This window comes from Streptomyces sp. 3211.6, assembly GCF_003634815.1.
GTDB classification, from domain to species: Bacteria; Actinomycetota; Actinomycetes; order Streptomycetales; family Streptomycetaceae; genus Streptomyces; species Streptomyces katrae_A.
On the sequence record NZ_RBXC01000001.1, the window covers coordinates 6808288 to 6923630 of the forward strand.

General features: G+C 70.8%; 101 protein-coding genes and 4 pseudogenes (2 of these 105 only partly in view). 22 read left to right on the plus strand and 83 right to left on the minus strand.

Going from position 1 to position 115343, the window contains the following annotated elements:
* The 3 genes from BX286_RS31300 to BX286_RS31310 form a co-directional block, all read left to right on the plus strand.
* Positions 1-479, plus strand: the 3' end of a protein-coding gene (locus BX286_RS31300; RefSeq protein WP_100862337.1) for an aldehyde dehydrogenase family protein. Its footprint begins 961 nt before the window's first position; the window shows 479 of its 1440 coding nt (coding positions 962-1440); its start codon lies beyond the left edge, outside the window; its stop codon occupies positions 477-479.
* A gap of 118 nt (positions 480-597) precedes the next feature.
* Positions 598-1008: a co-chaperone YbbN gene (locus BX286_RS31305; RefSeq protein ID WP_079430847.1), complete on the plus strand. Its 411-nt coding sequence runs from the start codon at positions 598-600 to the stop codon at positions 1006-1008.
* A 43-nt stretch (positions 1009-1051) separates the two neighbouring features.
* Positions 1052-2491 carry an NAD(P)/FAD-dependent oxidoreductase gene (locus BX286_RS31310; protein ID WP_121017010.1) on the plus strand — a complete coding sequence of 480 codons (1440 nt, stop codon included), beginning with the start codon at positions 1052-1054 and terminating at the stop codon, positions 2489-2491.
* Positions 2492-2506: 15 nt separating this feature from the next.
* Here the strand turns inward: BX286_RS31310 and BX286_RS31315 are convergent, their stop codons facing one another.
* Both BX286_RS31315 and BX286_RS31320 read right to left on the minus strand, forming a co-directional pair.
* Positions 2507-3259: an SDR family NAD(P)-dependent oxidoreductase gene (locus BX286_RS31315; RefSeq protein WP_100862335.1), complete on the minus strand. Its 753-nt coding sequence runs from the start codon at positions 3257-3259 to the stop codon at positions 2507-2509.
* A gap of 884 nt (positions 3260-4143) precedes the next feature.
* Positions 4144-4791 (minus strand): annotated as a pseudogene (locus tag BX286_RS31320) (phosphoribosyltransferase); the annotation flags it as partial.
* 312 nt (positions 4792-5103) lie between these two features.
* Here BX286_RS31320 and BX286_RS31325 point away from each other — a divergent pair.
* Entirely contained in the window at positions 5104-5868 is a 765-nt protein-coding gene (locus BX286_RS31325; protein ID WP_121017013.1) for a metallophosphoesterase, read from the plus strand.
* Here the strand turns inward: BX286_RS31325 and BX286_RS31330 are convergent.
* The 6 genes from BX286_RS31330 to BX286_RS31355 form a co-directional block, all read right to left on the minus strand.
* Positions 5841-6164, minus strand: a complete 324-nt coding sequence (locus tag BX286_RS31330) for a DUF2087 domain-containing protein (protein WP_079430852.1) — start codon at positions 6162-6164, stop codon at positions 5841-5843. The genes BX286_RS31325 and BX286_RS31330 overlap by 28 nt on opposite strands.
* 99 nt (positions 6165-6263) lie before the next feature.
* Positions 6264-6914: a hypothetical protein gene (locus BX286_RS31335; RefSeq protein WP_079430853.1), complete on the minus strand. Its 651-nt coding sequence runs from the start codon at positions 6912-6914 to the stop codon at positions 6264-6266.
* A complete protein-coding gene (locus tag BX286_RS31340) occupies positions 6911-7348 on the minus strand; it encodes a DUF6114 domain-containing protein (RefSeq protein WP_121017015.1) in 438 nt (145 codons plus the stop codon). Before BX286_RS31340 ends, BX286_RS31335 begins: the two co-directional genes overlap by 4 nt.
* Positions 7339-7932: a DUF6230 family protein gene (locus tag BX286_RS31345; RefSeq protein ID WP_079430854.1), complete on the minus strand. Its 594-nt coding sequence runs from the start codon at positions 7930-7932 to the stop codon at positions 7339-7341. Before BX286_RS31345 ends, BX286_RS31340 begins: the two co-directional genes overlap by 10 nt.
* A gap of 176 nt (positions 7933-8108) precedes the next feature.
* Positions 8109-8867, minus strand: a complete 759-nt coding sequence (locus BX286_RS31350) for a MerR family transcriptional regulator (RefSeq protein WP_261993559.1) — start codon at positions 8865-8867, stop codon at positions 8109-8111.
* A gap of 63 nt (positions 8868-8930) precedes the next feature.
* Positions 8931-10124 (minus strand): methyltransferase, encoded by a 1194-nt coding sequence (locus BX286_RS31355; RefSeq protein ID WP_121017783.1) that lies wholly within the window; start codon positions 10122-10124, stop codon positions 8931-8933.
* Between the two features lie 112 nt (positions 10125-10236).
* Between BX286_RS31355 and BX286_RS31360 the strand changes: the two genes are divergently transcribed.
* The 3 genes from BX286_RS31360 to BX286_RS38115 all read left to right on the plus strand — a co-directional run bounded on the left by BX286_RS31360 (position 10237) and on the right by BX286_RS38115 (position 14862).
* On the plus strand, positions 10237-11202 hold the full coding sequence (locus BX286_RS31360; RefSeq protein WP_121017016.1) for a pirin family protein: 966 nt from the start codon (positions 10237-10239) through the stop codon (positions 11200-11202).
* 1080 nt (positions 11203-12282) lie between these two features.
* A complete protein-coding gene (locus BX286_RS31370) occupies positions 12283-14043 on the plus strand; it encodes a hypothetical protein (RefSeq protein ID WP_121017018.1) in 1761 nt (586 codons plus the stop codon).
* A gap of 312 nt (positions 14044-14355) precedes the next feature.
* Positions 14356-14862, plus strand: coding sequence for a DUF5133 domain-containing protein (locus BX286_RS38115; protein WP_121017019.1), 507 nt, complete (start codon positions 14356-14358; stop codon positions 14860-14862).
* Here BX286_RS38115 and BX286_RS31380 read toward each other — a convergent pair.
* From BX286_RS31380 to BX286_RS31390, 3 genes are all read right to left on the minus strand, one after another.
* Positions 14819-15250 carry an NUDIX hydrolase gene (locus BX286_RS31380; protein ID WP_121017021.1) on the minus strand — a complete coding sequence of 144 codons (432 nt, stop codon included), beginning with the start codon at positions 15248-15250 and terminating at the stop codon, positions 14819-14821. The two genes, BX286_RS38115 and BX286_RS31380, sit on opposite strands and share 44 nt — an antisense overlap.
* Before the next feature lie 351 nt (positions 15251-15601).
* Complete coding sequence (locus BX286_RS31385; RefSeq protein ID WP_121017023.1) at positions 15602-16183, minus strand: endonuclease domain-containing protein; 582 nt, start codon at positions 16181-16183, stop codon at positions 15602-15604.
* Positions 16184-16287: 104 nt separating this feature from the next.
* Positions 16288-16800, minus strand: a complete 513-nt coding sequence (locus BX286_RS31390; RefSeq protein ID WP_121017024.1) for a hypothetical protein — start codon at positions 16798-16800, stop codon at positions 16288-16290.
* 303 nt (positions 16801-17103) lie between these two features.
* Here BX286_RS31390 and BX286_RS31395 point away from each other — a divergent pair, with 303 nt between their 5' ends.
* From BX286_RS31395 to BX286_RS31415, 6 genes and pseudogenes are all read left to right on the plus strand, one after another.
* On the plus strand, positions 17104-18141 hold the full coding sequence (locus BX286_RS31395) for a DnaB-like helicase C-terminal domain-containing protein (RefSeq protein WP_121017026.1): 1038 nt from the start codon (positions 17104-17106) through the stop codon (positions 18139-18141).
* Between the two features lie 113 nt (positions 18142-18254).
* The gene (locus tag BX286_RS31400) at positions 18255-19685 is read left to right on the plus strand and encodes an HNH endonuclease (RefSeq protein ID WP_121017027.1); all 1431 of its coding nucleotides are present in this window, start codon (positions 18255-18257) and stop codon (positions 19683-19685) included.
* Between the two features lie 156 nt (positions 19686-19841).
* Entirely contained in the window at positions 19842-20381 is a 540-nt protein-coding gene (locus BX286_RS31405) for a hypothetical protein (RefSeq protein WP_121017029.1), read from the plus strand.
* A gap of 233 nt (positions 20382-20614) precedes the next feature.
* The gene (locus BX286_RS31410) at positions 20615-21502 is read left to right on the plus strand and encodes a DUF5655 domain-containing protein (RefSeq protein WP_121017030.1); all 888 of its coding nucleotides are present in this window, start codon (positions 20615-20617) and stop codon (positions 21500-21502) included.
* A 312-nt stretch (positions 21503-21814) separates the two neighbouring features.
* Positions 21815-21982: a hypothetical protein gene (locus tag BX286_RS36810; protein WP_187344224.1), complete on the plus strand. Its 168-nt coding sequence runs from the start codon at positions 21815-21817 to the stop codon at positions 21980-21982.
* Positions 21983-22071: 89 nt separating this feature from the next.
* Positions 22072-22779 (plus strand): annotated as a pseudogene (locus tag BX286_RS31415) (JmjC domain-containing protein); the annotation flags it as partial.
* Positions 22780-22830: 51 nt separating this feature from the next.
* On the opposite strand, the gene BX286_RS31420 reads toward BX286_RS31415, so the two are convergent.
* The gene (locus tag BX286_RS31420; RefSeq protein ID WP_121017032.1) at positions 22831-24951 is read right to left on the minus strand and encodes a sugar nucleotide-binding protein; all 2121 of its coding nucleotides are present in this window, start codon (positions 24949-24951) and stop codon (positions 22831-22833) included.
* Positions 24952-25174: 223 nt separating this feature from the next.
* On the opposite strand from BX286_RS31420, the gene BX286_RS31425 reads away from it, so the two are divergent.
* Entirely contained in the window at positions 25175-26485 is a 1311-nt protein-coding gene (locus BX286_RS31425; protein ID WP_121017033.1) for an XRE family transcriptional regulator, read from the plus strand.
* Between the two features lie 53 nt (positions 26486-26538).
* On the opposite strand, the gene BX286_RS31430 is transcribed toward BX286_RS31425, so the two are convergent.
* The 14 genes and pseudogenes from BX286_RS31430 to BX286_RS37630 form a co-directional block, all read right to left on the minus strand.
* Positions 26539-27561 (minus strand): HAD-IA family hydrolase, encoded by a 1023-nt coding sequence (locus BX286_RS31430; RefSeq protein WP_261993560.1) that lies wholly within the window; start codon positions 27559-27561, stop codon positions 26539-26541.
* A gap of 536 nt (positions 27562-28097) precedes the next feature.
* The gene (locus BX286_RS31435) at positions 28098-31997 is read right to left on the minus strand and encodes a hypothetical protein (protein ID WP_121017035.1); all 3900 of its coding nucleotides are present in this window, start codon (positions 31995-31997) and stop codon (positions 28098-28100) included.
* A gap of 197 nt (positions 31998-32194) precedes the next feature.
* On the minus strand, positions 32195-33397 hold the full coding sequence (locus BX286_RS31440) for a hypothetical protein (RefSeq protein ID WP_261993561.1): 1203 nt from the start codon (positions 33395-33397) through the stop codon (positions 32195-32197).
* Between the two features lie 113 nt (positions 33398-33510).
* Positions 33511-34299 (minus strand): PIG-L family deacetylase, encoded by a 789-nt coding sequence (locus BX286_RS31445; protein WP_121017037.1) that lies wholly within the window; start codon positions 34297-34299, stop codon positions 33511-33513.
* Positions 34300-34384: 85 nt separating this feature from the next.
* Entirely contained in the window at positions 34385-35275 is an 891-nt protein-coding gene (locus BX286_RS31450; RefSeq protein ID WP_187344225.1) for a hypothetical protein, read from the minus strand.
* Positions 35272-36231 (minus strand): hydroxymethylbilane synthase, encoded by a 960-nt coding sequence (gene hemC, locus BX286_RS31455; protein ID WP_187344226.1) that lies wholly within the window; start codon positions 36229-36231, stop codon positions 35272-35274. Before hemC ends, BX286_RS31450 begins: the two co-directional genes overlap by 4 nt.
* Positions 36231-36809 (minus strand): AAA family ATPase, encoded by a 579-nt coding sequence (locus BX286_RS31460; RefSeq protein ID WP_121017040.1) that lies wholly within the window; start codon positions 36807-36809, stop codon positions 36231-36233. Before BX286_RS31460 ends, hemC begins: the two co-directional genes overlap by 1 nt.
* On the minus strand, positions 36806-39178 hold the full coding sequence (gene fxlM, locus BX286_RS31465) for a methyltransferase, FxLD system (protein WP_121017041.1): 2373 nt from the start codon (positions 39176-39178) through the stop codon (positions 36806-36808). The genes BX286_RS31460 and fxlM overlap by 4 nt, the downstream gene beginning before the upstream one ends.
* 31 nt (positions 39179-39209) lie before the next feature.
* Entirely contained in the window at positions 39210-39875 is a 666-nt protein-coding gene (locus BX286_RS31470) for a M15 family metallopeptidase (protein WP_121017043.1), read from the minus strand.
* Positions 39876-40034 (minus strand): hypothetical protein, encoded by a 159-nt coding sequence (locus BX286_RS37940; protein WP_315974787.1) that lies wholly within the window; start codon positions 40032-40034, stop codon positions 39876-39878.
* Positions 40035-40194: 160 nt separating this feature from the next.
* Positions 40195-40320 (minus strand): annotated as a pseudogene (locus BX286_RS37945) (NUDIX domain-containing protein); the annotation flags it as partial.
* Between the two features lie 56 nt (positions 40321-40376).
* Positions 40377-40856 carry a GNAT family N-acetyltransferase gene (locus tag BX286_RS31480; RefSeq protein ID WP_187344227.1) on the minus strand — a complete coding sequence of 160 codons (480 nt, stop codon included), beginning with the start codon at positions 40854-40856 and terminating at the stop codon, positions 40377-40379.
* Positions 40857-40894: 38 nt separating this feature from the next.
* Positions 40895-42274: a phosphotransferase gene (locus BX286_RS31485; RefSeq protein WP_261993562.1), complete on the minus strand. Its 1380-nt coding sequence runs from the start codon at positions 42272-42274 to the stop codon at positions 40895-40897.
* Complete coding sequence (locus BX286_RS37630) at positions 42271-42723, minus strand: hypothetical protein (protein WP_261993563.1); 453 nt, start codon at positions 42721-42723, stop codon at positions 42271-42273. The genes BX286_RS31485 and BX286_RS37630 overlap by 4 nt, the downstream gene beginning before the upstream one ends.
* A 572-nt stretch (positions 42724-43295) precedes the next feature.
* Between BX286_RS37630 and BX286_RS31490 the strand changes: the two are divergent.
* Positions 43296-44150, plus strand: a pseudogene (locus tag BX286_RS31490) (IS1380 family transposase); the annotation flags it as partial.
* A gap of 42 nt (positions 44151-44192) precedes the next feature.
* Here the strand turns inward: BX286_RS31490 and BX286_RS31495 are convergent.
* The 15 genes from BX286_RS31495 to BX286_RS31570 all read right to left on the minus strand — a co-directional run bounded on the left by BX286_RS31495 (position 44193) and on the right by BX286_RS31570 (position 63757).
* Positions 44193-47456 carry a hypothetical protein gene (locus BX286_RS31495; RefSeq protein WP_121017047.1) on the minus strand — a complete coding sequence of 1088 codons (3264 nt, stop codon included), beginning with the start codon at positions 47454-47456 and terminating at the stop codon, positions 44193-44195.
* Entirely contained in the window at positions 47453-51409 is a 3957-nt protein-coding gene (locus BX286_RS31500; RefSeq protein ID WP_121017049.1) for a hypothetical protein, read from the minus strand. Before BX286_RS31500 ends, BX286_RS31495 begins: the two co-directional genes overlap by 4 nt.
* A 2-nt stretch (positions 51410-51411) precedes the next feature.
* On the minus strand, positions 51412-52392 hold the full coding sequence (locus BX286_RS31505) for a hypothetical protein (protein WP_121017050.1): 981 nt from the start codon (positions 52390-52392) through the stop codon (positions 51412-51414).
* 45 nt (positions 52393-52437) lie between these two features.
* Entirely contained in the window at positions 52438-53067 is a 630-nt protein-coding gene (locus BX286_RS31510; protein WP_121017052.1) for a hypothetical protein, read from the minus strand.
* Complete coding sequence (locus BX286_RS31515) at positions 53064-56120, minus strand: LamG domain-containing protein (RefSeq protein ID WP_121017053.1); 3057 nt, start codon at positions 56118-56120, stop codon at positions 53064-53066. Before BX286_RS31515 ends, BX286_RS31510 begins: the two co-directional genes overlap by 4 nt.
* A complete protein-coding gene (locus BX286_RS31520; RefSeq protein ID WP_121017055.1) occupies positions 56117-57421 on the minus strand; it encodes a baseplate J/gp47 family protein in 1305 nt (434 codons plus the stop codon). The genes BX286_RS31515 and BX286_RS31520 overlap by 4 nt, the downstream gene beginning before the upstream one ends.
* Positions 57422-57428: 7 nt before the next feature.
* The gene (locus tag BX286_RS31525; RefSeq protein ID WP_121017056.1) at positions 57429-57824 is read right to left on the minus strand and encodes a hypothetical protein; all 396 of its coding nucleotides are present in this window, start codon (positions 57822-57824) and stop codon (positions 57429-57431) included.
* Positions 57825-57847: 23 nt separating this feature from the next.
* On the minus strand, positions 57848-58192 hold the full coding sequence (locus tag BX286_RS31530; protein WP_121017058.1) for a hypothetical protein: 345 nt from the start codon (positions 58190-58192) through the stop codon (positions 57848-57850).
* Complete coding sequence (locus BX286_RS31535) at positions 58192-59928, minus strand: hypothetical protein (RefSeq protein WP_121017059.1); 1737 nt, start codon at positions 59926-59928, stop codon at positions 58192-58194. The genes BX286_RS31530 and BX286_RS31535 overlap by 1 nt, the downstream gene beginning before the upstream one ends.
* A complete protein-coding gene (locus tag BX286_RS31540; RefSeq protein WP_121017061.1) occupies positions 59925-60272 on the minus strand; it encodes a hypothetical protein in 348 nt (115 codons plus the stop codon). The genes BX286_RS31535 and BX286_RS31540 overlap by 4 nt, the downstream gene beginning before the upstream one ends.
* A 35-nt stretch (positions 60273-60307) precedes the next feature.
* Positions 60308-60814 carry a hypothetical protein gene (locus BX286_RS31545; protein WP_187344228.1) on the minus strand — a complete coding sequence of 169 codons (507 nt, stop codon included), beginning with the start codon at positions 60812-60814 and terminating at the stop codon, positions 60308-60310.
* Positions 60811-61086 carry a hypothetical protein gene (locus BX286_RS31550; RefSeq protein ID WP_121017062.1) on the minus strand — a complete coding sequence of 92 codons (276 nt, stop codon included), beginning with the start codon at positions 61084-61086 and terminating at the stop codon, positions 60811-60813. The genes BX286_RS31545 and BX286_RS31550 overlap by 4 nt, the downstream gene beginning before the upstream one ends.
* A 3-nt stretch (positions 61087-61089) precedes the next feature.
* The gene (locus BX286_RS31555) at positions 61090-61482 is read right to left on the minus strand and encodes a hypothetical protein (RefSeq protein ID WP_121017064.1); all 393 of its coding nucleotides are present in this window, start codon (positions 61480-61482) and stop codon (positions 61090-61092) included.
* Positions 61483-61557: 75 nt separating this feature from the next.
* Complete coding sequence (locus BX286_RS31560; RefSeq protein ID WP_222842063.1) at positions 61558-62709, minus strand: hypothetical protein; 1152 nt, start codon at positions 62707-62709, stop codon at positions 61558-61560.
* A 229-nt stretch (positions 62710-62938) separates the two neighbouring features.
* A complete protein-coding gene (locus tag BX286_RS31570; protein WP_121017067.1) occupies positions 62939-63757 on the minus strand; it encodes a hypothetical protein in 819 nt (272 codons plus the stop codon).
* Between the two features lie 688 nt (positions 63758-64445).
* Between BX286_RS31570 and BX286_RS31575 the strand changes: the two genes are divergently transcribed.
* The 3 genes from BX286_RS31575 to BX286_RS37640 all read left to right on the plus strand — a co-directional run bounded on the left by BX286_RS31575 (position 64446) and on the right by BX286_RS37640 (position 67250).
* Complete coding sequence (locus tag BX286_RS31575; protein WP_187344229.1) at positions 64446-66296, plus strand: beta-propeller fold lactonase family protein; 1851 nt, start codon at positions 64446-64448, stop codon at positions 66294-66296.
* 416 nt (positions 66297-66712) lie between these two features.
* Positions 66713-66982: a hypothetical protein gene (locus tag BX286_RS37635; protein ID WP_148710307.1), complete on the plus strand. Its 270-nt coding sequence runs from the start codon at positions 66713-66715 to the stop codon at positions 66980-66982.
* A gap of 49 nt (positions 66983-67031) precedes the next feature.
* Positions 67032-67250 (plus strand): hypothetical protein, encoded by a 219-nt coding sequence (locus BX286_RS37640; protein WP_121017071.1) that lies wholly within the window; start codon positions 67032-67034, stop codon positions 67248-67250.
* A 144-nt stretch (positions 67251-67394) separates the two neighbouring features.
* Here the strand turns inward: BX286_RS37640 and BX286_RS31590 are convergent, their stop codons facing one another.
* Complete coding sequence (locus tag BX286_RS31590) at positions 67395-69296, minus strand: beta-propeller fold lactonase family protein (protein ID WP_261993564.1); 1902 nt, start codon at positions 69294-69296, stop codon at positions 67395-67397.
* 249 nt (positions 69297-69545) lie between these two features.
* On the opposite strand from BX286_RS31590, the gene BX286_RS31595 reads away from it, so the two are divergent.
* Positions 69546-70922 (plus strand): IS1380 family transposase, encoded by a 1377-nt coding sequence (locus tag BX286_RS31595; protein WP_121017074.1) that lies wholly within the window; start codon positions 69546-69548, stop codon positions 70920-70922.
* 233 nt (positions 70923-71155) lie between these two features.
* Here BX286_RS31595 and BX286_RS38120 read toward each other — a convergent pair whose 3' ends face one another.
* From BX286_RS38120 to BX286_RS31710, 25 genes are all read right to left on the minus strand, one after another.
* Positions 71156-71518: an effector-associated constant component EACC1 gene (locus BX286_RS38120; protein ID WP_222842065.1), complete on the minus strand. Its 363-nt coding sequence runs from the start codon at positions 71516-71518 to the stop codon at positions 71156-71158.
* Positions 71494-73137: a caspase, EACC1-associated type gene (locus BX286_RS31600; protein ID WP_121017076.1), complete on the minus strand. Its 1644-nt coding sequence runs from the start codon at positions 73135-73137 to the stop codon at positions 71494-71496. Before BX286_RS31600 ends, BX286_RS38120 begins: the two co-directional genes overlap by 25 nt.
* A gap of 671 nt (positions 73138-73808) precedes the next feature.
* A complete protein-coding gene (locus BX286_RS31605; protein ID WP_121017077.1) occupies positions 73809-76169 on the minus strand; it encodes a site-specific integrase in 2361 nt (786 codons plus the stop codon).
* Positions 76166-77419, minus strand: a complete 1254-nt coding sequence (locus BX286_RS31610; protein WP_187344230.1) for a tyrosine-type recombinase/integrase — start codon at positions 77417-77419, stop codon at positions 76166-76168. Before BX286_RS31610 ends, BX286_RS31605 begins: the two co-directional genes overlap by 4 nt.
* 66 nt (positions 77420-77485) lie before the next feature.
* Positions 77486-77845, minus strand: a complete 360-nt coding sequence (locus tag BX286_RS31615) for a class I SAM-dependent methyltransferase (RefSeq protein WP_187344231.1) — start codon at positions 77843-77845, stop codon at positions 77486-77488.
* A 53-nt stretch (positions 77846-77898) separates the two neighbouring features.
* Complete coding sequence (locus BX286_RS31620; RefSeq protein ID WP_121017080.1) at positions 77899-78279, minus strand: GFA family protein; 381 nt, start codon at positions 78277-78279, stop codon at positions 77899-77901.
* Complete coding sequence (locus tag BX286_RS31625) at positions 78276-79499, minus strand: protein-L-isoaspartate O-methyltransferase (protein WP_121017081.1); 1224 nt, start codon at positions 79497-79499, stop codon at positions 78276-78278. Before BX286_RS31625 ends, BX286_RS31620 begins: the two co-directional genes overlap by 4 nt.
* Before the next feature lie 128 nt (positions 79500-79627).
* Positions 79628-81004: an NUDIX domain-containing protein gene (locus BX286_RS31630; protein ID WP_315974771.1), complete on the minus strand. Its 1377-nt coding sequence runs from the start codon at positions 81002-81004 to the stop codon at positions 79628-79630.
* A gap of 142 nt (positions 81005-81146) precedes the next feature.
* Positions 81147-82493, minus strand: a complete 1347-nt coding sequence (locus BX286_RS31635; protein WP_261993565.1) for an MFS transporter — start codon at positions 82491-82493, stop codon at positions 81147-81149.
* Positions 82487-82672, minus strand: coding sequence for a hypothetical protein (locus BX286_RS37645; protein WP_261993566.1), 186 nt, complete (start codon positions 82670-82672; stop codon positions 82487-82489). Before BX286_RS37645 ends, BX286_RS31635 begins: the two co-directional genes overlap by 7 nt.
* Complete coding sequence (locus BX286_RS31640) at positions 82669-84540, minus strand: ABC transporter ATP-binding protein (protein ID WP_261993658.1); 1872 nt, start codon at positions 84538-84540, stop codon at positions 82669-82671. Before BX286_RS31640 ends, BX286_RS37645 begins: the two co-directional genes overlap by 4 nt.
* Positions 84541-85426: 886 nt before the next feature.
* Positions 85427-85693 (minus strand): acyl carrier protein, encoded by a 267-nt coding sequence (locus BX286_RS31645; protein WP_121017085.1) that lies wholly within the window; start codon positions 85691-85693, stop codon positions 85427-85429.
* The gene (locus tag BX286_RS31650) at positions 85690-86955 is read right to left on the minus strand and encodes an asparagine synthase-related protein (protein WP_121017087.1); all 1266 of its coding nucleotides are present in this window, start codon (positions 86953-86955) and stop codon (positions 85690-85692) included. Before BX286_RS31650 ends, BX286_RS31645 begins: the two co-directional genes overlap by 4 nt.
* Complete coding sequence (locus BX286_RS31655) at positions 86948-88105, minus strand: aminotransferase class I/II-fold pyridoxal phosphate-dependent enzyme (RefSeq protein WP_121017089.1); 1158 nt, start codon at positions 88103-88105, stop codon at positions 86948-86950. Before BX286_RS31655 ends, BX286_RS31650 begins: the two co-directional genes overlap by 8 nt.
* Complete coding sequence (locus BX286_RS31660) at positions 88102-89622, minus strand: AMP-binding protein (protein ID WP_187344232.1); 1521 nt, start codon at positions 89620-89622, stop codon at positions 88102-88104. The genes BX286_RS31655 and BX286_RS31660 overlap by 4 nt, the downstream gene beginning before the upstream one ends.
* 14 nt (positions 89623-89636) lie before the next feature.
* On the minus strand, positions 89637-91541 hold the full coding sequence (locus BX286_RS31665) for a polysaccharide deacetylase family protein (protein WP_121017093.1): 1905 nt from the start codon (positions 91539-91541) through the stop codon (positions 89637-89639).
* Positions 91542-91601: 60 nt separating this feature from the next.
* Positions 91602-92384, minus strand: coding sequence for a UDP-glucose/GDP-mannose dehydrogenase family protein (locus BX286_RS31670; protein WP_121017095.1), 783 nt, complete (start codon positions 92382-92384; stop codon positions 91602-91604).
* Position 92385: 1 nt separating this feature from the next.
* The gene (locus BX286_RS31675; protein ID WP_121017097.1) at positions 92386-93459 is read right to left on the minus strand and encodes a DegT/DnrJ/EryC1/StrS family aminotransferase; all 1074 of its coding nucleotides are present in this window, start codon (positions 93457-93459) and stop codon (positions 92386-92388) included.
* Positions 93447-94439 carry a Gfo/Idh/MocA family protein gene (locus tag BX286_RS31680; RefSeq protein WP_121017099.1) on the minus strand — a complete coding sequence of 331 codons (993 nt, stop codon included), beginning with the start codon at positions 94437-94439 and terminating at the stop codon, positions 93447-93449. Before BX286_RS31680 ends, BX286_RS31675 begins: the two co-directional genes overlap by 13 nt.
* Before the next feature lie 118 nt (positions 94440-94557).
* Positions 94558-95556: a phosphotransferase enzyme family protein gene (locus BX286_RS31685; RefSeq protein ID WP_121017101.1), complete on the minus strand. Its 999-nt coding sequence runs from the start codon at positions 95554-95556 to the stop codon at positions 94558-94560.
* Positions 95557-95578: 22 nt separating this feature from the next.
* A complete protein-coding gene (locus BX286_RS31690) occupies positions 95579-96892 on the minus strand; it encodes a hypothetical protein (protein ID WP_187344233.1) in 1314 nt (437 codons plus the stop codon).
* Positions 96801-97787, minus strand: coding sequence for a glycosyltransferase family 2 protein (locus BX286_RS31695; protein ID WP_187344234.1), 987 nt, complete (start codon positions 97785-97787; stop codon positions 96801-96803). The genes BX286_RS31690 and BX286_RS31695 overlap by 92 nt, the downstream gene beginning before the upstream one ends.
* The gene (locus tag BX286_RS31700; RefSeq protein WP_121017107.1) at positions 97784-98374 is read right to left on the minus strand and encodes an HAD-IA family hydrolase; all 591 of its coding nucleotides are present in this window, start codon (positions 98372-98374) and stop codon (positions 97784-97786) included. Before BX286_RS31700 ends, BX286_RS31695 begins: the two co-directional genes overlap by 4 nt.
* Before the next feature lie 250 nt (positions 98375-98624).
* Positions 98625-99356, minus strand: a complete 732-nt coding sequence (locus BX286_RS31705) for an HAD family phosphatase (RefSeq protein ID WP_121017109.1) — start codon at positions 99354-99356, stop codon at positions 98625-98627.
* A 96-nt stretch (positions 99357-99452) separates the two neighbouring features.
* The gene (locus BX286_RS31710; RefSeq protein WP_121017111.1) at positions 99453-100700 is read right to left on the minus strand and encodes a hypothetical protein; all 1248 of its coding nucleotides are present in this window, start codon (positions 100698-100700) and stop codon (positions 99453-99455) included.
* Between the two features lie 360 nt (positions 100701-101060).
* On the opposite strand from BX286_RS31710, the gene BX286_RS31715 reads away from it, so the two are divergent.
* Positions 101061-102521 (plus strand): peptide deformylase, encoded by a 1461-nt coding sequence (locus tag BX286_RS31715; RefSeq protein ID WP_121017112.1) that lies wholly within the window; start codon positions 101061-101063, stop codon positions 102519-102521.
* A gap of 110 nt (positions 102522-102631) precedes the next feature.
* Here BX286_RS31715 and BX286_RS31720 read toward each other — a convergent pair whose 3' ends face one another.
* The 15 genes from BX286_RS31720 to BX286_RS31790 form a co-directional block, all read right to left on the minus strand.
* Positions 102632-103162 carry a helix-turn-helix transcriptional regulator gene (locus BX286_RS31720; protein ID WP_121017114.1) on the minus strand — a complete coding sequence of 177 codons (531 nt, stop codon included), beginning with the start codon at positions 103160-103162 and terminating at the stop codon, positions 102632-102634.
* Positions 103163-103246: 84 nt separating this feature from the next.
* Entirely contained in the window at positions 103247-103897 is a 651-nt protein-coding gene (locus BX286_RS31725; protein ID WP_148710309.1) for a hypothetical protein, read from the minus strand.
* 238 nt (positions 103898-104135) lie between these two features.
* Positions 104136-105905 carry a Scr1 family TA system antitoxin-like transcriptional regulator gene (locus BX286_RS31730; protein ID WP_121017117.1) on the minus strand — a complete coding sequence of 590 codons (1770 nt, stop codon included), beginning with the start codon at positions 105903-105905 and terminating at the stop codon, positions 104136-104138.
* Positions 105898-106398 carry a hypothetical protein gene (locus BX286_RS31735; RefSeq protein WP_121017119.1) on the minus strand — a complete coding sequence of 167 codons (501 nt, stop codon included), beginning with the start codon at positions 106396-106398 and terminating at the stop codon, positions 105898-105900. Before BX286_RS31735 ends, BX286_RS31730 begins: the two co-directional genes overlap by 8 nt.
* On the minus strand, positions 106395-106880 hold the full coding sequence (locus BX286_RS31740; RefSeq protein ID WP_187344235.1) for a GntR family transcriptional regulator: 486 nt from the start codon (positions 106878-106880) through the stop codon (positions 106395-106397). Before BX286_RS31740 ends, BX286_RS31735 begins: the two co-directional genes overlap by 4 nt.
* Before the next feature lie 110 nt (positions 106881-106990).
* Positions 106991-107575: a hypothetical protein gene (locus BX286_RS31745; protein WP_148710311.1), complete on the minus strand. Its 585-nt coding sequence runs from the start codon at positions 107573-107575 to the stop codon at positions 106991-106993.
* A gap of 185 nt (positions 107576-107760) precedes the next feature.
* Positions 107761-108174 (minus strand): hypothetical protein, encoded by a 414-nt coding sequence (locus BX286_RS31750; protein ID WP_121017123.1) that lies wholly within the window; start codon positions 108172-108174, stop codon positions 107761-107763.
* Between the two features lie 217 nt (positions 108175-108391).
* Complete coding sequence (locus tag BX286_RS31755; protein WP_148710312.1) at positions 108392-109444, minus strand: hypothetical protein; 1053 nt, start codon at positions 109442-109444, stop codon at positions 108392-108394.
* Positions 109438-109710 carry a hypothetical protein gene (locus BX286_RS31760; protein ID WP_148710313.1) on the minus strand — a complete coding sequence of 91 codons (273 nt, stop codon included), beginning with the start codon at positions 109708-109710 and terminating at the stop codon, positions 109438-109440. The genes BX286_RS31755 and BX286_RS31760 overlap by 7 nt, the downstream gene beginning before the upstream one ends.
* Positions 109711-109727: 17 nt before the next feature.
* Complete coding sequence (locus BX286_RS31765) at positions 109728-110297, minus strand: hypothetical protein (protein WP_121017127.1); 570 nt, start codon at positions 110295-110297, stop codon at positions 109728-109730.
* 60 nt (positions 110298-110357) lie between these two features.
* Positions 110358-110918, minus strand: coding sequence for a DUF6624 domain-containing protein (locus tag BX286_RS31770; RefSeq protein ID WP_121017128.1), 561 nt, complete (start codon positions 110916-110918; stop codon positions 110358-110360).
* Positions 110915-111106, minus strand: coding sequence for a DUF5999 family protein (locus BX286_RS31775; protein WP_121017129.1), 192 nt, complete (start codon positions 111104-111106; stop codon positions 110915-110917). The genes BX286_RS31770 and BX286_RS31775 overlap by 4 nt, the downstream gene beginning before the upstream one ends.
* Positions 111107-111192: 86 nt before the next feature.
* Entirely contained in the window at positions 111193-111603 is a 411-nt protein-coding gene (locus BX286_RS31780) for a hypothetical protein (protein WP_121017130.1), read from the minus strand.
* A gap of 60 nt (positions 111604-111663) precedes the next feature.
* The gene (locus tag BX286_RS31785; protein WP_121017131.1) at positions 111664-112182 is read right to left on the minus strand and encodes a hypothetical protein; all 519 of its coding nucleotides are present in this window, start codon (positions 112180-112182) and stop codon (positions 111664-111666) included.
* Entirely contained in the window at positions 112179-112559 is a 381-nt protein-coding gene (locus BX286_RS31790; RefSeq protein WP_121017133.1) for a hypothetical protein, read from the minus strand. Before BX286_RS31790 ends, BX286_RS31785 begins: the two co-directional genes overlap by 4 nt.
* A gap of 216 nt (positions 112560-112775) precedes the next feature.
* Here BX286_RS31790 and BX286_RS36180 point away from each other — a divergent pair, with 216 nt between their 5' ends.
* A complete protein-coding gene (locus BX286_RS36180) occupies positions 112776-114158 on the plus strand; it encodes a Tat pathway signal protein (protein ID WP_148710314.1) in 1383 nt (460 codons plus the stop codon).
* A 63-nt stretch (positions 114159-114221) separates the two neighbouring features.
* A complete protein-coding gene (locus BX286_RS31805) occupies positions 114222-114713 on the plus strand; it encodes a TrmO family methyltransferase (RefSeq protein ID WP_121017136.1) in 492 nt (163 codons plus the stop codon).
* An 88-nt stretch (positions 114714-114801) separates the two neighbouring features.
* Here BX286_RS31805 and BX286_RS31810 read toward each other — a convergent pair whose 3' ends face one another.
* Positions 114802-115343: the 3' portion of a TauD/TfdA family dioxygenase gene (locus tag BX286_RS31810; protein ID WP_121017137.1), read on the minus strand. It continues 238 nt past the right edge of the window; 542 of the gene's 780 nt are visible here — the last part of the coding sequence; its start codon lies beyond the right edge, outside the window; it ends in the stop codon at positions 114802-114804.

Here is a 115343-nt window from a genome sequence, read left to right on the forward strand (position 1 = left end):
CGCTCCTGGACGAGACCCAGCTGGCGCGGGTCCACGGGCTGGTCGAGGACAGCCTGGAGCGGGGCGCCAAGCTCCTCGCCGGAGGGACCTACGAGGGCCTCTTCTACCGGCCGACCGTGCTCGCGGGGGTCGGCGACGACACCCCCGCCTACACCGAGGAGGTCTTCGGCCCCGTGGCGCCCGTACGCTCCTTCACCACCGAGGACGAGGCCGTGGAGCTGGCCTCCGCCGGTCCGTACGGGCTCTCCCTGGGCATCGTCACCCGCGACGCGGCCCGCGGCCTGGAGCTGGCCGACCGCATCCCGACCGGCATCGCGCACGTCAACGACCAGACCGTGAACGACGAGGCGGTGGCCCCCTTCGGCGGGGTCGGCGCCTCCGGCACGGGTGCCCGCTTCGGCGGCGAGGCCAACCTGGACGCCTTCACCGAACTCCGCTGGACCACGGTCCGCCGGACCCCCGCCGGCCACCCCTTCTAGGGAAGCCGCAGCCGGAGCGGAATGCCACGGCGCGGCCGTTCGTTCCAGCAGGGCAAGTAGGACGCACCGCAGGACGTACGGCGATGCGGCGACGCAGCGACCAGGAGGTCAGGAAACCGTGGCTACCGTCGAGCTCACCAAGGAGAACTTCGACCGCACGGTCGGCGAGAACCCGTTCGTGCTGATCGACTTCTGGGCCGGCTGGTGCCGCCCCTGCCTCCAGTTCGCCCCCGTCTACGAGAAGGCCTCGGAGGCCAACCCGGACCTGGTGTTCGCCAAGGTGGACACCGAGGCCCAGCAGGAGCTGGCGCAGGCCTTCCAGATCACCTCGATCCCCACGCTGATGATCGTCCGGGACCAGGTGGCGATCTTCGCGCAGCCCGGCGCCCTGCCGGAGGCCGCCCTCACCGACCTGATCGGCCAGGCCCGGGCCCTCGACATGGACGAGGTCCGCCAGAAGATCGCCGCGCAGCAGCAGGCGGCGCCGGACGAGGAGGAGGGCGCCGCCCCCGGCACGCCGGAGGGCTGAGCTTGCCGGACGCGGCCCCCGTCCCACGGCGACACTGGACGGCATGACCGAACCGGTGGAGTACGACGTCGTGGTGCTCGGCGGGGGCCCGGCAGGCGAGAACATCGTCGACCGGACCCGCGCCGCCGGGCTGAGCACGGCACTGGTGGAGAGCGAACTCGTCGGCGGGGAGTGCTCGTACTGGGCCTGCATCCCCAGCAAGGCCCTGCTGCGCCCGGTGCTGGCCCGCGCCGACGCCCGCCGGGTGCCCGGCCTGGCCGGGGCCGTCTCCGGTCCGCTCGACGCCGAGGCGGTGTTCGCGCACCGCGACTACTGGACGGGCGACTGGAGGGACGGCGGCCAGGTCGACTGGCTCGATTCCATCGGCGCCCACCTGTACCGGGGCCACGGCCGCCTCTACGGCATCCGCAAGGTCGCCGTCACCAGCCCCGAAGGGGTGCACCACGTCCTTTCCGCGCGGCACGCCGTCGTCGTCGCCACCGGCACGCGGCCCGTCCTCCCGGACCTCCCCGGACTGCACGGGGCCGGCGCGTGGACCAGCCGGGAGGCCACCTCCGCCCGGCACGTCCCCGGCCGGCTGCTGATCGTCGGCGGGTCCGTCGTGGCCTGCGAGATGGCCACCGCCTGGCAGGCCCTCGGCTCGCGGGTCACCGTCCTGGCCCGCGGCTCGGGGCTGCTGCCGAGGATGGAGCCCTTCGCCGGGGAACTGGTCGCCGAGGCCCTGACCACGGCCGGTGCGGACGTCCGGACCGGGGTGACCGTCGAAGCCGTCGTACGGGACGGGCCGACGGGCCCCGTCACCGTGGTCCTCGAGGGCGGCGAGCTGCTGGAGGGCGACGAACTGCTGATGGCCACCGGGCGCGCGCCGCGCACCGACGACATCGGGCTGGACACCGTCGGGCTGACCCCCGGCGACTGGATCCGCGTCGACGACGGCTGCCGGGTCGAGGGCCACGACTGGCTGTATGCCGTCGGGGACGTCAACCACCGGGCCCTCCTCACCCACCAGGGCAAGTACCAGGCCCGGATCGCCGGAGCCGCCATCGCCGCCCGCGCGGGCCGGGGGAACGGCGCCCCGGCCCCGGGCACCGCCCGCTGGGGCCCGTACGCCGCGACCGCCGACGCCGAGGCCGTACCGCAGGCCGTGTTCACCGACCCGGAGGCCGCGTCCGTCGGCCTGACCCTGGCGGAGGCCGAGCGCTCCGGGCGCCGGGTGCGGGCCGTCGACCAGGACCTCGGCAAGGTCTCCGGCGCCGGCCTGTACGCCGACGGCTACCGGGGGCGGGCCCGGATGGTCGTCGACCTCGACCGGGAGGTGCTCCTCGGGGTCACCTTCGTGGGGCCCGGCGCCGCCGAGCTGCTGCACGCGGCCACCGTCGCCGTCGTCGGGGAGGTCCCGATCGACCGGCTCTGGCACGCGGTGCCGGCCTTCCCGACCATCAGCGAGGTCTGGCTCCGGCTGCTGGAGGCCTACCGGGGCTGAGCACGCGCAGCCGGTTCACGTGCGCAGGTACGAGGCCCCGTTGACGTCGAGCACCGCCCCCGAGCTCCACCGTGCCGCGGGCGAGGCCAGGTACAGCACGGCGGAGGCGATCTCCTCGGGCTCGGCGACCCGGCCGAAGGGGCTCTGCGCACGGATGCCCTCGCCCTCCGCGCCCCGGAGCCGGCCGGAGACCCGCTCGGTGGCCACGAAACCCGGGGCGACGGAGGCCACGGTGATGTCGTGGGGCGCCAGGGAGACGGCCAGGGACTGGCCGAGGGCGTGCAGGGCCGCCTTGGTGGCCCCGTACGCCGGATGGTCGGGCTCGCCCCGGAAGGCACCGCGCGAGCCCACGTTGACGATGTGCCCCGGCCGGCCCTCGTCGATCATCCGGCGGGCCACGCAGTAGCTGACGTCGGCCGCGCCGAAGAGGTTCACCGCGGCCGTGCGCCGCCAGGCCTCCTGCCAGTCCGCGTACGAGGTGGTGGGCAGCGGGTGCGCGACCATCGCCGCGGCGTTGTTCACCAGGACGTCCACCCCGCCCAGTGCGGCGGAGGCTTCGCCCACCAGCTCCTCGACCCGCGCGGGGTCGCCGAGGTCGCCGGTGACCAGGACGTGGCCCTCCCCGTCGAGGGCCGCCAGGGTCTCCCGGGCCTCGGCGTGCGGGGCGGAGGCGTGGACGGCGACCCGGTCGCCCTGCCGGGCGAACGCGGCGGCGACGGCCCGCCCGATCCCCCGGGAGGCCCCGGTGACCAGTACGCCCCGGCTCATGCGGCACGCTCCCGCGGGGATGTCCGCGAGGTCCCGCCTGCGCCGCGCCGCTCGGCACGCACGCTCGCCGCACCGGGCGCAAGACCGGGTACGTCCCCCTGCGCCCGGCCGCCGCGGTCCCCGCCCTCCGGGCGGACTGCGCCGCTTCGTGGCCGCCCCCTGGCCGGCGGGCTGGAGGGGATCACGGGCTGGGGCATGCGAACTCCTTCGGTGGCCGGCTCCGGGCCGGTCCCCGGCGCGCTGACCGCCCCATCTGATCACGAAGCCGCGCCCCCCTCACCCGGATTCCGTCCCCACCCCCACCCACCCTCCGCCGAACCTCCACCCGCCCCGGCACCACCACCGCCCAGGCCCGGATGCCGGCCCGGAGCCCACTGCCAGGGCCGCCCCGGCGGTGTCCGCCCGGGCCCCGGGCCGGGTGTGGCCCGGCTGTGCCCGGCCCGCTGCCGGGGCCAGTCCGGGGTTCGTCCGCCGGGTTTCAGCCGGTGTGCTTCGGCTGTGCACGGCCCGCCGCCGAGGCCACTCCGGGGGTGTCTGCCGGGTCCCCTCCGGGTGTGCTTCGGCTGCCCCCGGCCGCTGCCGGGGCCACCCCGGTGGCGTCCGCCCGATCCCGGCCGGGTGCGGTTCGCCCCCCGCTCGCCGGCGGAGCCGCCTGGCGTGCGCGGCCCCCTCGGAGTGCGGTTCGATTGCCCCGGCCCGCCATCGGGACCGCCCGGCGTCCCCGGCCCCGTCAGGGGGCGGTCCGACTGCCCGGCCGTGCCGGGGGCAGCCGGTGTGCGCAGCCCATCAGGGTGTGGTCCGGTCGCCCTGGCGGCCCGGTTGCCCCGGCCCGCCGTCGGGACCCCCCGGCGTCCCCGGCACCGTCAGGGGGCGAGGTCCGTGCCGCTCGCCGCGCGGGCCAGTACGGCGACGACCTCCTCGTCCGGGGTCTGGGAGAAGTCCCGGTACCACTCGCCGACCGCGCGGAACCCGGGCCGTACGGAGGGGCAGACCACCTCGTCCGCCGCCCCGCGCAGCGCGGCGACCGCCTCGGGGGGTGCCACCGGGGCGGCCAGCACCACCCGCGCCGCCCCGGAGGCGCGGGCGATCGCGCAGGCGGCCGCGGCCGTGGCCCCGGTCGCGATCCCGTCGTCCACGACGATCACCGTCCGCCCGGTGAGCGGGACCCGCGCCCGGCCCTCCCGGTAGCGCCGTGCGCGCCGTTCGAGCTCCGCTTCCTCGGCATGCTCGACGGAGTCGAGGTCGGCCCGGGAGGCGCGGCTGTGGCGCAGGACGTCCTCGTTGAGGATCCGCACCCCGCCCTCACCGATGGCGCCGAAGCCCAGTTCCCGGTGGCCCGGCACGCCGAGCTTGCGGACCACGATCACGTCGAGCGGGGCGCCGAGGGCCCGCGCCACCTCGTACGCCACGGGCACACCGCCCCGCGGCAGCCCGAGGACCACGGGGTCCGCGCCCGCCAGATGACGCAGCGCGTCCGCCAGTACGCGCCCCGCGTCCGCGCGGTCGGCGAAGACCCTGCCGGTGAAGGACATGACGGTTCACCCCGTCCCGGGAAGCCCGTCGAACGGCCGCCCGTCGAACGGACCCCCTTCGAACGAACCCCATTCCGGGTCGTCGCGCAACCGCGGCCGTCCCGCGAGCGCGGAGAGAGCCGAGCGCGGCGCGGAGCCGAGCGGGGCGCGGAGCCGAGGGGACGAGCGCCGCGCCACCGCTGCGGAAAGGGCCCCTTACCCCCTCCCGCCTGGTCGGATAGGTTGAACGGGCAGGCCCCGGCCCTCAGGTGACCGACCGTCACCACCCGGCCCGCGGCCGGCCCCGTACCCGCGATGGAGGAGCCACCGTCCGTGATCGTGATAGCGCAGCTCAGTGACGTCCACTTCGACGGCGGCCCCCGGTCCGCCGAGCGCACCCGCGCGGTCCTGGAGTACCTGGACGCCCTCCCGTACGACCTGGACGCGGTGCTGGTCAGCGGGGACATCGCCGACAACGGGACCCCGGACGAGTACGAGCAGGCCCGCAAGCACCTCGTCTCGCGGCACCCGATGGTCGTCTGCCCCGGCAACCACGACGAGCGCACCGCCTTCCGCCGCGGCCTGCTGGGCGAGGAGGAGCCGTCCGCCGGGCCGGTGGACCAGGTGCTGCGCGGGAACGGCTTCGTGCTGGCCGTGTGCGACTCCTCCGTCCCCGGCGAGGACCACGGCCGCCTGGAGGACTCCACCCTGGAGTGGCTCGACGGCGTCCTCACCGGGACCCCGCACGAGGTGCCCGTCCTGGTCGCCTTCCACCACCCGCCCGTCCCGCTGCACACCCCGTACGTGGACGACATCCGCCAGTTCGGCGAGGAGCGGCTCGCGGCCCTGGCCGGACGCCACCCCCACCTGCGCGCCTTCCTGTGCGGGCACGCCCACACGGCGGCGGCGACCACCTTCGCGGGCCTGCCGCTGCTGGTCGCGCCCGGGGTGACGTCCACCCTGCGGCTCCCCTGGGAGGCGCCGGCCGGCCCCGACGAGCACGTGTACCTGGACGAGCCGCCGGCCGTCGCCTTCCACGTGCTGGGCGAGGACGCGCGGCTGACGACCCACTACCGGGTGGTCGTCGCCCGCCGGTAGCTGCTGCCGTCCCGGGTCCGGGTGAGGTGCCCCGAGGTGATCAGGTAGCGCCGCAGCGCCGAACAGTCCTCGTGCACGGTCCGCAGCGCGTCGTTCACCTCGGGCTCCGAGTACTCCCGGTCCGGGGCGAACAAGGTCTCGGTGAGGTGCGCCAGCAACTGCTCGCGCCGGGCGGCCTTGCGCGGGATGGCGACGAGACGGCCGCCGGAGAACAGGTCGCCGACCCCGCGCGGGGTGCGGTCGGAGGGTTCGTGCGTCCGAGCTGCGGCGCTCGGCTGATCGGTGTTCTGTGACATGCCCCCGAGCTTCGCCCGCCCGCGCGGCCGCGGCAACGCAATATCCGCCCCCGCCCCCACGGAGCGCGGGGGCGGGGGCGGAGGCGGACCGGACGGCCGTCAGGGCGCGACGGTGATCTGCTGCGCGGGGTCGGTCGTGTCGGAGACCAGGTAGACCGCGTTGAAGGTGGACGAGGTCGCGCTGGTCGGGCAGCCGAAGCCGCCGGTCACCGTCACCGGCACGGCGGCGTTGGTGAAGGTCAGGCTGGACGGGGCCCCGTTGGCCCAGGTGCCCGGGACGCTCGCCGGGCCGCCGGGTGCCGCGGTGACCGTACAGGTGGCCAGGCCCGTCGTGTGCACGACCAGACCGCCCGTGGGCACCGTCATGGTGGCCGTGACCGGCGAGCCGTTCTGCATGGACACCGACCAGGCGCCGCTCGTGGTCACGGTCGGGGTCACGCCCGGCATGCTGGACGTGCAGGAGCTGTACGTGGGCGGGGAGATCGGCGAGGACACCGGCCCGGCCGCGTTGTGGTTGCCGGGGGCGGCCGGCACCGAGCCGGTGGAGACGGAGACCGTGCAGGTCACCGTGACCGAACCGGCCTTGAGGGTGGCCTTCCCGCTGAGGGCGGCCTTGAAGGCGTGCCCGGCGGGGGTGACGGTGGTCGACCCGGCCAGCGGTAACGGAGCGGCGTGGGCGGTGGTGGAGGCCACGGTCAGGGCGGCGGCCGCTGCCATGCCGAGGGCGAGCGCGGTACGCGTGCGGCTCATGGCTGTGCTCCTTGGGGATCGGGGTGCGGAGTGGGGGAGGTCCCGGCGGGGGAGGGCCGGGCGGGGGCGGCGGAGCCCCCGGTGCGCGGGGCGGCGTTCGGCTGCCAGGCGAACATCAGCCCGCCGCCGAGGATGCCGAGCAGGGTGCCGATCAGGAACCCGCCGAGGTTCGACAGGACCAGCGCGGCGGTGGCGATCAGGGTGGTGAGCACCCCGGCGAGGGCACGCTGGCGGGGCGAGAACCAGGCGGTGAGACCGAGGACGATCATGATGATGCCCATCAGGACGGACGGGATCCCCGCGATGCCCTGCTGGAGCATGATCTTCAGTGGTGCCAGCGGAAGTACGCAGATCCACGCCCCGGCCAGGACGGCGAAGAGCCCGCCCCAGAAGGGCCTGCTGCGCCGCCACCGCCGCCAGCGGCTCAGAAGCATTCCTTCTTGCCCTTGCTGATGTTCATGCTCAGCCCGGACAGCTTGAAGGTGCCGGCGTTGGTCGCCCACGCCGTCTGCTGGAGGCTGCTGATGGTGACCTTGTCCGCCTGCTGGGCGAACAGGTCCTGCATGCCCTGCGCCTCGGCCGGGCCCTTGTCCAGGGTGGAGGCGTCGCGCCCGATCTCGATGTTCGTGAACTCCGCGTCACCGGCGAGCTGAGTGGCGTCCACGAACAGGTTGGAGGCCTCGACCGGGGCCTTCTTGCCGGCGGTCAGGTTGAGGGAGATGTCCCCGATGACCGGCAGGCTGGTGACCACCGACTGGCAGAGGCTGTGCAGCTTGGCCTCCTTGATGGCGGTGACGGCCACGGGGATCAGTTCCTGGCGGGCGTTGACGTCGACGCTGCCGTACTGGGCGAAGCCCTCCCCCTCCAGGCTCTCGGCCGACACCTTGAACTGCTGGCCCGACACCGCGAAGGAGGCGGCCAGCGCACCCTGGGCCAGCGCGATCCCCAGCCCGGCGGTCACCGCCACGGCGGGCACGGTCAGCAGCGCGAACCTGCGCCAGCGGACCCTGCCCTCCACTCTGCTCGCGGACTCGGCGCCGACCCCGCCCTCAGAATCGAATTCAGGTAAGTACGGTGAATCTGCCACGAGATCGTCCCTTATCTCGGCTGTGCACCTTTGTTACCGACGAGTTGAATGTAAGAGTGCCAATGGTGGTTGGCAAGGTTGTGCGAGTGCACCCTTTAGGCCGACTCCTACTGCTCCGTACGCAGCAGTTCGGCCACCTCGGCCTCCACCCGCCGCCCCATCGCCCGGGCGAACTCCGAGGCCACCACCTCACCCGCCACCGGCCGCAGCGCCGCAACCGCCTCGCGGACGTGATCCAGCTGGGTGGCCGAAAGCAGCCCCAGTCCCTGCGGGCCGATCACATGCCTCCGGAACAGTCCGACGAACCGGTCGGCCAGCGCCGCCGCCTGCTCCTGCACGAACTCCCCGGCGTCCAGGACCTCCCCGAGCGGAATCCCCTGCCGCACCAGCGCCACCGTCGCCTCCAGCAACCGCCGGCTCGGATACGTCACCCGGTCCCCGTCGACCCGTACGTAACCCAGCTCGACCGCCCGTCGGGTGTGCGCGGCCGTCGCCCCCGCGCCGAACAGCTCGCGCAGCTCGGCCCGGGTCATCGTCACCGGCTCCTCGCTCACCCAGTCCCGGGTCATCTCCCGCTCCAGGCCGAGGAGTTGGGACAGCCCGCCACCCTGCTCCCAGGCGGCCAGCAGTTCGCCGATCCCGTTGACCGTGTAGCCGCGCCCCAGCAGGTCGCTGATCAGCCGCAGCCGGGTCAGGTGGTCGTCGGAGTACCAGGCGATCCGGCCCTCGCGCCGCGGCGGGGGCAGCAGCCCGCGCTCCTGGTAGTAGCGCAGGTTGCGCACCTTCACCCCGGCCGCCCGGGCCACCTCCTCCCGGCGCCAGCGCCGCCGCCCCTGCCCGTCGTCCGTCCCCGCCCCAGTGCTCACGCGGCCGAGTGTAGGACCTACCGGCGGGTGTACCGGCAGGTCACATGGGGCGGCGGGGCCGCGTCACCGGGTGCGCTGCGGCGCCTCGCGCTTGACGGCCCGCAGGACCACGAACCGCGGTTCGCTCGCGGTGACTTCGCAGTTGCCGAAGAGCCGGCGCAGATGCGTGTGGTAGCCCATGTGACGGTTGGCCACCACCCACAGCTCCCCGCCCGGGCGCAGCACCTTGCGCGACTGCGCGAACATGCGCAGCGCCGTCGCGTCGGTCGTCGCCTGGTGCGAGTGGAAGGGCGGGTTGTTGAGGACCAGGTCCACGGAGGACGGCGGCAGCATCGCCACCCCGTCGCCGACGAGGAACTCCGCCGTCCGCCGGCCCGGGCGGACGTTGGCCTCGTAGGTGGCCCGCGCCGAGGCGACGGCCTGGTACGACTCGTCCGTGAACACCACCTCGGCGTCCGGGTCGGCGACCTGCACCGCCGTGCCCACGACACCGTTGCCGCAGCCCAGGTCCACGACCCGGGCCCCGTCGGTGTTGGTGGGGATCGACTGGAGGAAGAAGCGCGTGCCGACGTCCAGCCGGTCGGCGCAGAAGATCCCGGCGTGGTTGACCACGGTCAGCCCGGCGCCCGAGCCCCCGTCCTGGTCCACCGTGTACGTCAGCGGCCACGGCGAGGCTCCGGCGCCGGCCAGGACCGCGGGGTCCGGGGTGCAGAAGATCAGCCGGGCCTTCTTCTCGGCGAGGGAGGTCCGCGTCGGGCCGATGATCTTCTCGAAGAGGTCCAGCGTGGAGGTGTGGATCTCCTTGACCATGCCGGTGCCCACGACCACCGTGCCCTCGTGCAGGTGCGGGGCCAGCCGCCGGAGCTGGTCCTCCAGCAGCGCCAGGCTCTTGGGCACCCGGACGAGCAGCACGTCGATCCGCGCGGGCGGCGCGTCCCGCGTGGTCAGCAGGGTCACGGTGGACTTGGCGGTGCCGATGCCGGCCCGGTCGAGGTTGGCCTCGGTGGCCGCCCGGGTCAGCGCGGAGTCGGTGATCTGGGCCGGGTGGTGGGCGGCCAGGGCCGTGGTCAGCGCGCCCCAGCGGTCGCCGACGACCGTGATCTGCCCGGCGCCGGCCAGGTCCACCGGGCCGCGCTCGCCGGTGCCCGCGTCGAGGTGGCGCAGCAGGTACTCGTCGGCGGCGTCCCAGGCGCGGAGCCGGTCGCGCGGGTCGGCGGGGAAGCGGGTGAGTTCGTAGGAGCCGAAAGGCGTGGTCAGGCGGTTCATATCGGACCCAGGCTAGCCGAGGCGGCCGCCGGGCCCCGCACGCCGCGTCTTTCCCGGACGAGGAACGGGGGCAACCGGACCCGGCGGGGCTACCTTGTCCCGTATGAGCAATCTCGATCGCCAGCCGGCCCTGTCCTCCTGCGGCGGCCGCGGCTTCGTCGTGGCCGAACCGGTACGGGAGCTCCTCAGCCCGCGCACGGTCCGGCTCGGGGAGTCCACCGAGGTCCGCCGCCTCCTGCCGAACCTGGGCCGCCGGATGGTGGGCGCCTGGTGCTTCGTCGACCACTACGGCCCCGACGACATCGCCGACGAGCCCGGCATGCAGGTCGCCCCGCACCCGCACGCCGGCCTGCAGACGGTGAGCTGGCTGCACGAGGGCGAGGTCCTGCACCGCGACAGCGTGGGCAGCCTGGCCACGATCCGCCCGCGCGAGCTGGGCCTGATGACCTCCGGCCGGGGCATCAGCCACTCCGAGGAGAGCCCGCGCCCCCACGCCCGCTTCCTGCACGGCGCCCAGCTGTGGGTGGCCCTCCCCGACGCCCACCGCGACGTCGCCCCCCACTTCCAGCACCACGCGGACCTCCCGCAGGTCACGGCCCCCGGGCTCAACGCCACGGTCATCCTCGGCACCCTGGACACGGCGACCTCCCCGGGCACCGCCTACACCCCCATCGTCGGCGCCGACCTCGCCCTGTCCGCCGGCACCGAAACCCGCCTCCCCCTCGACCCGGACTTCGAGTACGCGGTCCTCTCCATGTCCGGCGAGGCCCACGCCGACGGCGTCCCCCTCCTCCCGGGCTCGATGCTCTACCTGGGCTGCGGCCGCAGCGAACTCCCCCTGCGGGCCACGTCGGACGCGGGGCTGATGCTGCTGGGCGGGGAGCCGTTCGAGGAGGAGCTCGTCATGTTCTGGAACTGGATCGGACGGTCACACGATGATATCGCGCAGGCCCGAGAAGACTGGATGAACGGGTCCCGCTTCGGCGAGGTGAAGGGCTATGACGGCCCTCCGATTCCTGCCCCAGAGCTGCCTCCCACCCACCTGAAGCCCAGGGGAAGGGTGCGTTGACCTGCTGTTTTGCGTGGGTGAGGGCTGGGTGCGGTGCTCGCTCTCGGCCCTCCGCTTTTGGTTTCGCGGAGGGGGCTGCCGGGCGCGGTGTAAGAGCCTTCGGTGCCGACGGTCGAGTCTCATGTGTCGCAGGCTGTAACCAAGCTTAGTCGGACGGATGCTGACCTTTTGCTGACTTTACTGACGAGTAGTTAGATTTGCTCGCAGGCTCTGCTGAGTTTCCGGTACCCGCACTGGGCAGGGTGGCTGCCATTGGGTCGCTGGCGCCAGCGACCTGGTCAGCGGAACAGTCAAGACATGCGATACGTCGGTGGTGTGTATGCGTGGGCACCTGTGGAGAGGCGACAACAGCCTTGCTTGGCCCCGTCCCCACCACCAGGCGGTGGCGGAAGCCTGTATGGGCGCGGGAGGCCTGGGGGCCGGCCACCACGTGGTGGGCCGGTTGAGTAAGTCCAACCTTCGGAGTGCATGCAGGACGACGTCTGTGGACTGGCGGGTGGTGAAGCTGGCGCCGACGAGCTGTGGGTTGGGCAGGTGCGACCTCACCAATTCACCTGCCTCACGGGTGCCAGTCGCGAATCATGGCTGCATGAGCATGGGCGAAGCTCTAAGGGTCGCCAGCAGCCGCCGCTGGCAGACGCCTCGGCCCAGGCCTTGATCGCGTGCGGAGGGGCACGGGTGCAGTCTGCGGGAGCGCAGCAGCCGACCACCCAAATTTGGGTGGTCTCCAAGCATCCGAAGGCAGAGACGACATCCCTGATTCTTCCTCCTCGCCAGCGCGTTGTATTTCCTGGTCGTACTGCCGATCAACAAGCTTCACGAACGCCTCGCCCCCCACCAGGACGTCCAGACCCCGAAACGGGACTGCCCTGAATGCCTCAGCCTCGTACCCGCCCAGGCCCGACGCTGCGCCTCCTGCATGGTCGCCCTGCCCGCGGTACCCGCACAGGCTGGAGAGACAACCCAGCGCGTCGGATGGCTGGTCTCCGCTGACCATCACCGCTCGACATCCTCAGCGCTTGGCCGATTCGGCGACAATCGCGGCAGGACGCACGGACAGGGGGAGAGATGTCAGCAGATGTGAGCGGGACGAAGGGGACCTGGCCGGACGGGCGGGAAGTCGACCCAGCGCTGACATCCATGCGGGCAGCGACGCGCGCCCTGCGGTTCCATCTGGACACGCTGCCTGCGGTGTTTCACTTCGACGGGCCGGCCGACCAGTTTCTCGCGGAGGCTGCGTTTCCATTTGCCCGGTGGCGGTACGCCTGCGCTGACTCCCTGCTGGGTTCGGGTACCGGCGGCACCGTCGTGGGGGCTCTGTCGCGCAGCCTGTTCGATGACGGTCTGCGGTGGCAGTGGATCGCCGAATCGCCGACGGAGAGGCGGCCGGGTCTGCTGGGCAGCATGCTTGAAGAACGCGACCGAATCTGCGGTTTCCTGGCCACCCACGAGGCGACCTGCCCCAACTTGGCCCGGTGGTTCGTTCCACTGGATGGCGTCACCAACCTGACGGGCTCGTCCCTGGAGGCGCTTGCGGCGCCGTCGCTGCCGGATACGCCAGAGCTTCTGGACCTGTTCCTCGCCTCCTCCCCCACCCGGACTCCGCCGGTCTCGCTGCTCGGCGGAAGTGTCGAGGACCTGATGCAGGCCGCCCGGGGCCTGCTGGCCATGTCCGGACTGCGCGGGGCGGTGATGGTTCTGGCGCACGCCGGTCACGGCAATCTACTGGGGCTCCAGAGCAGCCTGGCCGCCGGAGGTGCCGCCGGGCATGACCTGCGGGCCGATCACGAGGCACTTTTCATGCATGTTGCCGCTGTCGGGGTCACCGTGACCCTTCTGGGTGTGTGCGCGGCTGTGCCGGAGTGTTGGCCGCCGGAGGTCGAACGGGCCGGGTTTCTCGGAACACTGCTGCGGCTGACCGAGGATGTCGTGACCGCAGCGCACACAGTGCACGGTCTCGGCGACCCGAAGCCAGTATCGGGGACCACTGCGAAGGTCCGCGCAACGGCGGGGAGGCGGCGTCTGCGGCCCGAAGCGCTGGTGGCGTATCACGAGGTTCTGCCGGACATTCTGCATGCCGGTCCGGTCATCGGGGCGGTCCGCCGCTACGCTGAGTTCGTCGGCAGCTGGACCGTCAATCCGTGGGCTCACGGTGACCCCAAGCTGGCGAGCGTTCTCGCGTACGGCGGGGCCCACTCCACGTTCAACACCGTGATGAGTACCTTTGACGAACATGCCTCTGTGACAGCAGTGTTCGCCGCGCGGATGCTTCTGGAGGAAGCCGCCCGCTTCACCTGGCTGGTCCAGGACGTCCAGGACGAGGACGCGTTCGTGCAGCGGTCCACCCAATACTTCGATGAGTTCCGGGCGATGAAGAAGACCGCGATCGCCACGTTCACCGGCAACGGTGTTGCCCGCGCCGCGGCCATTCGGTTGCTGACGATGCCCGACCATGTCGTCCAGGGACCGGAGACGATCACCAAGGGTCGTGAGCGGCTGCCTTCGATCGACAAGATGCTTTTGCTGATGGGGGCGCCCTACCCCGAGCCGGGCTGGCTACCCGTGGCCTACTCGCTGCTCAGCCAGGTCGTCCACAGCACTCCGGTCGGCCTCGTGCACATGACCCGCTATCGCGAAGGCGTTCTGTCCGCCCACGACATCTCCCCGGAGATGCTTGCCCTTGCCCTGGATGTGGCCAGCTTGGGCAGCGCCCGCCTGCTGGGCATGTCCGGTCTGCTGCTGTCCCATGGCAGTGCCCAGGCGCAGCAATACGCGGCCGGACTGGCACGACGTGCCGACGAAGTCCACCACCTCGCCCGCATGGTGCACGGACTGGACTGAACCCGCGGGGCCGGCGCGCCTGGGCGCCGGCCCCGTTTCGCGCGCCACAGATGGTTGTCCGGCGAGCCGGCAGCCCGGGCCCGGCGTAGGCCTCTCACGATCTGGCAGGTGTGCGGTGTGAGTGGGGCCTGCTCCAGCGGCCAGAGCCGGACTCCATGCCATGCGGAAAAGCAGGTGGAGGGGAACCCGGCGCCTTGGAGCGAGCCACGGGCGTCTTCATGGCCTTGGCCCTGTGACGCGCCAACCGCGCAGGCAATACTCGCCCAAGCCGCCCGTGCCGCGGACTGCAGTGCACTGGACCTGGCGGCGGCCATGGCCGGCGATGCACCGCTTCCGGGCCGCCTTGAGGAAGCCGTACGGTCCGCGGTCGAGCAAGCCCGCTGCTCCCCCGACCACCGCACCGAAGCGCCCGGCCGCCTGCGCCCGCAGCCGCATGCGGTCCGCGAGCAGCTGGCCCGCTTCCGTGCCCTGCGCCGCCGTCTCCTCGCCGCCCCCGACGACAGCCGGCTGCAGACCGGGCTTCAGGACGCCGCTTACACCCTGTGCGTGCTGATAGGCCGCACCACCGCCTACAGCGCCCCGCAGGAAGCCGAACTGCGGCGGCACCCACCTCAACGGCAAGCTTCCCCAGCGATGCCGAGGGCACCCCAGTCAGCACCGGCAGCACGCGCCCACGCACTGAACGGCCAGGCCGGTCGTAACGCCAGGATCCGTTCAAGGTCTCCGACCTTCAGGCGTGGTCAAACAGCAGCGGATCGCGGCCTGGTAGCCGCGGTCAAGGTCGAAGGGCAACGTCCAGGTATCGCTGGACCGGCTTGAAGAGCCCGTACGGGATGTATCGCGGGATCTCGGACAAGGTTACCCACGCGACCTCAGCGATTTCATCAGTGTCCCCCACGCGCGCGGTCCCGCCGACTACCTCACAGGCGGTGTACGACACTTGCCGACCTGTGATCGGATGGATCCGCTCGCCCAGCTGACAAACGGCGGCCACATCCAGGCCGGCCTCCTCCTTTGTCTCGCGGACGGCGGCCTCCTCGACGGACTCACCCGGTTCGACTTTGCCCGCCGGGAACTGCCATGAGAGTCGGCCCTCTACAACCCTTCGCCGTACGAGCAGTACTTGGCCTTCATGAGCCACAACGGCCGCAGCAACGCGAGGTTGGGGACCAGCATTGCCAGTCAGCGACGCCTCCCGGTCACTCATGGCTTCATTCCTCGAAGAGCATTTCTTCCACCCCGGCCGGCGCCGTTGCGTCCCGCTGTGCGCGCTCGAACTCGAGCTGCCACGCTCGCGCATCGGCGTAAGCGACGTGGACCATGCTGCCTGGGCACAGAACCAATGCCCGGGGCTCGATCTTGTGGTCCTTAACCGATCCGTAACCGATTCGTTTGGTAGGCAGCAAGGCGTGCGGTACGGAACAGGAAGGGCATGGAGCCTTCGGGAGGGTCGCCATGTCACCAGGATGGCCTAATGGGCCGAGGTGTGACAGGGAGCGCATGAGCGCGCACTGCGGCATATAGCATGTCTCCCCGCGGTCCAAGTGGCGGTGGGGCCTCAGCGGTGGAAGGCTCCCGACCACCTCATGTATCCGTGCTTGACCACCTCCGCATCGTGTATGAAGGCCCAGGAGGTCGGCAGGTAGGCATCGTCGCGGCCGCGGATGACACGGGCTTCTGGGCGGCGCGCCGGCGGGTTGGCTAGGTAGGCGTCGATGTCCGGGATCGCAAAGCCGGCGCCGCGACGGCGCTTGCGCTCATACGGCGCCAGCTCGTTGAGGTTGCACGGGCGGCAGAGGATCCCGCGAACGCAGCAGCGGTTGCTGGAGCCCTTCATGCCGCAGCAGTGATGGTCGTGATCGATCTGCCAGGGGCGTGGTTCGACGTGAGGAATACCGCCGTCGCAGGGCTCCTCATTGTCCCCGCAGAGGGCGCACCGGAAATTCTGCGCGCGCCAGATGGCGTTGTACTGGGGGACGGTGAGCCCGTACTTCTCGATGCCCCGGCGCATCCGGTAGCACCCTTGGCACTCACGGCCCCGCACCAGGCGGGCGGCCCATGCCCCACACTTGTAGAACTCACCGTCCCCCTCGAGTTCGATGCGGTTCATGATCTGCTCGATCCCTTCCGAGGAAGCCATGCCGGGATCTTAAAGCTCGCCGCTGACAGTGCCCTCGTCGTCGGCTCGTGCTGTCCGCGCTGCATGGCAGAAGTGCCGTGCTGCGCGGCTATGCCTGCAACCGCTCACGGCGTGTTCTTTGGGTCGCCGCCGAGGCATCCACGCTGATCTTCGAACCAGTCGCTCTTCGGGAAACCCTCCATCCTCGGCTCATACACGATCTTGTCGTAGAGAGCCTTCTGGCAGATCCGAGAGTGGTCCGCTGCGGAGAGAGTAAGCCGCTTACGCTCGCTAGCAGGTTCGGTGAACCATTGGCGGATGCCCATGTGACTCCATCCATCAGGCGAGTCGTGGTCGCCGTAGACGATGCGAGTCAGTCCCGCGAGGACGACCTCGTGAGACAGGGACTTCTCGACCCCGGCAGGGTCTGTGAAGCGTACAGTCCATGACCATTTCTGCCCCTCGGCGAGTTGGGCGTCCTTGGGGAACTGTCCGTCGAAGCCAGCATGGTGCGCCGCGTTGGGACCGATGACGACGTTCTCGGCCCAGGTCACGTCTCCGAGCCACACGGAGTCAGCTAGAAAGCCCTCTGCGATCTTCCGGGTCTCGTCATCGCTGATGAGGTGGTTGCTGCCCATCGCCCCTCCCAGAGCCGAGGCCCGACTGCTCGGACCTCATCAGAGGATGCCTGACTTCGGTGTGCGGGGTCGGTCTTTCACCGACTGGTCTCGCCAACAGCTCCCCGCAGGGCAATCGAGCGGGTACCGTTTGTTCAGCGCACCTCGTCTGTGCGCGCTGAGGCGGAACCCACCTTCCGCCGTCGGCGAACCGAGCGGCCGCTGGGAGGCGAGAGGTTCGTTGGTGCTGCCGAGTCCAGACTCTCCATGCACCTGGCGGTAGTCGGGGTGGGACGGCGTACGCCAGGGGTGCAGGAGACCGCTGTGACCGCCAAGCCGCATCACAACACCACCCACCAGCAGAAGATCGCCCGTGCGCTGCACAAGACCATCGGCTGCGGCTATCAGGAAGCCTTGAGGCGTGTGCGTCTCGCCGCCGAGCGGGGCCTCCTCCCCTCATCCCTGGACGCCGCCGGCCGGGAACGCGCCGTGCGCATCCTGGCCGCCACAGAGACCGCCGCGATCCTTCCTCAGACGCAGGCGAGCCCCGCCGTCTTCGGTACGCATACACACCCCCAGCCCGCCGACGGGTCTCGGACCCCCTCCCTTCCGTGGCGGGGCACCGGCGATCTGGTCCACCTCGAGCCAGGCAGCATCACGGTTCTGGTCTCCTTGCCCACCGCCGGGCGCACGACCATGGCGCTGAACATCGCGGCTCACAACGCCGAGCGGGGCGTGACGTGCCTGTTCACCTCGGGCGAGACGTCCGACGAGGGTCTGTGGCGGAAGGTACTGAACGCCAAGTACGGGTTCGATGTCCGCAGGCAGGCTCCCCCTGAGGGCTGGGATGCCTTCAAGGCCAAGGTCAACGCGGACATGAGCTCGCTGCCATTGTTCATTCACAATCCGCACCCCGGCGACGCGGTCCGCGCGGTCTTCCGGGAGGGCCGGACCATGGCGAACGCGCGCGGTCGGCGGCTGGACCTCTGGGTCCTCGACACCATTCAGCACTTCAGTCAGTTCACCGACGACGGCCTCGATCTCGCCGACTCCATGCACCAGGCACGTCGGATCGCGCAGGAGAACCAGATTCCCGTCGTGGTGACCGCCCGGGTTCTGACCGAGTCCAAGGACGAGGCCATCAGCGCCGAGCACCTGCCGCCAGAGCTGCGAGGCGCGGACTCGATCCTGGCGCTCCACCGCGACAACAGCTCCTGGTTCGCCCGCCGTGAGGACGACTCGGCCGCCTCGACACTGACAGTGCTGCGCCCGCGCCCATCCCAGGCCGGCTCCGCGCAGCTCTTCCTCGAAGAGGAGCGCTGCCGGTTCGTCTCTCTGCATGCTGGCCCTTTCACGCCCTGATCTCGCGCCACCACCAGCTGGGAGCTGAGCCCCAGCGCTCACCCGCGCCACAGGCAGCGGCCCACGAACACCACTTCACCCAGCAGCACCGGACATGGCCGAAGGAGGCCCTCATGCCCGTATCGAAGCGCCTGCGCTATGAAATCTTGCGCCGCGACAATCACACCTGTCGATACTGCGGAGCTGCCGCACCTGCAGTCCCTCTCCGCATCGACCACGTCGTGCCCCTCGCGCTAGGAGGCACCGACACAGCCGACAACCTGGTCACCAGCTGCGAGCCATGCAACAACGGCAAGAGCAGCAGCACCGTGGGAGCAGACCTTGTCGCCGATGTGGCCGAAGACGCGATGCGCTGGGCCGCTGCCATGCAGCGGGCCGCAGACAATCTGCTGGAGCAGGAAAAGCCGAAGCAGGAGTACCGGCAGGCGTTCCTCGCTCAGTGGAACGCCTGGGGCAGGGGCGAAGGCCCGGCGCGCCAAACCTTTCCGCTGCCCGCCGGGTGGAAGGCAAGCATCGAACGCTTTCGCATCGCGGGACTGCCGTCCTGGGTATGGGAAGCGATCGTCGACACATCCATGGGCTACGACTCCGTGAAAGCGGAGAACAAGTTCAAGTACTGCTGCGGCATAGCCTGGAAGCAGATCCACGCCTTGCACGCAGAAGCCCGGGCCCATCTCGCACCGGCGGCTGTCAACCTCACCGAAGCCGGGGCCACGGGCGACGTGGATGCGCTCGCTGTTGAAACAGCGCTCCTTCTCTGGGGCCAAGAGTGGGCGTCTCTCCTGCCGGGCCCGACCCCGGAACATGAAGCGGAGTTCCGGACGACGGCTCATGAGGCTCTGGCCTTAGGCCGCACCCCAGGCGAGCTAGTCCAGTCCGCCGAGTACGGGGCTTGGTTCGCCACAGCCGACGCCCGCCAGGCCATCCAGCATCATGAAGATCAGAAGACCTTCATCGACCAGTACGTGGCGCATTCCGTGTTCGAATACGCCTGGCACTTCTCACACGGGGAGGCGCCGCCCAAGGAAGTTCTCGACGCCCTCTGGGCCAACTGCACCCAACTCTACGAAGCGGGCGCCCACCCCATACCCGTGATCCTGGCCGCAGCCGCTGCTGGCCTCGGCGACACCGCAGACCTCTACGCAGGTCTGAGTGCGGAACAGCGTGATGTCCTCGGAGCCCGCCCAACCCTTCTGCACGCGGAGGAGGTTTGGGCCTACGCCTGGAAGCACGCCTCTCCCGATTTCGCCTGGCCCTCCTCTGAAGAACGGTCAAGACTCCGCGCTGGGCTGGAAGAGCTCCGTCAGCACGGCGGCTACAACACCCTGGATGTCTTCGCTGCGGCCCTGAAGGCAGGATCGGCCCATCAGACCGTCCTGGCTGTCCCGGACCCGCAGGAGTCGGCCAATGGGACCGCCAGCCCTGTCCGACTCCCTCCAGAGTTCGCGCCCGGAGGCAGTCTTGCGCGCATGCCTGCCGCCGACCAGGCCGACCCGCGCTCGACTGGGGACACACGTGCCTGCGCGCCAGCATCGAGCGACTGACCGCAGCCGCGTAGCCCCCGACCCGTGTCGCGGGACTCTCTAGGCCTGGCTGTTCCGTGATGCCGCAAATTAGCCCCGACTTCTAAAGCGCTGGCCGAGACCTTCAAGGGGCGCGGAGCCCCGGACCCTGATCAGCAATGCACCACTGACCTGTGGATGGAGAACACCGAGATGATCACCCCAAACACCGCCGGCCAGTCGACACGCTGCCCGCTCGCCTGGATGCACCCGGATGACATCCTGCCCCCCACCGACCCAGCCGTGAGGCTAACCACCAGCGAGGCCCAGGCCGTCGAGGAAGCCTTGACCGACTACGCGGCCAAGGAACTGCGGATGTACCAGGAGAACATGATCTTCCGGCTCGAAGAACTCCACCCGATCCCCATCCACCCCGCCGTACGCGAGGAGTGGGCCCGTAACCTTCCCACGACGCCGAAGGACCTGCGCAGCACCTACGCCGCCTTGCAGCTGGAACGGGCCGCCTCCGCCGCGCTCCACACGGCCCTGGTCCGCCGGGACTGGGCCGGGCTCCTGCTCCGCTACACCACCCAGACCGGCACCCGGGACAAGATCAAGTATCCGTCCAGCGGGATCAAGGCCGGGGAATCCGTCCAGCACATCCGCGACGCCTGGGACAAGCGTGTGGCTGATCTCCGAACCGAACGTGCCCGCCGCCTCGGTTGCACCTGCCTCTGACCCACCAACCCGAGCCCCGCACCGCTATGCGGGGCTCACACGGTCGACGGCAAGGCGCGGTCAGTGGCACCCCGAGCGACAACTCCCCTCGCCTCTCCGCTCCCAACCAGCCAGCGTGGGCCGGCGCGGCAGGCGCTCCTAGCTCCCGTGACGCTCCGTAGTCGGCCAAGGGAATCGCTCACCTCCGGAAATAGTCCCGAAGCCGTTCGTGTTGGGGATGCCGACGATGGGGGGTGTCGACGCTGAGGTTGTTCAGCACGAAGGGCGGCGTCACGGAGGTTGCGCCGCGATTGGCCGATGAAGAGGCAGAGGTGCAGGCCCTCGTCGAAGGCGCGATGGAGGTCATGCTCGGAGTGCGGTTCCTGGCGAGCGAATACAGCACCGGCCCCGTGCACGGAGGGCGCATCGACTCGCTCGGGCTGGACGAGAACGGCTCGCCCGTGATCGTCGAGTACAAGAGGGCCACCGACCCCGGTGTCCTCTCGCAGGGCCTGTTCTACATGGCCTGGTTGGTCGACCACCGGCAGGAGTTCCATGCCCTGGTGCGTGAGCGCCTGGGCTCTGCGGCTGCCGCCCAGGTGATGTGGAAGGCACCCAGGCTGATCTGTGTCGCGGGGGACTACACCCGATACGACCTCCACGCCGTCGGGGAACACCGCCGGTCGATCGACCTCGTGCGTTACCGCCTCTACGGGAAGGGCCTCATCGCGCTGGAGACGGTCGCTTCCGTCGCGGCGCAGCCCAAGGCATCCCCGCGCATGCGCCGCGGGAACGCCGGCGGTGCGGCATCGCGGCCGAATCCGGCGGGGGCAATGGTGGAGCTGGCCGCAGTGGTTGACGAAGCGCTGCTGGCCCTCGGTGCCGACGTGACGAAGGTCGAGCGCAAGCAGTACGACGCGTACCAGCGCCTGCGTAACTTCGCCTGTGTGACGTCGCGGCAGGACAAGCTGCTCGTTTACCTCAAGGCGGCCCCGGAGGCCGTCGACCTCGTACCAGGATTCACCAGGGACGTAAGAGGGCTTGGGCATCACGGCACCGGCGATCTTGAGGTCCAGCTGCGCTCGGAGAGGGACGTGGAGCGGGCAATGGACCTGTTCCGGTTGTCCTACGCCGCAGCGTAGGCCGGTGTAGCCGGGGCGGCGACGCCTGGGGAGTCACGGCTGGTCGCGTCGGGACGCGGTGCTGGCTCTTGGCGGGCTCCTTTCGGTGGACGGGTAGGACGTGGCGGTGGTGCAGTCCATCTTCGGCAGGATCCCCGGTTTCGGAAACCGGGGATCCTGCGCTATGTATCGCCCAGCCACTGGCTGGGATACCTGCTCGGTAGCGCCTGGATGGGGCTCGTTCGCATCTTGCGTACAGGCGTTCGAGCGGGCAGGGTTCCATACTTCCGAGCACGTCCAGCCCACTTCGGCAGGAAGCGAGCGAAGACGACCATGGCTAAGCGTCAGTCCGAAGAGACCGGAACCTCTCCACTGCTCATCGCGATCGAGCACCTTGCTCGTGTGCAGGACCGCTTCGACACCCAGGAATCCGATCCCACCGGCACCTCGGCCGGCGATGACGGAGAGAACCGCGACGGCCTGAACCACCCCGAGGCGTAACCGCTGCCCCCGTTCGAGCCGCTCTGCAGCCCGGGCCCGCCCCTTCTCCAGGGTGGGCCCGGCCGCACCCGAAGTCTCCGGAGGACGCCGTGCACCACCAGCTCGTCCAAGCCCTCGAAACCGCCCTCGGCTGGACCGGGCCCGCCCCCATGGGCAGGGAGTTTGCCCGAGGCCACCTCGCTGACCCTGGGCTTCCGGCCCGGTTGATGAGCCCCACCCGCCTCTTGGACACTGTCATGCGACGCAGTCTGTCCCACCCTCAGTTCCGCGCCTTCCAGAACGGACGCGAGCTCCACCCCGGCGAGTACTTCACCGACACAGTCACCCGCCGCGGCCAGGGCATCCGCTTCACGAACATGACCCGCCTTTCCGCGATCATGCAGGAAGGCGCCACCCTCGTCCTCGACGAGCTCGACTTCTTCGACCCAAGCCTCGAAGTCGCCTGCCGCGCCCTCCAGTGGTGGTCCCGCGAGCTCGTCCAGGTCAACGCCTACCTGACCACGCAGGACGCCGCAGGGTTCGCCCTCCACTGGGACGACCACGACGTGGTCATCGTCCAAGTCGCCGGCGAGAAGTCCTGGGACGTACGCGGCACCTCGCGGCCGGTCCCCATGTACCGGGACGCCGCCCCGAACAACACTCCGCCTGAGACCTCGATCTGGCAGGGCACTCTCCGCGCCGGCGAGGTCATGCACATCCCGCGCGGCCACTGGCACCAAGCCACCCGCACCGACCAAGGCGACGGCGGATCGAGGCGACGGGGAGCTGGGACAGGGCGGCGATCTCGTCGGGGGTGGGGCGGTCGAAGTCAGTGCGGATCTCGCGTGCGGGCATGGGACGGCCTTTCGTCAGGAGGAGCGGTTGATGTTGGACAGTTCGCGCAGCGGCGCGAGGTCTTGGGCCATGAGGTCAGCGGGAGACGGTCCGGGCGCGCTGGGCGCGTTGCCGGTGGAGAGCACGGCGCGAGTGGTCCGGCAGACGAGGTGGGCGACGGACTGCACCAGGGCCGCGAACGCGAAGTCGTCCGTCTGCGGGAGCTGGAGCCGCTCGGAATGCGGCTGGGACGGGCCGTTGCGGTGGAGGAGGAACAGCCGGACGTCCGCCGCGACGGCCGCGCGGATCGCCTCCTGGGTGGTCCTGCTGGCGGCGTCGTAGGTCAGGAGGAACACCACGTCGCCCGGGGCGGCCGAGCGCAGCTGGTAGACGACGCCGTGCGCCGGGTCCGGGTGATCGTTGTAGATCGCGCTCATGTCGGCCAGCGACGGGTCGGAGACGACCACGGGCGGCTGGACGTCCTCGACGCCGAGGGGTGCGTCCCAGTGCAGGTTGTGGGCGTAGTGCTCGCCGGCCAGGGCGAGGGGTCCGCCGTCGGGGCACAGCACGTAGATCGGGCGCCGGGTGCGGATGGCCTCCGCGACCGCTGTGGTCGCCTCCTCCAGGAACGCCCCGAGCTGGACGGTGTCAACGGCGGCCACGGCGTGCAGGTGCTGGTCAACACGGGCCGCGAGCGGCGCGGTGGCCGATCCCAGCGCGGTTGCGGCTGCCAGGGTCAGCGCGGTCAGCATGGCGTCCTCGCTGACCTGCTGGTCGGTGGTCCCGGTGCCCCAGACCATGCCGCGGGTGGGTTCAACCTGGGTGCCGTCGCCGCCGACCAGGGCCAGAACGGGGACGTCGTGTTCGCGGCACAGGCTGAGGGCCTTGCGGATGTTCGCCGACCGGCCGCTGACGCTGGCGACGACGACCAGGTCCAGACTGTGGATGTCGGCCGTCAGCGACCTGGCGAAGACCTCGGAGTACGTGGCGCGCTGTGCGGTGTAGGCCATGGCCGCCGGGCTCATCATCGAGTCCGACACCGGGCGTCCAGTGTGGGCCTGGAGCTGGAGGACGGCCGAGCGGACGATCGCGGAGGATCCCCCGTTGCCGAAGGCTCGGATACGGGCGCCGCCGACGGCGGCCCGGTTGAGCAGGTCGACTGCGTCATGGCCGCGGGTGAGCATGCGGCCGACTGCGGTACCGACCTCGGTCAGGTAGGCGTGCGCGAAATCCTGGTACACGGTCGCGTCCTTTGACCAGGTCGATGTGGGGCGGCCGGGGCGCAGCCAGGGCGAGACCACGTTCGGGAGTTCGGCGCGGAACGAGCGGCGCAGCGGCCAGCCCAGGGCTGCAGGGAGGTCGTGGCAGTCCAGACGGCAGTCCATGGGACGGCCGCCGGCCGCCGCGTCCGCCGCCCCGGCCCGCAGGCGGCCGATGGGCAGACCAAACGCGCGGGTGATCAGTACGGCCATCTGGTACTTGGTGAAGGCTTCCTGCGCGCCCCAGTGGTTCACGGACCCGAGTCGCTGGCCTTCGAGGAGCACCGTGGCGAGCCGGCGGCAGACGTCGGCGGCCTCGTCCGCGTGGGTCGGGTATCGCACGCATACGTCGTCCAGCTCGACGTCCGCGCCTGTAGCCACGGTGGCGGCGATCTGGGTCAGGTTCGTCTCGGCCGCGTACTCGGCGGCCCCGTAGAGCACGGGCAGCCGCAGGATCGCGGCGTCCGGGCAAGCCGTCCGCACCGCCGCCTCGGCCTCCAGCTTCCACCGGCCGTACGGCGTCAACGGGTTCGGGACGGCGTCGGGCCTGTACGGCGCCTGGGTCCCGTCGAACACGTAGTCGCTGCTGACGTGGATCAGCCGGGCCCGGCGCTCGGCAGCGGCGCTGGCGATGAGACGGGCCGCGTCTACGTTCCGGCCCCGCGCCTGCTCCGGCTCGGCCGCCCATGCCTCGGGCCTGCGCTCCCCGACGCAGTTCACGACGACGTGCGGCCTCATCCGGTCGAGAAGCCGGTCGACGTCATCGGTCGACGTCGCGTCAACCGGAATCAGACCGGCGCCGGTCCGGCTGTATCCCGTTCCGGCCGCTGCATCACCGAACGCCCTCAGCACACTGCGCCCCAGCAGTCCAGACGCTCCGAAGATCACTGCTCGCACCGCTTCACCTCCACCAGTAGCCCTGCGGGGAAGCCAGACAAGCGGAGCAGCATCGTGATCGCGATAGGTTCAGGAGGTGAACCCGGTGCACCCACCAAGTCGGTTTAGGGACACTGCAATTGGCAACTGGTGTACGTACACCAAGTCCTTTTCGTCCCACCTCATTCGGCGCGCTGAGCGGTGGTAACGTCCGGCTCAGGACCCCGCCGGACTTGGAGTGCCCATGGAGCCAGCCGAGGTCCGCGCATCGCCGACCACCGTGCTCGCCGCCCTCCTCCAGCAGCTGGAAGTGCGGCCGGAGCAACTGATTGCGCGGATCAACGAGCGGCGCGCGCGCCGCGGATGCAACCCGTTGAGCTTAAAGGCGGCCTACCCGTGGCTACGCGGAGCCCACCCTCAGCCCGACAACGCGACCGATGCCCTCGCCGTCCTCACGGCCAAGGCCGGACGGTGCATCACCGCGTCGGACGTCGGGTGGGACCTGCCTCGCCAGCGGACGCGCAATCGGCACATCGACGCGCCCGGCGACGCCCCCCTGGAGGCATTGCTTCACGAGATCAGCCAAGGAGACATCATGGACCGCCGCAACCTGCTCATGCTCACCGGAGCCGCAGCCACCGCCCCGGCCCTCGCGCTGCTCCTCGGCCCGATAGCGGAAGCGGCAGCCGCACCGGCCGGTGCGCGGCTCTCCGAGGGGCTGGTCACCACCATCGAGAGCGCGGTTCGTGATCTCCGGAACATGGACGACTCCGCTGGGAGTTCCGCCGGCGACCTGACCTGGGGCACCGGGATCTGGCAGAGCACGTCCCGTGTGATGGCGCAGGCCCGAGGGCAGGGCCCCCTCGTCGACCGGCTCCAGACCGCCTACGTCGAACTCAGCGAACAGGTCGGCTGGATGCTCTTCGACGCCCGCCAGCACCCCCAGGCGCAGCGTGTCTACCACACTGGAATGCGGCTGGCCCGCGAGAGCACGACGTCTCTGACCACCCAGCACGCCGCCGCCAACCTGGTTGCGTCGGCGGCGTATCAGGCCGCCTGGCTCGGGCACCACAACGACGCCGCCCAGCTCCTCGACATCGCCTCCCGGGCACTGGATCTGCCGTCGGCTGTCACCGCCGTGATCAACGATCGGCGGGTGTACGCGGCCGGGCGCCGCCAAGACCCCGAGGCGGTACTCCGCTTCCGTGACGAAGCGCTCGCGCATGCCAGCGCTCCGGACGGACGTACGCCGTGGTGGGCTACCTGGCTGACGCCGGAGTCCGTGGATGCCGCTACCGGACGCGCCTGGCTCGCCTGCGACCAGCCGTCTCGGGCCGTGCCCTTCCTGACCCGGCGCGTCGAAGCGGTCTCGGCCGTCGACTACCCGCGCGACCGCCTGCTCGCAGTCCTCGACCTGGCCGACACAGTCCACAAGGGTGGCGAAACCGAGCACGCCCGCGACCTCCTCGGTCAGGCCGAAGACCTCCTCGGCCGGGTCTCCTCGCAGCGTGTGGTGCACCGGTACGAGAGCCTGTCGGCGGCCGTCGCCGCGTGAGAGCACGGCCCCGGCGCGAAGTCCGCACCGGGGCCGGCACGGGCCGTGGTGCTCTACGGCCGGTCGGGGCCACGTTCGGCGTACCGGCCCGTCCAGATCGTGCGGCTCTCGTAAGTCCCCTGTGCTTCTGCCCTGCCCCGACGAAGCTCCTGCAGGACCTCGGGGCTGATTCCCAGGTCGGTGGCAACAGCGTGCACGACCTCCAGGATCTCGGCCAGCTGCTGCCCGGCTGCCGCGCCGGCGGGATTCTCGGCGAGGAGCACCGTCACCTCCTCCCTCAATGCCTCTCGCAGCCGCGCCCGGTACTCCGCCGGAGCCGCCTCGTACACCTCGGGTTGCCGGCCATCGGTCTCAAGCAACCAGGACGGGATCCGATCTCGGACCAGCCGGGGGCGCTCCCCCAGCACGTGGGCGATCGCTTCGACGACGTCGGTCGCGATGAGGGTCGGCCAGTAGCTCGACTCTGTCCATGGCCGGCCACCGGAAACCCAGATGCTGTGAATGCCGAGGTCGACCGCCCCTTGTACGTCGGCGTGCGCGGCGTCTCCGATCATCCAGGTGGTCGCTCGGTCAAGGCCGGGCAGACCAACCACCTCGGCAGCGGCGTGGAAGATCTCCGGCGACGGCTTCCGGTGTCCGACCGAACCGGAGATCACCCACCCGTCCACCAAGGCATCCAGCCCGGCGTTGCGGATCTTCTCTTCCTGCTGGTCGCCTCGCCCGTTGGTGACGATCACGCAGGGCACCCCTGCCGCCCTGACGGCAAGGAGCGATCGTCGGACCGCATCGTCGAGCGTCACGTGGGCCGCCGGGCCCCGGCGCAAGAACGTCAGAATCGTGTGCTCGGAGATGCCGTTCCATCGCTGCGCGAGGGCAGCTGCGACGGCAGGCCGGGGTGCGTGGCCGCCTTGGTCCAGCTCCATGATCACGTCTGCGTCACACTCTGGAAGGCCGTTCTCGGAGAGGAATGCGCTGGCGGCGCGCCTGAAGGCGGCGTCTCTGTTGATCAGCGTGTTGTCGAGGTCAACGGCGAGGAGTGAGGCCCTGGGAGGAGGGAGGGCGCGCGACGTCGGCATGAGAGGCAGTATGGCGGCCGACGCCCGCGACGGTCAGGGCCTCGGCAAAGGTGAGGCCCAGCGGGTGAGCGGAGCATTCTGGCGCGGTCTCGAAAGAGGACCCGGTCCGCTGAAGTGCCGGCCGCCTGTCCAGGTGCTGTGTTGCCCTCCTCTCTGGGATCGTCCGGGCAAAGCCTCGACGGCAGCTGGCAGACCGACTCGCCGGCCATCCCACCGTGGCCCGGCGGATCCTGGACCACCTCGACCAGCACGACGGCCGGACCAACCTCCGCTCTGCGGGTCAGCGAGCGGTCGATGGAGCGCTGGCGGCGGGACTGGCGCGAGGCGGCGTCCAGGCTTTGCCTTCGGCGCCACGCGCCGCTGAACCGTTCAGCGCCGCAGCGGCTGGTCACAGGTACAGCACGGCCGGGCCCTCGGTCCACCCTGCGACGAAGCTGCTGGCCCCGTCTAGCGGGGCTTCCTCGACGCAGTTGGGGAGCCCAGTGGGATCGAACTCACCTGCCCGGAAGGCCCAGCAGGCTGGTGGCCGTTCCGGATCAGGCGCGGTAGCCGGTGCGGCTGCGCTGCTGCATGCCCCGGAAGGCCGAGGCGGAACTGTCGAGGCGTTCCAGCGCGGTGGTGGCGAAGGCCTGCACCAAAGCGTCGGGGTGGGACTTCAACTTCTCCGCAGCCTCCCGGCGCGGGCGGATCACGGCGTCCAAGTCGGTGAAGACGGCGTTCACTGCGGCCAACCCGTGCAGGATCAGCTCCTGGCTTTCAAGGGTCAGCCCAGCAATCAGGAGCTCTGGGACAACCTGTCCCCAGGTAGTGCTCGACCAGGCCAGGTGAACCGCCTTCGCAGCTCGACGGCGTGCGCTCGGCGGTCCGCCGGCCCACTCGACTAGTGCTCGCGACCAGGCTTCGGTGTCTTTGCCGATCGCAGTGAGCGTCTCGCACAGCACGTCTTCGACGGAGTCGTCGAGGGCGTTGGCCGGTACTGCCGACCAGCGCTGCTCGAACGCGGCGGTGATCTCGTCTCGCACCGCAATGTCGAGCCTCTCAAGCTGCTCCGTCCAGGAAGCCGGCAGGCGGCGACCTCCGAGGACATGTCCTGCTAGGACCTGGGCGAACCTCTGGGGTGACCGGCGAGCGATCTGGATCACTCCGTGGCTGATGAGGCCGAGGCCGTCGTTGTTCATGAGGCCGGTGATGTCGGTGGTGAGCCCCCGCTCCAGCACGGCCACGCAAGCGTTTACCGCTTCGGGGTCCACCGGTGCGTTGGAGTGGAGCACTATCCCGATCGCCTCCAATACCTCGGGAACCGCCTGATCCGGCCCCTGGGTGCCGAGCAGGGCAAGGCGTTCCAGGCGGTCCTCGGCTGATCTCGTGCAGTGGCGCGCGTGCCGGGCGACCTGTGTGCAGATGGCGGCCGGCTCGGAGGCCTCGGTTCCGGTTGCCGCGTCCGTGAGAGCGCGAAGGAGTTGCTCTTCCTGTTTGGGGTGGTCGTCCGCCATCGCGAGTGCGAGCCCCGCGAGCCTGGGGTCATCCGCATGTTCGGAAACCCGCTGCCAGACCTGCTCCGGGTGCCGGGTCGCCAGGCCGGCCAGCAGGCCAGCATCGCCTGGCAGTGGCCCGCTGGCGATGCGGTCCAGGACGGGATCAGCGTCGGTCGCGTTCCGGCCTACGGCTGCGGCGAATGCCGGGAGAACCTCGTGCGCTGTGCCGAAGAAGGAGAGATCTGAGGCTTCCAGCAGGTCGATGGCCTGCGCGGTGGTGAGCTGACCGGCCAGCGTGATGGCGGTGGGCTTCTGGGCTGCGACGTCCTCTGCCCAGGTGGCCGTGAAGGTGTTTGGTGGCTGAATGACGAGGAGGTGCGAGAGCCCCGGGTCGCTGAGTGCCGCCACCGCGACGGGCTCGCCGTTGGCCGCAGCTCCTGCCAGGTCGGTCCGGCGGGTGCCTGTTCCGAGCGCGGCCTCGACCGCCCGGCGCCGCACGGACAGCGGAAGGTCCGTCCACCGCGAGGCGATCTTCTCGGCAAACCTGGAGGCAGCCTCCATCAGGATCTGCCCGGCGTGCGCGGGCAGCGGCTGGTGGTGGTTGCCGTGCAGTCCGCGGCCCACGGCTTGGCGCAGTTGCCCGGGTACGGCGACCAGCGCGTTGAGGAGGTTCAGGTGCTCGGGCTGGTGCAGGGCCGACTCGGCAAGCAGCGGTTCGAGTAGATCGAGGGCCTGGTCGAGCTGGTCCCGAGTCTCCGGAAGGTCGGGAAGCGTGGCGATGCTGATGTTGAGGGTGTTCGCGTGCTCGGGCGTGGCGTGCCGCACGAGTTCGACGGTGATCTCCAGGTAGGGCTGCAGGGCTGCGAGGAGGACTCGGGCGATGGACTCGGGGCCCCGCCTGGCTGCGTCTTCGGGGTCGAGCCCCATGGGCGGTTCGGCGGTGCGGTCCCGGACCCAGCGCGAGATCGCGCCGAGCAGGGCGCCTCGGCGCCCCATCAGTGCCTGTCCGATGTGCTGGCCGCTCAGGCCGGTCCATGTATGGAATACGCGCAGCAGGCCGTCCGGCTGGTGGCCGCCGAAGACGGGGCGGGCGGCATCCATCAGCCAGGCGATGTCCAGCACGGATGCCACCGCCGCCGGGGCGGTCTCGGGGTTGGTGCGTCCTGCCAGCCGGGCGAACTCCTGGCACAGGCGGTCCAGTTCGTACCGGTAGTAGGCGACGGCGTCAGTGTCCCCCCAGAGCTGCTCGGAGGCCGGCACAGGCCACTGTCGGACCAGCCGTTCGGTGAGCTGCGCGAGAAGTGTCGGATCAGCGGAGGCGGCCTGGGAGGCGAGGCGGACAACGCTGGTCCAGTGGCCGAGGTGGGCGTCTTCGGGGAGCAGGCCGAGGACAAAGGCGGTGATCGCCGAGGTGGCGGCCCGGTTGCTGCTGTCGCGGGCGGCTGCGGCCAGTACGCCAATCTGCGGATCGAGCCGCCGAGTCGCGGCGTCCAGGGCGTCCGCGTGCCCCTGCGGGGTCATCTCCGGGGTGAGGCCCGAGTGGGCGGCCAGGCAGCGCAGGGCGGCTTCCGGGTCCAGCCGGACCTTGGCCCCCGAGGCGAGGGCGTCGGTCAGGACAACGGCGGCGGCAAGGTCGGGGCGGAAGGTGTAGGGCGGCGTGTCCACCAGCCCCGCGTCGGCAAGGTCGTCTAGGAGCCGGTCGAGCCGGTCGGGCTCGGACGGCAAGCTGGAGACCGCGCCGTGGAGAACGGCGAGGTCCTGACCTCCGCGGTGCCCGGCCAGGTCGCCGGCTTTGGTCAGCAGCGCGAGAGCGACCGCGACCGTCCGGTGCAAGCCAGGGTCGTCCAGTGCCAGGAGCCTGTTGGAGACCAGCTCCCGCAGGAGGTCGGAGGCGTCGCTCCAGTCGAACTTCCCGTTGGAAAGGGCTACTTGGCAGGCGGTGTGAGCGATTAGGGGATTGCCGCTGGCCAGGCCAATGACGGCCGTGCGGAACTCGTCCAGTTGAATGCCGTAGTCCGTGATGATCGTGTCGATCTCCGGACGGCCCAGGCGGCGAAGTACGACCGGGATGGCGGCCTGGTGTTCGGCTCCGGCGGTGTAGAGCGTCCGCTCGCGCTGGCCTGGGCGAACGGTGAGGACCAGCCGGACTCGGTCGAACCGCTGGTCGGCGAGCATCGCGGCCACTGCGGACAGGCTTTCGCTGCGATGGGCGTCGTCGATCACGAGGATCAGCGGTGCGTCCAGCCCCACCTCTGTGAACGAGTCAAGCGTGAATGGAGCCCCAGAAGGGACGACCAGGGTTGTGGCGACGGACCGGGCCGTCTCGATCGCGATCCTGGTCTTCCCGGAGCCGCCAGGGCCCTCCACCACGACAACCCGGTCCTCAGAAGATTCCGGGGCGAGCCGGGCGCGGAGCTGGCTCTGGATCTCGGCAGCGCCGCGGAGCTCAGCGGCCATCCCGGGCACCGTGCTAGAGAGCCGATCCAGGTACACCACCGCAGTGGCCAGGGCCCTGGGCCGACGCGGACGGACCCCCAGCTCGGCCTCGGCCACCCAGCGCAGATCGTCCGACTCAAGCTCGACGACAAGCTCGCCGAGGTCGAAGATCTCCAGGTCCACCCCGAAGTCGTTCTTCGCCCGATCCCTCTGCTTCTTCTTCGAGATGTCGTTCGTCGAACGGTTCGTCACGAAGGTGGCCGGCGCGGTACGTCCGTGCTGCTTGTGCTTCTCCAACTCGATGGTGAGCTTCGTGGTCCACTCGCCCTGAAGGCTGACCCACAGCGCCATGTCGATCTCGCCCGCGAACAAGGGGCGGCTGTAGCCGTCGAGACCTGTGTCACCGGTGGCGCTGGTGAGGCGGAGATTGGGGTAGCGCTTCCGGAGCACCCGCAGGGCGACCCGTTCCAGGGTCCGAGCGTCCGTGAGCTGTTGCAGCGCCATCTTTGCGGTTTCGTACAGCATCCCTCGCCCCTCCGCCTCACTGAGACATGCGCGGGACCATTCTCCTCCACCTCGCTGCCGGGCCGGTCACGTAGGAGGGAGGGTGGGTCCCAATGGTTCAGTCCTGAGCGGTGTACCTGGCGATTAGTGCCGGCAGGTCGCCCTCGCTGAGTGAAATCACGGCCTCCGAGCCGGGTGGCGACGTGGGCACCCACCCGTCAGGTCCGGGCCTGAACGGCGGCCTCCGGATTCCGTGCCTTGGGCAGGGTGATGCCCTCGCCTTGCGCGACTTGCCCCGGGCGCAACGTCCACGGCACCGTCCCCGTTTCGGTCAGCCACTCGTTCACAAGAAGCCGCCGCACGGCAAAGTTCCGCAACGCGTGATCCACCTGCCAGCCCAGGCCCGAGCCCAGCTGGGCATATGAGGGGCCGTGGCCGTGCTCGCTGCGAAAGGCCACGGTGAACTTGGCCGCCAGCTGGCCCCGGTCCGGGTGCGTGTCCTTCCACGCGCCGTACGCGACCGCAGTGCTCCTGGAGAAGAACTGAGGGCGCCCGGGCACCATAAACGCCTGTGCGACGCGCTCCGGTGTCCGAGCACACACGGTGCAGTACTCAACGGCCTCAACGTGTCGGCGCAAGGCCGGCGTGACCGCGCTCTTCCACCTGGCCCATGCCTCTGCGTCGAACTGGAATCCCGGAGTCGAAGCGAGCGCAACCGCCCTGCCCTCGTCCTTGGCGCTCTGTGCCCTCTCCTCTTCGGAGGGCTGACGCATGCCCGACAAATGACGCACCGCGGGGTCGAGGCGGCAGCGGTCCTCGGATAGCTCAGTGAGGAAGCCCGTCCGCAGAAGGTCGGGCAGGGCGGCCCGGCAGGCGTCGGGAAGGTCGGGCGGAATCTGACCGAGGAGCTTGGAGGTGCTGTGCGCGGCAAGAAACAGCCCGGCCAGCCGACCAGCGGGAGGGAGCTTCTTGACCGGCTTGACGGACAAGGTTCGCGTGGTCCATCCGGACACTCGCGAGCGCGTGTTCTGCCCGAAGGGCAGAGGATGGCCCGCCTCCTGGGACAGATCCGGCACCGTGACCGGGACCGGTACTGCCGGATCACCGCTGAGGAGCGTCTCATCCACCTGCCAGCCCAGCCCACGAAGGGCATTGACGGCTCCGCTCGCATCGCCCAGCCGCAGGGCCGACAGGTCCGCCCCGGTGATGTTGCCTACCCCGCCACGCGCGGCTCGGATCGCCACCACCACGGCAACGAGCTGGGCATCGGCGTCGGGAAGGGCCAGCGAGGCCACGTAGCCGAGCAGCGTGCGTGCTGCTTCACCCTGTGGGGACGTCAAGAGGAAGCCCGGCTGCTGCTCCTTCCGGGCAGGGGCGGCGCTGGCATTGCTTGAGCTGGACGCGGTCTTCGGCACGGTCATCCAACGTCCACCGGCGTGCGGAGTCACCACCCCTGCTCCGTCTGGAGCAGACAGCACTGGTACGGGACCAGGCCGGCCTTGCCGGGGCGGACGTACTTCGCGCACCCCCCCGCTCACACAGGCTGGCCTACGCGGGCGTGCTCCGTGGCCGTTGCTCGGTGGTCGGGTGCGGGGCGGGTGGCGAGGAGGGTGAAGTGCTCGGTCGAGATGATCGACTCCCGCTTCGCTGCAGGGAGGCGGGAGAGGATGCCGGGAAGCGGCCTCTCCTTGGCGGCTTCACTTCGGTGAGCCGAGATCGTGGCCCACTTCTGCTCGAGCCACTCGCTCACGTCGACCGTCGTGGTGGTGTGTTCGTCTGGGACGCTGAGGATCTTCTTCCCGACCCGCTCCAAGAGCGGGCCGAGCTCGCCCACCCCCGAGACCGGGTGTGTGGCCGCGTACAGGGCCGCGGGCTGCCACGGGGCCCCGGCATCCGGGTGGAGGTGTTCAAGACCGGCGGAGTGGAACGCGAGGACGGTCGCTTGGTGGGTGCGGACGTGGTCGGGGTGGCCCGTCAGCTGGCCGTAGGCGTCGTGGGTCACCACGGCCTGGGGGCGTACGGAGCGGATGTGCCCGACGAGCAGCTCGACGACCTCGTCGATGGGAGCGTCGCACAGCCGGGCCCGACCAAGCGCGGACTCGGGGATGCGGGCGTCCGCGTAGCCGAGCATCCTCGGCTCGCCGGCTCCCAGCGCGGCCAGGGCGTCGGCGAGCTCGGGTGCCCGGTGGCTGGTAGGGGACCAGGTGGCGGTGACGACGTTCGTTGCTGCGCCCGCGGCGGCGTGCTGCGCGAGCACACCTCCGGCCAAGAGGGCCTCGTCGTCGGGGTGTGCGAAGACGCCGAGCAGGCTGGGAAGCGACACGGCTGCTCCTTCGGTTGGGGTGTCGGTGCCGGCCGTCACGGTTGCGTGTGGGCCGCAGCTTCGAGATGTCGGGGGTGGGGTCAGGTCAGAGGTCGGGGTTTCCGGCCGTGCCGGTGGCTGCTGGGACGGCCGTGCCGGTGAGCTGCTGGGCTCTGCGGGCCAGGTGCGGGGCGAGTTCGGGGTGGGCGCCGCGGCCGGTGACCTGGAGAAGCTGGGCGAGGGCGACGAGTTCGCCGATCCGTCCCTCGGGGGTGTCGAGGACGTGGGTGAACTCGCTGCGGATGCGAGCGGCCGTGGCGGGCTGGGGGAGGGTGTAGGCGTGGAGGAGGCCCACGTCGTAGCCGGTGGGGAGTAGGCCCCACCCCTCCCAGTCGAGGATCACGAGGGGCTCGGGCGTGAGGTTGCCCCAGTGGAGGTCCCCGTGCCCCGTGGTCCAGGAAGAGATCGTGGGCACGGGAGTGCCGAGGAAGCGGGTGAAGTTGCGGTCGATCCACTGCTGCCGTACGGCTTGCCGGTCGGTTGGCACCGTCGCAGTAGCAGCGAGCGCGCTGCGCAGGTCTCCCCACCAGGAGCGGGGCAGGTCGACGTCGCCTGTCAGGACCGGTCCGCCGGATTGGAGCGCCGGTTGGGCGATGTACTCGGACAGCTCGGCCCGGTAGACGATGGCGTTGTCGGTCCACTCGGTGACGTCGTGCAGGCGAGGTCGGGGAACGGAGCGGGGCAGGGCGGCGTCCGCGGCGGCCGTGCCCTCCCACAGGCGGGCGTTGCGCTTGTCGGCAGGAGCACTGACCAGCCGCAGCCACCACCGGCCGGCTCGCCGGCCCAGGGTTCGGCCCTGCCATCCCCAGGCTTCCGGCCCGGACGCGGTCACGGAGAAGGCGCGGGCGGCCTGCTGGTGCCGGCTGCGCATCCGCTGCTGGTCGCACGTCTCGGCGGGCGGCGCGAAGACTGCCTGCCGGGCCTCCGAATCGGTCATACGGGCCGTCCGAGAAGACGCTTCGCTCCGGCGTCCAGCAGCTGTTGGCCTGCGTCCTGCCCGACTTCATGAGCTGACGTCGAGGGGCCGGACGCGCAGGCGCGCAGAGGGTCGCCGCCGATCGGGTCGAGAACGGCGGCGTGCACGGTGACGACTCCCGACGCGGCGTCGAGGGTGGCGTGGGCGGAGGCGGCTGTCAGGCACCCGCCGTGCAGCGTGGCGAGCGCGGCTCGCTCGGCGTCGAGCAGGATCCGGGTGGGGCCATGGGTGAGGGGTGCGAGCAGTTCGCCGGTGGCGGGGTCGTCGGCACGGTGCTCGACGATCACGGTTCCCGCGCCGGCCGCGGGCAGCCACACGGTGGGGTCGAGGATCTCGGAGGCCCGGTCCTCGTGGCCAAGGCGGCGCAGGCCGGCCAGGGCGGCGATCATCACGTCCGCGCCGAGCGTTCCCTCGTCCAGCTTCGAGAGCCGGCTGTCGGCGTTGCCGCGGATCGGTACCTGTACGAGCTTCGGATGGAGGGCTCTGAGAAGGGCCGAGCGGCGGGGTTCGCTGGTTCCGACCCTGGTGCCGGGAAGGAGTTCGGCGAGCGTGGCCGCGGGATGGCCGGCGGGGAGGACGAGAGCGTCGCGGGTGTCCTCCCGGGGCAGAACCGCTCCGATGATGATGCCGGGGGATCGGTCGTGCGGGCCGGGCACGTCTTTGGCGCACGCGATCGTGGCCTGGACGAGGCCGTCGAGGAGGTAGCGGTCCGCGTTGCGGGTGAAGGCCCCTTTCCCGCCGATCGCCGAGAGCGGGCCGCGGTGCCGGTCGCCCTCGGAGACGATCTCGACGATGTCGAGGACCGCCTGCGGGTAGCGGGCGCGGAACGCGTTGGCGAAGCGGGTGGTCTGTTCCAGGGCCATGGGGCTGGGCCGGGTCCCCAGCCGGACGGTGGTGAGGGTGGTGCTGCTGGTCATCATGGTCGGGCTCCATCGGCGGTTACGGGGCGGGCGGGCGAGATACGGCTGAGCGCGGCCTGGAGGACCGCGTGCGCCGGCAGGGCACTGGTGTCGATGACGTGGCCGTCGGCGTGCATCCACGCAGTGGCGGCAGCGGCGTAGTCCACCGCCCTTCGCCGCCGGTACGCACGCACGGCCTCGTTACGGGTCTCGTCTCCCGGAAACTCCTCGCTCGCGTCGATCCGGGCTTTCAGCTCGTCCGGTTCGACGTGGAGGACGAGGTGGACGAGCCCGGGCGAGCGGCGCAAGGGCGCGAACACTTCGGCGGCGTACGCGGGATTGAGCACGGTCATGGGCACGAGGACGTGACCGCTGGTGTGGGCGGCGATCTCGCTGATGTAGGCCGTGGTCAGGCGCCGCCAGGCCGGGTAATCCTGGTAGTCGCGGAGCTTTCCGGGGTGCCCGGCCAGGGTGCGGCGCAGCAGGTCGCCGATCTCCTCCGGGTCGGCCACCACCGACCCGGGCAGTGCCTGATGCAGGCCGGCCGCCAGGGTGCTCTTGCCGCTACCGAAGGCCCCATTGATCCAGGTGATCACTGCTGGTCGGACCTCCCTGAGGCTGTGTTCCGTCCAACGGCGGGGCCGGGGGCCTCGTCACGGCCGGGCCAGGAGACCACGATGCGGCAGTCGTTCTTCTCCACGACGTCTCCGGCGGGGAGCGCTGAGTCGGGGGTACCTGCGGGCAGCACCGTCAGCCGGGGCGCGGCCCGGCCCCGAAGGTCGCGGTCCCAGGTGCGGACCGCGGCGGCCAGGGTGTCCGCGGCGGCCTTGCCGTCCGGCCCGAAGCCCTGGACGCCGAACTCCCACGTGGACGTGCCGCCAGCCTCGTCGTGCTCACGCCGCTCCGTCATCAGGCAGGCCAGCGAGCCACCGAGGACAATCGCCTCGGCACCCGACCGCTTCGGCAGCCGCACCGGCCCTGACCGGTCCGGATCCCCCTCCATCCGGCAGAACCCGGCCAGGGAGGTGGCCAGCCACAGCTGCAGGTCCTCGAGCGTCTCCCCGCCAAGCACCCTCACCCCGGTCCACAGCTCTACGCCGCCCGCGGCCAGGGCGCGGTCCAGGCCGTCGAGCGCGGCGGGCGGGGTGTCCTCCCAGCGGATGCCGTAGCCGGTGTCCCCGATCGGGGCCGGGGTCTCGTCCCACCGGCCGGCACCCTGCATGGGGACGAACCCGCACGGGCTGATCTCCGTGGACACCAGCGCTGAGTCCTCATTGCGCAGACCGACGGCCCGGGTGAACCCGCCGATCCGCAGGGGCACGACCAGGTGCCCGCCCTGCGCGAGTTGGTTCGTCCAGTGCCGCGCCACGTCGTTCGAGGCGACCGTCACGATGATGGCGTCGAAGCCGTCCGCCGGAAGCAGGTCCCCGGGCGCTCCGCCGGTGCCGTCGCCTAGGACGGCCCGGACCCGCTTGGCGTACCCGGTCTCGGCCAGGAACCGCTGCGTACGCGCATGCACGTACGGGTCGATCTCCATGCACACCACCGACCCCTGGGGACCGACGAGTTCGGCGATCAGGCAGGCGTTGTAGCCGCCACCTCCGATCTCCAGCACGTTCGCTCCCGGCCGGAGGTTGGCGCGGCGCAGCATGACCGCCTGCATCTCGGGCTGCGACACCGAGCTCATCGACCGCCCGCTGCCCTCGTCGAACACGGTGGCCACCGCCTCGTTGACGTACGCCCGAGCGAGCGACTGCTCGGGGAGGAACGCCTGCCGGGGCACGACCGAAAACGCCGCCCGCAGCTCCGGGGTGTCGGTCCAGCCGGCCTCGGTGAGGACTTGGACCAGCTGCTCGCGGAGTCGGATTGCCGTGGCCGGTTCGCCGAACGTCAGCTGCACGCCTCCGGTGGGCCTGGGCGTGTGGTGCGCGGGCGGGACGTCGGGCAGCAGGCCCGGCCACACCACGTTCAGGGCCTGGGCGGAAGCCGTGAAGATCGGCTGGGGCAGGTTCCGCACCGCGAAGGGGCTGTGCCACTCCCACCGGGTGATCAGCTCCGGCTCCCGGACGGTCGGCTCGCCGGTGTAGTCGGTGATGCGGGCGATCTCGGTGACCCGGGTGAATCCGTGCGTGGAGTCGCACAACGTGCCCAGCAGGAGCACCGACTCCGGCCGGGCCTGCAGGCCCGCCTCCTCCGCGAGTTCGCGTACCGCGGTGGCCTCGAAGGCCTCGCCCGGCTCCACCTTGCCGGCCGGGAGTTCCCACACTGTGCGGGAGGGGTTCCAGCCGAGGAGGACCTGCCCGCGGTCGTTGGTGACCACGACGGCGACGCCGGCCATCGCGGACGGCTTCGGGGTCCGCTTCTCGCTGTAGGCGACGGGGTCGGTCTTGGGCCCGCGCAGCAGCAGGACGGTGAGGTCGCCGGCCTCGATGCGCTCGGTGTGCTGCCAGCCGTCGGCGAGGAGGTCGATCTCGGTGTCGTCCAGGCAGATCCCGCGCAGCTCCTCGGGGTGGCGGTCGGCATGCGGGGTGATCACGCACAGGGTGCCGTCCTCGTCGAGGAGGGCGGCGAGTTCGGCGACCGTGCGGGTGCGGTCGGGCAGGTGGGCCAGGGCCCGGCGCATGGTGATCAGCCGATAGCCGCCGGTGCCGGCCGGGGAGAGGGCGGAGAGGTCCCCGCTGGTCAGGTCGAGGTGGTGGCAGCTGACCTGGTCCGAGGCCGCGCTGGTCTTGTCGACGGCGGACTGGGCCCAGTCCACGGCGTCGACCCGGTACCCGGCGGCGGCGAGGAAGCGGGCGAGCTCACCGGTCCCGCAGGCCACGTCCAGGGCCCGGGCATCCTGGACGTCCTCAGGCAGGGCCAGGTGCTCGGTGAGGATGGTCTTCTCGGTGTCGCTCAGGGGGCGGAAGTCGCGGCCGGCCGCGTAGTGGGCGTGCCAGTCCTGTGCGGTGTGCGTGGTGCTCATGTGCTGCGGGGCTCCCTGTTCGTCGGGTGGCTCAGGAGAGTTCGGAGGGATGCTGGGAGGCGGGTCCGTAGAGGGCTGCCGGCTTGCCGGCCATCAAGGCCCAGTAGCGGTCGCCGAAGGACCAGTGCCACCACTCGGTCGGGTAGTTGACGAGCCCGGCGGCGGTGAGCGCACGGCTGAGGGTGGCGCGGTGCAGCCGGGCCCCGGGGGAGAGGCCTTCGGCGAGGGTGTAACAGCGGCCCCTGCTCTCCTCCGGGCTGGCGTTGACGCGGGCGCCCATGTCGAGCTCGGTGCCGTCCGCGGTGGCGAGGGTCAGGTCGACGGCCGCGCCGGCGCTGTGCGGGGCGATCTCGGGCGGTGACACGTACCGGCTCGCCTGCGCCCGCAGCTCCTCCGCCGGCCAGTCGCCGTGGGCCGCGCGCAGCTCGGCCGCGTATTCCTCGAAGTACCGCTGCTGCAGTGCCGGCGGGCGGAACCCTTCGACGACGAGCAGGCGCAGCCCTTCGGGCAGTAGCAGCTGCGCTTGCAGGAGCCGGTCGAGGACGCCGGAGCGCAGGTGCGCGAAGGCGTACGCGGGATCGGAGCGGCGGTCATCAAGGAGGAGCTCTCCGCCGGCCCGAACGTCGGCCAGGGGCTCGCCGTTCTCCGCGACCGGGATGGCGGCGACCCGAGGGTCGGACATCAGGACGATGCTCATCTAGACCTCCCAGTCCCAGGTGTCGAAGTACGCCGGGATCCCGGTGCGGCGGGCGGCCATCACGGCCTCGAGCCGGGCGTGGTCGTGTCCCGGCATCAGGCGCTGCCACTCGGGGACGGCCAGGGCACGGACCTCGTCGTGTTCGTCCGGGTCCAGCACGATCCCCGCAAGTTGCCCGGGGGTGAGTCGGCCGCTCGAAAACCCATCCCGCGGTGGCCAGCGGCCAGTTCTTGCCCGGCAGCCCGAACACGGTGGCCAGGAGCTTCGGCGGTCCCTCCACGCGGAGGCCGGTCTCCTCCAGGCACTCCCGCACCGCGGTCTCCCAGGGGCGCTCGCCCGGGTCGGCGACGCCGCCCGGCCACTGCCAGGGGTGCGTAGTGGAGTAGGTGGCCCGCAGCTGGATGGGCCGGTCGTCCTCGTCGGTCAAGAACACGGCCCCGAACATGGTGGCCTTCGGCAGCGTCGCAGCGAACTCCTCCGGAGGCAGCCACTTCCGCTTGCTCACGACGCGTTCCCTTCTACGGTGGTGGGGAAGCGCGTCATCCGCATGAGTGCCGGGTCGGCCGCGAAGCCGAGCTGCTCGTACAGCGGGGCGGAACCATCGCTGGCGTACAGCTCGTACAAGGTCACCCCCTCGTGCTCCAGGTGGTCGAGCAGCGCGGAGAGGGCGGCCTTGGCGTAGCCGCGGCGCCGGTGGGCGGGGTCGGTGGCGACCGCGTGGATTCGCGCGGCCAGACCCTTGGGGTATTTCGGGGCGGGAAGGACGGGGTGGACCAGGCCGAGGGCGCAGGTGGCGAGCCCGCCGGCGGGGGAGTCGACGACGTATGCGCGGGCGCCACCGCCGTTCTGGAGGCGTAAGGCGAGCTGGTCGGTGCACGTGGTGAGCCTGGTTTCGTCGAGGGGTTCGCTGAGGATGTTTTCCGACCGCAGGCAGGCGATCTCGGCGGCATCGGCAGGGGTGGCGAGGCGGGGTTCGGGCACGGGGGTCCTTCCTCGAACGGGTAGAAGTTGCAGACAGGCTAGGGATGTTGGGTTCGGAGTCGGCGCAGGGTGCGGTGGCCGCGCTCGGTGACCTCGGGGTCGTCGTGGCTGGTGCCGTAGGCGATGCCGGACACGGCGTCGAAGGCGGCGTCGCAGTCCAGGCGCAGCTCCTCGGCAGGGGTGAGCACCCTGCCGTACCCGTCAAGGAACGCGGCGCGCAGGTCAGGCCTTCCGGTCCAGGTGTCGCACAGCCGCACCATGTCCCGGGTCGCGGTGTTGTACTCGGACCGCTCGAAGTCGAACAGCAGCGGTTCACCGTCGCCGTCCAGCAGGACGTTGCGGTACTGCAGGTCCCCATGCGTGGGCACGAGCGTGGGCTTCGGGAGGTCCGCATATGCGCGGGCCAGGGCGAGGACCAGATCCTCATCCCCGTCGGCCAAGTACGGGCGGGCCCCGTCCAGATGACGCTTGATCTTGTCCGCGGCCATGGCGGCTGCGGCGGGCCGCTCGGGTGCGCTGCGGTGAAGGACGCCCACGAGACGGCCCAGGGCCTGCTGGACGCGCGCCTCGTCGGCGGCGCCGAGGACCATGCCGTGCAGCGGGTGTCCGGGCAGCGCGGTGACGACGACGGCTCGCGCTGGGGTGTCGGCGGCGACGAGACGGGGAGCGCGCCCTCCAAGGGCCGGCACCCAGGACCGGTACGCGGTGACCTCCCGGTCATGGAACTTCTCCCCTCGGTGCCGCTTGAGGTACCAGGTGCCGCCCCCGGGCCCGGTCAGTCGCCATACCCGGCTGCCGGTGCGCACCCAGGACACCTCCGTCGCCTCCACGATCCGGCCGACGGCCTGCTCGGCGAACACCCGCAGCCCGTACGGCAACTCCATCCCGCCGACGGGCGGTCCGCTCAGCAGGCGGGTGCGGTCGGGGCCGTCCGACCGGTGCTCGATGGCGTCGCCCGGCTGTTGGAAGTGCACGGCGGCGGGCAGGTGGGCGCGGTAGGCGTTCAGACCGGCCCGGCAGTACGCCACCATCGGGTCGGGCAGGGTGTCCAGCGGGTACCAGTCCATGCCGTCGCACCGGTCCGGCTCCATGATCCGGGGCCGGCGCGACCAGTGGCGGACCTCGAAGAAGACGCCGATACGGGACCGGGATCCCACCGGTGGGCGGTGGTGGACGGTGACCGCCGCGGTCACGTCCTCCGCCTGGATGCGTACGCCTGTTTCCTCCAGGGCTTCCCGGATGACGGCCTCGACCATGTCCTCGTCGGGGTCGAGGTGCCCGGACGGCAGATGCCACAGGCCCGACGCGTACACCGGTCCGGCCCGGCGGGACAGCAGCACCTGCGGTCCGCTTTCGCCGTCGCGGCGCAGGATGAGGTGGACGTCGACCGGCACCGTGTGCCGGGCCCCGCCGCTCACCGTGCGGCCCCGGGGCGGCGGGCGAGCAGCACGGTGAACACGCCGTCCTCGTACAGGACCCAGTCCCGCGCGTGCTGGAGCAGGAGCTCCTGAGCCTGGTCCTCGAATGCGGCGTGGTCGGCGAAGAGGTTGGGCCGGGCGAAGCTGGTGGACCGCAGGTATCCCAGGACGCTGCGGGGGGTCCACGTGCGGGTGAAGGGGATGCGGTGCTCGGCGATGTCGCTGAACGCGGATTCGGAGAGGTCGTCTTCGTATCGGCGGCCGGGCTCGCGATAGGTGCCGGTGGTGCCGGCGCGGCGGTCTGCTCCGAGGTGGGACTGGATCAGGCCCTGGAGCGCGACGGTCCATTCGGCCTGGTGGGTCCACAGGCTGCCGTCGCCCATGATCGCGACGGCGGCGTGCGGCGCGGCCACCCGGTCGGCCATGGCCAGCACTGCCGGGCGGTCCATCCAGTTTCTCTGAACTAACAATCGCGCCTCCGTTGGAGTGGCTCTGACGGCGGACGAGCCACCGTTGGACCAGGCAGCGGTGGTTACGATGGCGTCGGTCAGGGCTTTACGCGGGCGTGGTCAAACGGCGATGCTCACGCTCTTGCACGCACGCAAATGATGCCCCGCAGCGCGGCATGGTCGTTCATCGGCAACCGTTCCCGATACTGCCCACGCTGCGGTGGTTAAGGCGGCAGCAACGGAGCGACGTGTTCCCACAGGTCATCAGGCCCGAGATCGTCCAGCACGCACAGGACTCTCTTAAACGATCAGCGGGAGTCCCCGCGCATGTGCCGGTTCGACCTCCGAAGCCTGGGCTCGTGCCCAGCTGGCGCCGGTACAGGAGTGCGCGAGACAGCCCCAGTGCTGGTGACGGGTCGCCATGCCGCCCGGGGCCGCCCGATTCAGCTAGCCTCGCGCTTTCATGAAGCGGCCTGTCCGACGGGCGGTCAGGTAAGCAGAAAGTGCCCCTGACCAGCAAGAATGAGGATTGTCGAGGTCCTTGTTCCTGCCATGCCGGAGGCACTTCCCAGGTGAAGAAGCGTATCGGGTCCTATCCACGTGTCCGCGTTGAGGGCGGCGGTCGCGGAGTGGTGTCCCAGGCCGGGGCCGTGCTCCTGGTCGAGACCGCCCGCAAGGCCGGGCTGGACCAGGCGATATCGACGGCACTGACGCCGTGGCGACGTTCACGGGCGGTGCACGATCCAGGGAAGATCCTGCTGGACGTGGCCCTCGCGGTCGCGCTGGGCGGGGACTGCCTCGCGGATGTCGGGATGCTGCGGGCCGAGCCGGCCGTGTTCGGGCCAGTGGCCTCCGACCCGACGGTCTCCCGCCTGATCGACACCCTCGCCGCAGCCGGGCCGAAGGCCCTCTTCGCGATACGGGCAGCTCGGGCCGAAGCCCGCGAGCGCGTCTGGAACGTGGCCAGGAACGAGGCCCCGGACGCCGCTGGACAGGTGATCGTGGACCTGGACGGGGTGCTCGTACTGGCCCACTCCGAGAAGCAGGACGCCACCGCGACCTGGAAGAAGACCTTCGGACACCATCCCCTGATGGCCTTCGTCGACCACGGAAGCGGTGGCAGCGGAGAGCCGGTGGCCGGCCTGCTCAGGCCCGGCAACGCGGGCAGCAACACCGCCGCCGACCACATCACCACCGCCCAACTCGCCCTGGCTCAACTGCCGAAGAAGTACCGGCGCGGACGCCAGACGCTGATTCGTACCGACTCCGGAGGCGGCACCCACGAGTTCGTCGCCTGGCTCGCCCAGCGCGGCCGGTGGCTGTCGTACTCGGTCGGCATGACCATCACCGACGCCATCCACCAGGCCGTCCTCAAAGTCCCCGCGACGGCCTGGACGGCGGCGATCGATCAGCATGGCCGCCCCCGGCAGCGCCCGCAACCGGCACCCGACCACCCGTGCGGGCACCGCTCAGTGGGCGCCCCGGAACAGGAGCACCACCGACTGCCCCTCGGCCAGCGCCGCCTCCAGCTTTCCCTGCAGCGTGCTGACCGGCGCGGGCCACCGGGCCGGGTTGTCGGGGAAGTAGCCAGTGGAGATCAGGCCGTCCGGGCTCGCCGCCCAGAGCAGCTCCCCGTCCGATCCGATGAGCTCGGCACCCCGGCCCGACCGGCCGAAAACCGCCGACCGGACCAGCACGGCGTGAACGTAGTCCCCGTACACCGAGCGGAACTTCGTGGTGATCTCCGCGCGCAGCGCGGCGTCCGCGGGGGCGGTCGAGCCGAGCATCGCCAGGTAGCGCGCCCGGTCCAGGCCGTACGCCTCGGCGATACCGAGCTGCTGCGCCCACTTCCACGCCTCGTCGGGGTAGTTCGCCCGGCCCAGGACGTGGCGGTAGAAGTGCTCGTGCAGGTTCTGCGGATCCCAGCGGAACGCCGCGAGCTCCGGGACGGCCGCACCGAGCCGGCGGAAGTCCGCGGCGCGCGACTGCAGGGTGTTGAACGTGGTGATGTGGCCGCGCAGCCGTACGGGCTGGGTCTCCAGGAACCTGGCCAGCTTTGCCATGCTGCCGCCGTCGCCCAGGAAGGTCCGCAGCGCCCTGAGATCGGCTCCGCCCGGGCGCAGCGTGGCGAGGACCAGGGCCCGCTGCTCCTCGCTGAGGCCGTCGAAGGCGGCGTTGATCCGCCACGCGGCCTGGGGGGAGAGGGATGCCGTCTCCGCGAGGCCGGCCGGGTCGCCGACCAGTCCGAGCCGGGCCGCCACGCCGTCGACCTGCCGGCGGCGGAAGCCCGCCCGGTCCAGGGCGAACTCGGCGTCCGGGAAGGCCGGCAGCGCCGGGCCCGGCGCCACGGCGAGCCGGACCGCGGGTCGGCGGTCCAGTCCGGGGAGCCGTCCCGCGGCGTTGCGCGCCGCCCCGGCGGCGATCGCCTTGGCGGTACCGCGCATCGACACCACGGTCAGCAGCCCGCTGACGGCCGCTCGGGCCAGCACACCAAGGATCCGGGTGAAGCGCTCGGTCTCGAACCGGCGCCGGCCCTCCTCCGGGCCGAACTGCCGCTGCAGCTGCGCCAGAGCCCCCGCGCCCATCGCCGCGTCGATGTCCCGCAGCTGGACGTACGTGTCGTAGGACAGCAGGAGCGAGTCGGACAGGTGCGCCCCCAGGTCGACGTAGAGGACGGCGTGCTGGAACCTCAGCAGTCCGTTCAGCCGTCCGGCCGTCTCGATGGTCAGCGGAGCCCCGGAGGCGATGGACCGGGTCATGCCCGCGGCGACCCCGCGGGCGACCGCGCCTCCCAGCGAGGCGAACGCGGTGGCCAGGGAGACCAGGTCGACGGCGGTCTCCCGGTCCCATTCGAAGGCGTCCTGGTGCACCCGCTCGGCGAGGTTGACGGCGCTGAGCACGCCCCCGGCCACGGCCCCGGTGAGCACGATCGCGCCGACGAAGACCGAGGTGGGCGGGAACGCCAGCGCGGCCGCGACGCCGACCACGGCCAGCCCGGCGGCGATCGCGGACAGCCACTCCCAGGCCGTGCGCTGGTAGCTCTCGGTGTCCGTGGCGAAGTCGAAGGGCTTGAGGTGCAGCCGGTCCATGCCGGGCCACTCGATCCGGGCCAGGATCCGGCCGGGCGGGTAGTTGCCGCGGAAGGACGTCCGGGCGTCCTCGAACGCGGCCCGCAGCGCCGCCTCGGGGCTGGGCCCGGTGCCCCGGTAGGTCCGGTAGAACGCGGGGTAGGTGAGGTCGATCAGCAGCCAGGTGTGCCCCGGGCCCTCCGGCACGGAGGCCGGCCCGACGAACAGCGAGATCGGCCGGGACTGGGCGGTGCGGCGGTCGGTGAACAGCGCCCGGACCGGGAACGGCCCGGCACTGGTCGGGCCGTCCAGTCGCCTTTCGAGGCCCGCCACCGCGTCGCGCAGCTCGCGGACCAGCGACTCGTTCGGGACGGGGGCGCGTTCGGCCTGGCGCAGCCTGGCGCGGGCCGCGTCGAGGAGCGCCTGCGCGCTGGTGGACCAGACGGGTTCGGCACCGGGGGCGCGGGCGGCCCGCTCCAGGGTGGCCAGTTCCAGCGCCATCTTCTCCTCCAGCCGCTGGACCCGGTCGGTCCTGCGCTCGGTCACCGGCTGCGGGGAGGCGTCCTCGTAGCTCAGCCGGACCTCGCACTCCACCTCGTACTCGCCGGCCCGGTCGAAGCGGTGGGTGAAGGTGGAGCGGGACGGCTGGGGGCGGTCCACCGGCACCCGCTGCCGCTCGCCGTGCCGGTCGTGCTCGATCCGGTAGACCTGCCAGTGGAACTGCACGAAGGCGTAGACCAGCGCCAGTTGGAACACCGGTGTCCAGCGGTCGGCCTCGTCCACCCGCCAGATCTCCACCTCGGCGAGGTAGACGGTGTCCGCGCCGACGGTGGCGCTGCCCTGGTCCGTCCGCTGGATGCGCAGCCGCGGCCACAGGTGGTGGCGCCGGGCCGCGTGCACGGTCACCTCCGCCACGTCCGTGTCCGGGACGGTGAAGTTCACGGTGAGGTCAAGGTCCTGCGGGTTGCCGAGGTCGTCGAGCCGGCGCGTTCCCCGGTAGAGCTGCCCCGGGCTGTGTGGCCGGGCGATGACGGTGTACTCGCCGCTGGGCAGGTCCACGGGGTGTGGTCCGTCCGGCGCCCGGCGGGCGATCCGCAGCGCGCGCAGCGTCGGCCCCTCGCTGGTCGGGGCCAGGTAGTACAGGCGCGGGGTGCCCGCACCGGCCGCCGTGAGGTACGTGCCGTAGCGGACCCCCGCCGGGTCGGTCCAGCCGGCGAGGGGCCACCGGGAGCGGATCAGCCCGCTGATCGCCGCGAGGCCCGGTCCCTGGGCGGGGACGCCGGCCCGATCGGTGTCGAGGTGGACGCCCTGGCCGGCCGACGGGGCCGTTCCCGAGGCCGCTCCGGGCGCCGAGGGCTCGGCGGGCTCGGGCGGCGCAGCCGGCGCCCCGGTGCGATCGGACGCACCCGGGTCGGCCAGCGGGACCGCCACCGCCCGGCCCCGGTCGTCGTAGCCGGGCACGGTGTACGTGTCGGCGGTCACCCGCCTGCCGCCGTCGAACCGCTCCCGGGGCCGCTCGCGCGGCCGGGGCGGCACCACCTCGCCGGGCGCGGCGGCCTCCACGGCGCGCCGCACCGCCTCGCGCACGGCCGAGGCCAGGCGCTCCCGCTCGTCCTGGGGCCCGTCCCCGGCCGCGCCACCGGGCAGGTGGTAGCGGCGGCTCACGGCGTGAACTCCACGAACCGCCCGCTGCGCGGCACGATGAACTCGTTCAGCTCCGGGATGAGCACGCCCGGGAGCTGGAGCTGGTCGTACCCGAACCGGACGTCCACGGTGCGCGGCCGGCCGGTGACCTCCTTCAGGCCGGGTGGGCGGGGCAGCGGGGTGGCCTCGCCCACCGGCGCCCCGGGCGGCCGGCCGGCCAGCGGGGCGGGCACACCCCGCTCGGGCACGGCCTGGCTGCGCAGGGCGCGGAACCAGCCCTCCTCGACCTCGAAGACCTTCAGCCGGGCACCCGGCCGCGCCTGGAGCAGGAACTCCACGGCGCGCTCGAACACCCCGAAGTTGAGGTTGACCGCGCCGTCGCCGACCACCCGGGCGCTGCCGCCGGGACCGATCACGGTGCGCTCCCAACTCGCCGCCGGCGGCGTGCCGCCCTCCACCCGGAACACCACGCGGTTGCCGGTCCGGCTGCGGAAGATCGGCCGCACCAGCCGCTCCAGCAGCTCGGGGCGGTTCTGGAAGTGCGTGCCGGCGGGCAGCCGGATCCAGGTCTGCGCCCCGGCGCCCCCCGCGCCCGCGCCGGCCTCCAACCGCTCCAGGGCCCGTTCGACGTCGGCCGGCGTCGGCAGCTCCGGCAGGCGCGTCGCCCCCCCGGCCGCCTCCGCCCGCGCCTCGGCGGCCCTGGAGCGGATGCTCCCGACCTCGGCCCGCAGCGCGTCGGCCTCGCCGCGCAGTGCGGCCGCGCGTCTGGCGTTGCCGGCCAGCTCCCGCTCCAGCTCGGCGGCCCGCAGCTCCTGCCCGGCCGCGCCGATCCGCAGCGACGCGGCGAACTGCCGGCGCACCACCTGGGCCGGGGTGCCGGACGGGACGGGTTCGGCGGCGACGATGTCCAGCTCGGCGAGCAGCCGCAGCACGGCCCGCTGCTCGGCGGGGGAGTACCGGGACAGCCGCCCGAGGAAGGCGGCGAGGTCCCCGGAGGTGGCGAACGTCCCGGCGGCCAGCCGGCGGGCCGCCGCCTGGTCGAGCGTAGCCAGCACCTCCAGCAGCCGCACGGTTCCCTCCGGGCTGGTCGCGAAGACCCGCGCGACGGCGTACGCCCGTGCGGGGGCGACGGCCTCCAGCGCCGGGAGCAGCCGCGCCAGCCCGGCGCTCGCCGCACCCGTGAACCGGGCGCCGCTGAGTTCGAGGACGTGCCGGGCGAGTTCACGGCCGCCGAGTTCGGTGGCGACCCCGACCAGCCGGGCGGCGATCGCGGAGGCGAAGCCCCAGGCCGTCGCGTCGCCCATGAAGGTGGCGAGCGTCGCCCGGAGGTTCGCCAGCGCCTCGGTCGACACCAGCACCCACTCCCGCGCGCCCCAGCCCGCGGCGCGCAGCCGCGCGGCGGTCCGGGCGGCCGTGGTCAGCGTGCCGCGCGCGCCGACGAGGACGGCCTGCAGCGCCGGGGCCAGCACGAACTCGGCGACGATCCCGATCAGCGCGCCCAGCGCCATGTTCCGCACGTACGTGTCGATGCCGGACCAGGAGCCCTCGCCGGTCGCGATGGTGACCACGTCGTGGGCGAAGGTGGTCAGCCCCGCCGACGCCGCCCCGCCCACGGAGCCCTTGATCAGCGCCTGCAGCGCCCAGCCGGTGACGGCCTGCCGCAGGGTCGCGGTGCCCACGGCCTCGGCGGCCCAGCGCGCCGGGAAGGCCGCGATCCGGAACCCCGTCGCGAGCAGGTAGCCGTCCAGGGCGGCCATGAGGACGCCGCCCAGGGTCAGCCGGGCGTCACCGAAGACCACCCGGTACAGGTAGACGAGCTCGGAGAGGGCGATGGCGCCGACGACCGCGCCCGTCCCGCCGCCGAGGGCCACCAGGGCGGAGACCAGCCCGATCTCCCAGGCCACGACGGCCGCGCCGATGACGGCGATGACGGTGCCGGCGGCCTGGTAGACCTCGCCGGCGCGGCCGAGCCGCCAGTAGACCAGGCGCTCGTCGAAGCCGCCCGCGGGCTCCCACACCGGCTCGCCGGCCCTGGTCCACCTCTTCTCGCCGGCCACCCGCTCAACGAACTCGAACCGCACGTGGACGGCCGGCAGCCCGCCCTCCTCCTGCTGCCGGACCTCCAGCAGACGGATGCTGCGCTCGACGGTGACGGCCTGGAAGTCGCCCTCGGTGAGCCGCACCCGCTGGACGGCGCGGGCCAGCACCTCGCGGGCGAACCGCTCCTGGTCGTAGCCGCCGCGGTCCTCGCCGCGGGCGATCCGGCCGATCAGCGCGACCCGTTCGGCGTCCAGTGCCTCGCGCAGCGCGGCGACCCGGTCCGGTCGCAGCCGCTTGAGTTCGCGGCGGGTGGTGTAAATCGAGTCGACCTCGCCGAGGACGCCGTTCACCACGACCGTCCTGCGGGGGTCACGGTCCAGCAGGACCCGGGAGGGGTCGGTCCGGTAGCCGTGGGCGGTGCCGGCGAGCCGCTCGGCCCGGAGCGACTCGCGCAGCCGCACCACGCCGGGGTGGGCGGCCCAGGAGGTGGCCAGGCTGAGCCGGAGCAGGCGGTGCCGCAGCCCGAAGTGCCGGCTCGCCGCCACCGCGTCGTACAACCGGTCGAAGTCCCCGGCCAGTTCGGTGAGCACGTACTCGAAGAGAGTTCCGCCGGCGGGACGCTCCATCGGCGGGTCGCTCTCGAACTCGCGGCGCAGGAAGTCGTCCATCGCCTGCTGCCAGGACCGCTCGGCCGGGTCCCCGGGCAGCAGGCGGCGCAGCCGGGCCGCGAGGTGGCGGGCGCGCGGCCGGTGGCGGGCGGCGCCGAGTCGCTCCTCGTCGACGGTCAGGACCGCCCTGGCGTACAGGCACCGTCGGCCGGTCTCCAGATGGAACACGTCCGCCCGGTCGTCCAGTCGGCGGGTCGCCGCGTCGGACCAGCCGGCGGCCCGCTCCCGCAGCGCCGCCGGTAGCCGGCTCAGGGCCGCGTCGGTCAGCAGGAGCAGCCGGTCGCCGGCCACCTGGCCGTCACCGGCCGGGAGGCGCTGGTCGGCCCGGCGGGCCAGCAGCAGGGCGAGCGCGGCCGGCGGGGTGCGTCGGCGTACGGTGAGCGGCTGGAGCCACACCGGCACAGGAGTGCGGCCGAACTCGGCCAGGTACTGGGCGGCCGCGAGACCGAAGCGGGTCTCGAAGTCGGCGGTGTCGAGGCAGAACGCCGCCTCGGACAGCGGGAGTCGCAGCAGCAGGTCGGGGTCGAGCGCGGCGAGGCCGGTGAGTTCGACCCGGGGCAGCGCCATGAACGCGAACAGGGCCCAGCCGCCGTGCCGGAGGGTGGCGGCGGCGCCGGTGCCGTCGATCCGGCGGGCGTTGTGCGGGCCGATCCGGCCGATCCGGTCCGTGAGGGCGCCGTGCTCGTCGAGGGCGAGCAGCGCGGCCCGACTGTCGTCGGTCACCCAGATCGCCGTCGCCAGCACCCCGTCGGGGCCGACCCGGGCCAACTGGGCGGCGCGCTCGTACAGTTCGGCGGACAGTTCGGCGAGGGTGCGGTCCCGGCCGGTCCGCACCCACCAGACTCCCGCCCAGCGGGCCTCCTCCTGGATGTCGTCGTACAGCACCCGCTCGGGCAGCGGCCCGCCCGCGTTGACGCTCCCGACAAAGTCGAGGAACCGGCCGACGCGCGCGCGGAAGTGCACCGTCCGAAGGACCGTCCACGGCCGGTCCGAGGCCCGGACCGGCACGCCCTGCGGGCGTCCGCCGTCCTGGTAGGACGCCACGGCGTAGCCGCGGTCGCCGTGGCGCGCCGGCTCGTACCGTTCGCGGATCCCGGCCGGCCGGGCCGGGGCGCGCCGGCCGAGGCGGGCGGCCAGCTCCCGCTCGGCCTCGGCCATCCGGGCGCGCACCGCCCGGGTCAACGTCCGGGTCAGTTCCTCCAGTTGTGCGTCGGTGGGGGTGCCGACCACGCGCACCGTGATCGGGATGTGGCAGTCGACCCGCACGGTCAGCGGCCCTCGGCGGTCACCACGGCGACCACGCGGATCCCGCCGAGGTGGCGGCCCTGCTTGGTGTGCTGGACGAGGTCGAACGCGTGCACGGTGCCGATCGGGTCGTTCGGGTCGAGTCCGACCTCCAGCTTCGCCCGGGTGTGGCGGTGGTGGTTGTCCCGGTCGAGCGGCAGGTACGGGCGGCCGCGGTGGCCGCCGTCCGTCTCCAGCTCGAAGGTGAGCGGCTTCTCGGACAGCCGCAGCGGGACCGGCTCGCCCTCGCCGGTGTCGATGACCAGGCGGTTCTCCTTGTCACGGGTGATGTCGCGCCGGGAGAGCAGGACGCTCTGCAGGCCGGGGGCGACCAGCTCGGCCTCCTTGAGCGTGACGACCGCCAGGACCGCCTCCTCGACGTCCTTCGGCAGCGGGTTGACGCGGAAGCCCATCGTGGACAGCCGCTCCATCCCCCGGGCCACCGCCCAGAGGGTGATGTTGCGCTGGCCCTGGTGGGCGTCGGCGCAGATCTGGAAGGTGTCCACACCCGGCGTCAGGTCCTTGCCGTCGTACGGCGGGTCGGCGAGGTTCCGGTCCTGGAAGGCGTTGGCGAACAGGCACAGGTGCCCGCCGTTGGAGGCGGAGAGCTGGGCGGCGGTGGGCGTCCACGGTCCGCAGGCGAACACCACGCCGTTCGGCGCCCGCGTCACGGAGGGGACGGTCTGGGCGGAGCTGACGAACTCGGCGATCCGCTGGGCCGGGCTGCTCAGCCCGATCTGCGGGTCCATCACGTAGGCGTGCACCTTGACGAACGGGAGGTCGGTGGCGCCCGTGTTGCGCACCTGGACCTTGATCACGCTCGGCTGGTCCACCTCGGCCGTGGTGTTGTCCGGGCGCGGCGGGTCCAGCCAGATGCTCTCGTTGGTCCACGCGTTGGCGCAGGAGTTGAACGGGCGGGAGCCGTTGTCGCCGGGGGCGACCCGGATGTGGAGGGTGCCGGCCATGGTGCTCTCCTTCGGCGCGGTCGGGTCGTTCAGCGGTCGGGTCGTTCAGTCGGCGATGTACGAGATCTGGAAGCCGGTGAGGGTGATCACGTCGGCGGCGACGGCGTTGTCCACGGTCGCCAGGAGGAAGTAGCGGAACTGACTGAGGTTGACCCGGGCCAGGTTCTGGTCCGTGATGGTGTCGGTCCGGTCGAACGGGTTGGTGTCCGGGGACACCCGGACGATCCGGTCGGGCGCGGCGCCGCCGGCGGCGACCAGGGGAGCCCGCAGCAGAGAGACCCGGACGATTGCCGTCGCCCCGGTGTTGGTTCCCAGCGCCCGCAGCGACAGCAGCCGCACCTGGTCGGGCAGCGGGACGGTCATCAGACCGGAGACGTTCGCCGCCCCCTGCGGCCGGACCGCGACCCCGGTCGGATCGTGGCTCCAGCCGGGGGAGGGCGAGACCGGGACGAGCGCCGGGCTCAGCGTGATCGAGGTGGGCTTGGCCGGCGGACGGACCGAGAGGGCGGCGATGGCCGCGTCGAGCTTGCCGACGGCAGTGGACACCGCCCCGAGGTCCGCCTCCAGGGTCCGGAACCGGATGTTGAAGCCGACCGGCCCGCCGGCCTGCACTCGGTCGACGTTGTCGACCCAGTCCGTGTGGTGGAAGGTCGGGGTGAAGCTGACTCCGCTCATGGGCTCGTCTCCTTGGTCCGCCGCGGCGACCCGCTGCGGACACGGAACTTCGGGAAGGTGTGGTCGGGGTTGGCCGCCAGGGCTTCGCCGCGGATCTCGATGACGCGCTCGCGGATCGCCCGGGTGCTCACCTCGACCCCGATCGGGTGCAGGGCGTTGAGGATGTTCATGATCAGGTCGTACTGGTCCTTGGAGATGACCGTGTCCGCCGGCAGTTCCGGCCGCAGCCGCACCTCGAAGGTGTAGGGCGCCGGCCCGTCGCCCAGCAGGTAGGCGGCCTGGACCCAGACCGCGCCGGCCCGCACCCCGGTCAGCCGTGGTGTCGGCTGGGTGGTGGTGCTCCAGCTCGTCAGGCCGTTCGCCGGCGCCCCGGACGCCCAGTCGAGGCGGGTGTCCGCGCCGACCGCGGCGGGCGGTGGCACGACCCGCAGGTCCACGGACTCCCCCTCGTCGACGGTGTCCGGGCCGGCCACGGCGACCAGCGGCTGCGCCGTGTGCCGCAGGACCACGTCGGAGCCGGCCCGCCGGACGTGGCCGAAGCCGGCCGCGTGGGCCGCCGCGGCCAGTCGACCCGGGGGAAGGCCGCGGTGCCGGACGGTGAGCCCGCGCCCCTGGGCGGCCAGTTCGTCGCCGGCCGGATCGAAGGCGCCGACCACGTTCAGCTTCCCGACGATCTGCTGGCGGTCCAGCTCGCCCAATAGCGCGTCGAGCCGCTCGGCCACGCCGTGCTGCACGAGCCGGTGGTTCGGGTCGGTCCCGTAGACCGCGCGGGGATCGTCGTGCCGGGTGAGGAACACCGGGTCGAAGGCCGGATCGGGCCCGCCGACGACGTCCACCGGCGCACCGAGGGTGCCGTCGGCGGCGATCTGCCCGCCGTCGGCGAGGTCGGCCGGGCCGACCCGGAGGGTGCGGGTGGCGCTGAGCGTGTGGCCGCCCCGGCTCACGTCGACCTTGACCACCACGCCACCCGGGTCGCCGGCCCGCAGGGTGGCCGTCCCGGCCGGCCCTTCGGTGACCGTGGCCCGGCCCGGACCGCACGGGACGGTCAGCCACCGGACGAACGCGTCCGCTGGAAGCGCCGGCCGGACGGCCAGCTGCACGGCCGAACCCGCCGTCAGGTCGGTGGGCCCGGCGCCGGGCGGGGTCAGGTCGATGCCGAGGTGGTCGCCCACCGCGCACGCGGCGTACACCGGGTCGGCATCACCGGGGCACCGGACGAAGTCGAAGCCCGCTCGGTGGGCCAGCGCCGCCAGCCGACCGGGCGGCAGGGTGCTGTGGCGGAGCATCAGGGCGCGTCCGGTGGCCCGGAGGTCGTCGGCCCGGGGGTCGAAGGCCGACTCCACCCGCAACCGCCCGGCCGGGGCCTCGGCCGCCGCCAGGTCGGCCAGCCGGTCGAGCGGGTCGGCGACGACGAGTTGCAGCCGGTGCGGGTCCGGCGGCAGCTCGTACGGCCGGACGTCCCGCGGCGGCGGAGGCGTGTAGTCGACGTCGGCGCGCTCGTGCCGCAGCAGGTACACGGGGTCGAAGAGCTCCTCGTCGGCCGCGGTGCCGACCGTGTCGGCCTCCGCCACCCGGCGCCGTCCGTCCCGGTCGATGACCTCGCCGGGCAGCAGGCCCACCGGTACGACGGTGACGACACGGGTGCCCCGCAACACCCTCCGGTTGGCGTCGTCGACCACCAGCGGGTGGTCCGTCGACCCGATCCGGCCGACGGCGGTGTTCAGGACCTCGGTCAGGTTGGCGGGCGTCGGCAGGATCCACCGACGGAAGATCCGCAGCCGGCGGCCGTAGTGCTCGTCGCTCTCGCCGAGGACGGGGAAGAAGTCCGTCCGGGCCACCGAGGACAGCCGGACCTCGTCGATCGTGCCGAGGAACCCGCTGCCGGCGGGGCCGATCAGGAGCGGTGCGGTGCCGCCGACCGCGCCGAAGGGCCGGCCGAGCGGCTTGTGGTCGCGGGGCTTCCCGTCGACGTACAGGGTGACCAGGCCCGCGCCGCGGTCGAGCACCGCCGCGACATGGCTGAACCGGTCCGTGGGCAGCGACAGATCGGCGAACAGCTCCACGGTGGAGGTACCGTCACCCACGGCGAACCGCAGGTTCCCGGGCAGCCCGCGGCCGAAGTCGCCGGTGCCGAGCACCCAGCCGGCCAGGCCGGTCGCCGGGTCGGGGTGCCGGGTCAGCAGCAGACCGTCCGACGAGCCCGGATCCGGGCGGACGAAGCACTCGACGGTCGCGTCCGCCGTCGGCCCGATGTCGAAGTCGGGGCTGCTCTCGACCGTGACCACGGCCGCGGGGCCGGCGAAGCGGAAGGCCCGTCCGTACCGGCTGGGGCTGCCCGGTTGGACCGGACCGCTGATCGTGCCGTGATGGCCGGTGCGCCCCGGGTAGCGCCCGGTCAGGTCCTCCACCTGCGGGTCGGCGCCCGCCTCGTCGTCGAGGTGGTACAGCGCGATGACGTGCTCGTCGTAGCCGTACGGCAGCGGAGGGAAGCGCGGCACCCCGAGGTCGGCCCCGATCAGGTCCAGGCTGGCGCCGGTGGCCCTGGACAGGTGGCGCTGCCCGAGCGTGCGGGCGAGCTGGTGGCGCAGCTGGTCCCGCTCCGCGCCGAGGGCCCACAGCAGCTTGCCCGTCGTGCCGAGCAGCGCGGTCAGGGACCAGCGCTCCGCGGCGCTCCCGTCGGCCGGCGCCGGCGTCGTCACTAGGCCGGTCAGCGTGGTGTCCTCGGTGGTCCCGTCCGGGAGCCGGAGGGGGTAGGACGTTCCGGCCCGCGTCCCGGCCGCAACGGTGAGGGAGACCGGGCCCCCGGCGCTGCCGGGCCCGGCGAGCTCCAGAGCGACGACGGTGTCGCGCTCGCAGTCCCGCAACAGCGCCAGCACGTAGGTCGGTTCGGCCGGATGCCCGAAGGTTGCCCGGTGGTCCCGGAAGTCGTACGGGGCGATCCGTGCGGCGGCCGGGTCGGAGCCCGGAAGGAGTGTCAGCGCGAGCGAGTCCGCACCGCGGCCGAACGGCGTCGTGAGGTGGCGCGCCATCCGGACCGCCGTCAGGGTGCTCATCGGACCACCACCGTGAGGTCGATCAGGACGCTCTCCGGCCGGAGGACGGCCAGTTCGGTCGGTCCCATCACCAGGTTCTCGCCGACGGCGGCCTCGACCACCGCGGTCTGGTGCGGCACGGCGCCGAAGGTGATCCGCCCGAAGGCCGGTGGGCACCGCCGCAGGTGCAGCTGCTGTACGTCGACGACCCCGGGCTGCTCGACGAAGGCGGCCATCACGTGCGAGTACCGGACGTCGCCGCCGAGCCGCAGCCCGCCGATGTCGGCGGCCAGCCGCCGCAGGATCGCGGACTGCAGCGCGCTGCTGTCGGATCCGGCCTCGACGATCACCGTCGCGCGGACACCGGTCTCGATGTGGTTGGCCTCGACGATGTTGGCGTGCACGCCCACCGGGCGCACCCGGTCGACCGCGGCCGACACGCGCTCGTACACCCCGGGCACCGGCCCGGTCGTCCGCCACGGCCACCGGTAGTCGTGGGCGACCAGCACGTCGAAGAAGTACGGCTCGCCGATGTGGCGTTCGGTGCTGAACTGCCGCTGGTCGAAGGTGAACATGTCGAAGTAGCTCTGCGACACGTCCACGCCGCCGAGCGGGTCGGACAGGACGACGTCCACGACCCCGTTCACGTCCAGCACCTCCTGGCGCACGCTGTCCAGGGTCCACAGGTCGCGGGCGAGCCCGGTGAGCCGGGCGCGGTAGACCTCGTCGGATTCGCGCCGCGCGCCGCCGGTGGTGGGGGAGGGGTTGGTCACCGTCAGGGTGGCCGGGGCGAAGTCCCCCAGGTACACCTGCTGCCAGACCGGGTCGACGACGGTGAGGGTGTCTTTGCCCCGGTCGTAGGTGTCGCCTCGGTCGACCGCGGCGACGGTGACGTCCGCGGTGGGGGCGGTCGTGCCCAGCCGGGCCGCGGCGGTGGTGGCGAAGGCCCGTACCGGCGCGGTCGCCGTCGTGACGATCGTCCCCTCCGGCACGACGTAGCCGCGCCCCGGAGCCGCTCCGGCCAGGGTGAACCGGACGGTGCCCTCGCTGAACAGGTCCCGGCGGGTCAGGCCGACGTCCTCGCCGAGCAGGTCGAGGGCGTCGCCGTACGCGGTGGAGACGAAGTTGGCGTAGTAGAGGTCCTCCATGAGCTTCCAGACCTCGGCGTCCTCGTGCGCCGCGACCTCCAGGAGCTTGCGCACCGGGCTGGTGCTGGACAGGTCGATACCGAGGACGGCCTTGACCCGGTCGACGCCCTCCTGCAGAAGGATGTCGAAGGGCTTAAGGACGAATCCCTCTTCGGTGACTCCGTACTCGGTCATCGGACGCTCACACCCCCACTTCGACCAGCAGCGTGGCCGGCTGCTCCGCCACCGTCTCGACCTCGACCCGGACCTTCCAGGACCGCGAGGTGCGGAACTGCGGATCCTCGTCGAAGGTGATCTGCCGGATGTCGTTCACCCGCGGATCCGTCACCAGCGTGCGGACCAGGTTCAGCTCCAGCAGCTGGCGGATCAGCTGGGGAGGGTGCGCCTCGGTGAAGGCCCGCGTCACATCGAGCCCGTAGCCGACGTTGAACTCGTCCGACCCGAACGGGGTGAGAACCCGCAGGGTGAGGGCCTGGAGCAGGTTGGCCGTGCCGCTGACCTCGGTCAACTGCCCGTCTCGCACGACCAGATCGCCGTCCTGCATCAGCAGGCTGCGGCCGAACGGTCCGTCGTTCACGTCAATCCTCCTGGGTTGGCCGGCTACCGGGCCGTCAGCTTGGTCTGGCCGGCCGAGGCGACCTGCCACATGACGGGCGCGGGCGGCGTCGCGTTGGTGAGTCCCCGGGCGGTGTCCAGCAGCACGGGCTGGCCCCGGACGGCGAGGTCGGTGCTGAGCCCGGCGATGACGGAGGTCACCTTGAGGCACGGGGTCTGGCCGGCGGACGCGTTGGTGTTGGTGCAGCCGGCGATCGTGGCGGCGGCGAGGTCGCTCTGGACCAGGACGGGCTGTCCGTCGACGGTGAGCGAGGTGCCGGCGGCCGGCACGGTGAGTCGGCCGCCGTGGATGCACTGGAGTACCGACGCGGTGGTGAGTGCGCTGGGCATCAGGTCACCTTCACCGAGGGGCCGTCGAGCGTGAGGCTGACCTGGCCGTTGCCGAGGGTCAGCTTCTTGGTCGCGGCGGTGGTGATGGTCACGTTGCCGTCCTTGTCCACGGCGATCTTGGTGCCGCTCTGGTGCTCGATCGTGATCGTGCTGTCGGTGGGGGGAGTCGGCCGGGTGCCGACGTTCGGCAGCTTGTCGGCGCCGACGAGCAGGTGGATCCCGGCGACCTGCACCACCCGGTGGCCGGTGGCGTCGGTGAGGTCGTTGGCGCCCTTGCCGACCGGGAGCCCGTCCGGGCCGAGCTGGGTGGGCAGGGCGAGCCAGTAGTCGCCGGCCCGGTTGCCGGGGTGTGCCTGGGCCGGGTTCTCCGGCCAGAGGAATCCGGTCACCACGGCGTCGTTCACCAGGCCGCGGTTGTGCGCCAGGACGGCGCGCATCTTCGGGTACACCGGTGTGATCAGGCCGCAGTTGTGGAACGCGAACGGGGAGGCGATCGGCTTGTTGTGCAGGTCCACCGCGGTGTCGACCGGGGACGCGACGCTGGGCGCGACCACCGCGCCGGACGGGCTCTGCCCGTAGTGCATCGAGGCCAGGTGCTTGCCCTCGGCGCCGGGCGCGTAGGCGGTGACCTCTCCCACGTCGATGGCCGGCCGCTCCTGCTGCTGGCGGTCCACGACGTCCCGCCAGCGGTCGACCACGCCCTGCACCCCGCCGCCGACCTGGGCCCGCTTACCCGCCTCGGCGACCACCAGCTTGACGTCCACGGTGTAGCCGGAGCGGGAGCCGAACCGGTGGAGGACGGCGCTGATCCGCATGGTCTGGTCGGGGACACCCTTGACCCCGGTGATCGAGGCGACCTGGCCCACCCGCAGCCCGGGGTGCCCCAGGGCGGTCAGACCGAGCGCCGCACGCATCGGTACCGCCTGGGTGGTGGCCGGTGCCGGTCCGGGGTCGGGCCCCGAGGCCTGGGCGCTCTGCGCGGACCGGGCCACGGTGTCCTCGGCGCGGCTCTGGTCGAGGGAGACCAGGTTGCGCTCCGGGTCGAAGCCGACGGGCGCGCGGTCGGCCGGGTTCCCGACGGCCGGCCCGAGATAGACCATCTTGTCCCGGACGACGAGCGGCACGTCCGCCCGGCGGGCCAGGTCGCGCAAGGTGTCCAGGGCCGACCCGTTCCCCGCGGTGAAGTTCTCCAGCGTCCCGGTCAAGGCGGAGCCGGTGGCCAGCTGAACGCCGGCCTGCGCGGCGACGGTTCGGGCGAACTCGGTGACGTCGGTCGGCGCGAGTGCGCTCTCGGCGGTGGGCGTGTTCCGCAGCAGGTACCCGCCCTCCTCCTGGCCGGTGAGCACGGTGCGGGACGACCCGTCCTGGTCCACGCTGCTGGCGATCGAGGTGAGCCGCCCCTGCAGCACCGGATCGAGGCCGGTGGTGGTGGCGGGCTCGTCGAAGTACCCGAGGTGGATGAGGACCTTGAGCGGTGTGGTCGCCACCTTGGCCCGGATGAGCTCCACCGTCGGATCGGGCAGGTTCACCAGGGTGAGCTCGAAGGTGTCCGCGGCGGCGCCCTCGGTCATGGTGACGGTGATGTCGGCGTCCAGCACGAGCGAACCGCTCAGCAGGTCGTTCGAGACGGTGACCGGAAGGGCGGCGCCGACCAGCGACGCGACCGCGGCGAGCGGACCGCCGCCGCCCGGCCCCAGTTCGGCGATCTCGACCTTGTACCAGATGACCAGGCTCATCGCAGCGCCACCCCGCCCACCACCACAGAGCCGAACTCGCCGACCCCGTTGAGGTTCTGCCGTGCCACCCGCATGGTGGGGAAGGTCAGGGAGAGCTCGCCGGCCCGGTACTCGACCCCCGGGACCAGCTTGCGACGCAGCAGCGCGACCAGCCCCGAGGGCTCCTCCCGGGCAACCCGCAGCACCAGGAAGGCCCCGGCCGCGGGCAGGTCCAGGACCGGATCGGCGGGCGCGGCGCGCAGGACGTCCTCGGCCGCGTTCACGTACAGGTGGAACTGGTAGATCCTGGCGCCCAGCTGGAGCCGGAACGCCTGGGGGAAGCCCTCGGTGGGCTCGATCGGCAAACGGAGATAGCTCGGTGTTGCCACAATCCCTCCGGCTACATCGGGCCTCGCGGCGTACGGGGAATCGGATTCGGCGGCGGGCCGCTCGGGAGCGCCGCCGTCGCGACGGCCAGCGCGAGGTCGGCGGCCTCGCCGATCGCCGCCGTGACGGCGGACCTCGGCACCTGCTGCAGGGTGATGCTGACGTCGAGGGCCTCGCGCTTCTGCACGTTCTGGGTGAACCGCAGGTCGGTGATCTGCATGTCGAGGCTGATCGTGAACCCCGACACCACCGGAATGCCGGCGACGGCCAGCAGCGGCGCCGCGGTCGAGACGAGCAGCCGCGACGTCAGCGCCATGACCTCCAGCGCCTTCTTCAGCAGCAGGCGCTCCGGCCCGATCAGCATCGCCTCGATGGCGATGGTCTTCGTCGTCGGCTGGGTGGCCTGGGAGAACCGGCCGCCGGCGATCCGCTCGATCCGGTAGCCCTCGTTGATCGTCATCGACTGCACGTACAGCAGCGGCACCGCGCCGACCAGCACCGGGATGTTCGCCCCGCTCACAGGCGGCTCGTCAGCTCACGTTCGAACTCGCTGAACACGTGCGTCGCGACCTGCTGGACATGGCTGTCGCTCAGCGCGCCGACCACCTGCACCTCCACCGGGAAGTGAAAGTTGATCACCGTCCCGCTGTCGCCGTGGGGCGACAGGATCGCCTCGCCGCCCACCGCCGGGACGACGTACTCGCCCTCGTGCACCAGCGCGATCCCGGTGCGCTCCACCCGCCCGCCTCCGTCGTACGACGGCAGCGCCACGGTCGAGTCGTCCTCGGCCACGGCTCAGGCCTCCAGTCCGACGGTGAGCGCCAGGCAGTTGAAGCTCGCCTGGGGGACACCGTCGATGACGACGTTGCTGGGACTGGCCGAGGTGACGACGCAGCGGGCGAACTTCAGCGAATTGAAGGCCCAGTCGGTGCCCTTCTTCTCCGCGACCGCGATCGAGAACTCCGCGCCGTTGGTGGCCAGTTCGGTGAGGTCAGCGACCGCCGACGCCACCGCGGGCACCGCCATGGTGAAGGTAAAGGTGAACGGCTGCCGGACGTATCCGACGTTGTCCGCCTCAATGCTGTGGATCACCGTGTGGGGCACGTTGAACGTCGGTGTGAACGTCGAGATCGGCGTGATGGTGGCGTCGCCGAGCTTGACCTCCAGCCGGGTGTTCCAGTCGGCCATGCGCGTTCTCCTCCTCTGCGGCTCTGCGAACTCTTCGAAGTCTGGGGACTCATCGAACTCTGGGGGCTCTGGGGACTACTGGAACTTCAGCGCGATGTTGAGCCGGTGCACGGCCGCGGCGTACTCGACCGTGACCAGGGCCTCGACCACCCGCTGCGCGTGGGCGTTGTTGATCTGTGAGCCCTCCGAGGGCGTCAGGGTCGCCGGATTCTTGTCCAGCAGGCGCAGCAGCGGAATGTCGATCTTGTAGGAGTCGAGCACCTCGGCCCGCTGCAGCGGATCCAGGACCGACTCCATCTGCCCCACCAGGGCCCGCAGCCCGGACCGGCTGATCCGCAGGTTGCCGATCGTCTTGATGAGCTGCGCCTTCAGCCGGAAGGAGACGTCGTCGACGGTCCGTACGATGTCGATGAACTTCTTCTTGCCGGGGGCGCTGCCGCCGGTGTACCCCTCGCCGAGGTAGACCCCCTGGCCCGGGATCAGCGACGGCGTGGTGAGCCAGTTGACGCCGAGTCCGGCCGGGCCCGAGGGCAGCGGACCGGTCTCGACCTCCGTGCCGTTCAGGGTCTGGATCTGGGTCGGGGTGAACGGCGGGCTGGTGATCTGGACCTGCTTCAGCAGCATCGAGACGTGCGGCGCGTGCCCGGCGATCGTGCCTGCCACCGCGGCGGCGGCGTCCTCGTCGCTCTGGTGCGCGATGTAGACCATCCGGTCACTGGCCAGCGTCCCGCTGACGATCGACGGATCGGCCGATCCCTTGGTCAGCATGGCGACGCCCATCCGCTCTTTGCCGTCGCCGCCGGTCTGGGAGACCTCGTCCACGTGCTGGACCAGGAGTGAGATCGCCCCCTGGCTGCCGTTGACGGCGCCTGACGTCGAGTCGAGGGGGAGGTTGGCGAGCACCACCAGCTGGACGTCGAGGGCGGCCACGGCGTCGAGGGCGGTGCCGTAGTCGGGCGCGGCGTCGTCGACACGGACCCCCCACACCAGGGAGGGCCCCGGGGACTGCCGGAACGCGAGCCCGATCGAGGCGCCCAACTCTCCGGGAGCCTGGCGGCGCGCCTCGGCGGGGTCGGTGAACATGAGCGGTACCCCCACCTGCGCGATGTCGGCAGGGGGAGAGCTCGGACCGGTGACCTTGCCGATCACGGCGATGTTGCCGAATGTCCGTGTGACGGGCGCGAACAGGTCGACCGTGGGGTTGACTCTGATGTATCTGACGGTCATCCGCCGTCTCCGTTCTGTCGGGCCTTCCTCAGTGGTACTTCGCCTGCAACTTCCTTTGCAGGGAGGTCAATTCGCTCGGGGAGAGAACCGGCGGTGCCGTCGCGGCCGGCTCGTCGGCGGCGGTCCCCCGGTTCGCCTCCCCGGCCGGGGGCGCCGGTGGCGGCTGGGCGCCGTCCTGGGGCTCGGGCACATCGACGGGCACGGGCATGGTGGCCTCCTCCGCTCGGGTCTAGGGGATGCTCAGGAACAGGCTCAGGACGTCCTCGCGGGCGAAGAGCCTCGTCGCGGCCGCAGCTGCGGCCTGCGGATCGGGTGAGGACGATGCGGCCGGGAACACGACGGCCACGGCGTACGGCGCCTTCGCCTCGCCGAGGACGGAGGGCTGGCTAGGGGTCAGCAGACCGGAGGCCGAGGCCCGAAGCCGCTTGGCGGCTCGCAGCCCCGCCGTGAGGTCGAGGGAGTCCACCGCCAGAACGGCGACGGAGATCTCGATTCCGTACGCATTGGCCGGATCCGTCGGGTCGAACTGCGGCGGTGCGCGCAGCCGGATTTCGGCGACCAGGTACTCGCCGGCGTCCCGGAGGTCCTCGACCGTCGCCAGCTGGTGCCGGTGCATGAATTCGTCGAGATCGAGAAAGGGGACCTGCGCGCGAAAGTCGTCCAGCGTGGAGATGCCGTCGACCATCCGCGTCACCACCGACTCCACGCCGCCCGGATCGACTTCGGCGACCAGGTCGACGTGGACGCGGGCGAGCAGATCGGCCCAGATCGGCTCGTGCGTCACGGTCAGCCGCAGATCGTCCCGAACGTAGTTCGGCACGGTCCGGCTGAGGTCGCCGCTGACGCGCCGGACCGGGAAGAATGGCTGCTGCAGCACGATGTCGCCGACCCGGATGTCCGCGACCCGGTCGATGCGGGCGAATGCGAGCTCATGGGTCGCGTTGATCAGGGTGAGAATCCCACTGCTGTCGTCCGCCGGGGCCAAGGCGTCCTTGAGGCGGCCGGGATCGCTCAGTGCGAGCAATACGGTGTCGGAGAACGTACCCATGATCGCGATATGTCCCGCCGTTCCCTGGTGTGCCGCACGGATACTCAGGCGCGGGCCCCATTGGAGCAGATCCGGGACCGGTTGTGGGTTATCCGTATGCAAACCGGTGTGGCGAGTCGGAAGATGGAAATTGCCCCAATGCAAAATATGGAAAGATTGTCATTCATGTGAACGGTGCCGCCGTCAAGACCGCTTTTCCCGGTGTGTCCGCCGGTCTGGGGTCCATGCCCCTGCTTCGCGCTTATCGCATACCGCAGCAGGGGCCTACTGGAGAATAACTCCTTGATCTTCTGGGCTGTATGGGCCCTACGGTGAGGGTATGACGGATGAGACGGGCAGTGCTGGGTGTGAGGTGTCCGCCCGGTTGCCGCCGCAACTGTATGAGCGGCAGCGGCGCCTGACACTGGGGGCGGCGGCTCGGGCGCTCGCCGGAGGCGTCCCGCCCCGGGAGGGGAGGTCCTCGGCCGCTCCGGGGCCGGGCCGGTGCCGAGCCGGCCGGCCAGATACCCGTGTCGGTGGGTGGATTGCGGGCGCCTCCGTCGGCGGGGATCCTGAAGTGTAGGCACATCACCGGCTTAACGAGCCTGCCTGGTATTCGTTGAGCCCGACCCGGTGTTTGACACGTCTCCCGTCTGGAGGGTGGCGGTCGGGCCACAGGATGCTGAGCACGACGGATCAGGAGACCGCCATGCCCGTCCCCGACCCCTTGCGCGACATGGGTCTGCTGGCAGACGGCGCGGCCCCGGCGGACGCCGGACCGGAGGCTGCGGGCGGCCCGCTCCTCGACACGATCACTGTCGGCCGAGCCCCCTTAGAGGTGGCCCTAACGCCCGACGGACGCCGCGCCTACGTCGCCAACGCGGGATCCGACACCGTATCGGTCATCGCGATCACAACCGCCGGGCGGCTCAGCGGCACCATCACCGTCGGTAGCGGGCCGCGGGGGGTGGCGGTTTCCCGGGACGCCAGCAGGGTCTACGTCACCAACGGCGGGGAGGACACAGTTTCCGTCATCGACAGCGCATCGGGACAGCTGACGAACACTGTCACCGTCGGTAGCGGGCCGCGGGGGGTGGCGGTCGCCCCGGACGGCGGGCGCGTCTACATCGCCAACGGCAGTGCGGACTTCGTGTCGGTGATCGACACCGCCACCGGCGTCGTGACGGGCACCGTACCGGTCGGAGGCGGCCCGGTGGGGCTGGCAGCGAGCGGGGACGGGCGGCGCGTCTACGTGGCCAGCGCGGCTGCGGACTCGGTGACGGTGATCGACGCCGGGACCCTCCGGGTGACCGCCACCGTCACGATGAGCAGTGCCCCAAGGGGGGTGGCCGTGTCCCCGGACGGGCGGCGCCTCTACGTCACCCTCCCCGACGCGGATTCGGTCTCGGTGATCGACACCGGCGCGCTCGCCGTGGTCGGCGCGTCGCTCCCGGTGGGCGTCAATCCGGCAGGGCTGGCGGTCACCACGGACCGTCTCTTCGTCGCCAACGCCGGATCGGCCGACGTGTCGGTCATCGACACGGCCACCGGACAGCAGGCCGGCGCCCCCGTGCCGGTCGGCCTCAATCCGGCAGGGCTGGCGGCCACCCCGGACGGCCGCCGCGTCTACGTCACCAACGCTGCCGGGAACACGGTGTCGGTGATCGACGCCGAGACACTCCACGTCGCGGACCCGATCCCGGTCGGAGCCGCCCCGGTCGCGGTGGCCGCGGCCCCCGACGGCCACGTGTACGTGGCCAACGGTGCCGACGGGACCCTCTCCGTCGTCGACGACACCGCGACGCACCAGGTGGAGCGCACCATCCCCGTCGGCCCGGGGCCGTCCGCCCTGGCTGTGGCCGCGGACGGCCGGACCGTCTACACGGCGGACGCGGCTGGGTCCACGGTTTCCGTCATCGAGAGCGAAACCGGTCATGTGATTGACATTCTGGACGTGGGACTCGATCCCCTAGGGGTTGCGATCACGCCCGACGGCGGCCACGTCTTCACCGCCAACCACGGCGACGGGACCGTCACGGTGATCGACATGGTCAACGCCCGTGCCGCGTCCGTCGCTGTTCCGTCCGACCCCCACAGGGTCGCAGTCACTCCGGACGGCCGCCGGGCCTATGTCACCAACGGCGACTCCGTGTCCGTGTTCGCCGTCGGCTCCAGTCACCTCATCCACACCATCGCCCTGGGTGCGGCCAGCAGTGGAGTGGCGATTTCACCCGACGGCCGTCACGTCTACGTCACCCACGTGGGCGCCGGCCGGGTCTCGGTGATCGACACCGACCTCGAGGACGTGGTCGGCGCGCCGATCATCGTCGGCGAGCGCCCGTTCGGCGTGGCCGTCTCACCCGACAGCCGTCGCGTCTTCGTGGCCAACGCCGGCGGCAACTCCGTCTCGGTGATCGACGCCGCCACCGCACAGGTCATCGGTTCGCCCATCCCCACCGCCATCCTGCCCAGCGATATCGCGGTCGCGGCGGACGGCCGTCGCGCCTACGTCACCCACGTCGCGCTGGGCAGTGTGTCGGTCATCGACACGACGCTGTGACTGGCCTCCGGACCGGCATCGGCGCGGACGAGCTGGAACCGCCCACCCCGTCCGCCCGTCATCTCCTCAGGGACACCACAGGCTCAAAAGCCCCCCTGCTCTTCACGTTTCGCTCTTCACCACCACCATGGCCGACACCGTCGACTCGCTGGTCGCCCGTGCTCACGAACTGCTGGTGACGCACCTGACCCATGCTGCCGCCGCGGCGGTGCCGGGGCAGGACGTCCTCTCCTCGCTCGCGCGTCAATTCCTCGGCACCCCACCGGGCGTCGACGTCGCCGCAGGCTTCCACGACGTCATCGCGCGCGCCAGGGCGCTCGGCCCCGACGGCACATGGCTCGTCGCCGCGGGCCACGCGAGCCTCGCCGGCATGGCCCTGGCAGGCGGACCGGGCCGTCCTCCACCTCGACGCCGCGGTGGCAGCCGGCTTCAACGACTGCGTGGCGCTCCACATCGCCCCCCTCCGTCCGCTGCACCACGATCCCCGCTTCCGAGCCCTGTACCAGCGGATGCGCGTCACCCCGGCCGACCTCGACGAGCTCTTCTGGCTGCACCAGGAAATGCAGCTCATGTCGAGGGACGCCCAGAACGCGTGCGTCGACAACATCGGCCGCCTCGACACCGGGGTGTCGCTGCTCCCACAGCCCCCATGCCGACCCGCGAACCGAACACCCGCGGCATACTGATCACCGCATCGATCTCGCCGCGACCCAGAGCGCGCTCCAAAACGCCGCCGTGAAAGCGGAGTTCCAGCGCTGCGCCAGCAACACCAGCCTCGGTCTCATAGACGACTCGTGGGACCACCCCCGTGCCGTGCGCGATGCCTGGCACGCCGACGAACTGGAATCCCGGCGCCGCCAGGCCGCCGAGGCCCGAGCCTTCGTCGAACGCCCGGGAGCCGGCACCATGCTCATCCCCTGCCCGCCGCTGGGCTCGATCCCCTACCCGGCCTGAGGAAGGCCCGGACCGGCACGGTGGCCGGTGAGGCTCCTCTGCCGGAGTCCACCCGCCATATCGCGCGCCCGATCCCTGTCCGCGTGCCGCCACCGAGGACACCCCGCAGTCGCCGCAAGCCGCTTGAACGAAGTCCTGGTGCAATCACTGGAACACGCTGGTGTCGATCACCGAGATGGTGTCCGCTCCGCGGATGGTGACGTAGGCGTGGCGGCTGTCCGGAGTCACCGCCACCGCGTGCGGGAGATTGCCGACGGGGACGGTTGCGATGACTTCCTTGGTGGTGGTGTCGATCACCGAGACTGTGCCCAAGGCGAATTCGGTCACGTAGGCGCGGCGGCCGTCCGGCGCCACCGCCACGTCGGTGGCAATACTGCCGCCGCTGCCCTCGGCGAGAGGGGCAATGAGGATGGTGACGGCCACCTGGTCGGTCCTGGTGTCGATCACCGACACCGTGCCCGAGCCATCGTTGGGGACATAGGCGCGGCGGCCGTCCGGGGTCACCGCCACCGTGCCGGGGAAGGTGCCGACGGGGATGGTGGCGGTCACCCGGTTGGTGCCGGTGTCGATCACCGAGATGGTGTCCGCTCCGCGGTTGGCGACATAGGCGTGGTGGCCGTCGGGGGTCAGTGCCAGCCCGTTGGGACTCTGGCCGACGGGGATGGTGGCGGTCACCTGGTTGGTCCTGGTGTCGATCACTGATACGGCGCCCGGGAGATTATTGGTCACGTAGGCGTGGCGGCCATCCGGGGCCACCACCACTCCGACGGGGGAGGTGACCCCGGTGATGGTGGCGGTCACGTGGTCGGTGCGGGTGTCGATCACCGACACGGAGTTCGAGTTGAGGTTGGTGACGTAGACGCGGCGACTGTCGGGGGTCACCGCCACCCCTTGGGGGCCCTGGCCGACGGGGACGGTGGCGGTCAGCTCGTTGAGGTCGATCTCGTCGATCACCGAGACCACGTTCGCACCGCCGCTGGTGACGTAGGCGCGGCCGCCGTCGGGGGCGACCGCCACCCCGGCGGGGGCAGCGCCGACGGGGACGGGGGTGCCGGTCACCTGGTTGGTCGCGGTGTCGATCACCGAGACCGTGCCCGAGCCCGCGTTGGCGACGTAGGCGCGGCGGCCGTCGCGGGTCACCGCCACCGCGACGGGGATGACGCCGACGGGGACGGGGGTGCCGGTCACCTGGTTGGTCGCGGTGTCGATCACCGAGACCGTGCCCGAGCCCGCGTTGGCGACGTAGACGCGGCGGCCGTCCGGGGTCACCGCCACTCCGGCGGGGTTGGTGCCGACGGGGATGGCGGCGCCGGTCACCTGGCCGGTTGCCGTGTCGATCACCGACACGGAGTCCGCTTCGGGATCGGTGATGTAGGCCCGCAGGCCGTCGGGGGTCACCGCCACTGCGCGCGGGTTGGTGCCGAGCGGGATCGGGCTGCCGACCACCTGACCGGTGCCGGTGTCGATCACCGACACGGAGGCGGAGCCCCCGTTGGTGATGTAGGCCCGCAGGCCGTCGGGGGTCACCGCCACTGCGCGCGGGTTGGTGCCGACCGCAATCGGGCTGCCGACCACCTGGCCCGTGCCGGTGTCGATCACCGAGACCGTGCCCGAGCCCGCGTTGGCGACGTAGACGCGGCGGCCCTCTGGGGTCACCGCCACTCCGGCGGGGTTGGTGCCGACGGGAATGGGGGCGCCGGTCACCTGGCCGGTTGCCGTGTCGATCACCGACACGGTGCCCGCATCAACGTTGGCGACGTAGGCCCGCAGGCCGTCGGGGGTCACCGCCACGCCACGCGGATTGCTGCCGACGGGAATCGGCGTACCGACCGCGTGGCCGACGCTGATCGCGATCACGGACACCGTGTCCGAGCCGGAGTTGGCGACGTAGGTGCGGCGGCCGTCCCGGGCCACCGTCACAGCGGTGGGGTCGGTGCCGACGGCAACCGTGCTGATGGCCGACCCGACCGAGGACGCCGCCGGCCCGGCTGTCGATCCGGCGCTTCGGCCCGGGTCGCGCGGGCCCAGGTGATCGAGAATGCCCACGGCAACCTCCCACATCGATCCTGCCCTGCGTCCCGACTGCCGCTCCTTCAGGATGGCCGCCCCCGCTTGTGCCCGCCACCCGGGTGGAAGGCGGCACTGGGCTTCGCCCAAGGCCGGGTAGTTAAAACCTCGCGCTTTCATGAAGCGGGCTGTCCGGCTGGTGATCGCGAAAGCAGAAAGTGCCTCTGACCAGCGAGAATGAGGATTGCTGAGGTCCTTGTTCCCGCCACCGTCGGAGGCACTTTCCAGGTGAAGAAGCGTATCGGGTCCTACCCGCGTGTCCGCGTCGAGGGCGGCGGCCGCGGAGTGGTTTCGCAGGCTGGCGCGGTGCTGCTGGTCGAGACGGTTCTCAAGACTGGCCTTGATCAGGCGATATCGGCGGCGCTCGCCCCGTGGCGCAAGCAGCGGGCTGTCCACGACCCGGGGAAGGTCCTGCTGGACGTCGCCCTCGCGGTCGCGCTGAGCGGGGACTGCCTGGCCGATGTGAGCATGCTGCGGGCGGAGCCGGCGGTGTTCGGGCCGGTGGCCTCCGACCCGACGGTCTCCCGGCTCATCGACACACTGGCCCGGGGCGGGAAGCGGGCCCTGACCGCGCTCCGTGTGGCCCGCACCGAAGTGCGCGAGCACGTTTGGAAGTTGGCCGGTGATGCAGCGCCGGACGCGGGCGGGCAGGTGATCGTGGACATCGACGGGGTCCTCGTCCTGGCGCACTCCGAGAAGCAGGACGCCGCCGCGACCTGGAAGAAGACGTTCGGGCACCATCCGCTGATGGGGTTCGTCGACCACGGCCGGAGCGGGTCCGGCGAGCCGGTCGTGGGCCTGCTGCGGCCTGGCAACGCGGGCTCCAACACGGCCGCCGACCATATCGAGGCCACCACACTGGCGCTGGCCCAGCTGCCGAAACGGCTCCGGCGGGGGCGTCAGACGCTGATCCGCACCGACTCCGGCGGCGGCACCCACGAGTTCGTCGCCTGGCTCACCCAGCGTGGAAGGTGGCTGTCGTACTCGGTCGGCATGACCATCACCGAGCAGATTCACCAGGCCGTACTCAAGGTCCCCGCCCCGGCCTGGACGGCGGCGGTCGAGCCCGGCGGCGACATCCGTGACGGCGCCTGGATCGCCGAGATCACCGGCGACTGCCTCAAGGGCTGGCCGAAGGGAATGCGGCTGATCGTCCGCAAGGAACGGCCGCACCCCGGTGCCCAGTTGCGGATCACCGACGCCGACGGACTGCGGCTCACCGGCTTCGCCACCAACACAGTGGACGTTCCGATCGCCGCACTCGAACTGCGGCACCGCCAGCGAGCCAGGGCCGAGGACCGCATCCGTGCCGCCCGCGCCACCGGCCTGCGCAACCTGCCCCTGCACGACACCGCGCAGAACCAGATCTGGCTGGAGATCGTCCAGATCGCCCTCGACCTCCTCGCATGGATGCCCATGCTCGCCCTGACCGGCGAAACCCGCAGGTGGGAGCCCCGCCGTCTGAGGCTCCGCCTCTTCTCCGCCGCCGCCCACCTCGTCACCACCGCCCGCCGCCGGCACCTGAGGTTCGCACGCCACTGGCCCTGGACCGACGTGATCACCGACGCCCTGGCACGACTCGAAGCTCTCCCGAACCCTGGCTGACCAGCATGTTCCCGTCCCTGCGAGCAGCACCATCCCGACCGAAGCCGTGGAACCCGGCGCCCACCCGACGCGACAGCCGGGCCATCAGCCTGACCACCACCAGCCCGAACGACCGAAACGGCCCGCCAAAGAAGTCGACGGACCGTCACGAAAGATCGAGGCTAGTGAGCCGTTTCAGCGCTGAGCCAGCCCCACGTCGACGGTGTGTCTCACTTGGTAACTTCGAGGGAAGCTCACTGTTGTGCCTGATGCGCAGCGGTCAGAATTCCAGCAAAGCGATGCATGTCTTGCTCGCTCAAGTCTCCCGAAATCTCCACGGAAACTTCTCCGACTTTGAAGGTGACGGAAGGGGTCGAAGGTGGCTGAGTGTCGAACCATTTCCGTACAGCGTCAATTGCAGCAGGAAGCGCGAGGACCGACGAGACGATCAGCGCAACGATCGCTACAGGATCGCCGAGAACTCCTGGAGGGGCAACGTCAGACTCGAAAGAGGCGTTACTAACTGCTCCAGACCGGACGAGCCATCTGCGCAGAGACTCGGCGGATCGGGGATCTTTGACCGGCGAAGTGATTACAACTTCCGATCTAGCTTCCATCTGGCTTCCATCCCTTCAACGAATGCCTTGCTGCTATCTCGACCTCTGCGAAAGCTGACCTCGGCGGTCAGTGCGGCGCCAATTGCACATACCATGAGTGGGGTATAAATGCTCCACACGTCAAAGATGATGCAAATTGGAACCAGGGCAATCGCGAGTGTCAACACAATTGCGACACCGATAGTTGCGAAACGCTTTCGGATCTTCCGATCAGCCTTGCGTTGGCTTGCCTCCTCTTCCGAACCTTCTAGTGGCTTGTACCTTTTCAGGAGGGTCCACGCCTGGCGGAGGCGTTTATCCATTTCCTGCTTTGCAGCCTCTGGTTCATCATCTCCGTGTACAAATTTCCCGAGGACCGCCAGGTGTCCAACGTCTTTTACCCACTGCTCAAGCGCTGCAATAAGGACTGTGCGATCCTCGTGCGCAATTCCTGAAATCATGGACTCAATGGCGGCCTCCTTTCTTAGGAACGGGTTTTCTGTAAGCATGATCGAGTCGCCGCCGTCTCTAACCTGTCGAGATGGTGTTGGGAAACCCTGAGCTTCGCATTGAGTCTTCACGAATTTGAAGACCGACTCTGCGCTGAGAACTTTTCCTGCCCCGGGGACACCGTCCTCAAGTGCCTTGATGAGTTCTCCCGTGAAAGTGGTGAACTCGGCTCCTTCTGGCGCTAGTGACTGCTCGGTGGCGGCTGATGAGGTCATAACATACGAACCTCTGATGGCGGTAACTCCATCTGCGAGTGGACTCAGGGTGTCGAGGCCAGCGCCACTGTAGCAACTGTCAATGACAACGAGGCGTCGCGAAAGCCCACATTCTGCAATATGCTCTCGAAGTCGATCGAATTCCAGGTAGGAGTAGTAGGCGTGTTTTCTGGAGTCGGCGACGGACAGCAGTAGTCGACCTGAAATGGGATGGGCAAGTCCATGGCCGGCATAGTAGAAGAACAATGATTCGGCACCGCTCTGGAAGGCGGCATCAAGAGCCTTGAAAACCATCCTAGGGTCGGTGGGATTCTCCACTATGAAGCATCTTTCTAGGGGAATCCCGAAGTCGGGCGAAGTCACCAGCTCCTTCAGAGTGCGAATGTTGTTCTCAATGGAGTTTACATTCTTCAGGTGCTCATAGGAGTGGACGCCGACTAGAACGGCGGCTCCCGCTTCCCATTCGGGTAGCGCCGAGGCTGCGGGGAATTGCGTTTTGTTGAGACGCTGCGCGAGTGACATGAGTTGCCTCTCGCCTGAGAACTCCAAATGAAGGTTGCTGATCTTTTCTAGAATGCCCATCTCGCGGAGCTGGGCAAGGCTGATGAGCCCAATCCATTCGTCATGGTCCAACGACTCATCGGCCCAGTCGCATAGGACGCAGATAAGGGCATAGATTTGCTTGGGAATGTGCGGAAGTTCAAGTGTGGATGGATCTCCGTAGATCCATGTCTTGATGTCTTGAGGGGAGACCGCGGTTAATAGCCAGGGGCAGCGGTTGGTGGCTTTGGTAAGTGCGCGCAGCGAGCTGGATTTGAAGGCGGCACGTCTCGCCGACCTCGCGCTCGCAGCTAGTGCCTGGAGTTTCGGCCACAGTTCCGGGCCGGAAAGCTCTTCCGGCGCCCACTCTTCCATTCAAATCCCCCGGTCCACTTGCCTGTGGCTGCCGCAGGAGAGCATAGCGCCAACGCGACGAGGTCCACCCATGGCCGCTACAACTCGTCTGCACGGTACCGCTCCTGGAGCGCGTCACTGCCTATCAGGGCACGTCCTGACCCTCCCCGCCCTACTGGTTGCTTCAGAAGGGGGCTGGGAGGTCACCGTCCTCGAGCCTTTTGAGAACCTGCGTGAAGTCACCGGAGTCGAGGATGCCGGCGGGCACCGGAGTCGAGGATGCCGACGGGCACCGGGGTCATGTTGCGAACAGGAGGGGGTCGGGGTCGGGCCAGTGGAAATCTTGGCCCGGGGTGACGAGTTGCATCGGGCCGGGGTGAGTTCACTGAGGTGGTGGGAGTCGCCGAGGCGCCAGTCGTTGGTGGTGATGCCGCGTTTGGCGGAGAGTTTGCGGCCCTCCTCCAGCATGCTGGGATAGGGGTTGGCGGCGATGACCTCGCGCGCATACATGGCCAGGGGGATGGCGATGGCCCCTGTGCCTGTGCCGAGGTCGAGAGCGGTCTGGGTGCCGTCGAGGCCGGGTTGGGTGACGTAGTGAGTGAAGAACTCGGGTGAGTACCCTGCCCGGTGCTTGGCCTTGGGGGCGGTGGAGGCGAACAACTCGTCAGGTTCGTAGCGCACGATGGGCTCCTTCAGGACGGGTCTGGTTGGCGTCGGGGTGGGATGACGGGCATGCCGAGGTTGATCTGGCGGGTCATGCCAGCGAGCTTGTGCTCGGCCGCGGCAATGGTGATCTCCAGCCCTTCGACCTCGCCGAGCCAGCCGCGTTCGTGGGCCTCGGTCAGGCGGTCGCGGAGGTTGACGATGATCTCGTCGAGCCGGTGCTTTTGGGCGGGGTCGGGTTGCAGGAGCGGGCACCGCAGGCAGGCGTGTTCGTGCGCGCAGGGAGTTCCGTAGCCGCGGCCACAGGTTCCGAGTTCGACCTTGCGCTTGGCGAAGTGCTGGTGGAACTCCTCCCATTCCTCCGAAGTGGGGTCGCGGTACTCCTCGCTCGGCCGGAGCTGGCGGCGCCGGGCGAGGAAGGCGCGGTAGTGCCGGAGCATGTCCTCGGGATAGACCGCCATGTAGTGCTCGGTGGTGGACAAGTGTTCGTGGCCGAGGATCTTGGCGACGATGTGCGGGGGCAGTCCGCTGCTGACGGCCTCGCTCGCGAACAGCCTCCGAAAGTCGTGCGGGGTCAGCTTCAGTTCTCCGTGTCCGAGCGCGGTCAGGGCCTCGTTGACCAGGCGCTGCACGTAGGTGTCGGTGAGCACGCGGCGCTCGAGTCCGTGGCGGCGCTGGAAGAGGAACGGCAGTGGTGGGCTGAGTACGCGGTCGTGGGGGTCCCACCGCTGGAGTACGGGGACGGTCTCGTGGCCGTCACGGACTCTCTGCTTGACCTTGGCCAGAACGTGGGCGAGCTCTGGCGGGACGAGCAGGACACGCTCGGCGTCGGTCTTGGACGGGACGATCTGCAGCAGAGGCACCGTTTCACCGGAATCGGGCAGCCGCAGGGTGGTGAGAGCGGTCTGGGTGATCTCGAGCAGTTCTTCGACCCGGACGCCGGTGTAGAAGAAGGTGTTGACCACCGCCCAGGTCCAAAAGGCCCGCTCTTCGGCACGAAGCAGGTCGACGTGCGTGCCGGTGTCCGGGTCGGTGGCGTGCAGGCGGCGCAGACCCGCTGGGTCATGGTCCCTGACGGCTGGGTAGCGACGGCGGTGGTAGGTGCGTCCGCCGTGGACGAACTCCTCACCCGGGGCGACGGCACGGGCCCGGTCGATGAACTCCTGCTGGAAGCGGAGTCGCTCCTCGACGCTGGCCATCAGTTGTGGCAGCAGGGGAGCCAGCTGGCGGACCTTCTGGTGCATCCGGGCCGTGACGTGCTTGCGGTGCTTGGCGACTCCCTTGGTGTCCTGCAGTGAGACCGGACACGGGGCCGCCCACTGTGCCCAGTAGGCGTCGTGGAGCGCCCACTGGGAGATGTCGAGGTAGAAAGCGCGGACGGCGAAGAGTACCGAGTAGCCCTCGTAGGGACGGTCCGGGTTGTCGTGTCCCATGCGCTTCTTCCACGCCTGGGCGACGTCGCAGGACAGGTGCAGGCTGTCGATGCCGGGGTGGTGCTCCTCAAGGTCCTTCCAGAAGCGCTTCGCGAGTTTCCAGATCAGCTGGCGAGTGGTGCTGTAGTCGATGGCCGGGGCGCGTTCAGTGACGTACCGGATGATCAGGTCGCGGACATCCGGGCAGGACAGGCCGTAGAAGTCGACCATGTCGGGGATGGTGGGCCGCTGCCGGCGCTGGGCATCGTGCAGGGTCGGCGTCCCTGACGGCAGGACACCGAGCTGCCGCAGAAGATCCCAGGCCAGCGTGAGGCCGCGCGGGCGCTGCCCTTTCCGGGAAGCCAGGACACGGCACATGTCGAGCATGTCCTGGCTGGTCAGACCGCGTGGGGCTTTCCCGGTGTGCGCGAGCGGAATCGTCAGCATGCGGACGGCGTGCTGCTCCTGCACTCGGGTGACTTTCCGCACCTGGCACTCATCACGGACGGCGTTGAAGAACTCAGCATCCCGGATCTGGCGCAGTCGCTCGAACCCCGCGGTGAAGCGGAACCGGCCGAGCCAGTCATAAGACGGACGGACGACGTCCAAGCAGAGCAAGACACCCAGCCCGTGCGTGATCGCGCCGCTCTTGAAGGCACTCGCACGTACCGAGTCGCCGAACAAGGTCGCCACGTCCGGGGCCTGGTTCCAGCCGCCGCTGTGCCAGCGCTCTTGCCAGCAGGAGCCCTCCGCACGGCGCAAGGCCGCCAGGACCATACGGACACCCCGGGCGGCCTCCTGCTGCCGCGACTCAGAGAGCGCGGGCAGAGCAGCAATACGGTCGATGATGTCCTCTTCACTCAGGAGGGTCGTCGGCCACGGCTTCCACTCTGCTGCCGAACCGCTCGGCGCCGCGTCCGAGGCGGGAAGAGCATCATCGGTCCGTGACGGGAGCGTGGGAGGAGCAACAACCCTCATCGGGCTCCTCCGAACAGTTCGAGCATGTCGTCGGCGTTGTAGCCGAGCACCGAGGACGGTAGGTGCGGCCGGGCGTCGTGGCGCCGCTGTGGATTCCGCAGCCGTTCGAAGTGCTCACGCGCGTGAGCCAGCAACTCCTCCTGTCGTGGCTGCAGATACGGCTCGGTCGACCGCAGGGAACCGTGCCCGGCGATGTCCCGAACCTCCACCAGGTTCAGGTCCTGCGACATCCGCATCAGCGCAGTGTGCCGTAGATCATGCAGCGACCAGTCCGTGCCCAGTGCCTCCTGGGCCCGCAGCAGCACGGCGCGGGCTGCGTCGTACTCCAAGGGGCGGAGCGGTCTCCTGAGCGTCCAGAACACCGGCGCAGTACGGCGCAGGCACGAGACGGGCAGATCTCGCTGATACAGCCGCAGCCACACGAACGCGTCCGGCGAGGCCGGCACGTGCTGCAGGGCCTTCGTGCCCTTGCGGATCACCCCGATGGTCTGGTTCCCTGGATCCACCAACCCGTTGGTGACGCCCAGCAGTTCACTCGGGCGTGCACCGCTGCTGACGTAGAAGGCGAGAAGCGCGCGGTCGCGGTCGTACCTCATCGCTGCGAACAGCTCGTCGAACGCCGCATCGGGCAGGGACCGCGGCGCCCGCTTGGGAACCTTCTGCCGCAATGGGGCCTTGCGGCTGCTCGGGAACGCCTGAAGCGGATTGTGATGCGCCGCGTACCGCTCTTCACCAGGGCCTGGCCGCCGGGCCGGAATCGGATTGAGGAGCGGACCGGCACCCGTACTCATGTGATGCCGGTAGAACTCGCTCACCACCGACAGCGTCTGGTTGATCGTGGCTGGTGCGGTGCCCGCTCCTGGGCGCCGCTTTCCGGTCCGGGCGTTCACCGTACCCGCCCGGCCAGGTCGGGGCCTGCGACGGTGGAACTTGTTCTGCTGCAGCCACAGCGTGAAGTCCCGCGCCTCCACGCTGGTCGCCCGGTTCCAATAGACCTCGACCGCCCACAGGAATCGGAACCAGCGCAGCAAGGCACGTGCGTACGCCTCGATGCTCAGAGGTTCGAAGCCGCACGCCTGGCACGTGCGCAGGTAGTCGAGAACCGACACCACCGGCTGGTCCTGTGCGTCGAGGACCAGGAACGGCACGTCGCCGCCGTAGGGAGCGACCCGCCCGACCTGCTGCAAATGCAGGCGACCGACATCGCGGACAACCATGGATTCTTTCACAAGGCAGCAGTTGAGCAACATCCGCCTCCTCCCACACGCAGACACGCCGCAACTCACCTGACCTGGCATTATTCGACGCTTAGTTCACTAAACGGGGTGGAACGCCCGGCAGCAGGTGACTAGGTCTGCCTGGTAGCCGGGTTGGGCGGGGGCGAACTTCTCGGCCGGGACGGCGTGCACGGTGGCGGTGCGCTCACCCAGCTGGGGTCCGAGCTCGTCGAGCGCGGTGCGGAGCATCCCCTCGTCCTGGTCCACGAGGTCCAGGTGGGATGCGGGAGGCAAGGTCGGCAGCATGGACAGGGCGACCCGTCCGGTGCCGGCGCCGAGGTCCAGCAGCCTGGGCGCCGCCACGCCGGCCAGTTCCCGGGCCAGGAGCTGGATCACCCGGTCGGGCAGCCGGGGGCGGTAGCGGGCGTAGTAGTGGTCCACCGAGTCGAACAGGGACACGGGTCTCCGATCTCGTGGTGTGGGCGTGGCCGTCAGCTGCGGGTGTCGGGGACCTAGGGCAGCCAGGGCACGGCGGTCTCCCGGAAGGTCTGGTTGACCGGGACCAGGTCAGGCGGGTTGCCCAGCGCGGAGAGGGTGACCGCGATGCTGGTGGCGCCGTCGTCGAGGGCGCAGATCTGGCTGCCGCAGGACGGGCAGAAGCCGGGCTTGGAGTCCGGCCACGTGTAGTGCCACGACGGCTCGGCGCCAGACCAGGCCAGACCGTCGAGCGGGAAGGAGACCCACGACATCATCGGTGCCCCCGACAGGCCCTGGCAGTCCCGGCAACTGCAGGTGTGGGGGTAGTCGGGCTCTCCGGTGACCGTGAACTGGACCTTCCTGCAGAGGCAGCCGCCCGACCGGGCAGCGGTGGAAGTGGGGGCGGGTGAGGTCATGAGGTGAACTCCTCTGGCATCAAGGTGGGTTCGAGGGCTTGCGGCGGGACGCTCGCTGACGGCCGGAGGGCGGCGGGCAGTGGCCAGGACAACTCGTTCGGCCCGCTGCCGGCGCTGACCCACTGGGCTCCGTCCGGTTCGAGGTGCAGTCGGTAGGAGGACGGTGCTCCGGCCGCCTGCCATCGGGTGGCGGTGTCCTGGATCTCCGCCCAGATGTCACGAGGCCCGCAGACCGTGACCGTCCACGTCCCGGAGTCGTCCGGCCGGGCAGTGACCCAGGACCCGCAGTCGGGGGCCCCGATGACCAGGTGGTCGGCAGCCCAGTTCCGTACGAGCCCGGGGTGCAGGTGGTCCAGGGCCAGCCACAGACCCCGCGCATCATCCGGCGGCGGGCCCGTGTGCGTGGTGCGGGTGCTGCCCCCGTCCGCGGCCTCGATCCGTCCCCGCAGACCGGGCTTCAGGTAGAGCTGGCTCCAGCCGTGGCCCGCCCGGTGCCCGAGTCGCACCGCTTCCAGACGGGCCCGGACGCGCCCGCTGCCGGTCCTGGTGAGGACCGCCAGGCCCGGCCAGGAAGGCGAGGACGTCGACAAGGTCGCCAGCCCCAGCCCGCCGGCGGCCAGCTGCTGCGGCCAGGCCTCGGGCACCCGGGTGACCGCGTACGACACGAAGATCCGGTCGTAGTCGGCGCCGGCAGGCCAGCCGTTCTGCCCGTTCCCCGTCACGGCCGTCGGCCGGTGGCCGAGCAACGCCAGCCGCTCACGGGCGGCGGCGGTGACGTGCTCGTCCCGGTCCACGGTAACCACCCCGGCATCACCTGCGATCACGCACGCGACGGCCGCGGTCACTCCCGCACCGGTCCCGACATCCAGGACCCGCTGACCCGGCCGCAGATCCAGTTGCTGGAGGCGCGCGACGGTCATGCCAGCCGTGCTGGACATCGCCGTCATCGACCCGCCCGACCTCGGGGTCGGCACCCGGCCCAGGACCGGCTCGCCGTCGTGCTGGACCAGCACGCTCTCTCCTCCGTACAGCAGCCCGAGCAGCTCCTCCCGGTCCGCGGGCACTTCCCAGTCGAGCAGGTCCCAGCGGGGCGGGGTCTCGTCCGGGCCGCTGCGTCGCACGTACGCCTGCGGCATCAGCACCTCCCGCCGCACCGCGAGGAACGCGTCCCGGACCGGGCCCGCCCGGAGATGGCCGGCCGCTTCCAGCCCGGCGACCATCTCCGCCCGCGCGACCCTCGCTCGATCCTCAGGGGAAGTTTCGGTCCGGGCGGGCGGTACGAGGGGATCGGGCACGTACGACTCCTTGGGCAGGGGGACGGGGACTGCGGGCGGGAAGCGCGGGGCGGTCAGGTCCACCCGAGCTCGGTGTAGGGGCGACCGGCTCGGATGCCTTCGATCGCCGCTCGGGTGTAGGGGACGATCGGCTCCGGAAGGGCGTCGGCGGGCCACCAGCCCCAGGAGACACAACGGTCCGGCTCTCGAACCTCGGGTGTTCCCGTCCACTGCCGGGCGCGGAAGACGAAACCGATTCTGGGCTGGTCCCCGGGCTCGTCGACCATGTGCACCACGTGGGCGAGCTCGACGTCGGCCGGGTCGATGAGCAGCCCGGCCTCTTCCTCCGCCTCGCGGACCAGGCAGGCCACGGCGGACTCCTGCTCGCAGTGCCCGGCGAGGAAGTGATGCGTGCCACCGGCGTACGCGGAGCCGGGGTGGCGCAGGCCGAGCAGCACCTGGCCTTCGCGTTCCAGGTAGAGGTGGACGCCGACGATGTGCGGAACGCTGGTGCTGCCCGCCTTCGGCCTGTCCGGCCCGAGGGCTCCGCCCTGCGGCGCCGTCGTGCTGCGGGCGGCGTGCTGGGCGTGCCGGCGTACGAGGTCCAGGGTGGAGGGGCTCAGCCTCAGGCGCTCCATGGTGTCGGGGTGGAACCAGGCCAGCATCACTCCCTCGGTGAGCGGCAGCCGCGCGGGGTCGCCGTTCCACTGGGCGGTGAACACCTGCACCGGCACGGTCAGGCCGTTGGCGCCGGTGGCGAGCTCGACGGCGAACGGCTCCAGCCCAGCCAGCTCGAGCCCGGATTCCTCTCGCAGTTCACGGCGGACGGTGTCGTCGAGCGAGGTGTCGCCGGGCTCGCGGCCTCCGCCGAGTAGCGCCCAGGCCCCGGGCTCCCAGATGCCGGGGATGTCGTCGCGCAGGTGCAGCAGGTAGCGGCCGTGCCCGTCGTGGATCAGCGCCGAGGCGTTGACCGGCTCGATGCGGCCGTCGAGCCCGGATGCGGTGAGCTTTTCCCGCAGCTGCGGGGCCGTGACCTTGTCGAAGGCGACCCACTGTGGGGCCGAGACCTCCTCCGGCTGCACCGTGACCTTGACGTCCTTGTCCACCAGTTGGAAGACGAAGCGGAAGTCCCAGTGCTGGTGCGCGGCCTCGCCCTTGGCCGGGTTGGCGTCGATGTCGAAGACGTCGATGTCGATGGGCAGGTCCCCGTAGGCGGCGGTGGCGCACAGGGCGCCGGGCGGGATGCCGGCCTCCTCGTGGATCTCGCGCAGCGCCGTCTCCAGCAGACAGCGATCCGCGGCCTCGACGTGCCCGCCGGGTGCCAGCAGGAGCCCGAAAGTGTTGTGGTGGACGAGCAGCACCCGGCGGTCCTGGTCGACGACGACCGCACTGCACGTGACGTGCCCCGGCATGGTCGAGCGGCTCGTGGGCTCGTCGTCTTCGTCCAGCAACCGCAACAGAGGTGTCAGCAACGGACCTTCAGCCGGGTGCCTTTCCAGGTAGGCGGTGACGAGATCGCGGATGTGTGCGCGGGCGGGTGGCAAGAGGGCCTCACAGGTCGGTGGGACGGCGGGATGGAGGTGTCGGCGGCGCTCACGGGTGAGGGTCCGCTCCGGCGGCATCAGCGGGTGGACGTGTACCTCGGGCGAGGGCGGAGTCGTCGGGGGGAGGTGCGGGGATGGGCATCGCGGTCAGGCGGCTGACCTGGGAGTGCCAGAGCACGATCACCGGCAAGACCAGCACCAGCGTCCCGACGGCCAGAGCGGTACGTGCCCCGAACGAAGTGGCTACGGCGCCGCCGGCCAGGGCCGCGAACGGCTTGCTCCCGGAGACCAGCCATGTCGACGTCTGCTGCGCCCGCGCCTGCAGGTGAGGTGGGCAGATCTGCTGGCGTAGAGACCGCTGGGTGGTACCTGCCACCGCCGCGGCGGCGAGCTGGAGCCCGCCCGCCGCGGCGAGGACGGCAAGCCAGACGGGCCCCGGCCGAGCGAACAGCAGGGGCACGCCCGCCACTGGGCAGGTCGCGAATCCGGCGAGCAGGGTGGGGCCGGGGCCGAACCGGGCCACGACCCGCGGCGCTGCCAGGGCGCCGGCGAGCGCGCCCGCGCCGGAGACACCCATCACGACCCCCAGCCCAGTCGGTCCCGCCTCCAGCGCGGTCAGCAGGTAGTACGCGAACAGCGCTCCAGTCACACCGACACCCACACCGGTCAGGGTCAGCGCGAACACGAGGTCCCGGACCAGCGGAGTCCGCGCGGTGTAGGCCAAGCCATCCCAGATCTCCCCGGCCAACCGGCGCCTGGGCCGCCCCTCGCCCGCCGCCGGCTGACCGGGCTCCGGAATCCGGGCCGCGCAGCAGGCGGACACCAGGTACGACAAGGCATCCAGCCAGAAGGCCCTGGCCGCGCCCACGGCCGCGACGACCGAAGTGCCGAGGTAGGTTCCGGCCGTATCCGCCGCCCCGAACGCGGAACCCACCCGGGCGTTGGCCCGGTGCAGCAGGGCGGGTTCGACCAACTGAGGCACGATCGCGATGGCCGCCGCCTGGTGCAGCACGGTCACCGCACCCAGGACCAACGCGACCGCGTACAGCACGGACATCGACAACACCCCGGCCAGCGCCGCCACGGGAACCACCGTGACGACAGCAGCACCGGCCAGGTCGGTGCCCACGAGCAGAGCCCGCTTGGCGTACCGGTCGACGATGCCGCCAGCGGGGAGGGCCAGGAGGAAGGTGGGCAGGTGAGCCAGGGAGGCGAGCAGAGCGGCTTGCCCGGCCGTCGCGTGCAGTTCGAGGACGGCCAGGGTCGGCAGCGCCACCAGGTGCACCGACGTCCCGACCAGGCCGGCGGACTCCCCGCCGAGGTACAAGCGGAACCCCGTCCCAAGTACCGGTGCCCTCTTGCGGACGGAAGGCTGGGGGCCGGGCAGCGTCACCACAGGACGGTCTCCGCCAATAGCCGCCCCTTGGGCAGCGTGAGGGCGGCCCGGCCGGCGATCAGGGCATCGGGAACCGGGACAGACGGACGGCACTCGGTCTGCGATCGGGTCTCGTCGCTTCCCGCCGCCGGGCAGACGTTCACCCCACCGTCCCGTTCTTGGATTGCGGCGGCGGTCATGCGTTGTCCTGGGCGTGCAGGGTGTCGTGGTCGCCAGCCGACTGGTTGGGGATCGTGGCATCGAAGGCTGAGGCCTGGACGAGGTAGGCGTCGCGGAAGTCGCCCGTGCCCGTCGACGGGTTCATCAGTTCCTCGAAGGTGCCCGACTCCGCGACCCGGCCGCCCTTCAGGACGTGGATGAGGTCCGCATGGCGTACGGAGTGCAGGCGGTGGGTAATGAGCACGATCGTCTGCCCGGTGGTCGCGGCCAGGGCCCTGATCTGGTCGAAGACCCGCTGCTCCGCGACCGCGTCCAGGGCGCTGGTGGGCTCATCCACGATCAGGATCTCGGCCTGGCGGTACTTGGCCCGCGCGATGCCGATGCGCTGCCACTGACCGCCGGAGATCTGGTGCCCGCCGCGGTATCCGCGAGCCGGCAGCGTGCCGAGCCCGCGAGGCAGGTCGTCGAGGACCTCGTCGGCACCGGAGAAGCCAGAAGCTTCCTCGACCGCCCGGTCGTCGATGCCCTGACCGGGCTGGCCGATACCGACGTTCACCCGGAACGTGAAGGGCCAGTGGTAGAAGTCCTGCGACATCAACGCGACGCGGCCGAAGACCTGGTCGCGGTCGGCGGTACGGGCATCCACGTCGTCCCACCAGATCGTGCCGCTGCCCTCGTCTGGCAGGTAGAGGCCGGCCAGGAGCCTGACCAGGGTGGACTTGCCAGAGCCGTTCTCACCCACCAGCGCGATGATCTTCCCCGTCGGGAACGACAGGGACACCTCGCGCAGCGTGGGCTCGGGCAGGCGCTCGTCGCTGCCGGGGTACGTGAAGGTGACCTTCTCGAACCTAACCTCCCGCAGCCGCTCCGGCAGCGGGACCCCGCCCACGGGGATCGCCCGGGTCTTGGCCTCCCGACACAGCCGCTCGAAGTCGGCGACGAACAGGGACTCCTGGTGCAGTTCAGAGACCTGGAGCACCAGGCTGTCGAGGCTGGCGGCGCCCGTGCGGATGGCCAGCACCGCCGTTCCCGCGACGGCGAGCTCCATCGCCCCGCCCCACAGCAGGGCACCCAGGACGCTGTAGGTGAGGAGGGTGGCGAGGCCGCTGGCACCGTCGGCGGCGAGCCCGATCCGGGCGGCCCGGCGCGCCAGCCTGGTCTGCTCGCGTTCACTCGTCTCGGCCATCGTCCGGAAGTGGCCCAGCAGGAACGGCCCGACGCCGTGGACCCGGACCTCGGGAGCCGCTTCCTTCTGGGTCAGCAGCTGGCCGAGCAGGTGCCCGGCGCGGGCGTGCTGGACGAAGGCGTGAAACGAGATGTACCGCTGGCGGGAGATCATCAGCGAACTCCACGCACTCGGCAGCGTCATCAGCACCAGCAGCGGCAGCAGCACCGGGTGCAGGACGGTGAGCACGCCGGCCGCCGCGATCAGCGACACTGCGGAGTTCAGGGTGTTGGTGCAGTACCGGATCATCCGTCGAGCCGAGTCGGTGCCGTAGCGGGCGGCGTCCAGCAGACGGTGGAACTCGTCGTCTTCGATCGCCGACAGCTCCGTGCGGTGCACCAGGCCGAGGTACTGCTCGGTGGCGACTCTTTGGACCTTCGGCTCCAAGGCCCCGGTGGCCGCAGTCGAGGCCGAGCGTAAGAGCGAGCCGAGGAACGCCGTGACGGCCACGACCGTGAGCGCGGGAAGCGCCTGGATCAGGCGCTCGTTGGTGCTGCCGGCCGCGAGGACGTGGCCGAGGACGCTGTTGACCGCGACCAGGCTGACCGCCTGCGCGATGCCCCGCCCGGCCTCCGAGGCCAGGACTACCCGTAGGGCCCGTGCGTCGGCGAGGTGGGCGAGCCGCAGGCCGGTCCCCGCCAGCCGGGGGAGCTGGCGCGCCATCGTCCAGAGCCCGAGCTTGAGCCAGGCGCCCTCGTGCTGGTCCCAGCCGATGTCGTAGGCCAGCTCGCCGCCGAAGAGGAGCCGCTCGGAGTCCGACACCCCCGCGGCGCCGGATCCGCTCGTCGAATCCTTGCTCACGCGGCCCTCCCGGTATCCGGTCGTGAGTTGCCGGCAAGGGAAGACGTGGCGTCAACGCGGAGCGCGCAGGACGGGCGCGAGCACGCGGGAGGTCGGGGATGTTCGATTGCAGCGGCAGTGTCGAGCCTGTTCCGCATGGGATTCACGGGGTCCTCCGGATGGGCGCATGGTTGGTACTGGTGCTCTAAGAACGGCTCCCGATCGGGTGCGTCACGGCCGAATCGGGAGCGGATGATGAACGAATGTTCTGATCCGGCCTGGCGGGCTTGGCAGGCCTGCGGTGGCGGCGTTGAAACTCGCTCGAACAGGTTCCTGTCGCTCCGCTGGGGGATTGCGGGCATTGGCGCGGTCGCCGGGCCGGGCGTCTGCGGGCATGCCGGGGAGGGCAGCGGCGGTATGCACCGATGCCCTGTGGGCTCCGAGGAAGGCTCATGCCGTGGTGGCCTCCAGGGCCTGGTTCCAGGTACTGATGTCAGCGGGATCGAGGGCGGCGACGGGGTGGCGAAGTATTCGTGATCGACGAGGTAGAGGGCCGTGATGCCGACGTGGCCTGGGAGGAGTTCGTTCATGCGGGGGTGATCACGTCGGCCCGGGAGGCCGAGCATGCTCCGCGCGGAGATCTCCTGGTTCCAGACGTCGGTGCCGAAGCCTGCATCCACCCCTGGTTGCCCGCACTCACTGTTGCCGCGGGGTGGACGAATGGCCAGCGTTGAAGTCGTGTGGCAGATGGGGTCTGCAGCCTGCGGCGCTATTCGCGGCGGGGCTGCTGGGTGATCAGCTCGGCCATGCCGCCGATGGTGGCGAATCGGGGGTCGAACAGGTCGGTGTCCGAGATGGGGATGCCGAAGACGTCCTCGAGGTGGACCGTGAGGGCCACGACGGTGAGGGAGTCGAGATAGCCGGCGTCGAAGAGGTTGACCTCCCGGGTGAAGCCTGGGTCGTCATCGGCGACAGCGGCCTCGCGCCGGATGAACGCTTCGATGTGTGCCGTGGTCTCGGCATGGGTGAAGCTCATGAGTCGCCTTTCGGGAAGGTGTGCGGCACAGGCTGGTGAACGCCGCCGCGAACGGTGCGGTGCAGCTCCGCTGGTGAGGAGATGTGCAGCGCGTCCTGGAAGAGGCGCTGGAGTTGGGCCTGGGTGATGCCGGCCAGCAGCAGCTGGGGTAGTACGCCGGTGTCGGCGCTCGTGTCCCCGATCTGAGCGCGGACCTTCGGTCGCTGGATCGTGCCGTTGGGGAGAGTTCGGTGCGCAAGGTGCGCCATGAACCGCGCCTTGGAGACCGGCTCAGGCAGGGAGAGCAGCTCTGTGGCGGCCCAGCCGTAGGGCTGAACGACCGTCAGTCCGTGCGCGGTGAAGACACCGACCTCGCGGTCACCGGTCTGGACCCCGCGGGTGAGGTGAACCCGCAGCCGCTCGGACGGGAGGTCGGGCAGGCGGTAGTAGAGATTGCCGGCGTACGTTACGGGGGTGTAGTCGGCGAGGAACTCGTTCATGAGGTCGCCGGTGAACACGAGCGCGCCGTGGGGGTGGTCCTCGGCTATGGCGGCGCCGAGGACCTCGTTGACGACAGCGGCGTGGACGTTGAAGTCGCGCCAGTCCTGTCCGTTCAGGACTGCGGGATGTAGCGCGGTGAGGAGGCCCTGCCGGTCGGCTCGTACCACCCTTACGGGCATGTCGAGGTGAGTGGCCACCCGCTGGGCGGCGGCGGCGTCCTCGCTGAGGTGCTCGCCTCCGAAAGAGTAGGTGTAGGCGACGGCGTGGGGGAAGTACTTGCGGGTGTAGGTGGCCACGACGGAACTGTCCGCGCCACCGGACAGGCAGACGGCTACTGGCGTGCTCGGGTGCGTGGTAGCCAGGTGCCGCATTCCTTGATCAAGGAATTCGGAGACTTGGTGGGCGATGTTGGAGGGTGTGTCGCTGGATCCGGCGCGGGCGGGGAGGGCGCTGAAGTTGCGGACGGTTGCTGTGCGCCTTTCGGGGTCCAGAGTGACGACGCTGCCGGTGGGAATCGCGTAGGTGTCGGTGAAGGCGATGCCCGCCTTGACGAGGTCGCCGAGGTAGTTCGCGGCGATGACGCCCCGGTCGGGGTGGAATCCGACGTAGAGCTTGTTGAGACCGAGCTGGTCACGGATCGCGGTGACACGGTTGCCGTCCTGCTGGACGTGGGCGAAACGTCCGACGAGGTCCGGCGCTGCCTCAGGGGAGAGGTTCTGCTGGTGAGTGCCCCCGTCGGGGCTCCAGCAGACGTTGTCGACGGGGAGGTGGGTCTCAAGCACGTGCGTGCTCCTCGCTGATGACGTCGATGGCCCGGTCGAGGTGCGGGCGCCCGAAGTTGAGGGCGATCCTGAACCAGCCCGACTCGTGGAACAGAGAGGAGGGCATCACCAGCACGCCGCGCTCGGCCAGACGGGAGATGAAGGCGCGGTCGTCCTGCGCGGGGCAGCGGGCATAGAGGAATCGCGTGGCGTGCGCGTCGAGGACGGTCAGGCCGCGGCGGGTGAGCTGCTGGCGGGCGTGGCACTGGAGATCGGCGAGGCCAGTCAGATCGGGCGCGGTGTCGCAGAGGGCAGCGGCCAGCTGCTGGGTGAGGGCCGTGGGGGCGCAGTGGCCCGTTACCCGCATGTCCCTGATGAGGGCCGCGACGGCCTGGTCGCGGATGCCCAGATGAGGGGAGACGGCCAGGCAGCCGGTGCGCTGGCCCTGCATGTCCCACGCCTTGCCGAAGGAGCGCACGGTGATGGTGTGGGGGTAGTGGGTGGCGGGGGCAGGGCACGGCGTTTCGTCCCAGACCTGGAGCGCGTGCGCCTCGTCGGCGATGAGCAGCGGCGGCGTCGGGGTCGAGTGCCGCAGCATCAGGGCGGCCAGCTGCTTGAGTTCGTTGTCGTCGTGGATGACACCAGTGGGGCTGCCAGGCTGCGCGATCACGATGCCCCGGGTTGCGGGAGTCCAGGCACTCGCGATGGCTTCGACGTCGAGGCGCTTGTTGCGGGTGGCCGGCACCAAGTCGACGACGAGGCCGAGGTCCTGGAGGTAGAGGGGGTAGTCCATCCAGCAGGGGGTGATGAGGATGATCCGGTCGGGTGGTGAGAAGAGGGAGCGCAGGGCGACGCGGAGGGCGGCGGTCGCGCCGGGCGTCATGACGATGTCGTTCCAGGCGTACGGCAGCGCGTGCTGCCTGGCGAGGGAGGCGGCGACGCGACGGCGTACCGGGGTGAACCCGCCGAAGGGGCTGTAGCGCATGTCGAGAGGGCGGGCCTGCGCGGCGAGCGAGGCCAGGACCTCGTAGGGGCGGGGGTCGCTCAGGAACTGGGGGTTGGGGAACGACAGGTCCAGGGCCCGGCTGCCGAAGCGGCGCAGCGTGTCCAGGTGCAGCCGGGTGTACTCCTCCAGCGGCCGAAGCAGCCCTTCGTGGGTGGTGAGGCTCATCGGTCCGCCCCGGCCTTCGTGAAGAGGACCTGGATGCGGTTGCGGTCGGGCTTTCCGTGCGGGGTGCGGGGCAGGGTGTCGACGACCTGGATGTGGTGGGGCCGCATGTGGGGCGGGAGTTCGGCCGAGCAGTGGGCGCTGAGGGCGTCGAGGGTGAAGGACGGGTCGTGGGGCTCGACGGCGACGAGCACGGACGGGTCGGGCCGGCCGTCGGGATCCTGGACGATGAGGGCGACGACGCCGGCGGTCAGGCCGGAGGCCGCGATGGCGGCCTCGATCTCGGCGGGTGTGACACGGATGCCGTGGATCTTGGTGAGGTCGTCGCGCCGGCCGGTGATGTACAGGTCGCCGTCGGTGTCGGTGTAGCCGAGGTCTCCGGAGTGCACGACGGTTTCCGTCCAGGGCGGGGGCAGGCCCGCGCGCGTGCGGAAGACGAGCACGGTGGTGTCGGGATCGCGCCAGTAGCCCAGGGTGACCGTGGGGCCGCGGTGCACGATCTCACCCACCACGCCAGGGGGACACGGCGTGCCGTTCTCGTCGAGGACATCGACGCGGCAGCCGGGGATGGCCTGACCCACCGAGGTCGGTTTGCTGTCGATGCGGGTGGGGTCGAGGTAGGTGCTGCGGAACGCCTCGGTGAGCCCGTACATGGCGAAGACCGCCAGTTGGGGGTGGGCGGATCGGAGCGCCTTGACGGTCGTGGGGGTGAGGGGGCCGCCGGTGTTGGTCAGGTAGCGCAGGGAGGGGTAGTGGGTCGTGATGAAGGGGGAGCGGGGGTGGAGGAGGTCGGTCCAGAGACTGGGCACGCCCGCGAGGCCGGTGACCTCGTGTTCGAGGAGGGTGCGGCTGATGTCGGGGGCGAACGCGGAGCGCTGGATGACGACGGTGCCTCCGGCATGGAAGGTGGCCAGGACCTGGTTCAGCCCGTAGTCGAAGCTGAACGGCATCAGCGCCAGTGTGCGGTCCTCGTGCGTCAGCCCTAGGTAGTCCGCCACGATCCGGGCGCCGCTGAGCAGGTTGTCGTGGCTGAGCATGACGCCCTTGGCCGTGCCGGTGGACCCGGAGGTGTAGATCAGTCCCGCCAGGTCCCGGCCGATGGTGGCCGTTGTCGTCGGGGCCGCGGCGGGGGCTTGCAAGAGGTCTTCGGGTATGAGGATGTCCTCCTGCGGCAGGGCACCTTCCAGGCGCGCGGCGAGGCGACGGTTGGTCAGGGCGAGGCTGGCTTCGCTGTGGTCGACGATGTGCGCGATCTGCCGGGGGCGCAGCTGGTCGTGGATGAAGAGGGGGACGAGGCTGGCCAGGTGCGTGGCGAAGTAGGCGGTGAGGGCGTCGGCCGAGCGGGGCAGCAGCAGGGCGACGCGGGAGCCGGCGGGAAGGCGGGCCGCCAGATGGCCGGCGATGTGGTGGGCGCGGTCGGCGAGCTGGCGGTAGGTGAGGACGTCGGGGCCGTCGATGACGGCCGGGGCGCCCGCCCGGGTGTGGGCGTTGCTCAGGAGGAGGTCCGCGACCGTGTACATGGGGCTCCTTCGGATCATCGCGGGAGGACGTCGCTGGTGGTGGCGGTCTCGTGCAGGGGCAGCTCGGGCCAGCGCTCTGCCGGGGGTGCGATGCCCTGATCGGCCAGGAGAGCGGGGTTGAAGCGGTAGAAGTTGTCGTAGTGCGTGGTCGTGGCCGTGAACTGCACGGTGGCGGCCCGGGCCAGGTGATGGCTGCTGGTCTCCCACCGGACGGTGGCGGACCCGTGGTCGGCGGCGTGGGCGAGGACGGCGCCGACCAGGGATGCGGCTTCCTCGTCGGCGGCCAGGTGGAAGTCGACGACGTGCGTGACATCCTGGAGGTGGAGTGTGACGGCCAGCGCCGCGGGCCTGCCGTCTTGGCGGACGGCCAGATACACCGGGGGGGTTACCGGGTAGCGGGTGTGCCGCCAGTGGTGATAGGCGGGGTCGCGGATCACGGTGAACCCTGCGCTCCGGGCCGAGGCGACGCACAGGGCCTCGAAGTCCATGGGGAACGCGGTGCTCTCCTCCACGTCGCCGATGGTCCGGTGCGCAGGTAGGGGCTTGGTCGTGACGGGGAGGTCGAGCTGGTGAACGCGGGCCCGGTGCCAGCCGCGGAAGGCCGCGTGGATGTCCGGGTTGGGCCGGTAGACCCCGACGACGGGTTCACGGTCAAGGTGGATGCGGAGCAGCCGGCCGGCGGCCGCGGCATGGGCGTGCGGGAGCTTGCGCCAGCCGGACAGGTAGATGCCGGGCACCGCTTGACCGTCCAGGGCGAAGCGGGTGTGGAAGCTGTACGCGATGGCCTCGGGGCGGCCGTCGGCTTCGATGGTGCAGTAGTCGGGACGGTTCCCGCGCTGCGGGTTTTCGGTGAACTGGTGCTGGTAGTACCGCGGATCGCTGGCGTAGTCCTTGCCCTGGCGCAGCAGCATCTCCAGCTGCCCGGCGCGGCGGGCCCCGCTGCCGTGGACGACCTGGACCGGATGCCTGTGCACGGTGGCGGGGACTTGCCAGATCGCCGCCCGGGTGGCCGTCCGGGTCGCGGCGTGAACCTGGGCCGCGAACCCGTCGATGCTGTCGTCCGTGTGTAGCCGCATCAGGTGGAGGAGCTGGTGGTCGTAGGGGGCGTGGATGTTCACGCCGCCGGATCCGACCCAGAGGATTCCGGCGTACCCCAGTGCGGTGAGCGGAGCCTGGAGGTCCAGGGCGAGTTGCTGCGTGAGGCGTCCGAACGGCACGGTGAAGTACCGGGCGCCGGTGCCCATGCGCTGCTGGAAGTGGGTGTGGGAGCGGTCGACCTCTTGTCGCACGGCGTCGGCGCCGAGGGCCGCGAGGTTGTCGTGGCGGTAGGTGTGGTTGGCCACGGTGACCATCGGGTCGAGGGCCAGCTCCTGCAGCTTCGACCAGGGCAGGTAGCCGCGCTCGGCGAAGTACGGCGCGGCCACCTTCTCGACGGTTGCGTACAGCGGGTCGATCAGCTGCGTGGCGACCACCTCGGGATCGAGGCTGGCGCTCTTGGTGAGCTGGTAGAAGGTGCCCAGGCCGGCGGCTTCGGGTAGGTGGGTGGCGATGCGCTCGGCGATTGCCCGTGGGTCGGCGTACTTCTCGATGGCGTAGACCTTGTCGCGGCTGCCCAGCCCGGTGTCGGTGAGCAGGCCCGCCGGGGAGAGCGTCAGCGGGAGGCCGCAGGCGCGCACCTGGTCGATCGCGGTCAGCGCGGAGGCGGGAACGTCGTCGAAGCACAGGACGAAGTTGACCTCGGCCAGGCCCTCGCCGGCGCGGACCTGGTCCAGGGAGACGACTTGGCCCAGGTCCAGCATTAGGTCGAGCTGGCGGGCGAACGTCTCCTGGGACACGGTGTGGAGCCGGTGGTAGGGGTTGGCGGGATCGACGTCGCCGATGCGGTGGTAGTTGACGCCGATGACGGTGGGTACGGGCATACGGGTCCTTCCGGGGACGGCTGCCGCCCGGCCGGTGTCTCGGGCCGGGCGGCAGGGCGGTCAGCTCAGGGCGCCCCGGCGCTGCTCGTTGCTGCGGGCGACCGCGGTCAGGAGGTCCGGGTGGGCGCCGACCGTGCGCGCCGCGGCGATGATGGCGGACAGGTCCTTGGGCAGGCACTTCCCGCCGAAGCCGGGGTTGTCGGCGAAGACGGCGGTGTGTGAGGGCTCGACGCGGGGGTCCAGGAGCCAGCCCTCGCGGACGGTGTGCCAGTCGGCTCCCATCGCTTCGGCGATCTCCCGGAACTCGTTGACGAAGGTCACCTTCGTCGCGAAGAACGCGTTCTCCATGTACTTGACGACCTCGGCCTCGGCCGCCGTGCACTGGAAGTACGTCTTGTGGGGTCCCAGGATCGGCAGCAGCGCGTCGAGGAAGTATCCGCGGATCGCGCTCTCCCCGCCGAGGATCACGAACGACATCGTCCGCGGGTCGTCGCACACGGGGTTGAAGTAGGTGCTCTCCCCGACGTACTCGGGGCTGAAGCAGATGTCCTTGCCGGTCGCGGCGGACAGCTGGGCGGTGGTACCGGGCGGCACCGTGGACTTCAGCAGGATCCGCTGGGTGGGGACCCGCTTGATGGCGTCGACGACGTGGGTCACGTCGCACTCCCCGTCGGGCCCGGACGGCGTGTTCACGCACACCACCGCGAAGTCGCACGCCTCCAGGGCCTCCTGCGGGTACGTGCTGTCGTGCGCCTGGTCGTAGGTGACCAGCTCGGCGTGGCCCTGGAACAGGTCCCGCATCGAGTGGCCGACGTGGCCCATGCCGATGATGCCGATCTTCATGTCAGTCTCCGAGGGTCAGGGGGTGAGGGAACGCTTCGAGCCGGCAGGCCACCGCGCGGGCCGCGAGGTCGCTCGCGGCCGGGGTGCTCGCCTGGTGGCCGGCGAAGCAGGGGCTGTGGTGCATGGGGGCGTAGGAGTAGCGGAGCGTGTCGACCTCGATGCCGCTGTCGGCCAGCTGGTGGGCCATGTCCGCGGCGTCGCCGGCGTCGGCGCACAGGGCGACCAGCCCATATCCGCCGTGCTCCAGGACGGCGCCGGCCTGTGGCGCCTCCTGCCAGGCGATGCCGGTCGCCTCGAAGGCGGCCTGCGCCGTCTTACGCAGCGTGGTGAAGCGGGAGCGCAGCGCGCCGACGTCGGTGCTCTGGACCAGGGCCCAGGCCGCGCCCAACGCGTTGATCTTGAAGTTGCTGCCGAACTGGCTGGCGAACGGGCCGGTGGGATCCAGCCGGGTGCCGGTGAACTTCGTCTGCTGCCCGAAGTTGCGCACCGCCAGGATCCGCTCGGCGAGCTCGGGGTTCCGGGTCAGGCAGGCCCCGCCCTCACCGGCCTTGATGGGCTTGCGGCCGTGCAGGCTCAGGCAGATCACGTCGACGCTCTCCGCCAGCGACTGTGGGCCCAGCCGCAGGAAAGGGGCCTGGGCGGCGTCGACGATCACCGGGATCCCGCGCCGGCGGAGGTCGGCGAGGACCTGGGGGTCCTCGTCCCAGTAGCCCCACATCGGGACCGGGATCACGGCGGCCAGCGGACCGGCCTTCGCCGCCGCGTCCAGGGCATCCGTAGCCAGAGCGAAGGAACCGGGGCGGCAGTCGACGAAGACCGGTTCAGCGCCCGCGGCAACGACAGCCAGCCCCGTCATCGACGGTCCCAGCGCCGAGACCGCGACACGGTCTCCCGGCTGCACGCCGACGGCGTGCAGCGCACAGACCAGAGCGGCGGTGCCCGAGGAGACGCCCAGGGCGTACGGGGCGTCGAGGAGCGTGGCCAGGTGCTTTTCCAGGGTGCGGATCACCTCGGCGTTGCCAGTGCCGCCGTCGGCGATCGCGAGGTCGATCAGCTGGGTGGTCATGCGGTCCATGACAGGCCCTCCTTCTTCAGCAGCGCGTCGAACGCCTCGTACACGGGGAGCAGGTCCTCGAGCTGGGCGAGGTGGCCGGGAGCGGTGCCGCTCTGCAGGAAGTCCCGGAACGCGGCCAGTTCGGGGCCGTACCCGGCGTGGGCGTAGCCGCCCGAGACAGGGGAGCGGCGCCACAGCACCCGGGCACCGGGGTACTCCGCGACGTGCTGGTCGCTGCCGCTGGGCCGGAGCTGCAGCTCGGACAGGTCCCGCAGGTACAACACGTCTCCGCGGGAGGTGGTGACGTGGACGGAGTGGTAGAAGCCCGCCGCGCAGCTGCCGAACTGCACCTCCACCCGGGTTCCGGCCTCGGAGTCGCTGGAGACCATGGAGCACAGGCGCCCGCGGTCCACCGAGATCATCTGGCCGGTCGGGGACGATGTGCCCGGCAGGAGCATCTCGGCCAGGTCGATGGCGTGGATTCCCTGCGCGGCGAAGAGGCTCGCCTCCAGGGACATGTGCGGACCGAAGGTCTCGACGGGCTTGCGGGCCACGTGTTCGACCCGCACGCAGCGAGCCGTCCCGTACCGGCCGGACTCCAGGGCCTTGACCAGCTGGCGCACGCCCTCCGCCCACCGGAAGTTCATGCCGACGCAGCACTTCACCCCGGCGTTGCGGGTCAGCTCGACGAGGGAGTGCAGGCCCTCCAGGTCCGGGGCCGGGGGCTTCTCCACGAAAGTGTGCAGCCCGGACTTGATCGCCCAAGCGGCGTGATCGGCCTGTTCGGTGACGGGCAGAGCGATCAGCGCGGCGTCGAAGACACCGGGGTCCACCTCGCCGGCGGAGGCGTAGACCTGGGGGATCATCCACTGGGCGGCGAGCCGATCGGCGCGCTCGGTGTCCTGGTCGACCAGGGCGGACAGGGGGAGGCCGGCGGAGCAGGCCGCCGGCAGCAGGGTGTCGCCGCCGTGACCGCCGGCGCCGATGAGCAGGGAACGCATACGTCACTCCGTTCAGAATCTGAGCATGGGCATGACAGATCGCCTCGTGTGCGGGCAGCTGCCCGGCCGATTTCGGGCACACGGGTCTCGTCAGAAGGTGCGGGAAGTGCGGAAAGGCCTAGCTGTCGTGGTCAGGAAGACGAAGCTGCTGGGGCGCGGGCGCGTCTTTCCGCTCGCGCAGGCCGAGCGGGTCCTGCGGGCGCTGGCGGCGACGGGTCGTCCACCAGGCTCCGACCGCATTGGCCTGCTCCCGGTAGGCGGGGACGTCGTACGCGTACCCGAGGCGGGCGATCTCGCCGTTGAGGATCACGACGAAGCCCTCAATCGCGGCTACCTCGGCCTCCTCCAGGGGCCGGATGCTGCGGTAGCCCGCCAGGAGGTCCGCAGCACGGGCCTGCTGGTAGCGGGCCCGTTCGCCCTGGAGGACGAAGAACCCAGTGGCGAGGAGCTTGGCGAGGTCGAAGACCGGTGGGGCGTGCATGACCTTGTCGAAGTCGATGAACCCGAACCTGCCGCCGCCGCTGCCAGCCACGACGTTGTCCCAGTGCAGGTCGCCGTGGATGGGCTGGGGCCGCAGGGACGCCAGGTCCTGGGCCAGGCGGGGCAGGATCCGGTCCCGCCACAGATGCCTGGCCACGTACCAGTGCGGGAGCTCCTGGTCCGGGGAGGGAATCGGGCCACGTTCGAAGGTCAGGCGCCGGTCGGTGAAGTCGCCCGCGTCCGGCCGTGCCAGCTCCGAGTGGAGCCGGGCCAGATCCTGGCCCAGGCCGTACGGGTCGCTCCGGTCGGCGCCCCCCTTGCCGATCCAGGTGCATACGTGAACGGTCTGCGGACCGGCCTTGGTCTCCACCGTTCCGACGGCCAGCGTCCGCGGACACTCCACACCGTCGACGCCGTCGACCAGCCCGGCGATTCGGCTGATCAGAGCAGCCGGTTTGGGCGTCAGCCGCACGGCCACCTCCGGTGCCTGCGAGGACGCCGAGACGCCACGCCAGACCGCGGCCATGGTGCCGCCGGCCACCGGCTCGAACCGGTAGTCCGCCGCGTGCCACGTCCCGCTCACACGGGCCAGGGCGTCGCTGAGCAGCTGCTCGCTGGCGCTGTCGTCGGCCGACATTCCCGTTCACCTTTCATGCCGCCTAGCGCGGCGTCTTGGCCGGCGCCTGCTGGCCGTGCCGCAGGTGCCCGTGCAAGGCCGGCCAGAAGGCCAGACCCTCCACTGGCCAGGATGCCAGTACCCCGGCGACCCTCCGGCCCAGTCCCATCGCGCGCTGCTGACGCGTCGCGGCCACCAGCCCGGGAAGGACGGGGTAGGCACCCAATGCTGCCACCGTCGCGAGGCCGGCCGCAGAGCTTCGCCCGCGAATCACCCGGTGGGATTCAGCCGCGATCCCCGCCGCGACCACCGCGGTGCTCAGCCCCCAGGCCACGGGAATCGCCAGGTGACGGGCCCGCAGCAGCCGGACCTCCCGCTCCGAGAGGTTCAGCAGGCCCTGGGCGCGGCACCATTCGACCGTGATGCCGAAATTGAGCAGGCCGCGCAGCCAGGCGGTCTGCTGCAGCACGAGGTCGCGGGCGGTGCGCGGGACCTCGGCGATGTCGCGGCTCATCAGCAGGCCGATCGGCTCGCCCGCGAGGCGGGCCACCCAGCCCAGAAGGAGCCCGTCGGCGTACGCGTAGCGCGGGAACCCGCCGATGAAGTCGAGGAAGTCACTGCGAATGAACTCGCCGTGTCCGAATGTCGAGTACGGCGAAGTCCTCGACCACACCGTGTCACCGGAGCGTCCCTTTGTGTTGCGGGACACGTAGTGCGACAGGGTCCACCAGGTCTGCAGCACGGCGTTCCCCGCAGCGACCTTCCCGCTGCCCTCGCGGTCGGGGACCACGTAGTCGACCAGCTGCTGGAACAGCCGCACCTCCGGCGCGGAAGAGATCTCCTTCCGCAGCTCCTCGAAGGTCCCCGGCTGCGGCCGAGAGTCGGCGTTGTACACCCCGATCCACAGCGACTCCGTCTCCGCCGCCGCGCTGAACCGCTCCCGCGCCCACTCAACCGCCAGATCGAGCTGGGCCGCACGGTAGGGGTAAACCTCCTGGCAGTGCAGCAGCACGAGCGAGGCGGCCGCATCCCCCTCGTCGGCGAGGGCTTCCTCCAGCAGGGCGTGAGTGGTCCGCCCGGGCGGACCCGACTCCTTGACGGTGGTCACCAGGACCACCGCGTCCACCCTCTTGTCCAGCACGAGCTGGCGCCAGAAGCGGACGGTGTCCTCGGCGAGGTCGGTCTCCTGGTACATCGGCACGACGCACACCACCCGCGCGGCGTCGGCCCCGGCCTGAGCCACGGCCGGGGCGTGCAGGGCGAGGTTACGCCGTACCTGCCGCCACTCCCGCGCCCGGCGCGCCACCAGAGCGGTCGCCAGCACGCCGGCGGCCAACGAGACTCCCGAGGAGCGCATACGTGTATCCGATGCCATGAACGATCTCCTGACAGGTCAGTACCGCCACCACCCGGACGGGGGACGCGGTGATCCGGCGACGCCGGTCGACGGGGTTGTGCCACATGAGGTTCCCCGCGATGGTGCGGCCGACCGCGAGGGGCGAGTCCTGCCGGTAGCCGCGGTGCCGCCACAGGACGGCACGGGCCCGTCCGCTGCGCCAGCAGCGGATCATGTACTGCCGGAACTCGCTGGGATGGTCGTGGTGGATGGCCATTCGCGGGCTCAGCACCGCGCGTTCGGCCAGAAACAGGCGCCGGCCGAGTTCGACGTCGCTGTACGCGGGCAGCAGGGCATCGAACCCGCCGCTGCCGAGGAGCGCCTCGCGTCGGTAGGCGCAGTTGCCTCCGTTCACGTACGGGGCTCCGAGGACGTCCTCGGAGGAGGAGCTGCCGGTGTACCAGGCGCCGAAGGTCTCGTAGTAGTAGACCCCGTCCCTCAGCTGGCTGTAGAGGTTCGAGGGTGCGGTGGCGATCACCCGGCCACCGAACGCAGTGGAACCGGGGTACTCGGCGCTCATGCGTAGGAGCTCGGAAAGCCAGGTGTCCGCCGGCACACAGTCGTCGTCGAGGAAAGCCAGCAGATCCCCCCGGCTCTCCCTGACCCCCGTGTTGCGGGCGCGGGCGATGCCCAGGCGCTGCGGCAGGACGATGACGCGCAGGTCCGGGTCGTCGCCGGTCAGCCACGTGTAGCGGGGGCATCCGTCCAGTACGAGGATGATCTCGTAGGACGGCTGCGGGGAGGCGGCGAACTGGTCCCGAACGGCTTGGACGAGCCTGCGGCAGCCGCTGTCCCGGGCGGTGGCCACGATGATGCTTACGGCGGGAGCGCGCGGTCCGGCCTCAGCGGTACTCACGGCAGCAGTCCCTTCGATATGAGGCACTCGTGGAGTGCCTGCGCGGACGTGAAGGTGTGGCCGGTCATGCCCAGGGCCTGCCCGGCGGCCACCCACGACGCGGTGTCGTCGATGTACAGCGCCTTGTGCAGGGCGAAGCCCCCCAGTCGCGCGGCTTCCCGGTAGCAACTGGGGTCGGGCTTCAGCAGCTTCATCTCGGCGGAGCCGAGCACGAGGTCCGCCACGTCCAGCAGACCGTGGAACGCGAGATCCTCGCGCAAGCGGCCGTTGGCGTTGGAGAGGAGAACGATGCGGAGTCCGCGGTCCCGGACCGTCTTGAGGTGCGCGACGACGTCCGTGTCGAGGTCACCGTGGTAACGGAGCCACTCTTCGACCGCTCCGGACCCCACCAGCGCACCCACCTCCTTTCGCCACGTGTCGTGGTCGATGGCCCCCGCCATGGCCAGGCGGCCTGGCCGGGACTTCAAGACGGCGGGCAGGAGCGATCCTCCGGCCAGGCCGTGCCGACGCTCGATCTCCGCGGCGACACCCCGGTCGAACCTGATCAGGACATCCCCCACGTCGCAGAGCACGGTGTTCAAAGCCATTTGCACCACGGGCTGAACCCTCCCTTCGACGTGCCGACGATGCCCGTGCGGCCGAGATGGCCTGGCTGTTCCGGAGCTTTCGCTGCACGCCGGTCTGGAGAACCACGCGGCGTGTGCCGCGCGGGCTGTTCACCCCCACAGCAGACCCCATGGGCCTGTGGCACCGATAGGGGGTGCGCTGTGGCGGCGGCCCGTGAAGGTGTGGCACTACGTGGCGGGCTGTGGCGCACTGAAGGCAGGTGATGCCAGCTCAGTCCGTTGCCTCGCTGTGAGGCAGGCGGCCGTCCGACGTGTGAGGGCTCTCCGGGGCTGGGCGGCGGATCAGCGCGCGGTGCAGCCGGGGATCGTCCAACGCGTTGACGGCAATGTGGCAGGGCAGCATCCCTGCCGAGCTTTGGGGGACGCCGACGACATACAGTCCTGCCGCGTACGCGGCAGTGGCTCCGGTGGCGGAGTCCTCGAGGGCCCATGTCTGGGCCGGGGGTGAGGCGAGTACCTCGCAGGCAGCGAGATAGATCTCTGGCTGCGGCTTCGGGGATCTGACCATGTCGCCTCCGATGATGACAAGGTCAGCCAGGTCGAAGAACCTCTGCAAGTGGGCCCGCACCACGTCGGTGGGGGCATTGGAGGCAACAGCCAGAGGGCGGGTACCGGACAGCTCGGCAACCAAGTCGACCGCGCCGGGCATGGGAGCGATGACCTCCTCGAGATGGCTTTCCATCAAGTCGAGAGCCTGGCTCGCGAGGACGGCGGCCGGCAGGACCTGGTGCAGCAGCTCGGACAGGACCCGCCCGACCGCTTCGAGTCCGAGGCCCCTGAGCCGGTTGCGGCCGGCAGGGTCGAGCTGGGCGCCGTGCCGAGTGAACAACGACTCGTATGCAAGGTCCCAGGCCCGTTCCGTGGTGATCAGGAGACCGTCGCAGTCGAAGACGACGGCGGATCGTGGGCCAGGAGCGACACGGCTCTGAGCAGGGTGCTGCATCGTCTGTCCATCCTCTTCTTCTTTGCCGACCAGCGCGCCAGCACGGCGTCGTGGCGTATGAGCCCACCGGAGTCAAAACCGCTGCGGACCGAACTGTTATGCGGCGTTTCGGGTAGCTCGGATCTGGTCTCGAAGCTCGTCGGTGAGCCGGTGGCCAGGGAATCGCCGGCGCAGGTCGAGGTGGAGTTGGTGAGCGCGGTCGAGGATGACGTCGACGACGCGAGGCCCGGCAAGGGCTTCCCGGCCCGTGAGGACAGCCCCCTCCAAATCGCCCAGGGCGGCACGGGCCAGAGCCAGATCGAGCTCGGCCAGGGCCAGACGTGTGGGCGCAGCCGCCGGCGCGACCATCGAACGGTAGAGACCGATGGCGGCTATCGCCGCGTCGTGAGCCTCCCTCGGATGTCCCAGCCAAAGGAACGAGGAGGCGTTGAACGACTCGACTGCCGCGCTGTCGAACCCGAAGAGCCCACTCCAGGACGGGGGAAGGTCCGGACGGCACTCGTCGACACGCTGCGCAGCTTCGCGATAGCCATCTCCGTTGCCCAGGCGAGCGTGGACCCGGGCCAATTGGGCCGTGAGCCGGTGCACGGCCTTGCTCTGGCGGGGGGCTATGGCCAACCCGCGGGTTGCGGCGGCGAGTGCGTCCAACGGCTTCCCGTTGTAGAGGGCATCAGTGGCCAGAACGTCTTCTGCCCATGCGGTTACTTCGGGTGCGTCGGCCTGCTGCCCGTGGGCACTCGCGTCGGCGGCGAAGGCCGCCACAGCATCGTGATCCCCTGTGTCGTGTGCGATCCAGGCGAGGACCACCGACAGCCATCCGGCGTGCTGGGCGATCTCCCGGCCTTCACGCAGGGTGTGGCGACGGTGGTGGAGCAGAACGTGGGCCTTCTGCCGGTGCCCCATGGCCGACTCCCACAACTCACCTGGAGGACGCGTGGGGTAGGTGGCGGTGAGTTCGTGAACGGCCAGATCAAGATCGGCGACGTCTGACGAGGCCAGCTCCGACGACGTGGCATGTCGCGCAAACGTGTTGGCGACATCCACCGCGCCAAGGCCGACGGGCACGGACGAAGCGCTCGGCAACCCCAGGTCAGAAGGCTTGACGACGCAACCACGAAGTCGGGCGACTGTCTGCGCGAGGAGCTCCGGGAGTGGCCCCTGAGGGACCTGTCCGTCGTTGATCCAGTGGCCGACGCGTGTGCGGTCGGGCCGTAGATCGGGACGCCCGCTCTCCTTCGCGGTCAGCCACAGCTCGCGGGCAAACTCTGCGTAACTCAGGCCAGTTTGTTGCACCCACCACGCAAACTTCTCGTTGCGGCGCTGCGCCGGTATCTGCGGACTCATTGGGTCCATATCTCTTGAGCGAGCGGCCACGCGTCTGGATGGCCGAACTCGCGGGCGGTCGGGATGCGCGGGGTTGGGACCTGCCAGAGCGATGGAGGTAACTTTTCAGCGGCCTGCGTACGGAAGAGGTCCGTCCCGAAGTGAAGTCCGGCGGATTCCTGCATCGCCGTCCGCTCACTGGGCTGGTCTCGAAGGTCGAAGGGCGAGTGCGGCCGTGCGGTGGAGGGGCGGCGGACGCGGAGCCGATGCTCGCGTCCGCGGCCGCCGCCTGGCACCAGTAGGCCTGCGGCGGGCAGGATGAGGCATCAGTGAGCAGCGCTCACTCATGGCAGGTGTCAACTCCGGCTGAGAGGACGGCTGATGGAGAGCACGCGGGGGGCGTCGTTCGCGGCGGAGGTCAAGCGGTTCAGGACCATTCGCAGCCTGTCGAAGGCCGCTCTGGCCCGCCGTCTTTCGGTAGACCCGTCTTATGTGAGCCACCTTGAGGGAGGCCGTGAGCGCGGCTCCTCCCAGCTCGCCCGCCGGCTCGACACCGTCCTCGACGCCGGTGGAGCGGTGTGGCGGGCCTGGCAGGACGAGCCCAGCGCAACCAGTCCCCGATCCGAGAAGCCGGACAGCCCGGCCGCGGCCCTCCTCGTCCTGGAGGACGACGCCGCCCTCACCTTCGACGGAACCACCTACCACCTGCGGATGCGCCGCTGGCTGCACAACACCGGCACCGAACCGGTCACCCGCTACCTGGCGCGCATCGCCGTCGACCGCCACCCGGGCGAGCCCGAACGCTCCAACGAGCTCTACCGCAGCCGCCCCCTGACCTTCGACGAACTGCAGCTCACCGCACACTGCGGCGACGAGCCGATGACGTGGACGGTCAAACACGACAGGGACGCGTTCAAAGAGGTCTGGCTGGAGTTCGCGAACGCCCGGACCCGGTTCCCCCTGTACCCCGGGCAGGAAACCGAGATCACCTACACCTACAGCGTCAGCGAAGCCCTCTGGGGCCGCTGGTTCCAGAGGGCGGTACGCCTGCCCACCCGCGAACTCAGCGTCAGCCTCACCTTCCCCGCCGCACTCCAGCCCACCGTATGGGGAACCGAATCCTCGCTGACCGCGACCTTCGCGCCCCTGCGCACCCCGGCGGAAAGGACCGAGCAAGGAGAGCTGGCCGTCTTCACTTGGACCACCCTTGACCCGCCGCTGCACACGCGATTCCGTCTCGAGTGGAACCTGAGGACCGACACACCCGAAGAGAGCGAGCCCGTGCCCACACCCAGCACCCTCATGACCCAGGCCGGCATCGTCCAGGAAGGCGACCCCCTCCTCGCGAGCACCGCCCAGCCCTTCGACCTGCCCTCCGAAGCAGAAGAGGCCCACACCGTCGTCCGAAAGCTGAAGGAAGGCATCGCCCGGGTGCGCGCCCTGCACACCTTCGGGAAAGGCATGGGCCTCGCCGCGCCACAGATCAACATCGGACGAGCCGCCGCCGTCGTCGTTCCACCAGACGCAGGCGCCGAGCCCATCATCCTGCTCAACCCGACCATCGCCGAGGCCTCCGCGGAACTGGACCGCCAGTACGAGGGATGCCTCAGCTACTTCGACGTCCGCGGTCTCGTACCCCGCCCGCTGAGCGTCGTCATCGCCCACACGGACCTCGACGGCACACCCCGGCTGACACGCTTCGACCACGGCCTGGCCCGCCTCGTGCTGCACGAGGTCGATCACCTGCACGGAGTGCTGTACCGCGACCGGATGGACCCGGACACGGAGCCCATCACGGTCGACGAATACCGCGGCACTGGAGAGAACTGGACGTACTCGTAGGCCTGAGCGGGGACGGCCGCCCGTGGGCAAGGCAGGAACCTTGATCCAGCCGGCGATGCAGGCTGTGGCCGCCCGTTCGTCGCTGTTCTTCAGGCTTCCCCCAGGACCAGTCACGCGGAGCTCCCCACGTTGCTCGCCGGGATGGCTTTGGACGACCCTGTTCTGTCCGGCGCCTGGGCGGGTGGGCCGGGTGGGCCGGCCAGTGTGAGCGGCAGCAGTTGCCAGCCGTGGCTGAGCCCCACCAGGTGGACCGGATCGACCGCGCGTGAGCGCCGGGTCAGCGCGGTGACGTTGCCGTGGACGTCGGCGCGGGGGATACCGGCCGCGTGCGCGATGTCGCGGACGCGCGTGTGCCGTGCGATCGCCCCCAGCAGCAAAAGCTCGGCGAACGTCAGCTGGGGTGCCGGAATCCGCCAGAAGCTCGTCGGCGGCTGGACCCCGCCTGCTGTCAGGAGGACATCGGCGAGCACGGCCCGGGAGACGCCGACGACGCCGAATCGCCGACGGATGCGTCGGACGTGCGTCGCGATCGTGTTCTCGCCGAGGTGCAGTTCCAGGGCGATCCTGCTGTTCGACCACCCATAGGGGATGTACTGGGCAACCCGAAGCTCGGCTTCGGACAGCTGCGGGGTGATGGTCATATCGGTCCCGATCAGCGCGTTGGAAGGTGAGAGCGAACGCTCTTGGCCAGGTGACCGGTCGGCGTCGGCATTGTCTTGTGGTGCTCAGAGCCGGAGCCGGACGTTCACGCTGGATCCCGGTACAGGGGACAACGTGGGAGCAGGGGTCGGAGCGCGGGTGGCTCGCCACCCGGACAGCAGTTCTCGAGAGGTGCCGTCGGTCGGTTGTGCGAACTGCCTCCGGAGCAGCGGCATGAGCTCCGTGGTGCATTCACCGACGTCGTCCCATAGCGCCAGCGGGTCCAAGGGATCCCGAAGCCACTGCCCGTCGCGTTCGACGAAGTACCAGTGCGCGATGATCTCCTGGCCCACGCTGGCCACGACCCACCGATTCCCCACCCGGCCGGCCCGGATGACCCACTCGTGCGCGCTGTCCGCGGCGATCTCCCGGTCCCGCTGGGCGCGGACCGTGTCGGGGATCTCCGTTGCCGCCTGAACGACCTCGACCGTCGGCGGGCAGGAGGGTAGAGCGGATACCGCAGTGGTGTAGGACGTAAGGCCCGCGAAAAGAGGGCGCCGCTCACCGTTGTGGGTCAGGGTCGGCTGCCATTGCGTCGTCCACCCGCCGCTGCGCTTGCGTGACCAGACCAGCAGGAGTTCCCAGCTGCCGACTTTGTGGCGTAACTGGATCCGGCCACGGTGGGGCTTCTCAAGCGTTGGGGCGACGCCCGTGGCTTCAGCGAAGCGCTGCGCCACGTATCGGATGTAGGGCGGGGCGAAGGGCAGGTCGGCGGCCGGGCCGGTGTCGTTGGTGCTCCCGGGGGCGTCAGAGCCTGGTGACGGACCGTTGTGCGGCATGGGTACCTCGATGGATCCCGAAGCTGTCGGATGGGGCGAACTGAGCGCGGCCGCGGTCACTGCGGCAACGCGGTAGGGCGAGGTCGTATCTCCCGCCGGGTATCCGGCGGTGGCACCTGCTCCCCGCAGGGGCGCTTCATGACGCTCCGTGGGCCCACCGGGGCTTGACTCCGGCCAGCAGCCGTGCGCGGGCTGCATCCAGGAAGGCGCGGCTTTCCCCCGGCGGCTTGGCGTGCTCCATCGCCCGGTCCAGCATCAGCCGGCGCCGTTCTCCTCGCTCAAGCCCGGTGTAGGTGAAGGCGTTCTCCCGCCACAGGGTTGAGGACGGGGCCAGCGTGTACTCGGTGAGGTCGCTGACGGGCATGGCGAAGGGGCTGTCCAGCGCGAGCACCCGGACGGTGATGTGGGCAAGGGTGTCGAGGTGGAGGAGGTAGCCGAGCTGGTCGGCGACGACCTGGGGGTTTCCTCGGCCTCGGTCCAGGGCGGCTTCATCGAGGATGAGGTCCCAGGTGCAGCCGTGGCTGTCCTCGGCGCGGGGCACCGTGACGGGCGGCATCGGGCCGGAGGGCGATCCGACGGGATCAGCGATGTCGGTGATCGGGACCAGCGCCGCGTACGCGAGGGTCTGGAAGGGGTCGGGGATCCGGTCGAGTGCGAAGGCTCTGATGCGGGTCGCGGCATGCTGCGCGGACCAGGCCCGGTCGAAGTTCCCCGGAAGGGTGTCGGAGAAGATCTCCTGGATTCCTTCCGAATCGTGCAGCAGGTGTTCCACCGCTGCCTGGTGTGTCCGTTCGTGCAGGCCCAGTTGGTCAAGGAGCCTGCGGAGCCGGGTGGAGGTGGCCAGGCGGGTGCTGCCGGCTTCCCAGCACTCCACGGCGAGCGGCGTGGTGACCAGGTCGCGGGCCAGGTCCCCCCGTGAGATGCCGCCGGCTTCACGTAGGGCGCGCAGGTACGCGCCGGCCAGCAGCCGGCCGGGGGAACGGTCCGGCTCCTGGCCCAGGAGGACGCCGACGGTGACGGGAGGCGAAGGCTTCGTCTTGGCGGCGGTGACCGCGGCGTAGGCGTGCGAGCCCGAACCCTGCTCCGTGGGTACGACGGTCGGTCGGCTGCGGGGCCTCTGCGTGTACTCGGCGCCCCACAGGCCGGTCGGCCGGACACCGGGGGGCAGGAGACTCCACGGCCCCAGGAGCTCGCGGAAGTGGTCGAGCGTCCGCGGCCGGAAGGCGATGCCGGCTTCCTTGTACAGGTCGATCACGGCGGTCATCGACTCCGGCGCCTCGTCCGGGGTGGCGTGGGTTACCGATACGGCGCTTCCGGCCGGCAAGAGGTCGTGGAGGGAGCGCATAACGGCGGCCGCTTCATCGTCGTCGATCCACGGCAGGACCTCGTGGAGGAGCACCGCGATGGGCCGGCTCAGGTCCAGGAGGTCAACGACGCCGTCCAGAAGCGCGGGGATGTCCCGGGCATCGGCGCGCACGGCCAGGGTTCCCTCCGGTTCGGCCAGCAGGGCCTTCGCATACCCGAACACGATGGGGTCGCTGTCGGCGTAGACGACCCGGACGTCCTCGCGGACCGAGCGGACGATGTTGTATGCGGTCGCCGCGCCGGCGCCCTTGATCCTGCGCTCCGCCGGGTATCCGCATCCGAGGTCGATGAACTGCCCGATGCCCAGTTCCCCGCCGAGAACCAGGCAGGCGCTCTCCAGGTGGCTGGTGTTGGTCTCCGCCGCGTTCCTCAGCCAGAGGGCCCGCTCCAGCAGGCTGCGGGCGACCTGCTGGTCGTGGGGGTAGGAGTTGCGTCCGCCCGCCAGGAAGTCGTAGACGCGGGCGGGCGCGGGCCGCCGCAGCGGTCCGGGCACTGTGGTTACCCGCTGCGGGGAAGAATCGCCGGTAGGGAGGTCAGCCATGAGCAGCTCCTTCGTGCGGGGCGAGGTGCCCGGGTTCGCTGCCGATGTCGCCGACGGCGAAGGTGTTCGCGATGGCCTCGGCCAGGGCGGGAGGATCCATCAGCCGCCCGCTGCCGTCCGGCGCGGCCTTCCAGTACCGGTCCTTCGAGGCGGGCCGGCCCGGCTGGGGGCACATCAGCGCTTCCGTCCTGTCGCGGCCGGTCAGCAGGACTCCGCCGGGGATGTCGCGCCCGTCCACGAGTGAGGTCGGAACCAGGAACGACCAGACGTGCGGCTGGGACAGGACCGGACCGGTCGCAATGGACCGCGCCTCGAGATAGCCGATGGCTCGGGCCGCACTGCCGGCCGGTACCCGCACGACGTGGAAGAGCGGGCCGATGGGGATGGGGACCGGCTTGCCGTCCGGCGGCCAGGGACTGCGACGGGGCGTGCGACGGGGGTAGGCGACGACCTTCGCGAGCCACGCTGCGCCGCTGGTCAGTGGGGTCGTCACCGGGCCTCCGTCACGGCCTGCGGCGCGGTGATGCTCGGGGCGGTCCGCGTGGTGCGGACGTAGATTCCCGGCCCGTAGGGCCCGTGGGGCCGACTGTGCAGGAGGCTGGCGCGGATCAGCGGTCGGCACGCGCGCCGTACCTGGTGGGAGGGCACGCGGAAGCGCAGCGCGAGCAGCTCCAGCGCCAGGGGCTGCCCGGGCCGGTACACGCCGGCTTCGATGCGCCGCCGGATCAGGCCCGTGATGCCCGTGTCGTCGGGGTGCGGCTGCTCGGGGCCCAGAACGAGGACGCCTCGGTTGGGAATGAGGGCGACGTCGCCTCGGCCATCGAGCCAGCGCAGCGCGGCCTGGACGTGCTCGTTGCTCAGGGACAGGAGGTGCGCGAGATACCGCACACTCTCCTGCTCCGTCGCGGGCTTGCCGGGCAACAGCTGGCCCGGACGGGAGTTGGCGGCCAGATGGCGGCGGACTCTCAGGTTCACCGCGGCCTGCTCCCTCGGTAAGGAGGTGGAGGACCGGGACTTGTGCATCGAACGTGCCTTCTTCTGAGTCGGAGCTTGCGTCGTGGACTGGGACACCAACGTGGGCGCGGTCACGCGCCTCCGTTCCTGGGACAGCGGTCGTCCTGCCGGGCCCTGCCGAGGTCACGCAGATGCGCGGTGAGGTCCCGGTCGACGGTGACGCCGTTGAGCTGGCGGACCATCTGGATCGCCACCATCCATCCGAGAGCTGGGGTCTCGTATTCCGCCATCCGGGTTCCGACCGCCTGAAGGCCTCGGGGTCCCAGTGCGTACTGCATGCCGAAGACGCCGTAGAGCACAGGCCGCCGTACCCACAAGGCGACGCAGCGGGTCAAGCGGGGGCATCGGGCAGCCGCGTCTTCCGCGTTACCCAGGCACACCGGCGGTGCCGCCTCCCGGACGCCCTCCAGATCCACGGCAGCCCCCGACTTGGGCCCGTCGGGAAGAACGAAGAGGTAGTCGCCCTCCTGGTTGCGTGCCGGCGCTCGCGCGCAGACCTGGCAGAGCAGATCGCGCATGAGGTGACGCTGGCGGTAGTAGTGAGGCAGGGCGTTGTGCACCGCCCCACCGCCCCTGGGGTCGCTGGTGATGCGCGCCCAGAGCCCACCCTCGCTGTCCCGGTCCTGCGCCCGCTCGTCGACGTAGCCCAAGGTCATGTCCGGCCGAAGCATCAACCGCGCCCGCACGGTCCGCTCGGTGGAGCGCCGCGCGATGTACGGCCACCGGACCGTTCCGAGTCCGGCAGCCTGGACGGCGAGGACATCGTGGCGGCGACTGTCGTGCTGGAGGGCTCGGACGGGGGGCGCCTCGCGGTGAGCGGGCATGGTGAGTCTCCGATGATCTACACAGAGCGGGGGTGGAAGCGTCTGGTGGAGGCCTTGACCACCTGGCCGGACAGAGCCTTGGCGAGCATGTCGGCGTGGGCCCTGCCTTGCCCGGGCGGCACGATCCAGTGGACGTCCGGTCCGGTGCGCGCGGTAGCGGGCGGTATGGAGATGAGGCGCCCGGTCGGCATGACCCGGCTGCCGGCCACCTTCCAGGTGGCCGAGGAGATGGCTTTCACCGGGAGGAGCCAGTACCAGACACCGGTGTAGGCGCTGGCGAGCACCGGCCCCTGGTGTCCCAGGCGGGCGTGGGCGGCGGCCGCAGGGCCGGCGGGGACCCTGACCGCGTGGAAGTCTTCACCGCAGCGCACCTGCTGGGTCGCGGCGAGCCATGACTCCGAGACATCCGTGTACGGATCCGGCCAGCTCATCGTCACGGTCGGGGACGGGCCGCTGTCACACAATGGGACGACGAGGCCTCGTCGGGGCTGCCCCCCGTGTCGGTCTTGGTAGTTGTACGCCACGTCTCCTCCAGGGACTGCAGGCGTTGCATGGGAAGTTCAGGGAGGTTGCCTCGCACCAGGGATGCGAGGGCTCGCAGAACTGGAACAAACAGCCTGGCCACGTAGCTCATGCCAGCCGACCCAGTCACGTGGTGCCCGAGCCGTGAGACATCGAGGTCGGGTTCCGTCGTCGCTGCATCACCCACTCCAGGCCGATAGGAGTGCTTCGGATTCGCGCGACGCCCCACCCCAGGTCCATCAGCGGACTGACCAGATGCCGGCCGGTGACTGGCATCTCCAAGACCCGCAGGTGCCAGTGCGCGGCATGGGAGTCGGCCCACGCGGTGAGCCAGCCCAGCGTCTGATGGCTGCCGGTCGTGATCCGGAGCTGCTCCAAGCGCAAGGCGGGCTTCTCCACGGCCACCCCCGACCCGCGAGCGGCCGCCTGGATATGGCGACGTGCAGTGAAGGCAGCGGTCAGCCGGCCGCCTGTGAGCAGCAGTCGGCCTGATGCCTGAGATCTGGCGCGGGTGTAGTCCTCGGGTCGGCCGCCGTCTCCAGTCTGCTGCAGGAAGCTGTCGAGGGCCGGGCGATCGGCGACCCGAGCAGGCACAACCTCGAACGAGGCGCCCCCAGGCAGCTCCGCCTCGGTGGAGACCATCGCGGCCAGCGAGGGAAGCTCTTGCGGCGCGCGAACATCGATCTGCTGCACACGGCCGTCAACACGCAGCACCTCCTGCCGAAGCACAGCCCTGCCGCGACCTCGGGCCTGTGCCAGCGGACAGTCCACGCGGAAAACGACCTCGCGGACCGCAGCCGGCCGACCGGACGCCCAGTGGGTCAGCCACGAGGCCATCAGCTCACACGGCAAGTCGCCCTCGCGCCCAGGATCAGTCACGAGCCCACGCACCAGGAGCTGCCCGACCCCGTCAGCGTTCAGACGTGCCTCGGCGTGGGCGGCAGCCGCGACCCAGTCCGACGAGGCATCGATCAGCAACCAGATCCCCGACGGTTGGCCCAGCTCCGCGCCATCCAGGCCGTCGGCGAGGACGCCCGCGTCCCGGCAGGACGCCAGGTCCAGACAGGCACGCCGATGCCTCATGATCAGGCTGCCCACCATGTGCCGGTCCTTGGAGTCCGCTGGCCGGACGAAGAACGGGGCGCTTTCCGGTTCAGGCCCCGCCACGCGGGTCAGCACGGGATGCCCGTACGAGCGGCAACGAAATGCTGGGCTGCATACCGCAAGATCAGGCCGCTGTCGGTCGGCGTGACCGGAAGGGGCTTCAGAGCGCAGGCCGCCCTCAAGCCGTTGACGGCCGTCTGATCGCGCACCGGGAACAGCCGCCACGTGCGCAAGTTGATGTGCGTGCCGATGACGACCCTGGTGGCGGGCCGACCGTCGAAGGCAGCCTGCGCTTCGGTCCCGGGCGGGCACAGTGCCCGTGCCAGATCGCTCGCTGTCATACGGCATTGGAGGGTGTTCACCGCACGGCCTCCCAGACGGCGCGGGAGAGGACACCGTCGTGGTCTGCCGGGATCAGGCGTACTGCGAGCGCGCCCAACCGATCTCGGATGCCCGTTCGGGTCCAGGGGTTGCCTTCGTCGCGGGGGTCGTCGGGCGGCAGGTGATCCAGGGACGGGACAATCAGGATCTGGATCTTCCGGTGCTCCGCCAGTTCGAGGACGGTGCGCAGGCCGGACCGGGCGTGACCGGCGTACGGAGCGATGTCCTGGTGGCGCGAGGGCTCCGCCGCACAGTACCGGCTGACCGTCGCGTCCATCGCGGCCTGGAGGCGCCCGCCCGAACCGGGCGGTACGACTGCGTAGGTCGCGGCGCGCGACCGCTCCTTGACGTGCGCTTCGCCCCTTGTGACCAGGGCCTGAACGTCGGCGGATCCCGTGAACCGCGGACTTGATACCGCAGCGATCAGCGCGCTTGTCTCCTGGGAGGCCGGCAGCGCCAGCAACCCCTCCAGCAGCGGCTCCAGGCGCCTGCCGAACAGAGCATCGGTGACCAGGCCCCTCCGGGGTGCGGTGACTTCGGAACGCATCGAGATCCAATCAGGGAACAGGGGGACGGCACAGCGAGCGGGCGTACGGGAGGAAGACGGTCAGGAGGCCAGGCGGCGGGCCCGGTGGAGGGCTATCTCCTCGGCCAGCGGCGGCAGACACATCTCGTTGCGCCGCTCATCCAGGGTTTCCAGGTCCGCGATGGGATACGGCCGGCCGAAGGCGGGGTTGAAGGCGGTGCCGTAGAGCTGCGGCTGGGCGAGGCGGACCAGGCACCAGTCGACGACGTAGGCCAGGTGGATCAGGGAGCACGACCCCTCCTCCTCGGCGGCGGTCTTGATCAGGTCCCGGCAGCGCAGCAGGAAGGCGAGGTCCGTGCCGTGGAGCAGGATCCGCAGCGCGGCTGCGGAAGCCTTCGCGCCGACGAGGTCCACGGTCGGCCAGCCATGGCGATCCACGATGCGCATCAGCTCGCGTTCGTGCCCCGCGCGGACGGCGGCTACCTCCAGGCGGCGGTTCGATGCACCCGGGAGGCTGGACGCCCACAGGGTCAGGGCCTCATCGCGTGCCGCCTGCGCGAGCAGCACCTCCGGCAGCGGCGGCATCGTGACCTCTGCCGACGTGCCGAGGGGGGCTGTCGGCGTCGCGGTGGTCAGGCTCATGCCGCCTTCACCGACATCCGGTGCGGGTCGCGAACGCCGCCGTCGGGGGTGAGGGCCCCAGTGTCCTCGAACGCCAGTACGCCGTTGCAGAGCAGGGACCAGCCCTGTTCCGGGTGGCTGGCCACACACCGCGCCTGCTGGGCGTCGGAGGCGGTACTGGGCGGGCAGGGCGGCTTGTGCTGACACATGGAAACTCCTCGGTCGAAGGGCCCTCGACGACTGCCGCAGGCACCCGGGTGAACAGCAGCAACGGGCAGGTGCATGAGAACGGTCCTCACGGCGTATCGCCGGCAAGGTCCAAGACTGCCTCTGCGGTTGCGGCGAGGAGGCGGAGATACCCCAGCTCGGATCCGGCAGATCCGCCCGTGCTGAGCAGCTGCTGCGCCCGAACGAGGGCGTCCTCCATCGCCGATTCCTCCGCCTGCCCCGACTCCACGGCCTTGCGGTGGATCACCAGCAGCCGGGCCGAGCACCTCACGAGCGTCCGCAGAACCTCCTGTAACTCCGTGATCAGCGGCGGAACCAGGTGGGCCGGGGGAGCCGAGGGTCCGGTCGCCAAATCCAAGACGTCCCAGGTGCGGGGGGCTTCGGATACGGCGGTCAGTTCCCGGGCGAGGGCAAGACTGCTGATGAAGAGGCGGAAGTCCTGCGGCGGACTCGGCGGTGCGGGGGCGGCAACGGGCACGGCGACTCCTCGGCGGGACGGCACGGACGGGTCGGGCCCGCGCGTGCTGGGGATAGGGGGCTATAAGGAGGGCGTGCTGGCCATGGCGGTCCGTAGGAGCGGCATGAGGGCGGCGCCGTCGCTGAAGGTGACCGACTTGGGCTCGGCGGGCGTCCACGGCCAGGTGTCCCAGCGCGCTCCCCCCGACGGCGGGAGTGCGATGCGGCCGCCCGGGCCGGACTCACACTGGACGCCAGCCACCCCCACCAGAGAGGCCGCGGTCCCAGGAGCAACGAGCAGCACCTTTTCGCCGCTCCCGTACGCAAGGGAGGGGATGGGGGGGAGGCTCTGTTCGCGGCGGTCGGCCAGAACGAGAAGATCCGAGCCGAGGCTTGCCGGCACGATGACGGCATCGAATGCGGAGCAGGTCGTCTGCAGCCCGAGGCCCGGAGCCTCGCGCATCAGGGCGATGGCTCGGCGGGCGGAGACGATGTCGCTCCCCACGATCAGCGGCCAGTCAAGCACCTCTTCGTAGGCAGTCAGAAGGCCCGCGACGTTCCTGCTGATCGGCGGCCAGTGGGAGGTTCGAAGCGAAGTCACAGCGTCCCTCCCTTCGTCGCCGGTGTCGCGGTCGCGTGGATCGGCTGCTCAGCGGCGTTAAGGAGGGCGGCAACCTGCCGCAGCACGACCCGCTGAGTCTCGGCGAACGCCGTTCCCGCCAACTGCGGATGCAGAAGTGTGCCCGCGCTGCTCTCGGTGACAGGGCGGGGTCCAGCCGCCATCGCGAGCAGGCGCACAGGGGCGGTGTGGAGGGCTTCCTCATCCCGGGCCGCGAGTCGCTGCGCGGCCTCGGCGTACGCCTCATTCCGGCCTCGGGTAGCCGCCCTGCGTCTCACCCGGCCGAGGATGGCACCCGCAACGCACGCCGTGCCCACGGTCGGCGACAGCGCCAGGACGAGGCTGGTCAGCTCGATCACGTGAACTTCTCGCGGGGAAACGGACGGCGGCCGGGATGTGGCTTGCGATCGGCCCTGATGGTGGAATGCCCGTCCGGATTCCCACCCCCTCAAGGGAGTTGGGCAATACGGTGGGTTGCAGAAAGCAAACCGTGAGCCGGGCTGCCAGGGCAGGGCCCGGTGCTGACCAACCCGAACAAACCCAACAAAGATCATTTCGGAGTGAAGGGGGTCACCGTGGCCCGTGAACGAAACAGGCTGCTGGCCTCGGTGATCGCGGAAACCGCCTGGTCTCAAAGGCAGCTGGCCGCTGCAGTCGCGCGGGTGGCAACCGAGACGGGAGCCAGCGAACTCGCCGCCGTGCGCCAGTCGCACGTGACGATGTGGGTCAACGGCACGCGCCCCGAACCACGAACGGCCCTTATCTTGTGCGAGACGCTCTCGCGCCGCCTGAGCCGCACCGTCACCCCGGCACACATCGGACTCACTCCGCCTGCCGACGAGGAGGACACCCGGCCGGCATGGGACATCGACACGGCCACCGCACTGGCAGATTTCGGGGACAGCATGACGATGAACCGGCGCACCGCGCTGACCGCCACCGCGTACTCGGCGGCGGGTGCGGCCCTGCCCCCGCCCGCCTGGTGGGAGGAGACCCGCGACAGCGCCCGCACCCAGCCACCCCGGACCCGTCTGACCGTCACAGTCGGCCACGTAGCCGCCGTACGGGACGCCGGACGCTTCTACTCTGGTCAGGACCAGCGGCTCGGCGGCGGCGCCGGGCGCACCGCACTCGCCGCCTACCTGCGCACGGACGCTGCCGCCTACCTCGCCGCCCGATTCCCCTCCGAGCACGTGCGCCGCGACTTGCTCACCGCAGCCGCCGAGCTGGTCTACCTCGCCGGATGGACCAGCTTCGACATCGGCGAGCACGCAGTGGCCCAGCGACAATTCGGCGTCGCCCTGCGCTTGGCCGCCGAAGCCGACGCACCCGCCCTGGCCGGACACATCTTGCGGGCCGCCGCACACCAGGCCGTCGACCTTGGTCATCCCCGAAGGGCGCTGGAACTCGCTGAGGGATCCATGGCCGAGCGCCGCTACAAACTCGCCACCCCTCGCGAGCGTGCCCTCCTGGGTGTGGTCCACGCACGGGCCCTGGCCATCAGCGGCCAGAAGAAGGAGGCACTGACCGCGCTGACCCGCGCGAGCACCGACCTGGCCGCCGCGGGTCCCGGGATCGAGGAGCCCGACCGGGTCGGGTTCTTCGGTGAAGCATCCCTGGCCCACGAGAGCGCTTGCACCCTGCGAGACCTGGGCGACCTCAAAGGCGCCGAAACCGCCTTCCGCCACAGCGTCCGAACCCGCGGCCTTCCCTACGCCCGGACCTTCTCCGTCACGTTGGGATACCTGGGTCAGGTCCAAGTCGGACAGGGCCACCTCGACGACGCCTGCGGAACCTGGAATCGGGCCCTGGACGCGATGGCCGGCATCCGCTCCGGCCGCGCCCGGGACACCGTGGTCCAGATGCGCCGCTCCCTCTCCCCGGTCAAGGGCCGGGGCGGCAGTACCGCCGCCGACCTCGACCAGCGGGCCCGCGAGTTCCTCGCCCACGTAGTCTGATCCGGCCGCCACGGCACCAAGCCGCCGGAGCCGTACTCCGGCCGGACCGATCAGGGGGACCTCGTGTCCGAGCAGACCTTCACCTACACGCCCGTCGCCACGGTCATCGGCGGCCACACCACGCCCCTGGACGACTACCAGGGCGGCACCAAGGCCATCATCCGCCTCAACGCCGACTTTCCCGAAGAAGTCCTCCAAGGTATCGAGGAGTTCTCTCACCTTGTGGTCACGTGGCCGTTCACTCTGGCCTCGCCTAGCGACGTGGAACTTCACGCCCGCAGCCCCCGAGGTAACCCGCGCTGGCCCGCGACCGGAACGTTCGTCCACCGCAACCACCGGCGTCCGGCGCAGCTCGCCACATCCTTCCCCCGCCTGCTGGGAGTGGACGGACTGGACCTGCACGTCACCGACCTCGACGCCGTAGACGGCACCCCGGTAATCGACCTCGCCCCGTACTTCCCACAGATGGGCCCGCGGGGCCTGGTCACTGTCCCGGCCTGGCCTGGCGAGATGCTCACCCACTACTGGGACGACCACACCGACCGCCCCTCGTAGCAGCTGCACGGCAGCCCTCGTGTCCCACCGCTGCCCCGCCAGATCGCCGTACAGGTGGCCGGCCAGGACGGGGAGGGCGTCGGCACCATCACGCCCTCCCCGGCCGGCTGGTCGGGAGTACGGTGGCGAAGCCGCGCAGCATGGGTCTGCGCGGGCTGCCGAGCGCTCGGAGACAGATCCGGTTGCCCTCGAACCCTGCTCGGGCGTGGAGGAAGCGCTCGTTGTCGATCACGTAGCCGTCCCCGGCCCGCAGCTCGAACCGGTGCTGGACGGCCTCGATGGCCTGCCGCAGGGCGGGCAGGAACGGCTCGACGAGCGGGCTGAACTGCGCAAGGACGTCCTGGCGGAAACGCAGGATAACGCGCCCTTCCGTATGCGGGGTGAAGATCGACGACGGATGCCCGCTCCCGTCGCCGTAGAACGCCGTTCTCGGTCGGGACATCGCTTCAACGGCGTCCGGAGCCTTGGCGGCCAGGCGCGCATGTACGGCCTGCCCGTCGCTCAGCAGCACCGCTCCGCCGGAGGCCGCCGGTTGCTGACAGACCAGGAGCATGAGCCGCGGGGGCGTGGGGATGCCGGACCGCTCGGTGTGAGGAAGCAGCTCACTCGTTCCGAAGCCGCCGAGTCCGG

Bases quoted from the DNA above. Each gene is read 5' to 3' on its own strand.
- BX286_RS31530 (WP_121017058.1), bottom strand. From the start codon at position 58,192: ATGCCCAGCGCACTCACCACCGCGTCGGTACTCCAGTGCATCCACGGC.
- BX286_RS31360 (WP_121017016.1), top strand. From the start codon at position 10,237: ATGAGCAATCTCGATCGCCAGCCGGCCCTGTCCTCCTGCGGCGGCCGC.
- BX286_RS31600 (WP_121017076.1), bottom strand. From the start codon at position 73,137: ATGGAAGAGTGGGCGCCGGAAGAGCTTTCCGGCCCGGAACTGTGGCCG.
- fxlM (WP_121017041.1), bottom strand. From the start codon at position 39,178: ATGAGCACCACGCACACCGCACAGGACTGGCACGCCCACTACGCGGCC.
- BX286_RS31430 (WP_261993560.1), bottom strand. From the start codon at position 27,561: ATGCCGACGTCGCGCGCCCTCCCTCCTCCCAGGGCCTCACTCCTCGCC.
- BX286_RS31470 (WP_121017043.1), bottom strand. From the start codon at position 39,875: ATGAGCATCGTCCTGATGTCCGACCCTCGGGTCGCCGCCATCCCGGTC.
- BX286_RS31770 (WP_121017128.1), bottom strand. From the start codon at position 110,918: ATGAGCCTGACCACCGCGACGCCGACAGCCCCCCTCGGCACGTCGGCA.
- BX286_RS31425 (WP_121017033.1), top strand. From the start codon at position 25,175: ATGGAGCCAGCCGAGGTCCGCGCATCGCCGACCACCGTGCTCGCCGCC.
- BX286_RS31385 (WP_121017023.1), bottom strand. From the start codon at position 16,183: ATGGCTTCCTCGGAAGGGATCGAGCAGATCATGAACCGCATCGAACTC.
- BX286_RS38115 (WP_121017019.1), top strand. From the start codon at position 14,356: ATGGCCGGCGATGCACCGCTTCCGGGCCGCCTTGAGGAAGCCGTACGG.
- BX286_RS31705 (WP_121017109.1), bottom strand. From the start codon at position 99,356: ATGCAGCACCCTGCTCAGAGCCGTGTCGCTCCTGGCCCACGATCCGCC.
- BX286_RS31610 (WP_187344230.1), bottom strand. From the start codon at position 77,419: ATGTTGCTCAACTGCTGCCTTGTGAAAGAATCCATGGTTGTCCGCGAT.
- BX286_RS31620 (WP_121017080.1), bottom strand. From the start codon at position 78,279: ATGACCTCACCCGCCCCCACTTCCACCGCTGCCCGGTCGGGCGGCTGC.
- BX286_RS31380 (WP_121017021.1), bottom strand. From the start codon at position 15,250: ATGAGTGACCGGGAGGCGTCGCTGACTGGCAATGCTGGTCCCCAACCT.
- BX286_RS31575 (WP_187344229.1), top strand. From the start codon at position 64,446: ATGCCCGTCCCCGACCCCTTGCGCGACATGGGTCTGCTGGCAGACGGC.
- BX286_RS31715 (WP_121017112.1), top strand. From the start codon at position 101,061: ATGGAGAGCACGCGGGGGGCGTCGTTCGCGGCGGAGGTCAAGCGGTTC.
- BX286_RS31340 (WP_121017015.1), bottom strand. From the start codon at position 7,348: ATGCTTCTGAGCCGCTGGCGGCGGTGGCGGCGCAGCAGGCCCTTCTGG.
- BX286_RS31560 (WP_222842063.1), bottom strand. From the start codon at position 62,709: ATGACCGTCAGATACATCAGAGTCAACCCCACGGTCGACCTGTTCGCG.
- BX286_RS31440 (WP_261993561.1), bottom strand. From the start codon at position 33,397: ATGACCGTGCCGAAGACCGCGTCCAGCTCAAGCAATGCCAGCGCCGCC.
- BX286_RS31315 (WP_100862335.1), bottom strand. From the start codon at position 3,259: ATGAGCCGGGGCGTACTGGTCACCGGGGCCTCCCGGGGGATCGGGCGG.
- BX286_RS31750 (WP_121017123.1), bottom strand. From the start codon at position 108,174: ATGAGCTGGCCGGATCCGTACACGGATGTCTCGGAGTCATGGCTCGCC.
- BX286_RS31505 (WP_121017050.1), bottom strand. From the start codon at position 52,392: ATGGCCGGCACCCTCCACATCCGGGTCGCCCCCGGCGACAACGGCTCC.
- BX286_RS31520 (WP_121017055.1), bottom strand. From the start codon at position 57,421: ATGACCGAGTACGGAGTCACCGAAGAGGGATTCGTCCTTAAGCCCTTC.
- BX286_RS31535 (WP_121017059.1), bottom strand. From the start codon at position 59,928: ATGAGCCTGGTCATCTGGTACAAGGTCGAGATCGCCGAACTGGGGCCG.
- BX286_RS31760 (WP_148710313.1), bottom strand. From the start codon at position 109,710: ATGACAGCGAGCGATCTGGCACGGGCACTGTGCCCGCCCGGGACCGAA.
- BX286_RS31390 (WP_121017024.1), bottom strand. From the start codon at position 16,800: ATGGGCAGCAACCACCTCATCAGCGATGACGAGACCCGGAAGATCGCA.
- BX286_RS31515 (WP_121017053.1), bottom strand. From the start codon at position 56,120: ATGAGCACCCTGACGGCGGTCCGGATGGCGCGCCACCTCACGACGCCG.
- BX286_RS31510 (WP_121017052.1), bottom strand. From the start codon at position 53,067: ATGAGCGGAGTCAGCTTCACCCCGACCTTCCACCACACGGACTGGGTC.
- BX286_RS31775 (WP_121017129.1), bottom strand. From the start codon at position 111,106: ATGTGTCAGCACAAGCCGCCCTGCCCGCCCAGTACCGCCTCCGACGCC.
- BX286_RS31555 (WP_121017064.1), bottom strand. From the start codon at position 61,482: ATGGCCGACTGGAACACCCGGCTGGAGGTCAAGCTCGGCGACGCCACC.
- BX286_RS31450 (WP_187344225.1), bottom strand. From the start codon at position 35,275: ATGACCGATTCGGAGGCCCGGCAGGCAGTCTTCGCGCCGCCCGCCGAG.
- BX286_RS31680 (WP_121017099.1), bottom strand. From the start codon at position 94,439: ATGCGTTCCCTGCTCATCGGCGCCGGCGGTCACGGCGGCGACACCCTG.
- BX286_RS31670 (WP_121017095.1), bottom strand. From the start codon at position 92,384: ATGAAGATCGGCATCATCGGCATGGGCCACGTCGGCCACTCGATGCGG.
- BX286_RS31625 (WP_121017081.1), bottom strand. From the start codon at position 79,499: ATGGTCGCCGGGCTGGAAGCGGCCGGCCATCTCCGGGCGGGCCCGGTC.
- BX286_RS31435 (WP_121017035.1), bottom strand. From the start codon at position 31,997: ATGCTGTACGAAACCGCAAAGATGGCGCTGCAACAGCTCACGGACGCT.
- BX286_RS31645 (WP_121017085.1), bottom strand. From the start codon at position 85,693: ATGAGCTTCACCCATGCCGAGACCACGGCACACATCGAAGCGTTCATC.
- BX286_RS38120 (WP_222842065.1), bottom strand. From the start codon at position 71,518: ATGGAAGCTAGATCGGAAGTTGTAATCACTTCGCCGGTCAAAGATCCC.
- BX286_RS31745 (WP_148710311.1), bottom strand. From the start codon at position 107,575: ATGACCTTGGGCTACGTCGACGAGCGGGCGCAGGACCGGGACAGCGAG.
- BX286_RS36810 (WP_187344224.1), top strand. From the start codon at position 21,815: ATGGCTAAGCGTCAGTCCGAAGAGACCGGAACCTCTCCACTGCTCATC.
- BX286_RS31310 (WP_121017010.1), top strand. From the start codon at position 1,052: ATGACCGAACCGGTGGAGTACGACGTCGTGGTGCTCGGCGGGGGCCCG.
- BX286_RS31690 (WP_187344233.1), bottom strand. From the start codon at position 96,892: ATGCGCTCCTCGGGAGTCTCGTTGGCCGCCGGCGTGCTGGCGACCGCT.
- BX286_RS31685 (WP_121017101.1), bottom strand. From the start codon at position 95,556: ATGTCGGCCGACGACAGCGCCAGCGAGCAGCTGCTCAGCGACGCCCTG.
- BX286_RS31640 (WP_261993658.1), bottom strand. From the start codon at position 84,540: ATGGCGCGCCAGCTCCCCCGGCTGGCGGGGACCGGCCTGCGGCTCGCC.
- BX286_RS31675 (WP_121017097.1), bottom strand. From the start codon at position 93,459: ATGGACCGCATGACCACCCAGCTGATCGACCTCGCGATCGCCGACGGC.
- BX286_RS31720 (WP_121017114.1), bottom strand. From the start codon at position 103,162: ATGACCATCACCCCGCAGCTGTCCGAAGCCGAGCTTCGGGTTGCCCAG.
- BX286_RS31605 (WP_121017077.1), bottom strand. From the start codon at position 76,169: ATGAGGGTTGTTGCTCCTCCCACGCTCCCGTCACGGACCGATGATGCT.
- BX286_RS31330 (WP_079430852.1), bottom strand. From the start codon at position 6,164: ATGTCACAGAACACCGATCAGCCGAGCGCCGCAGCTCGGACGCACGAA.
- BX286_RS31765 (WP_121017127.1), bottom strand. From the start codon at position 110,297: ATGCGTTCCGAAGTCACCGCACCCCGGAGGGGCCTGGTCACCGATGCT.
- hemC (WP_187344226.1), bottom strand. From the start codon at position 36,231: ATGACCAGCAGCACCACCCTCACCACCGTCCGGCTGGGGACCCGGCCC.
- BX286_RS31730 (WP_121017117.1), bottom strand. From the start codon at position 105,905: ATGGCTGACCTCCCTACCGGCGATTCTTCCCCGCAGCGGGTAACCACA.
- BX286_RS31700 (WP_121017107.1), bottom strand. From the start codon at position 98,374: ATGGCTTTGAACACCGTGCTCTGCGACGTGGGGGATGTCCTGATCAGG.
- BX286_RS31570 (WP_121017067.1), bottom strand. From the start codon at position 63,757: ATGGGTACGTTCTCCGACACCGTATTGCTCGCACTGAGCGATCCCGGC.
- BX286_RS31655 (WP_121017089.1), bottom strand. From the start codon at position 88,105: ATGAGCCTCACCACCCACGAAGGGCTGCTTCGGCCGCTGGAGGAGTAC.
- BX286_RS31660 (WP_187344232.1), bottom strand. From the start codon at position 89,622: ATGTACACGGTCGCGGACCTCCTCCTGAGCAACGCCCACACCCGGGCG.
- BX286_RS37630 (WP_261993563.1), bottom strand. From the start codon at position 42,723: ATGGACCGCCCGGCAGTGCTGGCCATGGCCGACCGGGTGGCCGCGCCG.
- BX286_RS31335 (WP_079430853.1), bottom strand. From the start codon at position 6,914: ATGAGCCGCACGCGTACCGCGCTCGCCCTCGGCATGGCAGCGGCCGCC.
- BX286_RS31665 (WP_121017093.1), bottom strand. From the start codon at position 91,541: ATGCCCGTACCCACCGTCATCGGCGTCAACTACCACCGCATCGGCGAC.
- BX286_RS31710 (WP_121017111.1), bottom strand. From the start codon at position 100,700: ATGAGTCCGCAGATACCGGCGCAGCGCCGCAACGAGAAGTTTGCGTGG.
- BX286_RS31405 (WP_121017029.1), top strand. From the start codon at position 19,842: ATGGAGAACACCGAGATGATCACCCCAAACACCGCCGGCCAGTCGACA.
- BX286_RS31400 (WP_121017027.1), top strand. From the start codon at position 18,255: ATGCCCGTATCGAAGCGCCTGCGCTATGAAATCTTGCGCCGCGACAAT.
- BX286_RS37645 (WP_261993566.1), bottom strand. From the start codon at position 82,672: ATGACCGCCGCCGCAATCCAAGAACGGGACGGTGGGGTGAACGTCTGC.